This is a genomic window from Nostoc sp., from assembly GCF_036917195.1.
Classification (GTDB): Bacteria; Cyanobacteriota; Cyanobacteriia; order Cyanobacteriales; family Nostocaceae; genus Nostoc.
In genome coordinates this window covers 57,672-173,014 of sequence record NZ_JBALDG010000005.1, presented here as the reverse complement: position 1 = coordinate 173,014, position 115,343 = coordinate 57,672, and the positions used below count along the sequence as shown (strand labels likewise).

Here is a 115,343-nt window from a genome sequence, read left to right as displayed (position 1 = left end):
GAAGAATTCCACAGCGAAGGTGTAGGACTAATTCTCACTGTAGATAATGGCATATCTGCGTTTGAACCAGTTGCTAGAGCTAGAGAACTTGGTCTTGCAGTGATTATCACCGATCACCACGATATCCCCCAAAAATTACCGCCAGCAAACGCTATCCTCAACCCTAAACTAATAGCTGAATCTTCACCTTACCGGGGTGTTGCTGGTGTTGGTGTTGCCTACATTTTGGCAGTGTCTCTAGCACAACAGCTAGGGGAGACTAAAGGCTTGATCCAGCCGATGCTAGCACTATTTACACTGGGAACGATCGCAGATTTAGCTCCCCTAACTGGAGTAAATCGCCGTTGGGTGAAACGTGGTTTACAGCATTTACCCAAATCCAACTTGGCTGGGGTGAAGGCGTTAATTCAAGTAGGTGGCGTGCAGGCGAGGGGAGATGGGGAGCAGGGGAGCAGGGGAGCAGGGGGATCAGGGGAGAAAAAATTTAATATTCCTAACTCCTCACTCCTCACTCCTAACTCCTCAAATCCAAAATCGCTAAAGCCTGAAGATATCGGGTTTCGCCTGGGGCCACGAATTAATGCTATTGGTCGGATTGGTAATCCCCAGACTGTCATTGAATTGCTGACTACGGATGATATGGGGGTGGCGTTAGAAAGAGCAATGCAGTGCGAACAAATCAACGCCTCTCGCCAGCTAATGTGTGAGCAAATTGAACAAGAAGCGATCGCTTATGTAGAGACAGAATTTGTTGCCTCTCTACAGCAAGACCGTGTATTAATTGTTGTTCAACCGAATTGGCATCACGGCGTTATTGGTATCGTCGCCTCCCGCTTGGTGGAACGCTACGGTGTTCCCGTGTTCATCGGTACTTATGAGGATGAAAAACATATACGCGGTTCAGCACGCTCAATTCCAGAGTTTCATGTATTTGAAGCTTTGGAATATTGTCACGATTTACTAGGGAAATTTGGCGGACACAAAGCAGCCGGGGGATTCTCTCTAGCAGCAGAGAATTTAGAGGTGTTGCGATCGCGTTTGATTGAGTTTGCTAACCAGTGTCTTGAACCCCAGCATCTCAAGCCTCTGCTCAAAATTGATACCGAAGTCAACCTCAATCAAATCAATCAGCAGCTTTATCAACAACTTAATGCTCTACACCCCTGCGGTATGGACAACCCTGATCCAGTTTTTTGGACACCTAATGTTCAAGTAGTTGAGCAAAAAATCGTTGGTAAGGGTCACATTAAACTAACAATTGCCCAAACTATTGATAATCAGGAGTACAAAATTAAAGCGATCGCTTGGCGTTGGGGCGACTACTTCCGCTTACCGCCGCGAGTGGATGTCGCTTACAAACTGCGAGAAAATTACTTTAACGGTAACACCACCATCGAGCTAGAGTTAATAGGTGTTAGACTACCAATTCAGCTTCAACAATTTTTTGCTTCGCCACCTACCCCATCAAGCACAACTTTTGAATACAACAAGCGACATTATACTTGTGGTTTCTATAAAAACGGTATTGAAGCAGAATTAAGAATTAAAAATTCTGAAGGCAAAGTTTTAGCCATGCAGCCAGGACATACAATCGGTTTGCTGGGCACTAATCGTCAAAACGCCAAAGAAGTTGATATTTCTCAACCACAGTATGACAATATTATTCAAGTTGCCCTTCAGGCGTTATCAATGCTGAGTGCTGAGTTATGAGTTATGAATTATGAATTATGAATTAACTTCTCATTTCTAACTCTTAACTATCAACTCCTTAGTCAGCACTCAGCACTATTATAGGTTACCGTTGCGAAATGCCAGCAAAAAGATTACCGCTGGTCCAGCAATCACAATTAGTGCCACGGACAGCAATTGGAAAATAACTTCCCAATTGATACTGATAAAAGCGTTAAACAAGTCAGACACAGCGTCAAACATTTTTCCTCTTCTCCTGCCAATTGTCTTGAAAAATTCAATAACTTAGTTATAAAACCCGCAATCGATCATATCTGGCTATGGCCTGCTAGATTTAATTTACTTAACAAAATTATAAGAAAAGACATAAAAAAGTAAAATAGGGGGATTGGGAATGGGACATTGGGTATTGGGCATGGTTATTTTCCTTGTCCCTTTGTCCTCTAATTCTCTTGTCCCCTTGTCCCCACTCCCCACTGTCTACTCCCTACCTAATACAAAATGGCAACTTGGCAATGTGTAAAGCAATGTGGAGCCTGCTGTAATCTTGATCCAGCAGAGCGTCCAGATTTGGATGAGTATCTCTCTCCACCAGAACTAGAACTTTATCTCAGCATGGTAGGCGAAGGGGGATGGTGTGTTAATTTCGACCATACCACGCGAGAATGCCGCATCTACTCAGATCGTCCTCGTTTCTGCCGTGTAGAATCAGATGTATTTCAAGATATGTATGGGGTTGAACCAGAAGAAGTCAACGATTTTGCCATTGACTGCTGTCGCCAGCAAATAGAGGGAGTATATGGCGATCGCAGTTTGGAAATAATCCGCTTCAATAAAGCTGTTGGGTTGTGAAGAGGATCCAAGGACGCAAACACACCCGATAATTTTTTTGTCTTCATCTCTGGAGTTGCAATTTATTACAACAATCTGAGAATATGATAGAAATATGAAAGCAACCTACCAACAAAACTACTGCTCGTGAAACTTGACTCTGTTCCTTTGGACATTTCTGGGATATCTGAGACTGAGATTGAGCTAGAACTGAAAGACAGCACTGATTTTAACTTAACTCCAGCGATCGCCCAGCCAGTTCAGGCTGTAGTTGCGGATAGTCCTCAAAAGCAGCAATCAGTGGTGGTAGTTTTTGGTACAACTTTTGTAACTATTTTTCTAGCAGAAATTGGAGATAAGACTCAGCTATCCACGCTGTTAATGAGCGCACAATCTCATTCGCCGTGGGTTGTATTTATAGGATCTGCGGCTGCGTTGATAACCACCAGCTTATTAGGTGTGCTTTTAGGTAGTTGGATAGCCAGCCGACTCAGCCCGAAAACTATAGAAAAATCAGCAGGCGTGATGTTGTTGGTGATTTCCCTAATGCTGTTTTGGGATATATTCCAAGGTTAGTTAGAAGTTAGGAGTAGAGACGCGATTAATCGCGTCTGTACAGGAGTTATTCTCCCTCTGCTTCCCCATCTCCCCCACTCTCCCCCTTAATCATATGGATTGGCATCTTTTAGGACTGAGCTTTATTACAGTTTTTTTATCAGAATTGGGTGACAAAAGTCAGCTAGCAGCGATCGCACTTTCAGGGCGTTCTAATTCTCCGCGTGCAGTATTTTTTGGCGCAGCAGGCGCACTGCTGTTGACAAGCTTGTTGGGAGCATTAGCAGGGGGAGCAGTAGCAGAATTATTACCTACACGTTTGTTAAAAGCGATCGCTGCTGTGGGATTTGCCATCCTTGCTGCACGCCTGCTGTTATTTAATAATGAACCATCGACGGATTCTGAACAAATACCATAACCAAACATGAGTTCGACGGCTCGTGTGGTGTTCGCCTAACTAGCTCAATCAAAATACCAGAGATTTTACTACCCATAACCGTCCCTCTGGGAGTCCCAGAAGGACAGACTTGAACTTTAGTTCAAGTCAGGGAGAGGTTTATCGAACTCACCTTAACCAAATCACCTGAATTGCACATTCAGCTAAATTACAAAGGTTCCCAACCAGTTCCTTTGTAGCCGTATTGAAAAATTTCTGGATGCAAAATTTCAGCCAAAATTTCTAGAGAATCTACCAGTCGCGGCCCTGGACGATTAAAGTATGAATTGCCATCAGTGATGTACACCCTACCGGCTTGGGTAGCGTGCAGTTTTTCCCAGTCTGAACGTTGAGTTAACAAATTGGCTTCTTGACGAGTGCGATTTAAATCAAAGCCACAAAGCATAAAAACAATGATATCTGGGTTACTTGCTAATAGTGTTTCCCACGGCAAGATAGGAGAAGGCTGACCTGTAACGCTAAACAGAGAGTGTCCTCCTGCTAAGTTGACTAATTCAGGAATCCAATTGGCGGCGATCATCAAAGGATCAGTCCACTCGATGCAGGCGACAGTAGGCACTTCATTTAAAGAAAGTCCTTGGATTCTTTGCTGACAAATTTTGACACGAGCTTCTAAGTTTTCTAGAACTTTAACCGAGTCTACTTCAAAGGTGTTGCCGACTCGCTCAATATCAGCCCAAACATCTTGGAGAATATTAGGTTGTAAAGAAATTATCTGAGGTTTACTATGAATGAGTGTGGCAACTGCCTTTTCAACCTCGTCTAAGCTAACAGCACAGACATCACACTGGTCTTGAGTAAGAATGTGGGTAGGCTGCAACTGCTCTAAAACATCTGTTTTGATTTCATAGATACTGAGAGCAGATTGTAATAAATTGTTCACGTCATCATGAATTTGGCTGCTGGAGGCATTAGAGTTTAAGCGGGCTTGGGTACAAATGGGGCGATTGTGGATTTCTGGAGGGTAGTCGCATTCGTGCGATCGCCCCACAATAGCATTAACCAACCCTAGTGTCGCTAAAATCTCTGTTCCACCGGGAATTAGGGAAACTATTCTCACATTACTATCCGTCATCGCTTCACCTCCATAAAAGCTAGCGTCATTTTAATTTTGGCAAAATTTGAGTCATTAGGTATCTTTCTCTAGGAGAATCAAGGTTGTTTTGGTCGTCATACCGATTATCTGTGAAATTGCTCCTGAAACTTGGGGCAAAATCCCCAAGTTCGTCTCACCAAGCTTGGTTTTGTGCAGTTTCACAAAGAATTGGTATCAGCACTAAGCAACAAATTGACTTACATCGCTTTTCAAGTAATGAAACTACACCACTCCCTACTTCATTCTTCCTACAGTTCCCTAGACCCAAATTCAAAATACTACTATACTACTTAATAGTAGAATTACTTGATAGTGAAATTATTTTAAATATTAATTATCCTCTAGCAAAAATCACTGGCATGAAGTAATAAAAGTTATGAGCAAAATCTAGTTTGGAATTCCTTGTCCAGAATCATCTGATTTGATTAGAAAAAATATACTTTCCGGTTATGAAAAACCCGATGAAGTAATTGTTGTAGTTATACTAGGACGGTTCTAATTTCCCCTTAGAACTGCAAGGCAAAATTATTTTTTCTTGAGGGCAACTAATGCAGGTGGTGTTAGCTAGAGATATTACAGAGCACAAGCAGGCCCAAGAGGCTTTACAAATCAAAGAAAATGGTCGGCGAAAACAAAGTCAGACACTGGTGGAACTAGCAAAAAGCAAGACATTTCAGCAAGGTAATCTCAATGCAGTCTTAAGGGAAATCACAGAAACTACTGCTCGGACGCTCTTAGTGCAGCGAGTTGGGGTGTGGTTATATAATCAAGAACGTTCAAAAATTGAATGCATCGATTTATATGATGTGAGTACTAAGGAGCATAGCTTTGGTAACTCACTTTCACAAAAAAATTATCCAGCTTTTTTCCAGGCTTTAGAAGAGGAACGTACCATTGCCGCAAATGATGCCAGAAACGATATAAGAACCAAAGAATTATCTGAGTCTTATCTTTCTGTTTTAGGCATCACATCCTTGCTGGATGCACCAATTTGGCTAGAGGGTCGTTTGGTGGGCGTAGTCTGTCACGAACACATAGGCGAAAGTCGCCAATGGACTTTGGAAGAAGAGACTTTTGCTGGCTCGATTGCAGATTTCGTGACCCTGGCTATAGAAGCAAGCGAGCGAAATGTCGTCCAGGAACTGCGACAGAGTGAGGCGCAATTTCGGGCGATTTTTGAGCGTTCTTCTATCGGCATTGGACTTATAGATATGAAAGCGGAAATAGTCGATACTAATCCGGCACTGTGCGAGATTTTAGGGTACAGCCGAGAAGAGTTATCCGGCAAGCACTTTATAAACTACATTTCTATAGAAAGGGGGGATTTAAAACGTTACAAACAACTGGTGTCAAAAATTCGCACAAACTCAGGGAAAACTTCAAGGTTCGGTTTTCAACACTCCGAACTTCAGGAACAGCTTGTCGATAGACATCGCATTGAAATGGAAAGACGCTGCCTGCATCAAGATGGTAGCTTAATTTGGACTCATATCTCTGTTTCTGTTATACCAGACAGCAATGGTGAAGCAGAGTTTTTTATAGCGATGATTGAGGACATTACTGAACGCAAGCAAATAGAGTTGAAACTGCGTGCTTCTCAAGAAGCAGCAGAAGCTGCTAGTCGGGCAAAAAGTGAATTTTTAGCAACCATGAGCCATGAGCTGCGGACACCTCTGAATGCAATTATGGGCTTATCACAGTTGTTGCAACAAGAAATAGTTGGCTTTCTCAATGAAAAGCAGAACGAATATGTAAGTTGTATATATAGTAGTGGTGAACACCTACTAGAACTGATTAACGATATCCTTGACTTGTCTAAAGTAGAAGCAGGCAAAGAGGAACTCTTACTCTCACCTTTGCCAGTGTCAGATTTATGTAATTATGCCATATGGACAGTGCGCGATCGCGCCTTAGAAAAGGGATTGCAACTCACATATGAAATTGACCTAGAAGCGGATATTCTAATTGCTGATGAGCGGCGCATCAAGCAAATGCTACTCAACCTACTTACTAATGCCATTAAATTCACCCTAGCCGGTCAGGTATCACTGGTAGTCAAAAAAGTACCGCAAGGGATGACCTTTACAATTTCAGATACTGGAATTGGTATAGACTCGAATCAGTTTCAATTTCTATTTGAACCGTTTAAACAGCTTGACAGTCAGTTAAATCGGCAGTATGAAGGCACAGGTTTGGGTTTAGCTTTAACACGCAAATTAGCGCGTTTGCATGGTGGAGATGTGACTGTGACATCGATTTTGGGAGAAGGGAGTCAGTTTACTTTGTTTCTACCAAACCCATTGTATCTAACAGCGGCAGATGAAGCTAAGGAAGATACTGAAGCAACATCTTGCTCATCTTCCCTAGTTCTCCCCAAAAATAAAACTATTTTGGTAGTCGAAGAAGAAAACACTGGCATAGTGTTGCAAAATTATCTCCAGACAATTGGCTACCAAGCCAAGTGGATAAACAACAAAAACAAATTTTTGGAACAAGTGAGAACCCTACAGCCAGATTTAATTTTTTTGGATGTCCAATTAGTAGATGATGTTAGGGGCTGGGATTTGCTAAATATTCTTAAACAAGAACCTTCTTTGCAACATTTGCCGATGGTGATGATGGGCTTTAGTGAACCTCCAGAGAAGCTTTCTATTGTGCAAGCTGGTGCTAACGACTATCTTCTTAAACCAATTCGAGTAGTTGAATTAGAGTCAATATTGATGCGATATTTAAATCATAGCGATTTTCGGATGAACGAAACACCAATATAAATACTACGCGATCGCATTCATATTTTTAGTCCCAATTCGCCAATACAGCATCTATATTCTATATTCTAAGTATTTTGTGCAATACTTTTACTGGTTTAGCACTTTATGCCACATTTAGCACTTCATAGTGTAATACACGAAGATTTCCAATATCTGGCTAATGGTGGTTAAATAGCAATCGTAAATCATTAATAATTATTAGTATTAATGCATATAGCGCAGCCTCAATTCTACCAGAGGCTCTGCCAACGAGTCTGCGAACGCGAGAGCGTATGGGGTTTCCCCAAGTGGAGCGACTGGTATGGGCTAGGGGGATCGATAAGTGCCTAAAATCACAGCCAACCACTTTTCAAACAACCTCTTATACTCTTAAATATTAAATTTATGGATTCTTTTCAACCTGAGACAGGTGTGCCTCTAACTCTAGAAATTGCTCAGATTGGTTCGCCATCAACAACACTCACTCCTACTTCAACACCCACCCCGCGAATTTCCAAAGATGCTATTCGCACCAGTTTGAAAGCCTCCACTGCCGATGGTATCTTCGCAGCAGTTTTCAATATTGCCACTGGTGGGGTTTTGCTGGGTAATTTCTTAGTGCAGTTGGATGCCAGTCCGGTGGTGTTTGGCATGATATCCTCTATCCCCATGTTAGCGAATCTCTTTCAGCCGATGGGTGCTTACTTGTCTGAACGCAGTACTAGCCGCTTTCAGAATTCCCTTCGCACTCATGGAATTGCTCGGCTACTATGGCTGATTTTAGTAATTGGCATTGCTAGCTTTAGTTGGGGAGGGCTTAATTCAAACCAATTGGTGATATTGTCGCTCTTGATTCTCGTATGCAGTCATCTTTTAGGAGGGCTAGGAACTGCATCGTGGTTCAGTTGGATAGCAATGTTAGTCCCACGGCAATTACGAGGTAGATATTTTGGGCTACGCAATAGCTTTGCCAACCTCACCGAGTTACTCACCTTGCCAATAGCCGGTCTAGCTGTATCACATTGGTATGGGGGGAGTATCCAAGGTTATGGAGTGATTTTGTTCTTCGGGATTATCTTTGGAATAGTGAGCTTGGGGTGTCAGTATTTCCAGGTAGATATCAATCCCCAATTACAAAACACCTATCATGCAAGCTTATCTCAAACAAGTGAGATTCAGTTAGACTCAGCACCAAATGAATCTAGTGAGATATCTGAAGCAATCTATCTCCCGCAAATGCCGACCCCTCAAAATCAGATAGATAGCAGCATCTGGAAAAACTCTAATTTTTTGGTCTTTCTGCTTTATTTCGGCTTATGGGCGTTTGCTGTTAGCCTAAGTGCCCCGTTTTTTAACCTCTACTTGCTAGATACGCTGAACCTGGATGTGAGTTGGGTAACTTTCTACACCAGTCTGCGAGCAGGGGCACATATGCTACTGCTCCTCGTGTGGGGTAAATTAGCAGATAGAATAGGCAATCGTTCGATTATAATTTATTGTGGAATTCTAATTGCCGTCATCCCCTGGCTGTGGCTGACGATTGGTTCTAGTCCCCTCGATCTCTGGCTGTGGTTTCCGCTATTGCACATTTTTATGGGAGTTAATTGGGGAGCAGTTGACTTGTGCAGCAATAATCTCCAGATAGAGATTGCATCAGTAAAAAATCAGTCTATCTATTTTGCGATCGCTGCTGCTATTGGTGGGGCGAGTGGTGCTTTAGGAGCAACTATAGGTGGCTTCATCGCTCAATTTGCTGGGTCTTTTGGCATAGAGGAAGTGTTCATTGTGTCTGGCATATTACGACTAGCGTCACTTATCCCACTCATTGTTAAAAAGGATATAGGTAGATAGTCCGAAATTGATTGGTTACAGATGTGAATAAACAATGTCGCACTCAGACTAGGGATTTCTCCACCTACAGGAAGAATTGTCCAATATAAAATTTTTTTCTCATTATCACATGGTCAATACCAGCTTCTTGAAAAATTTCTCCTTCTTCTACAAAATCCAATTTTTGGTATAAAGATTTCACATATTCTTGGGCGTGAATCACAACTTCTGGAATATTTTTACTAGCTATAAGCTGTAATGCCTCTACCATAATTTTCTTACCAATACCCTGTCCTCTAGCTATAGACAAAACGGCAAGTCTTTCTATTTTGGCAGTTTTTTCATCTAAATATCTAATTCTAGTAGTACCTACAGCTTCTCCATCTAAATAAGCAATCAAATGGTCGGATATATCATCTTTCCCATCAAACTCTAAAGCAGGATCTACCCCTTGTTCTTGCTGAAAAACTGATATTCTAATTGCCTGAATTTGCGGAAATTCTTCACGTAAATCAGCCACTTTTATAACTAAATTACTCATCAAATCTATACAGTTAATAAATAAAAAAAGGTGGGTTTTTTCCCACCCTACTTTTATACTTTAATCTGCACCTTCAATTGGTGCAAAACCTTGGCGCTGAATATTTTCTGTCACCGCGCGTGGTTCCAGGAATTGCAGTAAGTAATCGGGGCCGCCTGCTTTAGAACCGACTCCAGAAAGTTTGAATCCGCCAAAAGGTTGCCGCCCAACGATCGCTCCTGTAATATTGCGGTTGATGTACAAATTCCCGACTTCAAACTCTGTCTGCGCCTGCTGAATGTGCGAAGGTGTTCTAGAATAAAGTCCTCCAGTCAAGGCGTAGTTAGTTCCATTGGCGACTACTAACGCTTCCTGGAAATCTTTCACCCGAATTACCGCCAGCACAGGGCCAAAAATTTCTTCCTGGGAAATTACTGCATTTGGCGATACTTCACTAAAGATGACAGGCCCGATAAAATACCCTTGTTCGGGTGCTGGTAATTCCAACGCCACTTCTGCTTCTGCCTTACCTTTCTCAATATACTCGCGGATGCGATCGCGGGCATTGGCATCAATTACCGGCCCAACTTGTGTACTCGGTAACTCTGCTTCCCCAATATTCAAGGATTTTGTCGCTTCCACCAATCGCTGCACAAAGGTATCATAAATCGGTTCCAGCACAATCACCCTTGAGGCGGCAGAACATTTTTGGCCACTGTAACCAAATGCCGATTGCACTACCCCCACAACAGCTTGGTCTAAATCAGCACTTTCATCTACAATAATGGCATTCTTGCCGCCCATTTCAGCAATCACCCGTTTCATATGCTTTTGTCCGGGTTTCAAAGTTGCCGCCTCTGCGTAAATTCTACAGCCTACTTCTTGAGAACCCGTAAAAGCAATTACATGAGTCTCTGGATGATTTACCAAGTAAGCGCCGACTTGGGAACCCTTACCAGGTACATATTGAAATACACCTTTGGGAAAACCAGCATCTACCAAGATTTCTGTGAGCTTGGCAGCAATGATAGAAGATGTTTCGGCCGGTTTCAGAAGAGTACAATTGCCTGAAACCAAAGCTGAAACAGTCATTCCACAAGCGATCGCTAGCGGGAAATTCCAGGGAGAAATCACTACAGCAATGCCCCGTGGTTGGTAAATATAACGATTAGTTTCACCAGCAATGTCGTAATTAACACCTTTGTCTAACCGTTCTATCTCATCAGCGTAGTACCGACAGAAGTCTATCGCCTCAGAAACCTCTCCATCAGCTTCCTTAACTGGTTTCCCAACTTCCAAAACTATCCAAACTGAAAGTTCAGCGCGGCGGAGTTCCATCAAATCACCCGCTTTCCGCAAAATATCAGCGCGTTGTTTAGCTGGTGTTTTCCTCCACCCAGGAAACGCCGCTTTAGCAGCTTGCATCGCCTGTTCTGCTTGTTCAACACTCATCAATCCAACTTTACCAACTACCTCGCTGAAATTAGAAGGATTGAGAGAATCAACAAATTCCGGCGTATTAACATACTCCCCATTAATCAACGGCAAATAAGTTTTACCCAATTGTTGACGAACGCTTTGGAAAGCTTGTACCCCTTTCCTTCTTACCTCATCTACCGCATAATCGGTATCTGCCGCCCCAAGGAAATGAGAGTTGGGAGTAAAAGAGTTCTTCTCCTCTTTGACAATCGGCGGCGCTAATAACTCCTCAATCGGTCGATTTTCGAGATTTTGCCGTAAAAAAGAACTATTAGCTGTATTTTCCAATAATCGCCGAATTAAATACGCCATCCCAGGTAATAATTCACCGTAGGGACAGTAAACTCTCACCCGATAACCCTTGTCAACCAATGCCTTGGCAACTTTATCACCCATCCCGTAGAGGACTTGCAATTCAAATCGACGACGAGGGACATTTAAACTTTCAGCGATGGCAATGGCGCGAGCGTGCGATCGCACATTATGGCTACCAATGGCAGAATACACATATTGATGATTTTCTAGCAATAACTGAGTGATGGTTTCAAAGTTAGCATCAGTTGCCGCTTTGTCGTTGTAAACTGGCTGTGGCCAATGCTTTTGCGCTGCTTTAATAGTTTCTTGATCCCAATATGCGCCTTTCACCAAGCGGATTGTCAGAGGATAACCGCGCTGTTTCAACCAAGAAATTAAATCTTTGGTATCTTGCTCGCTATCACGCAGATATGCTTGTATTGTCATGCCAATATCTGTGCGTTGCCGAAATTCTTCTTCTAGTAACAGTTTTTTCAAGATGCTGAGAGTTATGTCTTTATAGGCATACTGTTCCATATCAAAATGTACAGCTGCCCCTAACTCTTTAGCACGACGTAAGAGAATACGAATGCGATCGCTAACTCGCTCCTCACTACCTTTAGCATCTAAAGGGTCAAATTGGGAATAAAACGCCGTTAACTTCACAGAAACCTGAACTTTTGGGATTGGTTCGCCATCAGCCTCATCAATAGCCGGGATAACTGCCCAATTTTTCGATGCTTCCACTAATTGTTGGATTAATTCTAGATACCGTTCTAGATAAGACTGCGCTTCAGCTTCGGTAATCACTGCTTCACCAAGTAAATCGATGGTGAAAGCCATTTTTTCTTTTCGCAGTCGTTCAACTGTTTTGATGACTTGTTTAATATTTTCCCCAGAAATATATTTATGAGCGAGAGTTTCAACCGCTGTACCAACGGTTGTAGCAGCAACTTGTCCGGGCATAGAGTCGGGGTTAGCAAAGTTTAGCATTCCCTTCAAAGCTGCCGGTAATTCTACAGATTCATCTCCTAGATACTCTTGTAAATGTGAGGCAATTTCTGATTTACTATGCAAAGCTGGTAGCGTATCTATAAAGCGAAATAGTTGCACCCGCAACCCAGGATTACTCATCGCCCAAGCTAGTAATTTATCATCCCAGCGCATTTGATCCCGCAGGGAAGAAAAAAACGAACGATTTTCCTGCGTTGCTGCTAGAAGTTGTTTAGCAATTTCTTGGGTTTTAGCTTCGTAGGTGCTTGCTTGTACTTGTAATACCACTGATAATAAACTCCGTTAATTAAGGCAAGGCTTTTTGTACAAAGCCTGTGTCTTCTATTTTGACGCTTTCATTTAGCTGTCACCATGATGCTGAATTCGTAATTCGGAATATTCGCCAAAGGTGAGAAGCAATTTACTTACACCGTGCTGTTCTAGGGACTTGCAATTAAAAAAATATTCTATCGTAGGGGCGCAAGACACCTACCACAGATGTAGATGAAATACATAAAAACTACTGTAAACTCTACCATCACAACGCATTTAACAACGCCCGCTTAAATTCAGCAGCACTCTTAAAGTGGATTTCTGGCTTATCAACCAACGCCAAATTAATCACCTGCGCTAGTGGTTGCATAATTGTCGCATCTCGTTAGCTAATTGGTATAGGTTCATTTTGTAAAACTGCCAGAAAGGGATCGCCTGTGAAGTTGCGGGGGAAACAACCTGTTAGCATATTGTACAGACAAGCCGCAACTGCCCAAATATCTACCTTCGGCTGGGCATATTTAAAGTTAAGTACCTGCTGTGGCGGCATTACTCCGTCGCAATAATTACTATTAGTAGGAGAAAAACTACTGTGTCTAAATCTGTGTATGCGATCGCTGGAGTTTTTGTTGGCTTAGTCGTTAATCTTGTCGGCAACCTACTCTCGGCGGCGATTCAACAGCAAGTTTTTTCGGATAAGTTCACCAGACAATCAACCTGGTGGTTAGTCGGGTGTGCAGGTATACTGGCTACTCGGTGCAGCCTATCGAGTTAACGGCAATATAGAGGAAAGCGATCGCCATTTACAGCTATTTTCAGGTAAATAGACCACACGGTAGGGGCACAGCATTGCTGTGCCCTTACGACAGATGTGGTTCAAATACATGAAAACTGCTGTAACTGAGGCAATTACCCGTTGTCGTGCGATTAATTTAGTAACATTTGAGGCAGATATTCTGCTGGAACTAGCCCGACTGCGGTTAGCAACAGGAAAGCGAGATGAAGCGTTAAGGTTGGCTGAGGAAGCGCTAGAGATAACAGAACGCTCTGGTTATGTGCTGCAAGGGGCAGATGTAAATCTGTTTCTGGCACAGCTAGCACTAGCAGATGGCGACAGAGAAAAGGATTATCTCATGCTAGGGAAGCACGAGAGTTAGCAACCTGCGATGGCCCCCCTGATTACACTTACAAGGTTGCCTATGAAGAGGCAGGTGTACTGTTAGAGGAATTGGGGGAAGGGATATAATAGACCTCTTGCATAAGTCGAATAGGCCCCCCTTAATCCCCCCTTATAAAGGGGGGAAACTTGAAATCTTGCGCCCTCCCCTTTACAAGGGGAGGGGTGATTCAAGGATTTTTGCAAGAGGTCTATTTGTTATTTCGGCGAACTCATTTGTTATTTCGGGGAACTCATTTGTTATTTCGACGAACGCATTTGTTATTTCGGCGAACGCATTTGTTATTTCGGCGAACTCATTTGTTATTTCAGCGAACGCATTTGTTATTTCGGCGAACTCATTTGTTATTTCGGCGAACGCATTTGTTATTTCGGCGAACGCATTTGTTATTTCGGCGAACGCATTTGTTATTTCGGCGAACGCATTTGTTATTTCGGCGAACTCATTTGTTATTTCGACGAACTCATTTGTTATTTCGGCGTGTCCATGACCACCCTACGAAACTACTAGAATTGAAACTTATGCTGGTCATACTTGTGTGTACACCGTAGCTGCAAGTAAGCGGAGGAAATGTCCCCTCTTTCTCCTAACGGAGTTAGAAGGTGAGGTTCTACTTGAAGTCTTCTACTGCTGTTTTAACAGCATGTACTTATTTTTCCAATACTAAGAATGGGTATACTCACTCTATGCCTACAGAAAACTTCATGGATATTTTATTTTCTAACTGGCAACACACACTCCAACCCTTTGGTGTTGACCAGATAGCAGCTGAGAAAGCCTTTAATTTCTTAGTTGCAGCTTACTCTACCCCTGGTCGCTACTACCATACACTCAAACACATTGATCACATCCTGAGCATAATTCAGATTTTGCAAGGCTACACCAACAACTTAGCTGCTGTTCAACTAGCTGCCTGGTTTCACGATGTAGTGTATGACACTCAAGCTCAAGATAATGAACAACGAAGCGCAGACTATGCTTTTGAAATGCTGAGTAACTTAAATATTCCAGAAAGTACCATAACTACTGTCACGCGTCTGATTCTGAACACTAAAGCCCACCAAGCTGCGGTGGATGACTATGATAGCCAAGTCCTACTTGATGCAGATTTAGCGATTTTGGCTACTGACCCAATCCAATATCCAGAATACGCCCATGCCATTCGTCAAGAATATAGCTGGGTGGCAGAGGCAGATTATATCACAGGTCGTCGGCAGGTTTTAGAAGGATTTTTACAGCGATCGCCTATCTACTTTACGCCTTTAATGTTAGAGTTCGCCGAACCATCTGCCCGTGGCAATATCCAAGCAGAAATTCAGTCTTTGGCTTCAGGATGTGGTTTTTGATAAAGACTGGGTAATCACCTGGCAAATTGTTCGTCATCTTGTAAGTGCGATCGCAATCCATCTCTTCAATTAAGACTTGCTTTCTCAGTATACCGTAATTGTTGGTAAAACTTGATTAAACTGTTAAATTGATTACATTTACAATACTTGTTCAGTGATAATTTTAACTATTATTAGTTGGTCTGGCAACGCCATGAGCAGAGAGCTAGCTATAATCCTTTGAAACAAAGGATTTTTAGCTAATTTTTGATTGGAAACATTTTAGTCCAACAAAATCAAATTTAATTAATCAATGTGCTTTTTTTATTTTTACTTTATTAAGACAGATAGATCCACCAAGATTACCATATAAACTTAATAAAAAAAACATTTATTTATGGTAACCACTCATTGCTACTGAAAAAGATGTTATCCAGCTAAAAGATAATTATAACTTTTAGTGTCATCGCTATAAAAAAGGTTTATTAAATTTTGACATTCAACAATATAGTACAGCAATCAAAAATTCCAAAATATAAATAATAAAAATATCCAAGTTTTTATAAAGTTACTATTACTATGACACTTATCCTTTCACAAGCAGATTATTTAAAATTACTGGATCAAGCAGATATAATTAACAATAATATTTTAGATAATTTTGATATTACCAGAAAGTATCAATTTGGGGAAGGATATTGGCGACAGATTCAGCTACGAGATGGCATATCTTTAGATATATCCAATTATCAGCAGCCCAAATCATTAATTTTAAAATGTCATGAGCGAAAACATCCATTAGAATTTCGATTCTTTGTTTTGCTAAAGAGCGAATTTAAAGACCTTGAGTTCAAGACCGGAGAATACTTTTTGAGTGGTAGTGGGATGGCATCTGAGTGTGATGTATTCGAGGCTAAATCACAGCGAATAGTAGAAGTAGCTGTTCACATACATCCAAATGTGTTTCATAGCTTTGCAGAAAATACATCTGGTAAACTTCCAAGAGAATTAGAACATCTTATTAGACGTTGGGATCAACCGACTTATGAACGCTATGGAACTCAAACTCCTGCAATGCAAATAGCAGTGCAGCAAATTATTCAATGTCCCTACCAAGGCTTTACTAAACAAATTTATCTTGAAGGTAAGATTTGGGAACTAGTTGCAATGGTAGTTGATCAAGAAGTACAAATCAAGCAAGGTTGCTTGCAGATTAATCCACTCAAACCATCAGATATTGACTGCATCTATGATGTTAGGGAAATTTTGTTGAAACATTTAGACAACCCACCCTCTCTTCTCGAACTAGCACGACAAGTTGGTTTAAATGATTGCACAATGAAGCAAGGCTTTAAACAGGTTTTTGGGACTACGGTATTTGGCTATCTGCACCACCGCCGGATGGAACTAGCCTATAAGCTGCTTATTGAAGGAAATATGAAAGTCACAGAAGTTGCACAGACAGTAGGCTATGCTAGCCTACCTTCATTTAGTAATGCTTTTCGTAAGAAGTTTGGGGTAACTCCTAAGTCTTGCCAGAAATAAAAATTCCGGATGGAATAAAAAAATTCCGGCTCGAATAAGACGCAAATATTTAAAAGTTGTATATTTTTACAATAATTAGGTTGGTATAAACACATTTTTTTCACCAACTTAATTAGTAATAGTGCTTGGGAACTAGGGGCTGAGAAGGAAATTATACTTAATTGCCAATTTCAAGACTTAGTAGCCGTTGAGGAGTGGATGTAAAATGTTTATTAAACTACAATATACTGCTGTTTGCTGGTTAATATTTGTTGTTTCTCTAACTTTAGTCAATCCAGCATATTCTGAACAACCGTTAGTCAAAAAAACTTTAGTGCGTTCAGGTGAAGTCTTCAAAGAAATTCAAAGATTGAATCAGCTAGAGCTTCCTAAAACTAATGCTTCATATTTATGGAGAGTACCTAGAGAGCAGAACAAACTTCTTGAACTTAGTCAAGCAACTACAAATGTGGTGTTAGTTACGGATGTTCAGGTTAACTCTACTGATAAAGGGATAGAGTTAATTTTAGTCACAGCTAATTCTCTTAAGTTACAAGTTTTACCGAAAACTGAGGATAATTCCTATATTGCAGATATCCCTAATGCTAAGTTGCAACTAAGAAGTGGGGATTTTAGACAATCAAAGCCAGTAGCCGGAATTGCAGAAGTAACAGTTGCAAATTTAGATGCGAACACATTGCGGGTAACGGTGACTGGGGAGATGGGTGCGCCTGCGGTGGAGTTGTTTGATAGTACAAAAGAAGGTTTAGTTTTTGGAGTGACCCCTAGTACTTCTACTGCTCAACAGCCAACAACAACGCCAGAACAAAAACCATCTACAACAGAGCCAGAAAAGCCCATTGAGTTAAATGTGACTGCTCCACCAAATACAGACTATCGGATACCAGATGCAACTACTGCAACGAAAACAGATACACCATTGCGTGATATTCCCGCTTCGGTTCAGGTGATTCCTCAGCAAGTTATCGAAGACCAACAACCGCGTAACTTAATTGGGATACTCAGAAATGCTGGCGTTGTCCAAAATAATTTTTCATCTCGAATTGCAGACACTTTTTCTATTCGAGGTTTTAGAGCCAGAAACGTTTATAGAAACGGTGTCAAAGACCGCTTTGCAGATGGTGCTGCTCTTTCAAGTTCGCTAACAAATATAGATAGAGTAGAAGTTGTTAGAGGGCCAAACTCTGTAATTTATGGTCAAGTCAATCCAGGTGGAATCATTAATATAGTTACTAAAAAGCCTTTGAGTCAGCCTTACTATGCTTTAGAGGTAAGGCGTGGTGGTTATGAACTTTTTGAACCTTCACTTGACCTTTCTAGTCCTCTAACAAAAGATGGCAGTCTGTCGTATCGTTTAAACACTTCTTACAGAACCGCAGAAGACTTTACTGATTTTTATAATGAAAAGCGTTTTTTCGTTTCGCCTGTTGTTAATTGGCGTATAGGGAAAAATACAAATCTAACTTTTGATTCAGAATATGAAGACATACAACAGTCGCTAGGTACTGGTTTGGAGCAGATTGCTAGTGCAACTATACTTCCTAACCCAAATGGCAAAATCCCTATTAACCGTTATTTAGGGGAACCGACTGATTTTTTTAACCGCCAGCTTCATAGATATAATTACAATCTAGAACATCGTTTTAACGATAACTGGTCTATTAGTAATTCATTTCAAGCTGCATTTTTAACCCTTGATTTACGTGAAACAGCTGTTACCAGTTTACTGGAAGCAGACAACCGCACTGTCGAAAGAACACTGACTACTTTTCCAAAGCCAACAGAGTATGAAGATTACACTTTAGATACTCATGTTATTGGTGATTTCAACACTGGTAATATAAAACATAAACTTTTGGCAGGGTTTGACTTATTTAGACAAACCCAAAGTATTAATATACTTAGAGCAGTTGCGGCCCCTCTTGATGTTTTTAACCCAGTGTATGGTCGACCACTAGGTGATACTTTTGGAAGACTTGATCTCTACTTTAGAGATGATGCTTTAGGCTTTTATCTTCAAGACCAAGTGACACTTGCCAATAACCTCAAACTACTTGTGGGTGGACGTTATGACTTAGTAGAGAATGAGTTTGCCAATCGGATTGCATCAACGGCGAGTGTCCAGTCTGATTCTGCCTTTAGTCCAAGGGTAGGCATAGTTTATCAACCCATAGCGCCTGTCTCACTCTACGCCAGCTATAGCCGCTCTTTTGAACAAGTAACGGGTGCAGATAAAAATGATAGCCTTTTTAAACCACAGCTAGGTACTCAGTATGAAGTGGGCGTTAAGACTGATTTATTCGATAACAAACTCTCAGCAACACTTGCTTTATATCAACTGACACTAACTAACATTTTGACTACCGATCCTACCGATCCCAATTTTGAGGTGCAAACAGGAGAACAAAGAAGTCGGGGAGTAGAACTGAGTGTCACCGGAGAAATTCTTCCTGGTTGGAATGTGATTGGCTTCTACGGTTATACAGACGCACGCATTACCAAAGACAATGATCTTCCAGTCGGGAATCGAGTAGAAGGAGTACCACAGCATGTCGCTAGTTTGTGGACAACTTACACCTTTCTTACTGGCTCTCTCAAAGGTTTTGGAGGTGGAATTGGCTTTAACTACGTTGGAGATCAAATGCCAGATAGTTTTGATACATATACGATCCCAAGCTACTTTCTCACTGATGCAGCTCTCTACTATCGGAATAATAACTTTAGCATTGGACTCAACTTGAATAACATATTTAATGTTCGATATTATGAAGCAAGCTTTGACTATCTCCAAAGAATTATTCCTGGTCGTCCGTATACAGCACAGTTGACAGTGAAGTGGGAATTTTAATGAGAACAACTCATTGGTTAGCCAAGTGTTTTGTCCTATGCCTACCCCTTTTAGGATTGCTTGCTGTGGTAGTGTGGCTAAACGGTTGTTTCTTTTTTAATTACCCAAAAGTTAGCCATGACAAGAGTGTTTCTTCTTTAAGTGAAGTTCGAGTAGTTCAGCACTTTATGGGTAAGACAATAGTTCCTGCTCATCCTCAACGAGTTGTTGTGCTTAGTGGTCGTTGTTTAGAAAATGCTTTGGCGTTGGGGATCAAACCTATAGCTGCCTCAAAGTTATTTGTCTCACAATTGCAGCGATTAGTAGGCCCGCTATCAGGTATTGAAGATGTAGATTGGCTCTCTCCTAGTATCGAAAAAGTCTTGTTTCTCAAACCAGACCTAATTCTTGGTATGCATTTTCATCAAGATATTTATCCACTGTTATCACACATTGCGCCTACTGTTTTGGCTCCTCCTGGAACCAGTGGAGCTTGGAAAGAATCTTTTGCTTTCACAGCCCGTGTTCTGGGTAAAACTAAAATAGCCCAACAGGTAATGGATAATTATTATGCACGTTTAAAACAGTTTAAAGCAAAAATGGGCGATCGCCTGAATACAACTTTAGTCTCGGTTACCGAATTGCGTACTGATGCACTTTGGCTGTGGGCGAAGGCAAGTTTTTCAGGAGTTATTCTTAAAGATGCGGGTGTTGCACGTCCTTACTCTCAAACTTTAGATAGTCAAGCAACCCTGAGTCTAGGGGGTGGCCCTGCTGCCTACGCTTTATCAAACGAACTCCTGAGTGAGTTAGACGGGGATATTTTATTTCTAGTATCAGAAGACGTACTGGGCACAAGGGATTTACACCCAATACTTGAGCAACTGAAAGCAGAACCGTTGTGGTCAAAGTTGAAAGTTGTCCAGGAGAAAAAAGTTCATGAGGTGGGGTTTTACTGGGTTCAGTTTGGCCCCCTTGCAGCCAATCGGATGATAGACGATTTGGAGCGATATTTAGTTAAACAGCAATAAACTATTTGAAAGTTTTTTAAGAGGGATTATGTTGAACTTGAGTGCAATTAGTAATGCAACTATGCAGTCAATTCCTTATAAATGGATTGTGTTTGAAAACTTGCTTGACACTTCAGTACAATCTGAACTAGCAAATAGTTTTGCTACTACAAACTATAAAGAATATCATGCTAGAGAGTTTGAGCCAGATGGATACCCGGAATATACATATGATGACTACAGGTTTTTTGCACGCTGCATTCTGGATGAAAGTAAGTACAAAGGTCTACAAGATATCAAGGATCTGAGTTTTAGTTGGCAAAAATTGATTGAAGAACTTCTCACTCCTGATTATCGAGAGGCGATGGAGCATCTGACTAATTTGGATTTGAAAAACCATTCATTAACAATTTATTTAACACGACATGATTTAGGATTCTGGAACCGTCCTCATACAGATATCCCGCGTAAACATGTAACTCAACTTTTCTATTTCAATGAAGGATGGAACCCAGAGTGGGGAGGGTATTTTCAAGTTCTTAAAGATAATCAGACTACATCTGTAGTTAAAGAAGTTCCACCATTGTCTCAATATTCAGTTGCTATTGTCCGTTGCGATCGCTCTTGGCACATGGTTTCCCCCATTTCCTTGAATGCAACTCAACACCGTCTGCATCTAGCGACTACCTTTTGGCTACCAGAATCTTAGGTTCTTTTTTAGCAAACTCTGAGGGGAATTTTCCTCAAATTGAGAGCGTTCTAACTCAAAGCCACCTGCCTTGTCATCCAAAAAGTTTTCCTCAATATCGAATGGCTGGCTGTATTCCCGAAACGTCTGGAGGGTGAGAGTTTTTTCACGCTTTGATGTACCCCAGTTCTCCACTGATAGGATCACGGGTGAATGCAACTCCCACAAGCTCATAAGGATCAGTTTTAGTGACTTTCACTCCTTGAAGTAACACAGTTTCTCAATAGCCCAGATAAAACTGTTTGATTTGACGCGGCGGCTTACCTCCACATCAAACCCATAGGTCATTTTGCCCCGAATACGATAGTGCCAGAAAGCTCAAGCTTGGAACATGAAACTTCAAGTTGGGAAAGTGAAACTTTCAGTAAACACTCACGACAGGCTGTATTCTATGTAATTGGAATCGGCAATAAACGAATTGCTTAACGTCTTCCACCGCCACGATAAGTCACTTCAGTCACTTCAGTGTCTTCTAGCTTTCTTTTAGGTGCAAACACTTCTTGATGTTGTTGTTGCTGAATTTTTTCCTGTGCAAATTTTACACGGGTGCGAACTCCAAGATCGGCATCTGTATCGAGCATTTGCTGGAGTTGATTTGTGATCCGCGATGCTTGATCAGGTGAAGTGACTGCCACTGCAACGGCTAGTGTTTCTAAACTCGTCACTGCGGCATAGCGCACTACCCACTCTGGATCTTGAGAAATTAGTAATAGCGCCTCTAATACCTGAGTCTGAACAGATTCCACTTTTTCAGGTGGTACTTGATGCCAGCGCAAAGTGCCTAATCCCCTGGCAGATGCCCGCCGCACACTTAAGGAAAAATCGTTTTTTGCTGCCTCTAACAAGGTATCCAGCGCCCGAACATCACCAATTCCCGCTAAGGCACGAATTGCCCAGGCTCTAGCGCCGTAGTTGTAGTCATCAATTAGTTCCAATAGTGGCGGTACTGCAACTTCCCCGATCGCAATCAGTCCATCTACCGCCGCCACTGCTGCCCCTGGATTGTTGTAGCCCAAAGCTGCAATTAGTGTGGGAACAGCTTCCTCTATACCAACTGCTGCTAACTCCTGAACTGCGTCTAATAAGCGATCCGAGGAGTCTGCTTCTTTCACAGCCCGGATCAATATTTCGGCAAGATCACTGTTATTCATAATAATTTCTCATGGGTAATTAGTCGTCAGCCAATTGTAGCTTAAGCTATCCGTAGTTGACATCATACATAAACCCCCTAGCCCTGATTTTGCAGTTGGGTTGGGGGTTTATCTGTGGTAAATATTTAGTCGAAACGGATTAATGACAACTGATTATCTTGAATTTATCACTACAACAGCGAGTCCATCAAATTGATGACTTTAATCGCACCTTCTGAGAAAGTGCTTGGTGTTATGTGGTTAACTTGATGTTCTAGTAAGCCTTTAAGAGAAATTAGCTTTAGGCTATTTTCAGCAAGAGTCTGGGCGATCGCATCTGCTGCGGGTAGATATCCAATCGCTCCCAAATCTGCTAACACTGCCCGACGCAATTGTAATTTCTCTCCCGCCAGAGCTTGTACCAACCGTTCTCCATAAACTGCTTCTTGGGTTAATTGATACATGGCTCGTGCGGCAGCATATTGCACCAATTCGATTGGATGCTCTAAGAATGGCTTTATCAAACGAATAAACTCAGTCGCCCTCAAGGTTCCCAAGGCTTCTAAAATAGCGTCGTAGGGTTGAGATAAATTAGGCTGTGATATGAGATGCTCTCCCTGCAAACCTACTTGTAATAGCTTGATTAGGGCGGGAATACAAACCGGATCACCCAGCATTTCTAAGGATTGTGCGGCTGCTTCCCGGACATAAAAATCTGAGCAGTCTAAACACCTAATTAAAGGTAATACTGCCTGGTGATCGCCTAGTTTCCCTAAGGCTCTAGCTGCGTTCCGTCGCAGAGGATATCCGCCTTCTGGTGTCCTGTCGGCTTCATCCTCTAAAGCTTTGATCAGTCCTGTAATCGCAGCTGCTTCACCTATACGAAACCTACCCAACCACCAGGCAGCATAAAATCGCAAGCCTAAATCTGCACTTTCAAGATTAGCGAGCGCTTGCTCTACTGTTAAAGATTCACCGTTGGCAAAGTCACCTGTCGGTGATAAATCTTCAAATTTATGCGGACTGGGATTCATTAGAAGAAGCAGGATTGCTCTGTCCGCTATCTGTTTTAGCCTCAGCGTTCAATGGCTGAATGCTGACTATTTTGCCACCCAAGCGAATAATCCGCTGCATTTCTTGATTCATCCGATTCTCAGGCACTGTGAAAAATACACTGCCACTAGAACGAATCGGATAGTTAGTTTTTTCGCTTTCTTCGCTTTGGCGCAGACCGACTACTTCATACCGAAAGTAGCGACTACTAGTCCTACTAATTTGTCCAAGCATAAAATTAATTCCAAATTATAAATTGTCATTAGTCTTTTGTCTTTAATAATGACTAATGACTAATGACTATTGACAAATGACACTAAAGGGGTTTCACACTGGCTATTTTACCACCTTGTTTTACCACTCTCTGGAAGTAACTAGATAGTTCTTCATATGGTATAACCACCGCTTGATTGACACGGCGTGTGCTCGGATACCCAGATCCAAAAACGCCTGCTACTTCAATGCGGTAGAGTCTGCCTTCTTTTCCAAAAGTTCCCGCACCACCGAAAGTACTGTTGGGGGTAACACCTTTTTCAGAAGCAACGTATGAAAAGCCTGAGGGACCACCGGAGGGAGGAACAACGACGGATGCACTATTGCGACCTAGTTCGCTGGCTAGGCGGGTGTCTTTGCCTTTGAGTTGGGAGGTATCGCTACTGGCATAGCCGCGATAAAGTTGAAATATCCGGGTAAATCCCACAGTTTTTTGTCCTGTTTGGGTTTCAAAGCCGCGATAGTAAGGCACTATATTTTCACCAAAGTTAGATTGATACTCTGGAGAATCAATGTAAGAATCAATGTCGGCTTCATATCCCTTGGTTTGATACAAGTCTAAGTGATAGACGACATCAGACTCATCATAAGGGGCACGACCCAACAAATGTTTGTAGTTCAGTTCGATGACGCGAGTTTGAAAATTGTCGTAGAAAAACTTGGATTTGTACAGTTCTGATTTAGCTACTTGACGCACAAACTCTTGCACTGTATTTTTCCCATCACGCAGGATAGATTCAGCACTTGTGAGGCGGTCAGCTGCCAATATATAGTTGTTGCCCAACACCTGACGATAGACGGCAGCAATTACTTTCTCTATGTCTTCTTTGGTTGCATTTGGACGCAATTCTACAGGAGCCTGATCAGTAAAAGGCTCAGTCCCCAGACGAGACGCTGCTGTTGTAATAGCCATTGGTAATTTTCCTTTTGTAATTAGTAATTGCTAAGGGGAGTAGTGAGTGGAGAATGGGGAGTGGTGAACCTTCCTACTCCCTAATGCCACTTGCTCCACTTGGGTAAACTCCAAGACCGCAGTAGCTCCTCCCCACCCCCTACTCCCCTCTGATTCCCTATTTATACGGCAGTAATGCTAATCACTTTACTGCCCTTGCGATTCAACTGTTGCAATTTACTAGAAAGTTGCTCGTAGGGAACGATCAATTCCGCAGTCCCCCGCCGCACTACAGCTGAGTTCGGGGAAGCTGCTTGTAGCACTCTAATCCGATATGTTTCGCCGCGACCACCTGTAGAGAGGCCTGTTAAGGCTCCGGCGGAGACTGGGTAAATCGGTGAAGCCAGATTCTTAGCCACTTCCCAGGTCAGCCGTCCTTGTTTTTGTCCTTGGGCGCGATCGCTATTGGCATAACCCCGATACAGTTGGAACAGTCGGCTATAGCCAACATTTTTCTGTCCTACTTGACTTTTAAAGCCTCGATAGTAGGGCACAATATTTTCGCCAAAATTCTCTTGATATTCTAATGAGTCAATGTAAGAGTTAATTTCAGCTTCGTAACCTTGTGAGTTGTAAAGCTCAACATGGTAAGAAATCTCTGACTCATCTTCCGGGGCACGCCCCAATAAATGCTTATAATTCAACTCGATAAACCGAATTTGTGAGTTGGAGTGGAAAAACTTATCCCGATAGAGTTCTGATTGAGCAATGGCTAGCACAAATCCCCGCACGGAGATTGTACCTTGCTGCAACAGCGATTCTGCACTCTCTAGACGGTCTCCTTCCAGTATATATGCATTACCCAAAACCTGACGGTAAGCCGCCCGGATAACCACTGCCATATCCTCTTCTGTTCGATCAGGACGTAGTTCTATCAGTGGTGAGTTTTCAAATGCTCCAATCCCTAATCTTGCTGCTTGTCCCAAAGCTGCCATCTTTAAAACCTCCTCAGTTTTAACTGCAAAACTGAAAACTTTTTAGAAAAATTTTTTTCTAGTCTTTTAACAGTCTTTTGAAAATAAAACTGCCCGGAGAGGTAAACAACTCATAGAACTTACTTGTCATAAGAGCTGATTTCCTCTCCGGGCTAAAGAAACACTCTAGCTTAGAGTATTGATTACATAGTCGATGTAGGAATTTGCTTCAACACCTGGATCACCGCTTAGACCGTGGTTAGCTTTGATGTACTTGAGGGCTTCAATGTACCAGCTAGGAGATAGATCAAAAGTCCGGTTGATTTCAGCCAAGCCAGAAATCAAGAAATCATCCAAGGGACCTGTGCCACCAACAACTAAAGCGTATGTGATAATCCGCAAGTAGTAGCCGATATCACGTACACACTTGCCTTTGCCGCGTGAATCAGCCGCGAAGTTGGGGCCTTGTTGTTGAGTGGTGTAAGGGTACTTGTTATACACCGCTTGAGCTGCACCTTCGGTCAAGCGTTGAGCATTGGCGCTCAATGCTTTTGCTGCTTGTAAGCTAGCTGGCGCTTGGCGGAAGCGACCAAAAGCAACTTGAATTTCAGTGCTGCTGAGATAGCGACCTTGAGAATCAGCCGATGCAATTGCTTCAGTGAGAGGTGTTTTTGACATTTTGCTATTTCCCTTTCAGAAACTTTATGGTTGAAATTTTGTTTTGTCACATGGACAATTATTCAGTCAACATCAGCAATGCTTGGCTTAAGCCACAGCAGCAGCAGCACGATCAAAATAGCTAGCTATTTCAGATGACAGAGCGCTGCAATCTCCTCTGGTGATGTTATTTGTATCGTTGACAATGGCCAGGGAAGCTTGTTTCAGCTTCTGAATACCAACAGCAACTGACGCTCCTGGAGTTCCCAATGCCAAGTAGGTTTCCCGCAATCCATTCAGGGCACGATCATCTAGTACGCTTGAATCGCCAGCAAAGATAGCATAGGTGATATAGCGAAGAATGATGTCCAAGTCTCTGATGCAAGCAGCTGCGCGACGGCTGGTGTAAGCATTACCACCAGGACTGATCAATTGGGGTTGTTCTGCCCACAAATCACGAACCGCAGCAGCAACAAGAGCAGACGCATTGCTGGTAATACGGTTAACGGCATCTGTACGCTTGTTACCATCTTTGACTAGTTCGCTCAATGCATCCAATTGTGCATCGGAGAGATATTCCCCACGTGTATCAGCTTGGGTAACTACTTTTGCAAATGCATCTAAAACCATTGCCTTAAATCTCCTAATTTGCTTCGTTAAGAATAGTTGGACTCAAAACTGAATGGTTCAGTTTTTTTTTGATGCCCGCACTGCCTGACGAGTCCCGAAAGGTTCAAAACAGACATCCCAGAAATAAGTTTACGATCTCCAGGCTTTCAGATTAAAACTTTTGTTAAAAAACTTAAAACTTCTGTGAACGACTGGAAAACCTGATTAAGATGTTGTTTTTTACTCCCAAGTTCTCTTTATACAATGCTGCTGCATCATTATTTATTACAAATTATTGTTATGTTTGTGATTTTTTTTTACATAACTTAACACTTTTTTCTCTACCGCAAAAGATGGGATAATTGCGTAGGCGTAGCCCGCCGCAGGCATCGCACGCTTAATTAGTGTAGTATTGGCTACTTCGTAGCTCCTGCCAAACACACTGCCAAGGATATGTGCGATATTTTGCGACTACATTGCATCTATTGCAGGGGTGAGTTCATAGCTGCTTTAAACCATCCAATCGGCAGACTTAGGATTATTACTAGCGCGGCCGAAGCTGTAGATTTGCAATCCAATATAAATAAAGCCTGCTTTGGCGGGTTACAAAGAATAGCTTTAGGGTAAACTACCCACATTTACAGGACTTATGCAAGAAAGCTCATTTCATGAGGATCTCACTTTTTTGCGTTGCTCCCCTCTTCTCATAAGAGAAAAGTAGGGGGAAAATTCTTCCAGGATTACTGAATTGGTGTTCTAAACAACACAAATACTATTAAGTAACTATCAAGTTGCCATAGTATATTTTATCCGACTGGAGGAATATAGAGCAATTAAGTTTTAAGTAATACAAATTTGAATTTTGCCCGAATCGGACTGAAATATGTAGTGCATCTGTGTTGATTTTGTCGCATCGACTCCAGCCCAGTATTTCTGTGAGCTTTCGTCGATTGGAATACAAAGCTGTCTCGCAAGCTCTCAACTGTTAAATTGCCGGATTCATAAACCAAAGAAAAAAGACTTGATCTTGAATGAATTTCCATGATAATCTGCGTTCAATCTTAAAATACGCTTTATCGATAAATTTACCGTAGTTTAAATTTGCCCAGTTTGTTTGTCACTTTGCTTTCCTCATAGTTAATGGAAACGGAAATCACCTCTTATGGTAAAAGACTGGTTTGAATGGCACGACCTTTACAAGAACGAACCAAAATTGCAACAACGCCTGCAAATTGTGCAGGAATACATTTCCCATAGCTTGAACTTGTCCCAACCAGGGTTAATCCGTATAGTTAGTGTTTGCGCGGGTGATGGACGAGATTTGCTAGGAACGTTATCAAATCACCCACGGACAAAAGATATTTATGCCCGACTAGTAGAGCTAAATCCACAACTAGTTGAACGTGGACAAGAAACAATAGAATCGTTGGGTTTGACAAAACAAATTGAGTTTATCAATGGTGATGCAACTATCTCCTCTAACTATGTAGGAGCAGTACCAGCAGATATTGTGATTGTATGTGGTGTATTCGGCAATCTCGCAGATGAATCTGAACTCAATCGCTTGCTGAAAAACCTGAGTTTTCTGAGCAAACAAGGTGCTTTTGTGATTTGGACTCGTGGACACTCTAACGGTATTCCTCACTCTGAGGCTGTCCGTAAATCTTTCCGTGAATATGGATTTGAAGAAGTAAACTTCAAACTCACTGCAACAGGAGACATGGGAGTAGGTATTCATCGTTACCTTGGTGAAAGTTTGGCTGCACCTAAAGAACAACAGTTGTTTGCGTTTACTGGTGTTCCAAGTAAAGCCAGGTAAATTATGCCTTTAAAACTTTGTTCACAAAAAACTTTTATGACCGCTACAGTTAAACCTCAGTATATAAACATCTTTCGCCGTTTCACGCTGCTTTTAGCACCTGGGTTGTTAACCTTGGCAACTTCGTTAACATTAGTTAGTTGCACAGCCGAAGGGCAAAAAGCTCAAACCCCATCTTCTGCTACAAATGTATCTGAAACCAATTCATTTGGAATCAAGACTAAAGTACTTCGCATGGGGTATCAATCAGCAGGCGATTTGATCAGAATAACTAAAGTATTAGAAAAGCGTCTGGAACCTCTGGGAGTAAAGGTGGAGTGGGCACAATTTGTCCAAGGGCCACAACTGATGGAAGCGATGAATGTCGGTAAAATCGATTTGGGTTCCGTTGGGGAAACCCCGCCCATCTTCGCCCAAGCTGCTGGCGCTCAAATCGTTTATGTTGTTGGTTCTCGCCGCACTGAAAAAACGGGCATATCAAGTGTAATCGCTGTCCCACCAAATTCTCCCATTAAGACCGTCAAGGATCTTAAAGGACAAAAAATAGTTTTTCAAAAAGCTTCTGCGTCTCACTATTTCGTTTTCAGAGCTTTGGAAAATGCAGGTTTGAAACCTAGTGATGTTCAAATTTTGAGTATACCCACCGTAGAAGCTAGTAGTGCTTTTATAGAAGGAAAAATTCCCGTTTGGGTGGCTGGCGATCCTTATTTGGCTCTGGCTGAAAAAGCAGGTAAGATTCGAGTGATCAAGACTGCTCAAGGACTTGACACCCCTGGTGCATACTATATTGGTGCGAGGCAGTTTGCCATTGACAATCCTGGAGTGCTGCGGATAGTGATTGAGGAGATTGATAAAATCCAGCGCTGGGCTGAGGCACATCCCCAAGAAACAGCAAACTTAATCGCACCATACCAAAAACTACCCCCCGACATTATGCAAAAGGTAGTTAGCCGCCGCACCTATGGATTGAGAGCTATTTCCCCAAAGTTAATTAAAGACCAACAACGAGTTGCAGATTACTTCTATAAATATGGTGTGATTCCTAAAAAAATCAATATTCAGGAAGCTGTGTTGACACCTGAACAATATGCTGCAATTACTCCACAATCAATTAGCCAAAAATAGTTTGAAGAGGGCAGCAAAAGGTTCAAAACTTTCCAGACATCTAATTAAGAATAAACGGGAAGGCAAAGAGGGGGAACGCGGAGCTTAAAATGACGCCCCGCTTTGCTAACACCAATTCATCGATCGCTACGAACCACCTTATAATACTTCCAAGCAGCGATCGCCCACTCTAAACATGTAGCATTTACTACTTACTAGTTCCTGCCAAACACACTACCAAGGGCACGTGCCATATTTTGCGGTTGCATTGCATCCATTGCCGCAGTGGGTTCGTAACCGCAGTGAACCATACAATCCGCACACTTGGGATTACCACTCTTCTGGCCGTATTGACTCCAATCAGTTTTTGCCAGTAATTCGTTGAAGGTAGAGTAATAACCTTCGTTCAGCAGATAGCAAGGTTTTTGCCAACCGAGAACGCTATAACTAGGGCTACCCCAAGGCGTACATTCGTAGTCCTTCTCACCAGTGAGAAAATCTAAGAACAGCGGATTGTGATTGAAGTTCCAGTTTTTTTCACCAGCTTTGTATGGAGCTAGAATTTCCCGGAAGAGGGCGCGGGTTTGTTCACGGTGGAGAAAATGATCTTGATCTGGTGCCCACTCGTAACTGTAGCCGGGAGAAATCATCATCCCGTCAGTATTTAGTGTTTTCAGAAAGTCGAAGAACTCTTGCATATCTTTAGGTTCAGTTCCCTCAAAGATAGTTGTGTTGGTAGTGACACGAAAACCTTTAGCTTTAGCGGCGCGAATAGCTTTGACAGCAATATCAAAAACACCTTTGCGATCAACGCACTGATCGTGCAACTCCCGCATCCCATCTAAATGCACACTAAAAGTCAGGTAAGGAGAAGGTTGAAACTTATCCAGGCTCTTTTCTAACAACAAACCATTGGTACACAAGTAAATATATTTCTTGCGCTCAATTAATCCTTGGACAATCTGATCAATCTGGGGATGCAGCAAAGGTTCTCCCCCAGGAATTGAGACAACCGGTGCGCCGCACTCTTCCACTGCGGTAAAGCACTGTTCTGGGGTGAGATTTTGCTTTAAAATTTCCTTTGGATGTTGGATTTTACCACAACCAGTACAGGCTAGATTACACCGAAAAAGAGGTTCCAACATCAATACTAAAGGGAAGCGTTTACGTCCTTTCAAACGCTGAGTAACTAGATACTTCCCAATATCCATAGCTTGTTGTAGATTAACTGCCATTGTTCCGATCGCTCCTCTTTTAGATATAAAAACACCATAGGAAAACATAAAACGTTCGTATCGGCGCAAGTCCTTGCGCCCCTGCGTATCGCATCCCCACGTGAATCGCTAGATTTCTCATTTGACGTAACCCTGAGCAACAAACCAATCCACAGCATCCTTGAGGGCTGCATTCAATGAAGATTGGGGTAGACCCAACTCTCGTACAGCCTTTGCGGCATCATAATACATAGGTTGTTTCGCCATCCGAACGCCATCCAATGGCACTGAAGGCAATTTCCCCAAAGGTGCGAGAATCTTTTCATCAACCCAGGCAACACTAAGGGGTAACCAAGCGGGTACTGTTCGTTGAGGTGCGCTTAAACCTGTGATATCGGCGAGTTGTTCTAGCAGTTGCTTTAAGCTGAGGTTTTGGTAACCTAAGATATAGCGATCGCCTGATTTGCCTCGCTCCAAAGCCAGTAAATGCCCCCATGCCACATCCCGCACATCGATAAAATTCAAACCAGTATCCAAGTAAAAGGGCATTTGCCGTCGTAAAAACCGTAAAATTATATCACCCGTCGGGGTAGGTTTGATATCCAACGAGCCAATCGGGCTGCTGGGATTGACAATAACTACCTCCTGACCTGTAGCAACGGCTTGCATAGCTTCAAGTTCCGCCAAAAACTTAGACTTTTTGTAGTCACCCACCAACTTATCTAAGGGACTCTGATGTGTTTCATCGACAACTTGACTAGATGATCCTACCCCAATTGCCGCCACTGAACTCGTGTAAACCGTGCGCTCAATGTTAGCTTTGCGAGCTGCTGCCAACACATTGCGCGTACCCAGGACATTGTGACGATGGAGTAACTCTCGGTCTGATTGCCATAAGGAATAATGGGCTGCCACATGAAATAGGTATTGACAACCTCCCATCTGTTGCCAGAGATTTGGGTCATTCAAATCGCCTTTGACAATTTCCACCTCCAAACCACGGAGATTCTCCAAATTGCTGCTTGAGCGAACCAGCGCTTTGACAGCATATCCTTGTTGCAACAACAACCGTATCAAGTGGGCACCAATAAAGCCCGTACCCCCAGTGACAAAAACCCTTTTGGATTTTGGATTTATCAACTTAGAATTCCCCTGTCTTGTAATTTCGGATACACAAATTTTGCAATAATTAGGTGGAACTTAGTAATGTAAATCTCTCAATCAGACCATTCATACCTGTTCAAAAATCTAAAATCTAAAATCTAAAATTTCTTGCGGGGAAACCAATCATCCAAAATAGTGTAGACTACTGGCACAACAATCAAACTGAGGATAGTTGAAGTTACGAGTCCACCTGCGATCGCTACAGCCATAGGCGATCGCAATTCGGAACCCGCACCAAAACCTAAGGCGATCGGTAGCATCCCTAAAATAGTGGAGGCAGTGGTCATCATAATTGGTCTGAGGCGCACTAGCCCCGTGTTGAGGATCGCCTCGGTGCGGTCTAAGCCAGCACTGCGTAACTGGTTAATGTAATCCACAAGCAAGATAGCATTTTTATTTGCCAGCCCCAGTAAAAAGACGAAACCGATTAGTGAGATCATCCCAAAGTCGCTCTTGGTGATCAGTAGTGCCAACATTGCCCCCACCAGTGCCAAGGGCAAAGAGACACCAATTACCAGAGGGTCTATCCAGCTTTTGAACAGTAAAATTAGTACTACAACAATACACAGGGCAGATAGAGCTAAAGTACTGCCGAAACTGCTAAAAACTTCACCTTGACTAGCAGAATCTCCTCCTAAATTTAAGGAAACATTATAGGGTAACACTGCCTTAGCTTCAGCTACCACTTTGTCAGTAGCATCACCCAAGGATAGATTCTTGCCAAGATTAGCGCTAACATAGGCCACCCGCTGATTATTCAGACGCTCGATCTGAAAAACCGTGCCCTGTGGATTCGTTTCACCTGTAACTGTGACATCGGCAAATCCCGGTATTCTCTGAATTCTCTCTTTAATTGCCTTGACTGCTTTGCTCAGAGCTTGGAGATTATCACCTCGTAATGCTATTTGTAGAGGTTTTTGATCGCCAGAATCGACAAATTGGATATCTTCCACACTGGTAGTTACCCCAGAAAGGACAGGTAAGGAGGAGCGCAATTGGTCTTGTAGTTCCGCAGTTGTGATTGTGCGATTGCCCTTTAACTTTACATATAGTATGCCTTTATTCGGCTCACCTTCACGAGAACCAACAGTAGTAAATACCGTTTCAACTGCCGGTGATTTTATCACTACATCTTCTAATTTCTTAGCAACCTCAAGAGAATCGTTCAAAGGGTTAGGAATTGGCAACTGCGGACTGGGATTTCTCCCCTGCTCCTCCTGCTCCCCTGCCCCTCCGGGGATACTCGGCAAAGGAGCCGTATAAGCAATATTGAATTCGCCGCGATCAAGTTTGGGAATAAACCCTTTGGGAATTAGTGGAATCAGCACTATACCTGCAATGAAGCTGAGGACAGCTAATCCGATAACTATCTTCCGGTGATTCAAAGACCAACTCAGCAAGTTTCTGTAAGATTGAGTAAACGCCACCCAGATTTTTGCTTCCCGACGCGGGGAAAGCGAGGATTTAGGTTTTAGCCAGTAGATAGCCAGAACTGGAGATAAAGTCCGAGCAACTAGCATAGAAGCAAGCATCGCGGCTGAAACAGTGATGCCGAAAGGTTTGAAGAATTGACCGATTACGCCACCCATCAAACCTATAGGTAAAAAAACCGCTACTGCTGTCAAGGTGGCGGCGGTGACTGTTAATCCAATCTCATTTGTAGCTAAAAGTGCTGCTTGGCGAGGAGTTTCCCCATCTTCAACGTGTCGCATGATGTTTTCCACATCCACGATCGCATCATCAACAATACTACCGATCACCAAAGCTAAAGCTAACAGCGTAATCGTTTCTAAGTTGAAACCAAAAATTGCCATGACAATAAACGTCGCCAAAATAGACGTAGGAATTGCCAAGGCAGAAATCAGGGTGGCTCGCCAATTCCACAAAAAAGGAAAAATTACCACGATAGACAATAAGACTGCTTCCAGCAAAGCATCGATTGTTGACTGGGTGGCTTGGCGGATATATTCTGCTTGGGTAGCAGCTAAAGTGAGTTTGACATCATTCAGGCTAGATCGCAGCCTTTGGACTTCTTTCTCAACCTGACTCACTACTTCTAAGGTGTTAGCACTCCCACGTTTGATCACCTGAAATGCCAAAGCATCTTGTCCGTTAAACCTGACTAATGTCGCCCCTGCTTGGGGGGGAGCCGCGGCACTTGCATTCGCTGGAGCTAGGGGAGTTGCGGTAGCAGCGCCCAGTAGTGTAACTTTCAGGACTCCTGGTAGTTTAGCGATCGCACTTACAATGTCGTCTTTCGCCAACTTTGTCAAATCTGTGAGATTCCTTGAGGGACTCTCAATGGCATAGCTAATCGCGGCTGACTCATTTAGATTCAAAGGAATAATTTTGAAAGTTGCTCCTTGAGGCAAAGTTAACTGTTTGAGGGCAGTTTCAACCTTTTTGGTCGATGTTTCTAAATTCGTACCAACGGCAAAAGAAAGGCTAACAGCAGTTTGACTAGGATAAGTGGATGAGCGGATATTCTCCAGTCCTTTTAGGGAGAAGAGGTGTTCTTCCAGGGGTTTGGTGAGTTTCACCTCTGTATCCACGGCAGTTGTCAGGGGGGCTGTAGCATTCACAACTACTACTGGAAAGGTAATATCTGGAAACAAAGCATACTTGAGAGAACTGAAAGCCAGAACACCAGCTACCGTTACCCCAATCCAAAAACTCACCGTCAGCCACGAAAATTGAATCGCCAATTTGGAAATATTAAAGAGTTCTCGTGCGGATTTTGAGCGATCAAACTTTACCATCTTGGGAAATTATCGTGGGGATGACACAATTATTTAGTCATGCTACAGTAATCACCTTCAGTTTGCGAGTTTTGGTCTCCACGAAACGGCAATATTACTTATTGTTACTCAAGATATGGCAAAATTTTTAATCCAGAATGAAACTTGGTTCTGTTGAACATAAGGTGGGTAAAAATTTTGGTCAAAAAATCTCTTATCTCTGTGTATTTTGTAAACTTATAGTAGAATAAACTACTTAAAACCACAGAGGCGCAGAGGACGCAGAGAACAAAGCAAAGATTTTACAAGTCACCTTGAAAGGGCTAACTGCCCAGACTTGGCAGGGTTGCTCTTTGCACCCTTGAGTTAATGTCCAGACGCAAACTTCAAAATATTCAGAGGGCTAGTGCCTAATTTTTTGCCTATTGACACAATTTTGGTGGTTCAGGGAGCAGAATATAAAGCTGTGTGTCGCGGATTAAGCGGCATTACTGGCTCGCTCCCAACTGTAATAGCCATACCTCTTGGGATGAAGCCTTTACTCAAATATCTGCAACAATCTCAAGGAAATGGAGAATTTCTGGCTCCAAAATCCAGGGTGCTGATTATGGGTATATGTGGCAGCTTGAGCGATCGCTACACAGTTGGTGATATTGTCCTCTATCAAGATTGTGTTTACTCTGGGAAGCGGCAAGAATGCGATCGCACTTTCACAGCACAATTGCATTCTTTACTATCAGAAAAAGTATCATTAGTCAAGTCACTGACAAGCGATCGTGTGATTTGCTCTGCTGCGGAAAAACGCCATTTGGGTGAGACTTTGGCGGCTGATGTTGTTGATATGGAAGGATTTACCGCCCTAGAGTTTTTCAATGCAGCTGGGGTGGACGTGGCAATGCTGCGAGTAGTTAGCGACAATTGTCAGCACGATATCCCCGATCTTACATCAGCAATTAACTCTGATGGTTCCTTAAACCCTTTTCCTTTAGCGATGGGAATGCTTCGACAACCCCTTACTGCTACTCGACTGATTCGAGGTTCATTAAAATCATTAAAGGTGTTAGAGCAAGTTACAAATCGGCTCTTTTCTGGCTAGAGCCTGAAATAATCTAAAAATAATGTCCTGCCTGTATTTATACGCAAAATAGTGAAAATTTTAGCAGCGATCGCCTACAAATTGTAACTTCAAACAGCGATAGCTCCCTCTTCTTTCTTCCTTGGCGCTCTTGGCGTCCTTCTCTACGAGACGCTGCGCGATCGCGGTTCGATTCTGATGCTAATTGACAACGTGCAATTAACCCCTCATATCCAAAATACATTGAAAAATAGAGCGATCGCATAGCCATTTTGAGTACAAAACTCGAAATTTGAGGTTCAGAGGCTCAAGTGGTGATGTCTACGATGGTCACTGAGCTTGTCGTTCGCGCAGCGTCTCGTAGAGAAGTGCGGGCTATTCGGCGTCGCAGTATTCTTGTTCTCTGATATCATGAGTTTAATAGGCGGTTATAAACCGCATTTATATAGGTAAAACCCACGGAGGCAGGTTTGAATACCTTAAATTTTTAGTTAGTCCGCGCAGGCGGACAATAGTTTGTCTAGCCGCGAATTCCATTGTCCTGACGACTTCTTTTTTCCCTTGTTGGGCTTACCATTAGAGACACTAAAGTTTTAACTGAACCCGTAATCACCACAATCACACAGGCAATTCCCCCAATCAACAATGAAGTTAAAATTGCTGCTGCGAAGATGATTTCAGTAGAACTGTATACATCTTGCATTTAAGTAGATGGATTCTCTACCGATATTGGTGAAGTGAAGATTAATTGCGAAGTTTAGGTGGTTTGATTGGAGTTGACTGGAGTTGTTAAGGCAGTTTTCACGGCTCGAACCCCTTCTAAATTCTTTCTATGGAAATGGTATTTCTGCCAGAAGAAGAGGAGATTCCCTCGAAATAGGTAGAAATTAAGTAGAATCGAGAAGAAATCTCAGAAGCTGTCTATGCAATGGGTTGATTTTCTAGCCAATGAAGCTGCTACTCATAACTTATCCCTAGAGCAAACGGCAGCTTTTGTAGAGCGTTTGAAGAATGAAAACTTAGGTAAGAGTCAGGTGAAACTAGCCACCGAATTGAATATCGGTGTTAGTGTTTTCAAAAAGCTGATGACTAAGGTGTATGACAAGTTTGCCCAGAGTTGTCCTGAGTTAGCGACTTCTAAGAGTCGAGGCAAACTAGAAAAGTTACGCGCTTGCTTGAGAGCAAAATATAATGACGGGCAAGACTTCGGCGTGAGCGCTACAACTCTTGGAGAGGCTGCGCCAACGGCAACGGCTTCATCAAGCGTACCCCTACGGGGAAGCAAGCTTGGCGTAGCGTCTCGTAAAGAAGTCGAGATGCTCAGTACAAGTCAGTCGAACGCTGCCCACACGACAATTAAGGAAATTCATCAAAATATTCCCCCTGCTGTCCCATTTGAAAAATTTGTGGGACGTGAGGTGGAACTAGAAAACTTGCACTCCTCATTACAAACATCTGGGCAAGTTGCGATTGTAGCTGGGATGAGTATGAGTGGTGTGGGGAAAACTGAACTGGCTACCCAATACGCCAAACAACATTTACAGAATTATCAAGGTGGGGTTTGCTGGTTATCAGCACAGGGAATTGATGTCGGAATTCAGATTCTCAGATTTGCCCAATTAAAATTTAACCTCATTGCACCGGACGACTGGGAATTAGCAGATAGGCTGAAATACTGCTGGGAGAATTGGCAACAAGGTGAAGTGCTGCTGGTATTTGATGATGTCACCCACTACAAAAAACAAGTTCAGCGTTATCTACCCTTGGAATCACCTCGGTTTAAAGTATTGCTGACAATGCGCCTGGGGTTTGACAGAACTTTACTGCAATTACGTCTGGATGTCCTCAAACCATTGGCGGCGATGAAATTATTAAAGTCGCTAATTGGCAGAGAACGACTTAAAAGTGAGCCTTGGGTTGCAAGAAGAATTTGTAAATTCTTGGGATATTTGCCTTTGACGTTAGGGTTAGTGGGGCGATATCTGGATACAATGCCAGATTTGTCTCTGGAAACACTGCACAAGCGGCTAGAAAAAAACCGACTGGAACACGAAGCAGTAGCCAAGGCTAACCCATTGATGCATTATGAATACGGCGTGGCTGAAGCTTTTGCATTAAGTTGGAAACAATTGGATAAGAATGCACAAAGCTTAGGCTGTTGGCTGAGTTTGTATGCCTTGGCTGACATTCCCTTATCTGTTGAGACGATAGAAGATGACGAAGAACAAGAATTCTGGGAGAAAGCTATAGCCCAGTTGCGGAAACTGGATTTAATAGAATGCCAGGCTAAAGGAATTTATCGTCTACATCCACTGATTCGGCAATTTTTCCAAATGAAGTTGGATGAGTCAAGTGAAGCAGATGAGGTGAAAACTGCTTTTGTCGCGCTGATGGTAGAGGTAGCAAAGCAAATTCCTCAACGGCCTAACCGTGAAGAGATTCTCAATCTCACTTCTGCTATCCCCCACCTTGCAGAAATTGCAACCCATCTATCCCAGTATCTCAGTGACGAGGATTTAATTGGGCCTTTCACAGGTTTAGGCTGGTTTTATCAAAGTCAAAAACTTTATCAGCAAGCAGAACTTTGGTACAAACTATCTATTGAGGTAGCTGAAAATCGTCTTGGTTTAGAACATCCTGATGTCGCCACTAGCCTGAACAATCTCGCAGAACTCTACCGTTTTACAGGATGGTATAGCGAAGCCGAACCTCTGTATCAGCAAGCTTTGTCACTGAGAAAACGCTTATTGGGAGAAGCACATCCCGATGTTGCTACTAGCCTGAACAATCTGGCAGGACTCTACAAATCTACAAGACGCTACAGTGAAGCCAAACCTTTGTTTGAGGAAGCTTTGGCACTGAGCAAACGCTTACTGGGAGACAACCATCCCGATGTCGTCACTAGCCTGAACAATCTCGCAGCACTGTATCATTCCATAGGACGCTATAGCGAAGCCGAACCCCTGTATCAGCAAGCTTTGTCACTCCAGAAACGCTTACTGGGAGACAACCATCCCGATATCGCGGCTAGCCTGAACAATCTCGGAATCCTCTACGAATCTACAGGACAGTACAGCAAAGCCCAACCCCTATATCAGCAAGCTTTGTCACTGAGAAGACGCTTACTGGGAGAAGCACATCCCGATGTTGCGGCTAGCCTGAACAATCTCGCAGAACTCTACCGTTTTACAGAACGTTACAGCGAAGCCGAACCCTTATATCAGCAAGCTTTAGAATTGAGAAAACGCTTACTGGGAGAAGCACATCCCGATGTCGCCCAAAGCCTGAACAATCTTGCAGAACTCTACCGTTTTACAGAACGCTACAGCGAAGCCGAACCTCTGTATCAGCAAGCTTTAGAATTGAGAAAACGCTTACTGGGAGAAGCACATCCCGATGTCGCTACTAGCCTGAACAATCTCGCATTACTCTACGGTTCTACAGAACGTTACAGTGAAGCCGAACCCCTATATCAGCAAGCTTTAGAATTGAGAAAACGCTTACTGGGAAACAATCATCACCATGTCGCCAATAGCCTGAACAATCTCGCATTACTCTACAAATTTACAGGACGCTACAGAGAAGCTAAACCCTTGTTTGAGCAAGCTTTGACAATTTCTGAACATACTTTAGGTGTAGGTCATCCTAATACAATGACGATAAGAGGAAATTATGCAATCATTTTAAGAGAAACATCTCGCTAACAATTGCCTCCCTTCGCTACGCGATGTCTACGACGGGCTATTTGGCGTCGCACCTTTCTAGCCAAATTACATCATAACCCTTCACTTGTGGAAATCTTTGCCCAACTGCAAGCAATAATTGATGCGATACAACAGTTGTAGTTTAAATTTTAGCAGCGTAGAAGCGCAGTGGCTTGCCGTTAGGCATCATACTCTACATAGCCAATAGTAAAAGTCAATAATACTGCGTAAGCGTAGCCTGTCGTAGACATTGCCTAGCCATTTTGAGTACAAAACTCGAAATTTGAGGTTCAAAGGCTTAATCGTTAACCTCAAAGGCTTAATCCTCAACCTCAAAGGCTTAATCCTCAACCTCAAAGGCTTAATCGTTAACCTCAAAGGCTTAATCCTCAGCCTCAAAGGCTTAATCCTCAACCTCAAAGGCTTAATCCTCAACCTCAAAGGCTTAATCCTTAACTTCAAAGGCTTAATCGTTAACCTCAAAGGCTTAATCCTCAACCTCAAAGGCTTAATCCTCAACCTCAAAGGCTTAATCCTCAGCCTCAAAGGCTTAACTGGCAATGCCTAACTGCAAGCCACTGCTTTTAAATGTTCCCATGCAAATCGGATTTTTACTCCCAAGAGAGGACATTTCCAAATGGAGACAAAGTAGATAGAATCAGAAATATTATATTTAACAAACTATTTATGCAATGGGCTAATTTTCTAGCTAAAGAAGCTGCTATTAATGGTTTATCTCTAGAACAAACGGCAGCTTTTGCAAAGGATTTTAAGATAGAAAACTTAAGAAAAAGTGAAGCTAAACTTGCCAGCGAATTAAACGTTGATATTGCTGCTTTCAGAAAGTGGATGGGTGAGGTATATGACAAGTTTACCCAGAATTATCCTGAGTTAGCGACTTTCAACGGTCAGGACAAACTAGAGAAGTTACAAGCTTACCTGAGGGCAAAATATAATAGCGAATTGGATGTCCTTAAACCATTGGCGGCGATGAAATTATTAAAATCGCTAATTGGTAGGGAACGACTGCAACAAGAAGCTTGGATTGCGAGAAGAATTTGTAAATTTTTGAGATATTTGCCCTTAGCGTTAGAGTTAGTGGGGCGATATCTAAATAAAATGCTAGATTTGTCTCTGAAAACAGTGCTGAAGCGGTTAGAGAAGAAACGAGTGGAACATGAATCAGTGGTCAATGCTAACTCATTGATGCATTATGAATACGGTGTAGCTGAAGTTTTTGAATTAAGTTGGGAACAATTGGATGAGAATGCACAAAGCTTTGGCTGTTTGCTAAGTTTGTGTGCCTTAGCTGATATTCCCTTATCTGTTGAGACGATAGGAGATGACAAAAAACAACGACTCAATGAAAAAGCCATAGCCGATTTACTAGAATTGCATTTGCTAGAACAGGAAAGTAAAGGAATTTATCGTCTAAATCCACTGATTCGGCAACTTTTTCAAATGAAGTTGGATAAGTCAGGTGAGGCGGATGAAGCAAAAACTAAATTTGCAGTGATGATGCTAGAGGTAGCAAAGCTAATTCCGCAACAGCCTAATCCTGAAGAGATTCTTAACCTCACTCCACATATCCCGCACATTACAGAAGTTGCAATCCACCTATCACAGTATCTTAGTGATGAAAATCTAATCACTCTGTTTACCAAATTAGCCTGGTTTTCTCAAGGTCAAGGACTTTATCAACAAGCAGAACTTTGGTTACAGCAGTGTGTAGAACTGACTAAAAATCGTCTTGGTTTAGAACATACTGATGTCGCCACTAACCTAAACAATTTAGCAGGACTTTACGAATCTACAGGACGTTACAGAGAAGCCGAACCGCTGTATAAACAAGCTTTAGAACTCCAGAAACGCCTACTAGGAGACAACCATCTTGATGTCGCCACTAGCCTGAAGAATTTAGCACAACTTTACGATTCTACAGGACGTTATAGGGAAGCCGAACCGCTGTATAAACAAGCTTTAGAACTCCAGAAACGCCTGCTGGGAGAGGAACATTCCCATGTCGCCACTACCGTGAGCTATTTAGCATTACTCTACGAATCTACAGGACGCTATAGCGAAGCTGAACCTTTGTATCAGCAAGCTTTGAAACTGTGGAAACGCCTAGTTGGAGAAGAACATCCCCATGTCGCCACTACCCTGAACAATTTAGCAGCTTTGTACTGTTATACAGGACGCTACAGTAAAGCGGAACCCTTGCTCAAGAAAGCTTTAGAAATGAGAAAACGCTTGCTGGGAGACAACCATCTTGATGTCACCACTAGCTTGAATAATTTAGCGCAACTCTACGAATCTACAGAACGCTACAGCAAAGCCGAACCTTTGTATCAGCAAGCTTTAGAACTGAGTAAACGCCTGCTAGGAGATAATCATCCCGATGTTGCCATTAGCCTGAACAATCTAGCAGCACTCTACCGTCATACAAGACGCTACAAGAAAGCCCAACCCTTATTTGAGCAAGCTTTGAAAATTTGTGAACAAACTTTAGGTGTAAGTCATTCTACTACTATGACGATTCGGGCAAATTATGCAAGCTTTTTAAGAGAAGCATATCACTAGCGATCGCGTAGCGAAAGGAGGCGATCGGATAACCGTTTTGAATTTCAAACTTGAAACTTGAGGTTCAGAAGCTCAACGTCTACCTTCAAAAGCTAATACGCTTGGGTTATAGCCTTAACCCAAGCGTATTGAGATTGACCCATCTTGAAAGTCACTTGCTTGTCAAAAAATGTTTGGATAATGGAAAAATAGAATTATTCTCGTGTTTAAATTCGCAAGTCTCAAACATGCATTAAATAATGCAACGCAAGAATCTTCTCTACCAGCGGCTTTGCCAACAATTTCATTATCCAAAATTTAAACATCATAAATTCGGTGAAAGTTTACTTACATCCTAAAGACTTGCGAGTATCTACACCAGTTTTAGAATTAACACCACTTGCCTTAACACAAAGTTTTTTCACTTGCGTTCCATCTAAAATCGCATTCGTAAAATCAGCACCTGTAATATCCACGCTATCAAAAGTAGAACGCAGCATCATTGCATCGGTCAACACAGCATCACTTAAATCAGCGTCCTTAAACCTTGTTAGATAGGCTATGCCTTCACTAAAATCTGCACCACGCAGATTTACTCCTTCCAATAGAGTACCGTTAAACACGCCACCACGTAAGTCAGCATTGCTAAAATTAGCATTCTCTAATTTGAGATTGGTAAACTCAGTGCCAACTAAACTTTGACCAGAGTAATCCTTGGCTTTAACATCATTAGCCACAGAACGGGTAATACTGGAAGAACTTGCAGCTTGCGCCGATAGGGGAAACAAAAAAAGAACCATAGCTAAGACAAAGCTAGCTAACAGTTGCCAATATTTCATAATGTCTTCTTAATAAATCTCAACACTTTCACCATTAACTATTAAACCTCACAGAAGGGGACAAGGGGGACAAGGAAAATAATCATGCTCAATGCTCCAGTTCAATACACAATACTGTAAAACCTAGAAAGCATCTCTTAGGATGATAGATGTTGAGGTGCGATCGCATAATAATTACCTGTGGCTAATCAAGAAGAAAATGCCCAATCTTTGGCGCGAACCCCTTTATATCAACTGGGTGTAGAACTCAAAGCACGTCTTACCAGCTTTGGTGGCTGGGAAATGCCTGTGCAATTTAGTGGCATTAGCCGCGAACACGATGCTGTAAGAAATACAGCCGGAATGTTCGATATTTCCCACATGGGCAAATTTACCCTCCAAGGTAAAAACCTGATTTCTCAACTCCAGCCTCTAGTGCCTTCAGACTTGAGTCGTTTACAAGCTGGTCAAGCTCAATACACCGTATTATTAAATCTCCAAGCGGGAATTATTGACGATATCATTGTTTATTACCAAGGTGAAGACACCAGTGGCATACAGAAGGCATTGATCATCGTCAATGCGGCAACATCCAGTAAAGATAAAGCATGGCTATTGCAACATCTTGACTTGGATAAAGTACAATTCCAAGACCTTTCACCAGAAAAAGCCTTAATCGCTGTGCAAGGGCCAAAAGCGATTAAATATCTTCAACCCGTAGTGCAAGAAGACTTACAGCCAATCAAAGCCTTCGGACATTTAGAAGCAACCCTACTAGGGAAACCTGCCTTCTTAGCCCGCACAGGTTACACCGGAGAAGATGGCTTTGAGGTGATGGTAGACCCAGATGTGGGGGTAGAATTGTGGCGAAATCTCCATAATGCTGGTGTTATCCCCTGTGGACTTGGTGCGAGAGACACCCTGCGAGTAGAAGCGGCGATGGCACTTTACGGACAAGATATTGATGAGACCACCACACCCTTAGAAGCAGGTTTGGGGTGGCTAGTTCACTTAGATACCAAAGGCGAATTTATTGGTCGGGAAGTTTTGGAACAGCAAAAAGCTACTGGAGTGCATCGCCGATTGGTAGGTTTGCAAACCCAAGGACGCAACATTGCCCGTCACGGTTACCAAGTGTTATCCGCAGGTAAAGTTGTGGGAGAAGTTACCAGTGGCACTCTGTCACTTACACTTGGTTATCCTGTTGCATTAGCTTACGTTCCCACCCAGTTAGCAACTGTCAGTCAGCAGCTAGAAGTCGAAATTCGCGGCAAAGCTTATCCAGCAGTTGTAGTTAAACGTCCCTTTTATCGGTCAAAAAATCGTGTTACTAACTGATAAGTGCCGAGGTTTTTGAGGAATAATGTGTTGTGAGTTACTCAATTTACAGTCAGGTTCATTACCAGATATGGCTTGGATGATTGGGGCAATAATTTATTTGATAAGGGAGAGGAAGTAATATGTCTTTTGAATATCCTCAAGATTTCAGATACCTGGATTCTCATGAATACGTGCGACTAGATGGCGAAATTGCCACCGTTGGCATTACTGAGTTTGCCGTACATGAATTGGGTGATATTGTCTTTTTGGAACTGCCAGAAATTGGCGACGCTCTTACCAGAGGAGAAAACTTTGGCACAATTGAATCTGTGAAAGCCGTTGAAGAACTAAATTCACCCGTCACAGGCACAGTTATAGAACGCAATGAAGCCTTAATTAATTCTCCCGAAGAAGTGTCAGAAGACCCCTACGGGGAAGGGTGGTTTTTGAAAGTGCGCGTCAATGACCCTGGTGATGTTGAGGATGCCTTGACAGCGGATGAGTATCGCGCTCTGGTGGAAGGAGAGTAGAAAAGAGGCAAAGGGGCAGAGGGAAAGACTTGCTGCAAGTTACCCTTTGCTCCCCTACTCCTCTACTTAAGAGCCTCTTCTCACTCCACCGGTAGATAAGTCATGAAATTTAGATAAATTGAAAAGTTATACTTACTTCTTATGAGTATTTATTGCAAAATATGAAATAGTACTATCTGGAGAGTAATTTGTGGTATTAAACGCCCCTATTCTCAAGTCTAATCAGCAGCAAGTGCAGGACGAAAAAAGTCAAAAGTTAAGTAGTTTTGTGCCAAGACACATTGGCCCTAACTCTGATGACATCCAGCAAATGCTTAAGGTTTTGGGGTTTTCCAGCCTAGATGCGCTAATCAACCAAACAGTTCCACAGGCAATCCGGCTGAAGCGATCGCTAAAGTTACCAGAACCAGAAAGTGAGTACGCAGCACTGGCATCGTTAAAAAAAGTTGCTGTTAAAAATCAGGTTTTCCGCTCATACATCGGTATGGGATATTACGACAGTATTACCCCACCTGTGATTGCGCGCAATATCCTAGAAAACCCAGGTTGGTATACTGCCTACACTCCTTATCAGCCAGAAATTGCCCAAGGGCGACTCCAAGCGCTGCTAAATTTCCAAACCCTGATTATCGACCTCACAGGTTTGGAAATTGCCAATGCTTCGTTACTTGATGAAGCTACAGCAGCAGCTGAAGCGATGAACCTAAGCTATGGTGTCTCCAAAAATCAAGCAAATTCCTATTTTGTCTCTGGTGAGTGCCATCCCCAAACTATCGACGTGTTACAAACACGTGCTCAACCATTAGGGATTAAGATTATTGTTGGCGATCATCAAACCTTTGATTTTGATCAACCAATTTTTGGGGCTGTTCTGCAATATCCTGCAACTGATGGCACTATTTACGACTATCGCGCTTTTATAGAAAAAGCCCATGCTAAGGGTGCATTGGTGACGGTAGCAGCAGATCCTTTAAGTCTAACTTTGCTCACCCCTCCAGGGGAATTTGGCGCTGATATTGCGGTCGGTAGTACCCAGCGCTTCGGTATTCCGTTGGGGTTTGGGGGACCTCATGCGGCATACTTTGCTACAAAGGAAGAGTATAAGCGGCTGGTTCCAGGGCGAATTGTGGGAGTATCAAAAGATGCCCAAGGGAAGCCTGCATTACGTCTGGCCTTGCAAACCCGCGAACAACATATCCGCCGCGAAAAAGCTACTAGTAATATTTGTACAGCACAGGTGCTGCTGGCGGTAATGGCGAGTATGTACGCGGTCTATCATGGGCCTGCTGGACTGAAGCAAATTGCTGAAAATATCCACTCCTTGACGGTGTTACTGGCACAAGGACTGAAGCGTTTGGGTTACAGCGTCGTTTCAGAATCTTTCTTTGATACGCTGCGAGTAGAACTGGGAACACACAATTTAAAAGATATTCTGGCAAATAGCGAACAACTTCAAATTAACCTGCGGATTTTTGATGCAACTGCTGTTGGGATCTCGCTGGATGAAACAACTACACCAGAAGACTTAATCGACCTCTGGCAGATTTTCGCTGGTACAGATGATTTACCTTTTAGCTTAGAAGAATTAACTTTTCCCTGTCTTCCCCATCTCTCCCTCTCCCGTACAAGTACATATCTCACCCACCCAGTTTTTAACCGCTATCACTCAGAAACTGAGTTATTGCGCTATCTGCATAAGCTAGAAAGCAAGGACTTGTCGCTGACAACATCGATGATTCCCTTGGGTTCTTGCACAATGAAGTTGAATGCGACTGCTGAGATGATTCCGGTAAGTTGGGAGGAATTTGGCAAGATTCATCCATTTGCTCCGGCGTCGCAAACGCAGGGTTATCAAATTTTATTTAAGCAACTTGAGGCATGGTTAGCTGAAATTACTGGTTTTGCCGGAATTTCTCTGCAACCAAATGCTGGTTCTCAAGGGGAATACGCCGGACTTTTAGTGATTCGCCAATATCACCAAAGCCGTGGAGAAGGACACCGCAACGTCTGTTTGATTCCGACTTCGGCACACGGGACAAATCCAGCGAGTGCGGTAATGTGCGGGATGAAAGTGGTAGCAGTTGCCTGTGACTTACAAGGTAATATTAACGTTGATGACCTGAAGGCTAAGGCAGAAAAATACAGCAATGAACTAGCCGCCTTAATGGTGACATATCCCTCAACTCATGGTGTTTTTGAGGAGCCAATTCAGGAAATCTGCGCTATTGTCCATACCCACGGTGGACAAGTTTACATGGATGGGGCAAATATGAACGCCCAAGTGGGAATTTGTCGTCCTGGAGATATTGGTGCGGATGTCTGCCATTTAAACTTGCACAAAACCTTCTGTATTCCTCATGGTGGCGGTGGGCCTGGTATGGGGCCCATTGGGGTAGCCTCTCATCTCGTGCCTTTTCTCCCTGGACATGCTGTAATTGGGACTGGGAACTGGGGACTGGGGACTAGGAAGGAAGAAATTCCTAATTCGCAGCATATTGGTGCTGTGGCTGCTGCACCTTGGGGTAGTGCTAGTATCTTGGTGATTTCTTGGATGTACATCGCTATGATGGGTGCAGCTGGTTTGACCCAAGCAACTAAAGTGGCGATTCTCAGCGCTAACTACATCGCCAAGAGACTGGAATCGTACTATCCAGTTTTGTATCAAGGGAAAAATGGTCTAGTTGCCCATGAATGTATTTTAGATTTGCGATCGCTCAAAAAATCAGCTGCGATCGAAATCGATGATGTTGCCAAGCGTTTGATGGATTATGGTTTCCACGCGCCGACTGTCTCTTGGCCTGTAGGAGGTACAATCATGGTGGAACCTACAGAAAGTGAATCTCAACAAGAGTTGGATCGTTTCTGTGATGCGTTGATTTCTATTCGCCAAGAAATCGCTGAGATTGAATTAGGTAGGGTGGATATCCAAGATAATGTTTTGAAGAATGCACCCCACACTGCCGAAAGCCTGATCACCGGAGAATGGCATCATTCCTATTCTCGTGAACAAGCTGCCTACCCCGCACCTTGGACTCGTGAACATAAGTTTTGGCCGGCTGTCGGTCGCATTGATTCAGCCTTTGGTGACAGGAATTTTGTTTGTTCTTGTCTGCCAATGGATGCTTATTCCTCATAAAGCCGTACAGTTTAGTTAAAACTTGCTCCCCCCAACTCTCGTTTTTAGAAAGTTAGGGGGATTTTTTTATAGTTCCTTCCTTCTTATCTTTTCAGGCTTATTATTGACCAATACAGTTCAGTTAAGCATTTCTCCCTTCTCTTCCTTTGCGTTCTTTGCGTCCTTCTCTACGAGACGCCAAGGACGCAAAGAGAAGAAAGAAGAAAGAGATATGTAATTTTCATAAATGATTTAGGATTGCTATCTTATTGACTATTGATTAACTCCTCCAATTCTTTTTCTAAAGATAAAGGCTGATACCCCAATCCAAAAGCTTTGGAACTATCCAAAGAAACATCTGCTGGTCTAGCTGCTGCCATTTTCACATCTTGTTGTCGGCAGAATTTGAGCTTGGTGGCGGGAAGTTGAAATACCTCAACTAATAACCGCCCAAAATCATAGCGAGAAATTCGCTCTTTGCCGCCTAAGTGAATGATGCCGTTAACTTTTTCCAATGCTAATAATAGCCCTCTGGCGGCAGTTTTTCCACTTACTGGTGTGCGGAATTCATCAATAAATAAACTTAGTTCTTCTTCTGCTTGTAAAGTTTGAATAAATGGCTGAATAAAGCTTTTAGCTGTGGGTGTTGCTGTGCCAAACATCAACGGCATTCTACACACTGCGGTCATGGGATATCGCTCTAGCATACTTACTTCAGCTATGGCTTTTTGCTCACCATAAAGATTGACAGGATACACGGGATCTGTTTCTCGATAGGGGGCATTTAAGCCATCAAAAACTAAGTCACTTGAGGTAAAAGCACAAGGTATAGAATTATCAGCACAAAGTCCGGCAATATTGTCGGATGCTATGACGTTAATTGCGTGCGATTCTTCGGGATGGGTTTGACAAAAATTTGGTTGCGAATGTGCAGCAGTATGAATAACTGCTGTTGGTTTAATATCATTAAATATGCGCTGCAATTCCTGAAAATCTGTTAAGTTAACTTTTAACATTTTGATATCAGGAATATTTAGATAATGGGAAAAATAAGTACCATAAACTTCCCATTCTTGTTGTGCAAGCTGGCAAAGATGCCATCCCAAAAAGCCACTTGCTCCGGTAATTAGCAATTTTTTCATATTTTATTTAAAAAAATTTAATTCGGTTCAAAAGACCGCTTTGATTATACTTTACAAAATGATTGCAAGAAACTATTGAAGTAATTCCTGAAACTGCTTTTTATTACGCACTTTTTTAAAGTCTGGGTCAGTTTTTGCTAACTTCTTATATTTATCAGGAACAAGCTCAATTGCTTTATCTAAATTCTCAATTGCTAATTCTAAATTATTTTGTAAAGCATAAGAGCAAGCTTTGTTGTAATATACTTGGTGCAAATCTGGCTTGATAGCGATCGCTTTATCATAAGATGCAATAGCATCTTGGTAACGGTGCAACTTTGTCAGAGCAATGCCGCGGTTAATTAAGGCTTCATATTTGTCGGGTTTGATAGCGATCGCTTTGTCGTAAGATGCAAGAGCATCTTTGTAGCGTTGCAACGATGTTAAGGCTATGCCACGATTATACCAAGCTTCATATTTGTCAGGTTTGATGGCGATCGCTCTATCGTAAGATGCAAGAGCATCTTTGTAGCGTTGCAACGATGTTAAAGCTATGCCACGGTTAATCCAAGCTTCAGGACTGTCAACTTTGATGGCGATCGCTTCGTCGTATGCTTTTATTGCATCTTCGTAACGTTGTCCATCTAATAAATAATTACCTTGATGAAAGAAATCTTCTGCTTTTTGCGTAGCCTTCGCTTCTATCAAAAGTTGGGTTACATTACTTTCTTGCACAACTTGTGTAGTATTTTCTATTGATGAGTTTGCCCCACCATTACAGCCAAATGCAAAGAAAACTATTAAGCCAGATGCAACGAAACAGCGCCGAAAAACCATGCTGTACCTACAAAACTGATAAAGATGATCTTAAAAGTTGTTTTTTTGAGTATTATTAAAATACACTAATTTTTACCCATTAATTTATTTACTTATATATATTTTGAGAAATAACTTTTTTGACAATGCGTAGAAGCTTCTAAAAATAAACTGTATGTTACATTATCATATTAAATACATATAAAGCAATTGCTTAGAGCTTATCTCACTCAAAAAATGATTATTTGTGTTTTAATCTAGGTAGCGTAAGCGTGGCTGTCGTAGACATCGCACGCGTTTGGTAATTTCCTTTTGAATTAACGAGGGTGCGATCCCTAACTATCTGAAGCTTACACGCTCGTTGCAACCTCCAGCAAGAACTGCCTTATTCACATTACTCTGCTATCAACGGGTAATGAAAAGTCGCGAGACCATTCATTCCAAGATCCAAAATAATTCCTGGCGGAAATTCCTGCTACTTGCAGAGCAATCAGAGTATTCGCCGCCCTAGAACCTTTAAAACAGTAAACGTACACAATAGAGTCTTCAGTAATACCTACAGATTGACAAATTTCTAAGATTTCCGTTTTTGAGCGGAACATGGAGATTCCCGATTCAGATGTCATCATCCGATGCCATTCTAACCATACAGCGTTAGGGATTCTACCTTTGCGAGGACAAAAATCAACAGTGTAGGGAGAAGAACTCAGCCCAAGCCATTCGTTGCGATCGCGCACATCTAATTTAATAATTGCTGGATTGTCAATTGCTTGCAACATCTCGGCGGTAGTAACCATCATGTCAGTGTTGGGATGCAATCTAAATATGCTGCTTTCGCGTAATGGTACTTCATCGGTAGTAGGTAATCCCGCTGTCTGCCATGCTCTATATCCTCCGTGTAAGATAGATACCTGAGCGCAACCCAAATACTTGAGTAAGAAAGCTGCTCGACAAGATTGACCATAACCTTTATTTAAAGTATCTTCATAAACAATTAACCGTTCTGCACCAGATATTCCTACCCTGCTGATAATTTCTGCAAAATACTCTTGCAATTTCTTTAATCCTGTTGGGTAAGAATTCTCTAAAAGATAGGTGAAAAAATCTCTAATATTTATGGATTGAGGAATATGAGAAATACTATAATCTTCTTGACTTCGCGTATCGATAATGATAGTTTGTGATGATTTTTCTGCTAAGAGAGACGTGAGTTCTTGAGGAGAAATGAGGAGTTTTGTATTCACGCTTTCATGCTTCTGTTGTCGTACCATTAGGGATTATCGCCCAGGGTAGATTTACATTTTGGAATGCAAATTACAGAAGAATGAATATTGAATGTTATGAGAGAGCTTTTAGGGCTGTGTTATTTTAAAACTGACCAAATCAATTTAGTAAAATTAAAGGTTAAAGATCCCCTCACCCCCCTTAAAAAGTGGTGCTAATTTCCCCCCTTTTTAAGGCGGGAGAAATGGAGGGATCTTATTTGAAAAGTATTGGGTGTTATACCCTAATAAGTAGTCGGACAGAATTACAGTTATTTTCAGGTAAATAGATCACACGGTCGGGGCGCAAGGTCTTGCGCCCCTACGACAGATGTGGTTTCAAATACATGAAAACTGCTGTAATTACACAATGTCATTGCAAGTGTAACGTTCGCGTAGCGTCTCGTAGAGAAAGAATCGCAAGGATTTGGGATTGCTTTACTTCGTACCCTACGGGAACGCCTGCGTAGGATGCCCGTTCGCCGCAAGGCGTCCCGTTAGGGAAGGGCTGTAGGGCGAACGCAATGACTGTAAATATTTTTGTCCAGCTAGTTATCATGTCCGTCTAATTAATTATCAAAAAAACTCTCCGTGTCCCCGTGTCAGCCTTAATGATAAGTGTTCAACCGGAATTGATATAATCCTTTCGGACTTTGTGATCCCAAAATCATATTTTCAGCACAAAGACACAAAAGTACAAAACAGATAGTAGGCTTTAACTTTGCAATGCCTAACTAATCCTAAACACTGACTCAACAGTTGACTTAATCGATTCGCGTGCATCCTTCAAAGTTTGGCTAATAGGATGTTTTGCCTGTAAAAATGCGCGGGCACAATTACGTCCTGGCATTCCCGAAATCGAACCACCTGGATGAGTTCCTGCACCAGTCAAAAATAGATTATCAATTGGTGTTTTGTAGTTCGCTATTTCTGGCAAGGGACGGAAAAATATCATCTGATCTAAAGTCATGTCAACATGGTAATAATTCCCTTTGTACGCACCTAATCTTTCTCCTAGTTCTGCTGGACTTTCTACACGACGGGCGATAGTTGCATCCTTGACATTTGGTGCATAGTCTGCCAATTTATCAATCACCCTATCTGCAACTTTGTTTTTCAATTCATCTGTCCAACCAGTACCTTTCAAACCAGTGCCTTCTGCACCCGCAATTTGATAAGGGGCAAAAAACTCAATCCATGCAGTGTGCTTACCTGGTGGTGCTAATGTGGGGTCTAAATAACTAGGCATCACCAAATACATTGATGGGTCAGTATCAGGAATCTCTCCCAAGGTACATTTGCTATGAGCCTGTTCTACATGAGCCACAGAATCTGCAATCAAGATGGAACCGACGAGATATTCATCTTTGTGGGCGTGGTATGGAAAGCGCAGTGGTTCGTCTAAAGCCAAATCTATCTTAAGGATGGTTTCGTTATTGTTAACGATGCGGCGTTCTAATCTTTCCCATAAATTTGGGTCGGCTCCATCAACTTCGCTTTTATCAGTCATTTGCAAAAATAACCGCTTGGCATCAATATTAGAAATAACCCCGTGTTTCGCACGATATTCTTTACCACCAGCAACCCGCACACCCACAGCTTTTCCATCATCAATTAAAACTTTTTCAACCTGCTGATCTGCGAGAATAACCCCACCTTTACTTGTGACTAAATTCACCAAAGCTTGCACAAGTGCGCCAGTGCCGCCGCGAGGTCTGGCCATTCCAGGATTGTGACGCATTGCCATCATGATTGCACCAATAGCAAGGGTTTTTTGCGATGGTGGCGCACCAAGTTCTGCTGCTAATCTGGCTAGTGGCGCTTTCAGAAATTCCTCATCAAACCACTCGTTAAGTAAATCCTCAGCGCTGGTCAACATTGTACGAATAAAGTCCAGCGTTTTGTTCGGGGAACCGAGAACAGAAAATAAATCTTTCAGTTTGGTAATGTCGTAGTTACCAAGGATTTCTATAACTGATTTTGGCGGTGCATTAAACATGGGAATCATTGCACCTAGCGATCGCTGCCAAAAGTCTACAAATTCGGCGTATTTTTTAGCATCACGTTCACTGTAACGAGCAATTTCTGCACAAGTTTTTTCTAGTGACTTATGTGCTAAGAAATACTTGCCATCAGGATGAGGACAGAAAACAACCGGATCGCAATCCAGATAATGCAAGCCGTATTTTTCTAGTTCTAATTCTTCAACAACTGGCCCCAAGTGAATAAATTCATGGTCAATAGCACACAAGTTAAATTTAAATCCAGGAGCTTCTTGGGGTAAACATTCTTCAGTTGTTGCTGCACCACCGATAACAGAACGCTTTTCTAGTAACAGGACGCTATAACCAGCTTTTAGCAAATAAGCTGCACAAACTAGCCCATTGTGCCCAGCACCAATTAGCACAACATCATACTCTTGCATAGTTGTCACTTTCAAATTAAGTAGCTTTTAAAAGCTTACAAAACTTTTCAAAAATTTACATCATTCCCTAGTCACAAAAATTATCCTTAACTAGTGTCAATACTACTAAAGAGATAGTTCAGTTATTGATGAGGGTATTTGCTTCACTTGAGTTTCTACCAGAAGTGTCAAACTACCCTTTTCTACTTTTATATCTTTAATCTTGAACGCCATATCTTCCCATTTCAAAGATGGTAGATTCATCAGTTCTTTGGCTTTCTGCATTAATGCTGTAACTACTTCTACTGAAATCCCGCCTCCCTCAGTGCAGTTAAAACTCTCCAGCATTGCGGGTTGTGAATGAGTCCGTGGGCGAAGCACCGCAGTGTAGGCTAAAGGGCGAGTATTTCCCTTTTCCTTTAACAGCAATCTTCCTCTACATTCAATTTTGCCTTCACCAGGTAAAAATACTTGAATTTTTTGCGGCTCAAAACTCACAATTTCACCATCTACATCAAAATCAAAGTTTTGCATCTGGCTACTAACAAAGTCTGATGCCAAAGTGCGGTTCATATCCACTTCTGTGAGTACAATCCGAGCAATGGCATTTACAGCCTCATTGAATTCTATTTGACCAAAAAGAGCGCTGAAGGGATTGATGTCAATGCTATCTGTTTGTAGTTTGATTTCCTGCACGCGGATGTCTTTTTGTATAAGCAATCCTTCACCTGCAAACGAAACTCCATCCGCTTGTCCCTGAAGTATTTTGAATAAATCAGTTTGTACATTTATGTCTATTTTTTCTACTTCATCTAACGCTTGGGATACCACCATTTCAGCGCTCTGAGATAGAACTTTTTCTTCCAAGTTATGTTCGTCTTGCATGAGTTAGTATCTCCTAAATATCTTCCTACTACTTACTGTAAAGGCTAGTTCCTAAGGAGCGAATCTACATTGCGGTATATCTAAGTCGGAGGATTAAGTAATCAAGTAAAAAGTCTTGTTTCTTTTCTAAGTTTTGCCTTTTTAGTAACAAACATTTTTACACCACCACTAGGGACAATCGTAATACCACGACGGACTGGATGCACTGGACGTTTATCAGTAAGAGTCAGTTGGAAATTCGATAATATTATGGCTGTTACTAATTTTAATTCATACATAGAAAATGCGCCACCAATGCAACCGCGATAACCGCCACCGAAGGGTAAATATTCATAAGGGGAAAATTTTTGGTTGAGAAATCTTTCTGGGCGGAACTGTTCTGCTTCTGGGTAAGTCTCGGTTCGACGATGGGCTAAATAAATACAAGGAACTAAAACTGTTTCTGATGTAAAATTATGCCCCATAATTTCCACTCTATCTTGTACCATTCGCGGTGTGCAAATTAAAGCAATAGGATGAATTCGCAGTGTTTCTTGACAGACGGCGGTGAGATAAGGTAATTGTGTAATTGCTTCTGGATTTGTGAGATCATCCAAAGTGTTTAGTTCTTGTATTAGCCGATTTTTCACATCTGGGTGAGAGTGAATTAAATAAAATACCCAGGCTAATACGCCAGATGTAGTTTCGTAACCCAACAGCAATAATGAAACTAGTTGATCGCGTAATTCCTTATCTGTTATCTGTTCTCCATTTACGTCACGCGCTGACATCAGCAGGCTGAGAATATCTGTACGCGCAGCATCATTTTGCAAACGTCTTTCAGAAATTTCTGCATAAATGAGTTTGTCAATTTCCTCTCGTCTTTTTAGGAAAATTCCCCAAGGACTCCATCCACCTAAATCTTGTTGCAGCAAAGGAAAGAAAAATAAGCTGGAATACCAAGGTTTAGTTACGTCTTCTAACAAAGAACTTAATTTTTCTTTTAATTGTTGGTAACGCGCACCATGACTAATACCAAATACCACTTGTAAGATAATTTCTAAAGTGATATTTGACATTAAGTTGTGTATATAAATATTTGTACCTGATGTCCAATTTTGTGTAACTTCTTCAGTAATTTGACAAATTGCTTGTCCATAAGACTTTAAATTATCGCCATGAAATGCTGGTAGTAATAATTGCCTCTGTTGTTGATGCGATCGCCCTTCTTGAAATACCAGAGAATTCTCTCCAAACAAAGGTTTAAATACATGGGTTGCTTTCTTAAAATCTAACTTGTGTGCAGGTATGGCAAAACAATCACTAATTGCTTGGGGATGGCTAAAAAAGACTATTGGTGGCGACTTTAAACCCATTACTCGCACAGTGAAAATATCACCATACTTGGTAGCATAATTTTCTAAACTTTTTGTAGGTTGAGCAATTAATTGCAAAGTTTGTAGCAACGCTGGTGTGCGTATATTCTCAAGTACTTTCATTGTTTATTCAATCCTTTTAAGATTTAGTCAGCTGCAAATAATTCAATCGGCTTGGGTTAAGACTTCACCCTCTCTAACGCTCCTTAAAAAGCAGGGAATTATAGCAAGCCTTTTTAAGAGTTTGGGGGAATGTTCCGCAGTTAACTACCACTAAGTAAACCCTATTGGCAAATCATTACCATTAATTTTTACAAGGATAATATTTTTTCTGAATCTTTAGAAGCATTTATGGAAAAACTTACTAAAAATATTTTGGGTATATACCCACTTAAATTACGCCTTTTGGTGTAAAATACCAGTTTTATAATTCATTTTTTTACAAACGTTGTAATATATTACAGCAGTTTTCATGTATTTGAACCACATCTATCGTAGGGGCACAGCATTGCTGTGCCCCTACCGCGTGGTCTATTTACCTGAAAATAGCTGTAAATTAAAATACCTCTATAGACCTCCTTAAAAAAAGACTATGGGGGATTATGTAGAAGTATTGAAAATCTATCTAAATATATAGATGGGAGTTGAAAATTTGCTGAATGCAACCATCAACTGCTGGAGTATTAAACAGTGGTTGTCTGTAGGATGGGCGACTTCACCTGACGTTGACCAGTGACAACCATCTGGATAGGACGATCTGGCCCTGTCACCAAACCACGGCGCTTAGGTCGCACTTCCCCATTGTCAACTAATTCTAATTCAAGGCTGGAAAGGATTTTGACAAGTGCTAGCTTCATTTCCAACTGGGCAAATGCTAGACCAATACAACGTCTTGCACCACCGCCAAAAGGCAAATATTCATAGGCAGAAAATTGCCGTTCTAAAAAGCGTTCTGGCTTAAACTGTTTAGGTTCTGGGTAAATATCTTCCCTCTGGTGGGTCAAATAAATAGAACCAAGTAGGACTGTACCCGGTTCTAGTTCGTAACCACCCAACGATAGAGGTGTTCTTACTACTCTAGGAAAGGTAAGCATACCTACTGGGTAAATGCGTAATGTCTCGGAGCAAACAGCGTTGAGATAGGGTAACTTGAAAATGATGCTGGGGTCTGGGTCATCGCCCAAGCTATCTAACTCTTGCAGTAGCTTTTGGCGCACTGATGGTAGTTTGTAAATCCAGTATAATGCCCATGCTAAGGCTGTCGCTGTGGTTTCATGACCGGCAGCTAACAGAGTAATCAATTCATCGCGCAACTCTTGCTCAGTCATGGGTTGACCTGCTTCATCTCTAGCAGCCATGAGTAAGCTGAGAACATCTGTGCGTGATGAATCTGGTTGTTCTCGACGTTCCCGAATTTCCTCGTAGATGAGTTGGTCAGCTTCCTGCTGACGGCGGATATGTTTTCCCCAGAAGTTAATCGGACCAAAATCCCTTTGCAAAGCGGGGAAATAAAGTAAAGCCACAAGTAACCGAGAACTAGCCTTTTCTAAAAGCTCACCCAAAAATTGCTGTAGTTTTTCGGCGCGAGTCCCTTCATGTAGCCCAAACACAGCTTGCATAATCACCCGCAGGGTAATGGCTTGAGTAGCAGACCGAATATTGAAGGGTTTGCCTATTTGGTATTGGCTGATAACTTTCTGGGTGACATCGGTAATCACCTGGCTATAGTTTCGCATTCTTTCGCCGTGAAAGGGAGGCATTAACAACTGGCGTTGGCGCTGGTGTTCTGCGCCGCTGAGAGTAAATACAGAATACTTCCCCACAAAAGATTCAAACACCTGATTCAAATCACCAGGCGCTTCCAATGCCTTGGTATCATTTGTCAAAATTTGCTGTAATGCTTGGGGGTTGCTGACCATCACTAAAGGAGGAAGATTTTTGTCTAACCTGATAGTAAAAATATCGCCATAACTTTTGGCACAAGTTTCCATAAATGACATCGGATTTGCAATCCAGCGCACCATCTGTGCAAGGGGTGAGATTTGCGGCCCATTTGGTAATTTCATAAATTTTTTTGCTACTTAATATTTTTTTACTACTTAAACTAACTGAAATTTTGATTACATGACCATTTAAGTTACTTATTCTAACGTTGCAAAAAACCAATAAACTGTTACAACCTCAAAGATGTAAAATTTTTGTTAAATTCAACGAGCATCTACAGTTTCATTTCCTCGTCATAAGGTACTCAGCATGACCGCAATCACCCCAAAGGCATCTTCAGCGCTTCCCGATTTTTTTGAAGGTATTCAATATTTTGGTGAAGCGTTACCAGATTTTGAAACTCATGGTGCAACACCTGCTATAGAGTCGGGCAAAGTAGCGATCGCAGATCCCACAGATAAAGCAGCTGTATATCAAACTTTACTGGCTGCCGATGCTTTACGCTACCTGACTTTGCAAGTTACCGCTAGTAAGGCTTCTGGGCATCCCGGCGGATTCGCCAGCCAAGCAGAAGCTTACGCATCTCTTGTCATGCTGGGACACAAGAACATTCTCACTGAAGTCGGACACCACGCCCCTGGATTTTATTGTGCCATGTTCTTGGATCGTTCCCTAGAGGACATGGGAATTTTTACAGTCCAACAATTGCGCGATCGCTTCCGAGAAAAGCACGGACTCTTAGGACACCTTTCTGGTTACATCCCCGGTATTCTCGCACCTGCGGGGCCTTTGGGACAAGGGCAACACTTTGCAATGGCGGCTGCACTGTTACACAAAGATAAGTTATTCCCCTTTACAGTTGGTGATGGTGGATTGGGTGAGCCTTATATTGTAAGTGCGATCGCCCACTTCCATACTGCTTATCCTGCTGTTACCAACTTCTTACCGGTGTTGGTGTGGAACGGTTACAGCCAAGAACATCACAGTATGGTTTCCCTCAAAACCAATGAACAGATGCAAGCATATTGGCAAGGTAACGGTTTTGATGAAGTTATATTAGTTGATGCCAAGGATTTCGACGATCAAAACCAGCCAGGTGATTATGTTGATAGTACTGCTTTTTCTTTTGAAAAGCGCCTAGAATTTACTCAAGCAGTACTTTCAGGTGTGGATAAAGCAGCGCGATCGGCACTGGGCGGTAAACTTACCGTATTTATAATTAAACAACTCAAAGGTGCAGGAGTCCACGCGCGGGGGTCAAAATCTCACAATCTCTATCCCAAAGATACACTAAATGCTCCCCATATTATTAGTGCATTGCAAAGCCGTGCTTTGTCTGCGGAAGCTTGGCAATTAGTGCGGACAAATGCAGAACGCGCTGGCGGTGGCCCAGCAGCGAAAACTGTGGTGACAGAATTTGAATTTCCATTACCAGATTTAGGTGAATTATCTTTAGAAGAATATGCAGTCGGTGTTGAACCCAAAGTTTCCACAACAGCGATGGGACGATTGGTAGGAATAGTTGGAAATAAAGATCAGAATTTCCTCGTCACCAACGCCGACGGTAACGAAGCATCTGGAATTGCCAACATCAACCAAGCATTAAAAATTATCCACCCCACAACCGACGATTTATATTACCAAGCACCAAATGGACAAGTTTATGAACCATTGAGTGAAGATGCTTGTGCCGGTTTAGCTGCGGGTTTGGCGTTAATGGGTGCGAGAACTTTGTGGTGTTCTTACGAATCTTTTGCCATCAACGGATTACCAATTTGGCAAACTGTAACCCAAGCAATGGCAGAATTGCGTCGTCAAACTCCCTCGACTATTACTTTATTCACAGCTGGCGCATTAGAGCAAGGGCGCAACGGTTGGACTCACCAACGTCCAGAAATTGAAGCTTACTTTGCTTCGTTGATGCGAAATGGCAATGTTTTCCCCTTATTTCCCCCCGATGCCAATAGTATTCAAGTCTGTTATGAGTGGGCACTGAAAAGTAAAAATAAGGGAATTGTAATTACTGCAAGTAAAACGCCATTGCAAATTCGTACCACTTTTGAACAAACTCGTCAAGGGTTGCGTGATGGTGCGGTGGTGTTACATGAAGTCGCTGGTGATAAGCAAGTTGTATTTGCTGTGATTGGCGATATGACATTAATGCCAGTATTTGAAGCTGCTGCTTTCTTGGAAACTGAAGGTATTGGTGCGAAGATAGTTTCTGTGATCAATCCTCGGCAATTGTACCGTAGCCACGATACTGCTTGGGATATATGTTCTGAACCTGAAGGCGGTTTCTTAGATGATGCCAAATTTGCGGAATTATTTGATGGTGATGCGCTAATTGCTGTCACTGGTGGCGCTGCGGCGATGCTAGAACCAATTTTATTACGGAGTACGGCCAAGCGCGACACTTTCGCTTGGAAGCGTGGGGAAACTACAGCCAGTGCTGGAGAATTGATGGCGTTTAATGGATTGACTGCTGAAGCGTTAACGAAACGTGCGATCGCATTAGTGCATTAAAGCTGGAATTGTTTCTCCTCTTATCGCAAATATACGTATATAAACGCTGAAAGATTGCGTTGCAATGCGTATATTTGCGTTTTTTTATTTCAGAGAACTCAGCAGACAGGAGAAGTAGAGGTAAATTTAGTGAAATTCTTTGACAATAATAGGTTTACGAGTCACAAAAGCTGGTTTACAAGTCGCAAAAGTTAGTTTACGAGTCACAAAAGCTGGTTTACAAGTCGCAAAAGTTAGTTTACGAGTCACAAAAGTTAGTTTAAAAGTCAGAAACTTAGTTTACGAGTCACAAAAGTTAGTTTACGAGTCACAAAAGTTAGTTTACGAGTCAGAAACTTAGTTTACGAGTCACAAAAGTTAGTTTACGAGTTGCAAAAGTTAGTTTACGAGTTCAAAAGTTGATTTCCAAGCCAGGACAAAGCGCGATACTTTTATGGAAAACATGGCGTTTAATTGATTGACTGTGGAGGCTTGACGAAAGTTGCGAGCGAGTTAGTGGATTAAGAATTTTCAAACCGCAGATGTACGCAGTTAAACGCGGATAATTTGGCGTTTAGTTGCGTAGATTTGCGGTTTTTATTTTATAGGTTTTGATGTTTCTATAAAGTATAAATCAAAATATATATCTTTTATTTATGGGTGTCTAATTTTGCTAGAAAAAATTAACATATCTGAATTACCATCAGTTTATTTATTGGATAAAGATCGTCTTCCTAATTGTGCAGCTATTTACTTTGTATTTGACAGTAAAGATCAGATTATTTATATAGGTAGAACTATTAACTTAGTTGAAAGATGGAAAGCACATCATAGATTTAATCAGCTAAAAAGATTTAATCGGAAAAATACTCTTAGTATTAGTTGGTTGACTTGTAGTAGTGATATAGAAAATCTATCAAATCTCGAAAATGAGTTTATAAAGTTATACAAACCACCCCTTAATTGGTCTAAAGTAGTAGTACCAATTAAAAAAATAACTCCAGATGAAACTGCTTTACAGCAAAGTCTTCAGCAGCTAGCCAAGCTCAATGTTATGATAGTTGGCTTTGATCCAATATCAGATGGAGAACCACCAACAATATATTTAGTATATCCTGTTTATGGGATGAAAGGCTTATCTGGAAGTATTAGAACTGCATTAAAAAATATTAATAAAAAAGCTAGCTTCCTAAAGTGGAAAGAATACAAAACTTATCCTAAATTTTCAGGTAAATTCGGTTTATGGGAGACTGAATACAACGGTTTAAGAATAGATTTATCTCCATTTGATAGTTTAGTTTACTTCATGGAACATTCAAACCGTCAGACTTTAGCTGGAATAGAACTTATGGCATTTAGTAGGGAACAGCTAGAATTAATTTTAGATAAAAAAGAAGAAAACGATGAGAATCCATCAGGTTTAGAAGCATTAGAAGATGATCCTATTCCAGTAGAAAATATTTATAAAAATCAACCTTTAAATAGTAATTATAAAAATAAAGTTGAAGTTGAACCTTGGGAGGAATTAGAACCAATGGCTGAAGGTGAAGTTAGAGTAATGACTCGTCAGTTTTTTTATGTAGATGATATAGAAATAGAAGTATGTACTAACGACAATGGAAAGCATTTTGTTAGACACAATGTTTACTGGTGGATAATGCACAATCAGAAAAATCCTAGTCCTGAGTATAACAACATAATAGAAAATACCAAAAATTCAGTTGATAGACTACCTACTATCAGATGGTCTGGTTATAAATTTAGATTTGAGATGATTAGGTTTAGTGAAGATGATGTAGAAGTTGAAAGTATACTATTTCCACTAGCTATGTTTGAAGACCTAATGAAAAACAAGTCAAGGTTTAATAGTCAAGTTCTAGAACAAATTTTAAAGGGTGAGTATAAATCAACTGACTATGATAAGGTAAGTATAAAACTATTTGTATGGCTACAATCTAATTCTATATCTTCGCTGCTTCAAACCAATAATAATAAGTAGGTTGAGTTGATAAAACCCAACAATATAATGATTTATATCCCCAACTCATAAGATTGATTTTTTAGGCGATTAATTATAGCAACCAATGGGCCTGTATCTAGCAATACACATTGCCTCATCACAAACCGTAAGCATCCATATAATCTTTATTAGTAGACAAATCACTTGCTGCTTCCACACGACCAATGTATTCTTCAGCCAGGGTCAAAGCCGAAACCCCTGGATTTTTTTATTGGTAAGACAATCCTTATTTTGGCATTTTCGCAAGTAAAAATTTTACAAAATCTAAGGTTTCTTGTTGCTTACCAAGAGGTAATATTCTTACCTTGTCTATAATAGTTTTTTCAATGCTCATTTTCTTTCGCGTCTCATATAAACTAATATATTTTAAACTTTAAATTATTATTTGGCTTTATGCTTTTAGCCGCGCCTTAAATTGTTAACCACTCAAGAGGATAAATTTAGAAAGCGCGTAGATGTTGCCCATCGTAGACATCGCTTTGTTTACATTAATTTATCACGCGCGAGTGCACAATCTCTCTTCTATCAATGGTATGAAGTAAAAAACTTAGGATTTGAGCGTTATATTTATTCTAGACCTCGACTATACAAGATTAATTTATTATGAAATTTCAAGTAATTTTTACCTTTGATGCAGAATATGAAGGCTATATTGCTGAGGTTCCTGAACTTCCAGGCTGTGTGAGTCAAGGTAAAACGCTAGATGAGGCAATTGAAAATATTAAAGATGCGATTACGGGATATCTCCACGTCCAAGCTAAACATGGCAGACCTTATATTGTTAAGGAATCGCAAGTGTTTATCGGAGAAGTTGTAGTATAGATGGGACGTTTATCAAATATCTCTGGTAAAGAAGCTGTCAAGATTTTTGAAAAGTTTGGTTATATATTAGATCACCAAACGGGAAGCCACATGATACTTTGGTGTGAATCAAAACTCCGTAAAATAGGACAAACAATTGCTGAATTTGATTTACTAATTGCTAGTGTTGCAGTTGCAGAAAATTACACTTTAGTCACAAACAATACTCGTCACTACAGCAGGATTTATAATTTACAGTTGGAAAACTCGATTTCACCTTAAAAATATTAAATAAAATAGAAATGACTGCACAAGTAAAAAATCAACGAATTAAAATAAATTTAGATTTATCGCCAGAAGTTTATGAGACACTAAACAATCTGGCACAACAGATTAATGGAGATAATGCTGAGGTGCTACTAAAAGCGATCGCACTCTTAGAAGTAGCGGTAGAAGCCAAGCAAAAAGGCAAGCATATTTGGATTGTAGATGATAACCAAAATATTGAAACTGAAATTATTGGTATCTAAATAACATGATAGATATAATAGATTTATCAAAAATAATTGCCAGCAAAGGCGACAACCCACTAATTATCTCAACTGTAAACTTGCAGTCACAAGAAGACTCAGAACCGGAGCGAAAACTGCAAGAATTAAAATTTAAACAAGAACTAAGAAAAGATTGGATTTTATTTATTGTCAGGGATGTAGTAATTTTTCCTGCTGCCATCCTTTTCATTTTTGCTGTCAGCGGTTATTCCCTATTCACCCAGATTTATCGGTAACTTATCTAATAATATATAGCAATTTTATCTGAGCCGTGAAAATCGTAAGGTTTAAATCCCCAATTTCGTAAAAGTTGTCGGGTATCTCGTGCAGTCTCAGTAAATTTGCGTAACTAATTTTACAGACGACGAAGGTAACTTACTAAAAGTAGACTCATCTTTATATCCAGACAAATTTTGCTGGATATAAAGATTACTGTGATTGGTAAATCTGCAAAAAAGTAAGTACCTGATGCGAATAATCTAAAAATATGGGGCTTTTAATATTTTATGTTGTTTTAGTTACCATGATTGCTGTAATTATCATTGATGGCTACAATAATTTAGTCAACTATCGCAACCGTTACAAAAATGCTTACTCTCAAATCGATGTTCAATTACAGCGCCGCTATGACTTAATTCCCAACTTAGTGGAAACTGCCAAAGGGTATATGAAACATGAGCAAGAAATCTTAGCAGCAGTTATTACCGCCCGGAATTCTGCAATGAATGCTAGCAGTCGTGCCGTGCAAAATCCCGGTAATCCCCAAGCGATGCAGCAGTTGGGTAATGCTGAAGGGGCGCTGACGGGTGCGTTAAGTCGCTTGATGGTACTTTCGGAATATTATCCAGAATTCAAAGCTGATCGCGATATGAGCCAAGTAATGGAGGAATTATCTTCCACCGAAAGCCGGATTACTTTTGCACGTCAGGCTTTTAATGATGCGGTGACACTTTACAACATCAAGAGTGAATCTTTCCCTACCAATTTGGTAACCAATACATTTAACTTTACTGCTGCCGAATTACTACCAGAAGCCATTCCTGAAATGAAAACTGCTCCCCGCGTCTCTTTTTAGGTATCTATGAATTTATTTGAACATAACGCGTTCACGTAGCGTCTCCAAGAGTTGGCGGCAACTCTTGGAGACGCTACGCGTTGGCGGAAGTCTCTCGCAGAGATGGCGGTAGCCTGTGGCAAGCCGCTGCGCGTCTACGATAATTTTCACAACTCAAATAGGATTGCTGTAGTACAAATAGTTGTCTTAGCAAAAGAGTATCATATTGTACAAAAACTTTTGACATTGCCTAAAAACATTAACTTGCTTAAAAAAGTTTAGACAAAATACCAGCATTCTAGAAATTTGATTGCTATATTAGATTAAATAACTATTCTGGCAAGGATTAAAAAGCTGTGCGGGATGATTTACAGGGCTTGGAAATTAGTCAGGATGAACTGCAAAAGCTGACTAATTTACCTGTCAATGATCAACTTTTAATCATTACAAATCCTCTTCAAAAATTAGCAAAACTATACATCCAAAAAATTAAAAGTTCGGAAGGAGCAACTGTAATTTTTATTGGGTTTGCTACATTTGTGTTTGGCTATATTTTATTTGATATAATTATAAAAATCTTCTTATCATGGATAACAATTCCATCCTGGATAGTATTAATTATCTTAGGCCTTTGGATTGGCGGTCTTACGCAAACTATCTTATATTTAATATGGAGAAGGAAAAGCAAAGTTGTCAAAATAAACATGACAAATTCTCTGCAAATCCTGTTAACTGATGTTGAAAGATATAATACTGTTATTAGAGCAATAGATATCAATGACCAAATAGAAGAAGCTGGTAATCCAGAAGTACTTATAAAAGAAAGAGAGAATGTTGTGGCAGCGCTTAAGCTCACCAAAGCCGATTTAATTCGCGCTTTGAAAACAGAAAAGATTTTGAGAGAAAATAAGAGCTTTATCCTTAGTAATACAGAGCTATTCGTCAACAATTTAGCAACTTTAACAGCCATGCAAGTAAATGAACAGGCTACTGAGCATGGAAGGTTACTCAATGAAGCATTACAGATTGCATTAGATGTGCAACACGAAATGAAAAGATTACAGACTCAGCGTTAAAACCAATACTCAGGGCGAACCTGCGTAACAGAAGTGAGTTGGAAAGCGCGTAGATGCTGCTGGGTGGGTTGGTTTACAATATCTTTGCCAGATATCCTCAATGGCTTTTTAGATAATCCTTCCCACGGTTACGATCCCCGGTCTAACATAAAGAATATTCCTAAAGCGATCGCTCATTGGCATGGACTGGAAAGAAGTCAGAGGTAACTGGGTAATCATTCCCCGAAATCCCATAGGGATCATCCATTTTTTAGGAGGTGCATTTGTCGCCACTGCACCGCACATCACTTATCGCTGGTTGCTCGAACAACTTGCAAGTAAAGGTTATGTTGTAATTGCTACGCCTTTTGTCAATACATTGGATCATACTGCGATCGCAAAATCCGTGCTGTTAAACTTTGACCGCACCCTCGAACGCTTACATGATTCTGGGGCATTACGCAAGCTTTACTTCCCCATCTACGGCGTTGGACACAGTATGGGCTGCAAACTTCACTTACTGATTGGTAGCCTCTTTCAAGTAGAACGTGCAGGCAATATTTTAATATCCTTCAACAACTACGCTGCTAAAGAAGCTATTCCCTTAGTAGAACAATTCAATTCTACTTTTGCAATCGAGTTTACCCCCTCACCGTTGGAAACCAATAAGCTTGTCCAAGAGCGTTACAATATCCGGCGCAATTTATTAATAAAATTTAGCAATGACACCATTGATCAATCAGCAGCTTTAACCAAAATCCTACAAGAACGTTTTGATGAGATGGTGACAGCACAGACCTTACCAGGAACTCACACAACACCTTTAGGTCAAGACATTAAATGGCAAACTGGAACATCTTTCACCCCCTTTGATGCCTTAGGGCAATGGTTCAAGCAAGAAGCATACCGCGATTTAAACCAGCTAAAAAGTTCCATCCTATTGTGGGTGAATCCTCTTGCCCCCCCATAATGTTTTATGACGTTAAAAATTCATGAATTCGACGGAAAAATATAAATGAGTTAGTAGTATCTATATATAGATACTACTAATTTATTAGCCCATACCATATTTTTATATTCTATTTTAACAGCAAGTTATTAATGGTGTTCCCTATAAATTTCTATGTTTCAAATACTAATAATTGATGACGACTATTCAATAAAAATACTCCTGAAAAGGATGTTAGAAAAACAGGGTTATGAGGTAGTTACTGCCAGTAGCGGCGAGGAAGGAATAGAAAAGGCACTGTCTTACCGTCCAGCACTAATTATTTGTGATTGGATCATGCCAGGATTGACTGGACTGGAAGTTTGCCACCGCATTAAGGCAGACCCAAAATTTTATACTACATTCTTTATTTTATTAACATCCTTAGATTCCGTTGCCGATTGCGTCAAAGGTCTAGATGCTGGTGCTGATGATTTTATCTCCAAACCTATTGAGCACAATGAATTACAAGCACGGGTAAGAGCGGGATTACGCCTGCATCAGTTGAGTAGAGATTTGCAGGCTCAAAAGTTGCTTTTAGAATCAGAAATGTCAGAAGCCGCAGAATATGTGCGATCGCTACTGCCTCTTTCCATGACGGAACCCTTCAACATAAATTTCCGATTCATTCCCTCGCGGCAACTTGGTGGTGACTGCTTCGATTACTATTGGCTCGATGCTGATTATTTGGCAATTTACTTACTCGATACTGCCGGACATGGACTCAAAGCTACTCTTCCCTCTGTTTCAGTCCTAAATCTGCTGCGTTCCCGTGCGCTCAAAAGTCTAAATTATTATCAACCTAGCGATGTATTAAAGGCTTTGAATGATACTTTTCAGATGAATTATCAAAATGACAAATACTTTACGATTTGGTATGGAGTTTACAATCGAATCAACCGCCAGTTAATTTATGCTAGTGCAGGTCATCCACCAGCAGTTTTAGTAACCGGCACATCTCCCAGAAAGTCTGAAGTTAAACTTTTGAAAACCCCCGGTATGCCAGTTGGCATGTTTCCAGAGGCAAAATATGTTGACGGGTTTTGCGATATTGAAAAATTCAGTACCCTTTATATTTTTAGTGATGGCGCTTATGAAATAACTAAATCAGATGGCATACTTTGGAGTTTGGATGCTTTTATTCAGCTACTAGTTAGCTTACAACATCCTGTTGATGGCCAACTTGATCACGTACTGAGTTATTTAATCGCTCTGAACTCCAAAGATGCTTTTGATGATGATTTATCTATTTTGCAAATGAAGTTTGATTAATTACGTCTTGGAGACTAAAACTTGATTAAATGCGTCTTGATTGGGGAATATTTCAAATACTTTATCCATATTAGTCAGTTCAAATAATATCCTGACTTGCTCACTAATTGAGCAAAGAACAAGCTTACTATCTGCTGCTCGCAGGGTTTTGAAAGCTAAGACTAAAGCTCCCAAACCTGAACTATCCATAAATGTTACATCTTTAAAATCAACTAACACAATTTTCGCACCAGTTTCTAGAATATTAGTGATATTTTGTCGAAAGTCTTGTGAAGTTGTGGCGTTTAAATTACCAGTGAGCTTAATAACTTTTACTTCTTCTCTCATAATTATGTCACGCTGATTTGTGTAAATGATGCTCTTATTTCGCCATTATATAACATTTAAAAATGCTTGTGAAATAAAAGCTAAGATTACATATTGAGTAATCATTAATAATTAATCATCATAGAGAAAGATTAATTATAAATATTTTAATCTGAGTTTTTTGGAATTACAAAAAACATATTAACTTAACTAAGTATAGCTTTCCTACTAGTAACATACCAATTAGAAATAAACCAGGTAAGTGAGTCAGCACGATAAAAATTATATATGTTTCGTTTTGTAAAAATGTTGGAATGACCGATTTATAAGCTGTTTGCTTTTGATGTTTTGTCGCAGATGTTGATTTTTAACGCCAACTTGCTTGCATCTGATTAATGTAGGTATGTACTGATCTACAACCTGAAGTTACTGCTTTTCAGATTATTTACTAAATATTTTTGCAAAACTGAGATTCTCGAATAAACCTCATGATGATAGCCGTAATTAAACAATTCAAAATTCAAGGGGTTACAGCGATAGTGTAGCTAAACCGAGTCTAGCAGCGGCGTTCCTCTGCCTGGATACTGGGTGTATAGATTATTCTCCAATTTGGCGGCGGATCTGCATCACCCACCAAATTTTCCCAGTCTCTAGCCTCCAATTCAGCACTATAAGCAAAAATACTATGAAAATTACTCAACTATCGGGGTTTCACATCAGAATCATTAGTACATATAACCATTTCTTGACTACTGAGTATTTATGATAGTAACTAGGATCTAGATTTATTTATGTCCAATTACTTACATAATTGAAATAATTTACCTCTGGACTACCGCTCTAGAGCCAAAAATTTCGCTTTCAACAGCGCCAAGCAAGCTCAAACGCACACCAACGCTCTAACAGAAGTTCTCAGAGGTCATCGCCTCAGCTATTTTAGTATTCCCAATATCTCTCATTTATCAACAGATAACACAAAAAGTAAAGAGTTATGAATTTCTAACCCCTTACTAACTAATTCCTAACTCCCTCAAACAGCACTGACTTTGGCTCTGTAAAGCAGCTTTTCACCTTGAAGGTAGCCAGTGTAGCGAACCTTGACTTTTTCCCCAGGTTGTGCTTTACCCTCCATCAATTGGTGCAGTTGGGGGTCATAAGGTAATTCTGCTCCCACGGGTGCGATCGCTTCCACTCCCCACGCCTGTAAAAGCTTTTCCAGGGGTTTCTGCACCAACGGTACTATTTTGACTGCTGCTAGCTGGGGATTTTCTTGCGCTTTCTGTGCTGCCGTTGGCCATTGCAATAATAAAGACTCTAGCAGTTGCAAACTTGACTGCTGGAGTTCTTGTAGTAATATTTCTTGCTGTTGTTCTATTTGTTGCTGTGAGCGATCATACTCTGTTCTTAAATCTGCAATCTGTTGTAACAATTCCTGAGTGGGCGCTATTTTCTCTTGTAATAACTCTACAGTTGAAAAAGTTGTGACTAATTCACTCAAGGGCATCTGTAGCACTGGCGACAACTTGAGCAGCACTTCTACCCGTATCTGCTCTAGCTTTCCTTGGCGTAACCGCAAAAGTTGACGCTCTGAGACACCAGCAGCGCGACTCAGCGCTTTAAAACTAGAAATACCCACCTGTTGCATTAAATCTTGCAACTTTTGAGTATTGGGTATTGGGCATTGGGCATTGGGCATTGGGTATTGGGTATTGGGTATTGGGCATTAGGCATTGGGCATTGAACATTGGCGATTAAGTTTTTCTCTATTCCCTATTCCCTGTGCCCTATGCCCTATGCCCCATTCCTATTCTTCCAGTAAACTTCTCAACATCCAAGCTGTCTTTTCATGTACTTGCATCCGCTGAGTCAATAAATCGGCAGTAGGTTCGTCGTTAACTTCCTCTACTACGGGGAAAATAGACCGTGCAGTTCTGACTACGGCTTCTTGTCCTTCCACTAGTAAGCGAATCATCTCCACAGCTTTAGGAACTCCGGGAGTTTCTGGAATCGAACTCAGTTTGGCATATTCGCTGTAGGTTCCAGGTGCAGGATAGCCAAGCGCTCTAATTCTCTCGGCTATTAAATCAACTGCTAAGGCTAATTCTGTATACTGGGTCTCAAACATCAAATGCAATGTTTGGAACATCGGCCCGGTTACATTCCAATGGAAGTTATGAGTTTTCAGATACAGTGTATAAGTGTCAGCTAACAGGCGAGATAAACCCTCGGCAATTTTAGCCCTACTTGGCTCGTCAATGCCGATATTTACATTTTTGACTGTTACTTTCGATGACATAATTTTTTCCTAATTAGGTTATATGTAATTGGGGATTGGGCATTGAGCATTGGCAAGAAAATTAAGTCTCCATGCCCCATGCCCCCTGCCCCAAACTCAAGTCTCTATGCCAAGTGCATCTTCAAAACGCTGTGGGGTGCTTTACGGACTCTGGCTAAAACGGTTTCTTTGCCTAAACGCTGGCAAGCTTCATACCGATGGCAACCAGAGAAGCCATAATATTGTCCATCTACTTCTAGGACATCAATAGGTTCTTGCTGCCCAATCTCCGCAATCGATTCCATTAAGGCTTGCACTTTATTTGGATCGTTTGCACGGGGCAACGGCCGTTTTATCTGATTCAATGGAATTTCTTGGACTCTAACCATAAAAAGTTTATCCAACTAGTTCTGTTTTATGTCTTTAAATAAATCATAGTCATTATGACTTTGTTTTGCAACTAGTATTTGGGGCAAAACTGGTAATGGTATCATTGGAGCACTCATGCGACAAAAAAACCGCACTACAAAGCAATTGGAAAATCAGCTCCAACACCGCATTAGGGGGCAGAAGACGCTCGTTCGCCTTTGGCGTCTCCCCTTGGGAGAAGACTCGCTATCGCTTCGCCATCAGGTAGCCATGAAATTTTCGCTTTGGCGTTTTTCCCACACTGTACTGGCCACATTTTGTCTATTGGGACTAACTGCTGCATCAGGGCCTGAGAGTAACATCCAGGGTATGGAACTGAAAATAGGGATTGTGCAGCGATTTGGCTCACAACCCACAGCCAAGCTGCAACTGGAACCCACAAAAGGCGATCGCTTAAAGCTAAAATTTCAAGCAGACAACAAGCAGCAAGTGCTGGTTACCAATAAACCTGTAAAGCTGGAAACAGTCATGCAAGCTTTACCCCAGTCAGCAGTTGAAGAAGTGGTAGTTTTAGGCACATATCGTACCTTTGAAACTGCGGAAGACAGTGCTAATAAATGGCGTTCTCAGGGAATGGAAGTGGAAATAGCCCAGCCAGAACGCTGGCAGGTTTGGGCGAAACGAGATGTTTATAGCACTCCTTTACTGCGACGCTTGTTATTGCAGAACATCCAAGCTTCTACCAAACAAAAAGTATATCTTGATACTAAGATTGTTAAACAAGTGCCGCGAGTTAGTTGGGTGGTGGATGGTAAACGCTATAGCCCAAATGATTTGGAAATCAGCACTGATAAAAACTTGATTCGGGTGAATAAAAGTGAAAAACAGGAGTTTGCTCGTCTTTATGCTGGACGATTAAATTTGCAGCCAAATGCATACGGCACATACACTCTAGTTAACCAAGTACCCTTAGAAACTTATTTGCGTGGGGTTCTGCCTTATGAAATAGGTACAGATGCACCAACAGCGGCGCTAGAAGCCCAAGCAATTATCGCCCGGACTTATGCGTTGAGAAATTTACGCAGGTTTGTTGCAGATAACTATCAGTTGTGTGCTGATACTCATTGCCAAGTTTATTATGGGCTAAATGGAGCTGCTGCCAAAACAGACCGAGCGATCGCCTCCACCAGAGGTAAGGTAGTAACTTATAAAAACGAACTAGTAGATGCCCTGTATTCTTCCACCACTGGTGGTGTTACCGCCTCCTTCAGCGATGTCTGGAATGGCGATGATCGTCCCTATCTGCGCCCTGTACTAGATGCTGCGACTAATTTTTGGAACTTGTCTAAGCAGAGTTTGGCAGATGAAAATAACTTCCAGAAATTTATTAATATCCAACAAGGATTTAATGAAAGCAAGTGGGATATGTTTCGTTGGCACAAGGAAACCCCTTTAAAGGATATTATCAAGGACTTGCAGAAATTTTTGCAGGTGAAAAACAGTCCCTATGCCAAATTTAAGACAATTCAGGCTATGGCAGTAGTGAAGCGAAGCCAGAGTGGACGCATCCTTGAACTCGCAGTTAAAACCGATAACAGCACCTTTATTCTCCACAAAGACGAAGTTCGCAGTGCCTTTGCTGCTCCTATAAGTACGCTTTTTTATATAGAACCTCTAAATAAAGGCAAACCAGAACTGTGGGGATACGCTTTTATTGGTGGTGGATTAGGACATGGAGTCGGCTTGAGTCAAACTGGCGCTCAAAATTTAGCAAAACTAGGTTGGTCGAGTCCAAAAATTCTCCAATTCTATTATCCTGGTACTCAGATTAAAATTCTTAGTAAAGAAATTAAGCTTTAACAAAAGAGGCCAGAGGCAGTCGCAGAGGGGAAACTCCATATTGAAAAATTAAGCAGGAATACAGGAAATTTTGTGTTCCTGCTTAACACGAAATTAGGCTTTTTGTCAAAGTCGTTTTAAGATGTACACACGGCACTAGAAGGGTGTTGATCCTAGCTGCCCTGCTTCTATTTTGTCAACATCATTAACTCTTGCAAGAGGTTTATTGTTGAGGTTCCTAACTCTTAATAGAGTTCTTCTTCTTTGTGAGTTTCGATTGTCACGTCAGAGGTTGGGTAAGCGACACAGGTCAGTACATATCCAGCTTCTATTTGATCGTCATCTAAGAATGACTGGTCACCCTGATCAACGGTACCCTTTAAGAGTTTACCTGCACAGGTCGAGCAAGCACCAGCGCGGCAAGAGTAGGGCAGGTCAAGACCAGCTTCTTCAGCAGCGTCTAGAATATAGGTGTCGTCCTCAACGTCAAGTGTTTTGTTCAGCCCTTCGGACTCGTTGATTAGTGTCACTTTAAAAGTAGCCATTGAATAATCCTCTCTTTTGGAAACGGCAGTATAAGTTATTCTAAGGCAAAGGTCACGGCTGTTCTGTGGGATTAGCCGCTAGTTTAAATTTGCTTCAATTCTGATACTAAGAGAAAAATTAAACGATGTAACTGGAAATTGAACCCGATTAGTAATGAAATTTAGTTGCTTAATCCAGATAAGTTTTATTAATATATTTACTGCCGTAGTCAGCCTATGATAATAAAAAACTATCTTAAAGTTAATAAATAATTATTAAAATTAATATTAATTAAAAGTTATGATTTTCATAAAAGATGATTTTTGTCAAGAGAATGCTCAAGAAATTTGGGTAAGTTGGTAATCAAAAAATTCCTGCAACAACTCCGAAAATTTAAGTGCATTCCGTGCTTCTGTGGAAGACGCTGTTCGCGTTCGCTATCGCCCTGAGAATTATCCAATCAGATTTTTTAATCACCTGATTTTTTGCCTTAGGCGCTTGGAAACAGTGCCTTTGTTTTAGGGAATGAAAAAAGAATCCCACCACTAGAAGTGTGGGAGGATCGAAAATAGAATTAGGAGGATCATGTATAATTCAGAAGCAGCTTTGGAAAAAGCAAGAGTGCGTGTAGGTTTGGTAGGTACTGGGTATGCGGCAAAGTTTCGCACTGAGGCATTGCTCCATGATGAGCGATCGCAGTTAATAGCAGTTGTTGGTCATACCGCAGAAAAAACAGAAGCTTTTGCCAGAGAGTACCAGATTGAAGCTTTGAGTTCTTGGCAAGAGCTAGTAAAGCGGGATGATATAGATTTAGTAATAATTTCCACTATTAATCGAGATCATGGGGCGATCGCTCGTGCAGCACTTACCAACAGCAAACATGTGGTTGTAGAATATCCTCTTTCGTTGGATGTAGTAGAAGCTGAGGAACTGATTGCCTTAGCCAAAGCACAGCAAAAACTCCTGCACGTTGAACACCTAGAACTTTTGGGTGGTTTGCATCAAGCCCTAAAGCAAAACTTAGCCAAAATTGGTGAGGTGTTTTATGTTCGCTACAGCACCATCAATCCCCAGAATCCTGCACCCCGCAAATGGACTTATAACCACGAGCTTTTCGGCTTTCCCTTAATTGGTGCCCTGTCTCGCCTACATCGTCTCACCGATTTATTTGGTAAAGTATTTACTGTTAACTGTCACCAGCGATATTGGGAAATAGAACTGGAATATTACCAAACTTGTTTCTGCACTAGTCAACTCTACTTTACCAGTGGACTTTTAGCCCAAGTAGTCTATGGCAAAGGTGAAACTATTTGGCAATCAGAACGCAAGTTTGAAGTTCACGGAGAAAAAGGTGGTTTAATTTTTGATGGTGACACCGGAATTTTCATCCAGCCAGGGGAAACAACACCTATAGAGGTTGGCCCTCGCCGGGGTTTGTTCGCCAAAGACACGAGTATGGTTTTAGACCATCTTTTTGATGGTACTCCTTTGTACGTTACTCCAGAGGAGAGCTTGTATAGCCTAAAGGTTGCTGATGCTGCACAAAGAGCTGCACAGACAGGGTTAACTATGTTTATGTAAAGATATCTAGATAAAAGTTAATGAAAACCGAACTAATTGTTATTTTATCCCAACGAGAATTAGACAAAATGCGTCAAGCTGGGCGTTTAGCAGCTAAACTTCTCCAGCATCTCGAACCATTCGTGAAGCCAGGGGTTAGCACTCTTGAACTAAATGATGAAGCCGAACGTTGGACACAAGCTCATGGAGCAAAAAGCGCACCCCTTGGTTATAAGGGTTATCCAAAATCGATTTGCACCAGTGTAAATGAGGTAATCTGTCACGGCATTCCCAATGCCAAGCAAATTCTTAAGGAAGGTGACATTATTAATATTGATGTAACGCCGATTGTTGAGGGTTATCACGGCGATACATCCAAGACATTCTTCGTCGGTACTCCTTCGCCTAAAACGAGAAAGCTAGTTGAAGTGACAGAGGAATGTTTGCGCCTGGGTATTGCTGAAGTTAAACCTGGGGGACGCATTGGCGACATTGGTGCAGCTATTCAAGAGTATGCTGAAGGACAAGGCTTTTCTGTAGTGCGAGATTTCGTTGGACACGGCATCAGTAACGTTTTCCATACTGCGCCAGATGTTCCCCACTATGGCACACGTGGTAAGGGCAAGCGCCTCAGACCAGGGATGGTTTTTACCATTGAGCCAATGATTAACGAAGGCACTTACGAAGTCGAGGTTCTTAGCGATAAGTGGACTGCGGTAACGCGCGATCGCAAGCTTTCTGCTCAATGTGAGCATACTTTAGCTGTAACTGAAGACGGCGTTGAAATCCTCACCCTACCTGAAGGCGAGAATTACTGGAGTGTATGACAACATACTATGAAAAAATTCCTTTCGTTTGGGAGGAACCAAAACCAGCAATCCCAGTTCCTCAAAGATTGATATTTCGTTCGCTCAACGATGTTGCGGTCAGCTGTGCTGTGAGTTCCTCGTTAGACCGAAGCGATCAAAAGGTAGTTAGAGAATTGGGAGCAGATAAGGCAGCCTCGGAATTCATCGTACAAGCAAGCAAAGATTTTGATTATGAACCACAATGGTGGCAACTATAACAGTACGGGTGAAGTAGTAGGATTTATCCAACCAGTACTATATCGTGGGTGTCGCAAAGATAATCTAGAAGAAAGCACAATTTACTATATTGGTGTTGTACCCAAACAGCGAGGGAAGCGTTACATTTACGACCTCCTGTGCCAAGCTACCTACCTTCTTCAAAAAATTGGTGTTTGGCGTGTATTTTGTGACACAGACATTTTGAACACACCCATGATTAGAGCATTCCAAGATGTCGGTTATCACCAGTTTAGTTCACCTTGGCAACGCTCTTTATAAGGGCTTATAAGACTAACAGAAAGTTTTTAAGCTTTCTATTGAGCTAAAAGCACCTGAAGAACACCTTACCAGTGGAACGAGGGTATTTGGCTTATATGGTTGATATAAAGGAGTATTGATATAGTTTTGTTTGATCTAGTTTCGAGATGTGTAATCTTTAACCTATCAATATCAAAAAAATACAACACTTGTAACTGAATATATTTAGGTAATTAGGAGTTATTTCAAATGAATATAGATGCTACTTTAAATATTTTTGAATTAGTCAGCAAAAAATTTACTTTACCTTTAGAACGAGCAATGCATTATCCTCAATTAGAAGAAGGATATAAGCAATATGATGCTCAATTAGAGGATGACGATTTTTTTTAGAAGAATAGAGTATACATAATTAATCTATCCAAAGAACCTGCGAGCGCAATTTATCAGTTAGTCGATGAAACTTATCAAGGACAACAGTTTAGGGTAACAGAACGCCTCATATCCCAAACATTTCCAGACTGGAATTTGATCGCAGAACAGATATTTATCACAAATCGCTAAAGTTATAGATTGAGGAACACATGGCGCTATTTGGGGATAAATATTTACACTACTTAAAGGTAATAAAAAATAGAAGTGCAAATTTTGTCAACTAAAAATCAAAATTTATTCCATGATAAAGTAAAACATATATAAAGGTAGGATTATGACCCAAGCGTTGCCCAAATTATTCACCTTCAATGAATTTATAGAATGGTATCCCAACGATGGAAAACGCTATGAATTGCACAAAGGAGTAATTATTGAAATGCCGCCTCCGACCGATTCGCATGAAAAAGTTGTAGGATTTATAGCCCATAAGCTAACTGTCGAGTTTGATCGTATGAATCTTCCCTACACTATACCCAAAACTGCATTGGTTAAAACTCCTTCTGCTGAATCCGCTTATTCGCCTGATGTGTTGCTACTAAATCTTGATAATCTCGACAATGAACCGCTTTTTCAAAAACAGTCAACAGTAAGCCAGGCAGCATCGGTTCCAATAGTTATTAAAGTTGTTTCAACTAACTGGCGAGATGATTACTACAATAAACTTAGGGATTATGAAGAAATGGGTATTCCCGAATATTGGATTGCTGATTATGCTGCATTAGGTGCAAGAAAGTTCATTGGCAATCCCAAACAACCCACTATTTTTGTATGCGAATTAGTTGATGGTGAATATCAAATGACACTGTTTCAAGATAACACCGCGATTTCATCACCTACCTTTCCCCAATTAAATTTAACTGCACAGCAGATTTTTAATGCGGCTAATTAATTATTTATCTAGTTTTATAACTATCTTCCCAACTTATTAAGGATACCTTCACAACCGCCGGGAATAGTAGCTCTGGTTTTTTCGCCACCCCAAGTGCAACAGTAGTTACGTGCAGACTCAGACATCCGTTGCACATTGCTGAAATCAGCATTTTCCACCACAGCGCCAGTGTGTTCGCCGGTTTGATAATCTGGTCGTTCAGTGCGACTACGGGGTGATGCTTTATCCACTACACCATAGAATAGGCGAATCCCGTTGATGTCGGCACCACTCAGATTAGCATTATATAAAATTGTGCGTGAAAGATTGGCTTTTACTAAGTCACAACCGGCCAAATTAGCGCGGACAAGATTAGCTTCGCTCAGGTCAGTCCAACGCAAATCAGTACCAGAAAGGTCTGCTGTGGCTAGCGTTACGCCTAAATCGATGACACGTACACCTTCTAGGCGGTCTTCTGCATATCCGCCACTCCCGTCGAGAATGGCTCGACCTAATAGGCGATCGCGTTTTAGGGGTGAGAGCAACTTAGAACGTGAGAGAAAGCGGAGAATTTTTGCTTTACCACTGCCATCTACACTACTTAAAATTGCCGCAGTGCGTCCTTCGGCGATCGCTCTTTCTTGGGGCCAATCTTCTAATAATCCTTCTTGATCTAATACTAAGTCTGAAACGCCTTGAAAATAGGAATCAATTGTCTGTTGCTGGGTAATAATGTTTTGCTGAACTGTCAGCAGGTTTTGCTGAATTGTCAAGTCTTTGGAAATGACATATTGTCGCCACGCCACATAAACGGCGATGACGGCGATCAAAATTTGCCCCAAAGCACCAAACCAATCTGCTAGAGTTCCAGCAATGTCCCAGTTAATCTGGTGTCCTAAAACAAGCAAGCAATCGCCTACACCTGTAAACCGAATCAAGCCAATAATAGCTACTAATAATCCCAAAAATGCTACAAATAAAGTGCGTTCTTGGGGTGAAAACCAGTCGTTTAAAACTTCTTGGAACCAAGGCAATAATATCGCTAGGGATAAGAGCAAAGTTATTAGCGTTCCAATAATGCCGATAATCCAGTTATTAAGGATAATTCCAACGAAGGTAATGGCGATCGCGATTAAAATAATTAGCAATGCTCTCGGCTTAACTAGGAATTGCTTGGTAGTAGGTTGGTTGAGATGATTGGAATGGGCTTGTTGTAGAGCAGTTGTATATTGCGGAGATTTCAAAGATGCGATCGCCGCTAGAGCTTGTTGTGTAGCTAGTACTTCTGAGCTTAGGTTGTTCTCAGTTGCACTCCCGTCAAAGTCATCCGGTTGCAAATCGTTTTCGGGGGCTGGTTCTGGGGTTGGTAGATTAGAGGAATTGGATTCAATTGTCATGTTTTCTATTTTGCCCCAGCAGATTCAGTTCAACATCTGTTTTATCAGAAATTGCACTAAACCAAAGACCTGTATTCCATAAAACTGAGAAGCGCTACATATAGTAATACGCTTGGGTTAAGGCTAAAACTCTGTTATCCAAGTCAATTTTTTAACGAACCGCCAAGGCGCAGAGGACGCAGAGAGAAGAAAGAGATGTTTATAGGACTTACGCACACTCTACGAATTCTTCTCTACGAGACGCTGCGCGTTGGCGTCAGCCTCTCGCAGAGAAGGCGGTTCGACAAATTAAGCTTTTGGGCGATTTTTGCGTAAGTCCTAGCTTAACTGAACCGTATTGCTACATATAGCAGTTTCAGTCAGGGTTTAAATCCCCTTATGTAATGTCTTTAATTTTGAATTGTTAAGTTTGGTCTACCGTTTGAATTGTCAACATTTGAGGAGGCGTAGCATCAGGTGGGTAGAGAAAATCCACTTCTACCAGTCGTCGCTGGCCGGGTAGTATTTTTAATTGAGCAAGCGGTTCTCCCATTTGTCCCCGTTGTTGAACTAAATGCCAATATTGGGTTCTGGGTAAGCCATTATCGTCATTGTAGCGAATACGAACTGTACCTCGGAAAAAGACAGATGGTTCAGGTGGTGAAAAAAAGCGAAGCCCTGGTTTACTTAACTGATCTTCTTTGATAGGCGTTTGGAAAAGCACATTTATAGTTTGTAGCTTATCCGTATTGTTAAATAATGGTAGAGAGATGTTGTATTCAATGCCGTAGTTACCGTGAGCTTCGTAAGCAGTACCAGGATAACGCGCTACTAGTTTAGCAGTTTGGTTTTGTCCAGTACCCATTTTGCCTGCCAAAAGGGTACTTAAACCGTAGGAAAAAGCTTGTCCTGATTCGGGAATTGTCAGGTATGAACTATTTTCGTTGGTAACTTGTACTTGCCAACGAGAGCCAACAGCTACCCCCGCTACCCGTCCGTAAATTTCTGTTGCTCCTTCAAGGTGATTGGGAGGACTGGGGGCACGTTCGCGGGGCCCTGCAAAATCACCATTTTCTAACAAGTTTTCCCATTCTTCTAAAGTGGGCGCTCGTTCACTACCATCGGGATTGGGTTTGGCAAACATGGCTAGGTTCGCCAGATAAACTGGACTATCACTATATAAATGCAACAATGTAGAACGTCCATTCAATGGTGGCGTTAAAGTCCGCACTGGAATTGGATGATTCATTAACATCCGGCTTTGTTTTGGTGGAATTATCAACTGCGCTGGCCATCCTGACTGCCGTCTGACTCGCAGCAGATCATTCATCACGCGATCGCCTGGCCCAGCATAAATGTTTCCCGAATTATTTGATTGCATGGCGGGAAGTTTGATAAAAGGTGCATCAGGTTGACTAAGATAACTAGCTGCTTGCAATATATTGATAGTTGCAGGGCGATCACTCGGATTGTAAACAATCACCCCCAAATAAAGAGTCCGCAAATCATTTGGAGTCTCAATCGCTCTAGCAATATGGTGAGAAAATAAATCAAATCGTCCCTGAAATGGAAAGTTCAAGTGGGCGCTGGGCACTCTTTTGCCTTGGGGAGGAAATGTAGACAGCAGAATTCCTTCACTCTTAACTACTTCTGGGTTATTACTGTTAAATACTGGTACTGCATCAAGATGTCCTGTTAAAGGTCTTGTTTGTTGGGGAACAAAGATTTCTTGTGGTGTAGTTGTAGGAGAAGGCGATGCTTGAGCTAAAAACAAATAGGAAATAAGATTAAGCATTTATTCAAAAAGCAATTTATCGCTGAAGTTAAGAATACAGCATACCTAATCTATACCTCCTGCAATCCGTGACAAGTTAGAGGATGTTTGCCAAAACCCTTACTAACTGTTTATAAAATATAGTTGCAAGTAACAGATACCAGAGTGACTAACAGATGTAAGATAAGCGTCCGTGGTAATTTTTACAACAAAAATGAAAAGGTTCAGAGAACTGGCATTAGCTTGTGGTGCGATCGCTGCTTTGATTAGTATGAGTCTCAAGGTTCAGGCAACGTCTAAGCGGCTGATTAACCTAGACGATCTGTCTGCTCTCCACCAAGTCAGCGAACCGCAAATTTCTCAAGATGGAGCCTGGATAGTCTATACGGTCAAGAGTACTGATATCAAGAATGATTCAGTTTCAAGAGTAAAGATGGCACCCAAATCCACGGTTTCTTAGTCAAACCACCGAATTTTCAACCAGGAAAGAAATACCCAACACTCCTTCAGCTTCATGGTGGCCCAGTCGGGCAGTACACAAACGAGTTTATGTTTAACTGGCAATTGTTTGCTGCAAAAGGTTATGTTGTCGTTGCAGTTAATCCACGGGGTAGTTCGGGACGGGGTGAAGCGTTCTCGAAGGCTATTTACGCTGACTGGGGAAATAAAGATGTTCAAGATGTCCTTGCTGCTGTTGACTACGTTGAAGCACAAGGGATAGCCGATCCATCTCGGTTGGGAATAGGTGGATGGAGCTACGGTGGTATGTTAACAAACTATACTATCGCCCAAGATACCCGTTTCAAAGCTGCGGTAAGTGGAGCTAGCATTTCCAATATTTTGGCAGGATACGGTACTGACGAGTATGTTTATGACTACGAACAGGAACTGGGCGTGCCGTGGAAAAACCTCAATACTTGGCTACGAGTTTCTTTTCCGTTCCTGCACGCCGACCGAATTGTGACACCAACACTATTTCTAGGTGGTGATCGGGATGCTGCTGTTCCGTTGCACAACTCCGAGCAGATGTATGAGGCACTCAAAAGTTTAGGGGTTGATACTCAATTGATTATTTATCCTGAGCAATCCCACGATATTAGCAAGCCGAGTTACCAGCGCGATCGCCTACAACGCTATCTTACTTGGTATGACAAGCATGGGTTGTGAGTATCAACGGATACTGTTGGCGAACTTCACAAATTACCGAAAAGTGTGAGAAGCGCAGGGTGTGTTTCTCGCCCAAAAAATGACTAGATGTTGAGCATTTGCCCCCTTGCCAATACTGATATATAAACCAATGGTTTACAAATGCTATCGTTAAGCAGGGTGGACAGTATGCCCTCAAGTTCTGATGGTCGGAAACCTCCCCTCAGACCTCTTTCCACCCCGCAAAATTGGGTAATTTATTTGTTGGAAGTCCCAGTATTCCCCGCTCAGTTAAGGTGCAAGAGCATTACCGCGAATTAGACTACCAATGGTTTTGGCAGTAATTTTCAGTTGGGTGATCGGATTAGCTGGGACAACCGTCTTATACAGATAGCTATCGAATGTTAGCCGCTGGACATCGAGGTCATCGCACATTTCCACAAACGCCTCGCGGGTGGCGTTGGAACGATAGAACACAGTTTGCAGAATGTCCAGCACCTTGTAAGTGAGTCCGTATCTTTTATCCCAACGCTTCAAATAAACTTTGAGGTCATCTTCTGTAGGAATACGGCTACCACTGTTAGATGCTTCTACAATGGTTTCGGCACACATCCGCCCAGATTTAGCAGCAAAATAAATACCTTCACCAGAGGACTTGGTAACGTAACCAGCAGCATCTCCCACCAAAGCGATGCGACCAACAACACGACGGGGACGGGGATGTTCAGGAATGGGGTGGGCTTCTACTTTGATGATTTTACCGCCTGCGAGTTTCTCCGAAGCACGGGCGCGGATACCAGCTTGTAACTGTTTGATGCTGGCTTTATTAACCTGCATTGTGCCAGTACCAACAGCTACGTGGTCATATTTGGGGAAAACCCAAGCGTAGAAGTCAGTAGAAACGTCATCGCCGACATACATTTCGGCGAGGTCGTTATAGTAGGCCATTTTGTCTTCGGGTAAGCGAATTCGCTCTTGGAAAGCGATCGCATAATTGTAATCCCCAGCGTCCATTTCTTTGGCAACGCGGGAATTAGCCCCATCTGCCCCAATGATTAGATCCACCTTCAGAGTTTTGGCAACACCCTGTGATATCCCTTCTGTATGGTCAATGTAATGAATGGTATAGGGATCGGTATTGTTTCCTGGTATATCCAGTTTATGAACAGTGGCATTAATTAAATTTGCGCCGACTTTTGCCGCGCGATCGCGCAAAAAGCCATCTAACACTTCCCGGCGGCACATTCCTATATATTCATCTTCATTTATCAGATTGATATCGACCTCACGATTGGAAGGCGAAATCATTTTCATCTTCCGTACCCGGCGATCAATAATCTCTGGTGGCAAGTCAAATTCACTCACCATACATAGAGGAATTGCACCCCCACAAGGCTTTGCATTGTCTAGCTTCCGCTCAAACAGGTAGGTTTCAATCCCAGAGGCTGCCAGTGTTTCTGCGGCAGATGAACCAGCAGGGCCTGACCCAATAACAGCAACCCGTAGTGTCAAAGGTCTTTCTCCCAATCTTCACATTTACCGAGAGCATACTACCACGGTCTTTCTAGTGATTTGGCGCTTTACCTTTAGGTTTCTGCTTAAATGCAATATTCCTTAATGTTTCGATACGAAAAGCGAGATGGGGAATGGAGAATTTGGTTAATAGAAAATTAACAGGTATAATTTTTGTAACTCAACCCAATTACTACCCTTAGTATTAATCGTTGTAAGGTTGTGGATCGAGAATCTCTATATCACCTGGTGATACTTCCTTAATTGCACCAGTTGGATACAAGTCTTCTGGATTTAGAATTTCAACAATTATTTTAGAACCCTGACTACCTAATTGATATCCACCAAAAACTGCATATTCACCTGTAGCCTTGATTTTCAAAATTAATTTGTAAACTTGCCCTGAAGGACTAACAGCTTTGTATTCTCCACCTAACATCTGTTTCTCCTAATTCAAATAATCTCTCCCTAATGGGGTCAATAATCTCTATTTCGCTAGGTGATACTAATCTATATCCACCTGTTAGATATAAATCTTTTGGATTTGGATTGAGAATTTTAGCTATGATTTTATAACCTTTATTATCCAATATATTTCCCCCAGAAACTGCATATTCACCTGTACTCTTGATTCTAAAAATTAAGTCATAAACTTCTCGTGAAGGACTAACAGCTTTGTCATTTTCACCTAAAACCTGTTTTTTCTTATTCAAAAGTTCTTTCAGCAATGTTGCAGCTTGCTTATTACCTTTTGGTAAAAATTTAGGCAACCAGTACGAAGCCTTATCTACTGCCTGAGGGTTTTCTGATAATTTGTTAGATAGAATGGCTATAACATGTCGGAAGCCAAGACGCGGGAGTAAATACTTTAGCCAAAGTTCTACCTCACTAGCATTTGCTTCTGTTACTCCTCGATCAAGCAGAATCTCAAAGTATCTCTTATTCTTCAGTATGGCATTAGCTAACTTTAGACCAATGACAGAATCTCGATCTAAGATAGCGTTGATCTCATCGAACTGAGCTTCTTCTGGTAAACTCATCAGCTTCTTTTGTAAAACTTTATGGTCTTCAAAATCTTTATCAGTAATAAATCGGCTAATCATATTCTTTATACCTATTAATATCTGATAATATTTATGATCCGATTTAATTACACCCCGATATTACCAAATGCCATCTTCTATCTATCATGGGAGAGGCTGTTCTGTCTCAATCATTACCAGGGATTAAATTGAGACTAATTAGACTTTTAAATTGACCTGGCTCAAAAAGTTCTTGAGGTAGTAAATCTGCGTTAATCATCGATTCAGCACCAGGTCGATAATGTCCAGATTCATTAGTCCACTTGCGGAGGATGCCTCTATTAGTGCGTCCTGAAAAGTAAAGCCGACCAGCGTATTTTACATCCTCTCCCTTTGCTAAATCTATATGACCAATTGCTCTATCTGCAACCTTAGCGCTGGCTCTACGAATAAACACAATTCCTTCTAGAGTGACAATAAAATTATAGACTCCTGATGCAGTGCGTTCTTCGCGTTTGTATCTAACCTCTCGCCATTTTCCTTGCTTAAGAACAAGCCGCGATCTTTGGATGATTCTTGGCGAGTCTTTGGGAAACAGGTTAGGGAATTTTTTCAACCCCAAGGCTCCTCACACTTTGCTCCTGATTGTAGCTTCCTTGATCGCGGCAGTTGCGGTAGCTAAATCTTGTTCATCTATAAATAATTATGTATGGTATATGTAAGACACGGTAATCCTAGCAAGGATCTGTAGATTTAGTTGCAGAGGTAGAGTGTGGGCATAGTAGTTGAGAACGTCTCCAAACAATTCGGGAGTTTCAAGGCAGTTGATCAGGTCAGTCTGGAAATTAAGAGTGGTTCGCTAGTTGCGTTGCTCGGGCCATCGGGATCAGGTAAATCTACGCTACTACGGTTGATTTCAGGTTTAGAAATGCCAGATAGCGGCAAAATCCTGCTGACTGGAAAAGACGCTACATACCAAAGCGTGCAACAGCGGAATATTGGCTTTGTGTTTCAGCACTATGCCCTATTTAAGCATTTGACTGTCAGGCAGAATATTGCTTTTGGCTTGGAAATTCGTAAGGCACAGCCAAAGAGGATTAAGGGAAGGGTAGAACAGTTACTAGAATTGGTGCAATTGACTGGACTAGGCGATCGCTATCCATCACAACTTTCTGGTGGTCAAAGACAACGGGTAGCATTAGCAAGGGCACTAGCAGTAGAACCGGAAGTATTGCTGCTAGATGAACCCTTTGGCGCACTTGATGCTAAAGTCCGCAAAGACTTGCGGGCATGGTTACGCCGCCTCCATGATGAAGTTCATGTTACCACGGTTTTCGTCACCCACGACCAAGAGGAAGCAATGGAAGTCTCCGATGAAGTTGTGGTCATGAATAAAGGGCGTGTGGAACAGGTGGGGACACCAGCAGAAATTTACGATAATCCTGCCACCGCATTTGTAATGAGCTTCATTGGCCCGGTGAACGTATTACCCAGCAGCTCAAAGATTTTTCAAAGTAGCGGGTTTGATACGCCACACCCACAAGTATTTTTGCGCCCGCAAGATGTGATTTTGGAAAAGGTTGCCAACGGTGCTACTACACCTGCAACAGTGAGCCGATTGATACACTTGGGTTGGGAAATTCAGGTGGAATTAACTTTCGATGATGGACAAGTAGTAACGGCGCATTTAACACGCGATCGCTTTAATGACTTAGAGTTAGAACCGAAACAGCGAGTGTATGTGAAGCCAAAGGATGCGAAGTCCTTCCCACTGTCGTATTCAATTTAGTTGACAGTGTGGAACTATTTATGCTTGCTGCTTTAGCTTGCAGTAAAAAAGCGTTGCCAGAATGTTTGCCGAATCCACCAGTAAACTGTGTAATCGGAGATGCTGATGAGATAGTTGCACAAAGATATACGCAAGCACCAGGACAGTATCATGCTGAGGCTGGTGCGCTGGCTTTTCAGTGATTTATTGTGAGGATTTATTTAATCCTCTAACATTCGACTTTCTACATCGTACCGCTATATTTGCCCCTACTAACAACGAGTAAAAGTAAACTTAATTTGATAGCCCTGATCAATTCTAATTTTGGTTTCCTGCCCCGCAGCTGCATCTCTGGCACGCGCTATCAAAGTTGTGTTGATGCCGAAAACCGAATTCACTGGGTTAGCACACGCGTCTATTGCATCTGGTGTAATAGCTACATTTTTTTGCCATCCTTGTGAAAAGCCAGACGGGAAGTTTGCGTTTGGATCATTACTAGAATTTGGAACATTTTTCCCTTGAAACACTAATCTAACTCTTAAGTCAGCACTGCCTCCCTTAGGCACATTTGCAAAGCCAACATACTTGATATTAATGGGCTTAACTCTGTACCCCTTAGGCACATTAAGCCCAATTCTCAGATTGCAAGATTTTGATACAACCTTAGGAGATACAGCTAGAGCCTGAAATTGAGGTAAAGTTACAAACAGAGTATCTCCTTTCAAATTTGTTTGGGCATTTCCTGACGGACAGCCATTTCCGAAAACAGTCACTGGAACGTTTTCAAATTGAAATCCTTGTGTTTGAGCCTGTACCTGAGATAAACCCACAACATTGAAACTCAGTAGCGTCAAACTGGGAATAACAGCACTTAAAACTTTCATATTTTTCATCTCAAATAAGGAGAGCTTATCAGGTTTGTTGTTAATACTATGTCTGAAGACACATAGTCAAAAATTTCTTTTAAGTGATTAAAAGAAATCTTTCGAGAAGTTGCTAAAGCAGGTTTAGAAGTTCAGCTTTTGTGAAAAATTAAATGCAAAATTGACTATGCATTTAAAAAACCTAACAAGGATTAAAAGCCAATTTTATTGGGAACAATATAGAACTGATTGCTGTGTCGATTTTATCAATTCAAATTTTTGTTTCTTGATTTTCAAGTATATGTCTAGCTCTTGCCGCCAGATTTGTATTAATACCAAAAATCGAACTGACTGGGTTTTGACATGCATTTATTATGCCTAATACAATAGCTATATCTTTGCTCCAAGTAGCTGATAAGCCAGACTCAAACCTTGTATTTAGATTATCGATAGTTAGAACTTCTTGACAGTCAAAAACTAAATATGTGCAATAGGCTTTGGTTAATGGAGACAGAAATAGGATAAAAAATCAATTTCTGACTTGAAAATTATTTATCAGTGTATTTGACTTATCAGAAAATAATTTAGGAGTCAGGACTTAAGAATTCAGAATTGAATTCTGTACAACTGGGGGATAGATAGAGCAACAGTAGGTAGTGTATGTACTCCCGCTATTAAAGAAGCTACGCCCAGGGACTCTGGTAGAGAGCGTCTGAATTAATGAGCTTAAAATCCCCACTAATTCTTCTCCTTTTGAGACGCTACGCAAACTATTCAGTGCTCAATAAAATGCCGACTCTAAACCCTCCGGTAATTTATTCTGACTCCTGAATTCTTACTCCTGAATTTTTCTTCAATAGAGAATTCGCCCTTACAAGAAGTCTTGGATAAACTCTAAATCACTGATAAATATATTTTACCTATCCAAAGACATATGTTTTGTCAATTGTGATTTCATTAGATTTATCAGGTAGTTTCACAAGAATTAAAAGCAAACTTGATTTGGAACAATACAGGTCCAATTGTTGTGTCAATTGTATCAATTCGAATTTGGGTTTCTAGACCTTTAGGTTTACTTGGTACACCTGAAGCTCTTGCCGTCAGAGTTGAATTAATACCAAAAACCGAACTCACCGGGTTCTTACACGCATTTATTGTACCTAATGTAACACCTACATCTTTGCTCCAAACATCTGAGAAACTAGCCAGAAACGTTCGGTTTGGATTATCGTCGGTTGGAATTAGTTGACCTTGAAAGAGTAGTTTCACGTTCAGGTCAGCAGTGCCTCCTTTAGGCACATCTGCAAAGCCAAGATACTTGACGTTAATTGGCTGAACGTTAAATCCAGAAGGTACATTCAGACCGATCCGCAGATTGCAAGATTTTGATACAACATTAGGACGTGAAGCTTTAACTTCAAATTCAGAAAATGTTATTGAAAGGGTGTCTCCATTCAAAACTCCCTGTACTGTTCCTTTTGGGCAACCATTTCCCGAAAGACTTACTGGAACATTTTGAAACGTAAATCCTTCTGTTTGAGCCTGTACCTGAGATAAATCCACAACATTTAAACTCAGTAGGGTCAAGCTAGAAATAATGCCAGTTAAAATTTTCATATTGTTAGACTCCGCGAAAACGTGTAATTTTCTGTACAAATTAACTGCAACTTAAAATTCCCTAAGACCCTTCTACACAAAAGAATTTTAACCACCAGCCTCTTTGGTGTTTGGGAACTTATAGCAGCTCTTAATTGTCTGCAATACGCTCTGGCTAAAACAGACAGAAATAGGATAAAACAATCAATTTTTGCCTTTGAAATTATTTATTAGCGTATTTCATTTACTTAAGAATTGCCATTTTGTTGCCAATATTATTTTTCAAAACAGAGAGCCAAAGATTCCTTTAGAGCGATTGGAAGAAATCTTTGGAGAAGTTTGGAAAAGCAACTTGAGAGGATGTTTTAAAAGGGTATTTTGCTCTCATGATAAAGCACAGTGAATTATCTCAGTACATCGCTGAAACCTTATTTTTTCGTCTCAGTTGACCTAAGCCAGAACAGTAAAATTATACCTTCCAGGACTTTTAAAACATTCTCTTAGAGGCATCACCTTTTGTGAAAAATTAAATGCAGATTATGCATTTAAAAAACCTAACAAGGAGTAAAAGCAAATTTGATTTGGAACAATACAGGGCCGATTGTTATGTCGATTGTATCAATTCGGACTTGGGTTTCTAGACCTTTAGGTTTAGTTGATACATTTGTAGCTTTTGCCGTCAGATTTGTATTAATACCAAAAATCGAACTCACTGGATTCTTGCATGCATTTATTGTGCCTAATGTAATACCTACATCTTTGTTCCAAACATCTGAGAAGCCAGTGTTAAATGTTGCGTTTGGATTATTGGTAGTTGGAACTATTTGACCTTGAAATAGTATTCTAACATTCAGGTTTGCACTGCCTCCTGTAGGCACATCTGCAAAGCCAAGATACTTGACGTTAATCGGCTGAACGTTTATTCCAGAAGGCACATTCAGACCGATCCGCAGATTGCAGGATGCTGATACAACCTTAGGAGGTTCAGCTTTAGCTTCAAATTCTGAAAATGTTATTGAAAGAGTATCTCCAACCAAAATTCCTTCTGCTGTTCCCTTTGGGCAACCATTTCCGAAAAGAGTTACTGGAACTTTTTGAAACGTAAATCCTTCTTGTGTTTGAGCCTGTACCTGAGATAAACCTACAACATTTAAACTCACTAACGTCAAGGTGGAAATCAGACCAGTTAAAATCTTCATATTTTTGGACTCCGCAAAAACGTGTAATTTCCTGTGGACATTAGCTGCAACTTAAAATTCCTAAGATACTTCTACACAAAGGAATTTTACCCAGCAGCCTGTTTGGGCTTTGGGGACTTTTAGCAGTTATTAATTGTGTGCAATACGCTCTGATTAAATCAGACAGAAATAGGATAAAATAATCAATTTCTGGTTCTGAAATTATTTATCAGCGTATTTCACTTATCAGACAAGAATTCAGGAGTTAAAGTTCAGAATTTAGAATTTAATTCTGTACAGCTGACGGTAGCGAGTCCGGGAACATTTTAATAAATAGGTTTAAGACCCCGACTAAATCGTTCGCATAGCGTCTCCAAAGGAGAAGATTTAGTAGTAAAGAATAAATAGGCGAGTCTTAATCCCCCATTAATTTATTTTGACTCCTGAATTCTGACTTCTGAATTCTTCCACTGAGAATTGCCTTTGTTAGAAGTCTCGAAAAAATAGTAAGACATCTGAGAAATATATTATATCTATCTAAAGACATAGATAATGTAAATTGTGACAAATTATTGCGAGAAAGTACGTAGACGCGTAGCGGTGAGACAGCGCTCTTGGTAGGGTTTCCCTCCGGAGCTACTTGCTCCACTTGGAGAGGGTCTAAGTGGAGGAGGCAGTGAGTCGCATGGGTTCCCCCTGTTGTAGCAACTGCTCTCAAGTGGCCTCAGGCGACTGCGAACCCGTTAGCGAGTCAGACGCTCCTGCTTCGCTACGCTTACGAGTATCGGTGTTGTCAGACATTGCTTTTACCTAAGATCCTCTCAAGGGCTATATGGCATCGCTAAAGGTAAACTAATCTTCTAAAATCTGGATTTCATCAAGTTGATTAATCACTACATCCGCACCTCGGACGTTATCCGACTTACCCACCCAAGTGATACCAATACAACCTGCGGCTTTAGCATTACGCGCCATTTGCATATCACCAACTGAATCACCCACCATCAATGTCGCGCCTGGTTCCACTTCCAAGGCTTGACAAGCTTGCAAAAATAGTACTGGATCTGGTTTACTGGGCCCCTCATCTACTCCCATTTCCAATTGGATATAATTATTTAATTGGTGATTCGCTACAAAGTTATGTACTTCATTAGTTGTCGCAGCTGAGAGGATGCCAAGTTTCAAACCCGCTTCCCGTAGGTATTTCAATAAGTCTAAGCTACCCACAAACAGCGGTGAAGGAGTTTGTTCAATGTATTTCTCCGCTTCATCCAAAGCTTGACGGGCTATTTTTAAGGACTCAAACCATCCTCTTCCAGTTTCGGCAATATATGCCGCACATGCAACTTCTGTTTCGCGGCGACTCGCCACCGCTATCAAACCCGCTGGATTTAGGCTACTACCATTGACGCCAAATGCCATTAATAGCGGTTCCCCAATACCGGGAACTTGAGCGTCTATCAACCTCGCTGCTCTTTGTGCAAGCGATCGCAAATATGTTTCAGAATCTTCCAATGTACCATTTTTGTCAAATAAAATTGCCTGGATATTATCAAAAGTGACGTTTCCACATTTAATATTTGCCATAATATTTCACCTCACTTATTTAGTTATGAGTTATCAGTTATGAGTTTTTATTCCTAACTTTGGCCAATTCTCCACATAAAAAAAGAGGGAAAAACCCTCTTTATATAATGATTTAATACTCTTACTTAAAGACAAGTAAAACTATAAATGTATTATTGTTCAATCGCTGCTGGAATTTCCTCTTCAGTTTCCGTCGCTGATGGAATCTCTTCTTCAATTTCTGCAACTGTTGGAATTTCCTCTTCAGTTTCCATCGCTGGTGGAATCTCTTCTTCAAGTTCTGCAGCTGGTGGAATATCTTCTTCTGCAACACCTTCCACAGTTGCAGCAGGCGCAGCAGTAGTACCTTGTTGCTTGGCTAAGAGCTGTTCACGATACTTAGCAGCCATTTCTTCTGCCTTATCGTAGACCAAATCCCGGTTTTTAATCATGTCTCCGGGTTCGGGTTCTAGCTGCTTGGTAGATAGGGAAATCCGGCCCCTTTCTGCATCCAAGTCAATGATCATAACTTTCACTTCATCATTGACATTGAACACGCTATGAGGTGTATCAATATGTTCGTGGGAAATCTCAGAAATGTGCAGTAGGCCACTGACGCCGCCAATGTCGATGAAAGCACCGTAGGGTTTGATGCCACGAACTGTACCAATTACTACTTCACCAACTTCTAAGCGGTTCATCTTCCGCTCAACCAGCGCCCGACGGTGAGATAGAACTAGGCGGTTACGTTCTTCGTCCACCTCTAAGAATTTCAATGGCAGATCTTCGCCTACCAATTCTTCTTTAGGTTTGCGGGTACTGATGTGGGAACCAGGGATAAAGCCACGTAATCCCTCAATCCGTACTAATGCTCCGCCGCGATTGGTTGCAAACACACCAGAACGGACAGTAGCATCTTCTGCTTGCAGCTGTCGCACGCGCTCCCAAGCCCGCATATATTCAATACGGCGAATGGAAAGAGTTAATTGACCATCTTCGTTTTCATCGGTAAGAATGAAAAATTCCCGCGTTTCATTTGACTGTAAGACTTCTTCCGGGCTATCTACCCGGTTAATAGACATTTCTTGTATAGGTATATATGCTGCGGTTTTAGCACCAATGTCAATCAGAGCGCCGCGCGGCTCTATACTGAAAACTGTTCCTGGGACAACATCACCAGGGCTAAAATGATAGTCGTATTTGTCAAGTAGAGCAGCGAAATCTTCGTGAGTGAATCCAATTTCTGTAGCGGTTAAATTCTGATTGACCATGCTTATTTGTTCCCGGTTCTAGTCTCCGTAAAGGTTGTGCCACAAGTTCGATTATGTTATACAAGCAGTTTTATGGCAGCTTACATAACACATCCTTTTTCATCCTAGCGCAGAAAAGCTAGTATTAACACATATCTACTCCCAAGATTGGGAATTATATCACAATATTAAAATGGTTGGTCATTTACTTAGTAGTTAAAACCAACAAAGGACAAAAACAATAATATCCGTTGCTACCACAATTAGTAACAACGGATACTAACATTAAATCCGCTTCAAGGTCTGGTAATAGGTTCTACTTATCTTTTGGTTTCTCAAAGCGAGGTGGTTCGCGAAATGCGATCGCAAAGAAGAGAGTACCTATACACAGAGTAAAAATCAAGATGTACGCAACGCTTTCCATATTTATAAGTTCCTGCCTATCGAGCCAGTAATTAAAGTTTTTAGTGCTGAGTCAGAGCCTTAACTCCCAACTGTGGACTCATAACTCAGCACTGAAATTAAAGGGCTTCCTTGCGGCGGGTTGATTTGTCACCCACTTTCTGGAACAGACCCCACTCAACTTGCTCTTCTAGATCCGCATCAACACCAGCAAACACGTCTCGGTAGATTGTCCGAGCACCATGCCAGAGATGACCAAAGAAGAACAACAGAGCAAATACGGCGTGTCCAAAGGTAAACCAACCTCTAGGGCTGGTACGGAATACACCATCAGAGTTCAAGGTTTCCCGGTCAAATTCAAAGATTTCACCGCCTTGAGCCTTACGGGCATACTTCTTCACATCAGCTGGTTCTGTAAAGGTCTTACCGTTTAGATCACCACCGTAGAAACTGACAGTGACACCAGATTGCTCAAAGCTGTACTTAGATTCTGCCCGACGGAAGGGAATGTCAGCGCGGACAATTCCATCTGCATCGGTCAAAATCACTGGGAAGGTTTCAAAGAAGTTAGGGAGACGACGCACGGTCAATTCCCGTCCTTCAGAATCTTTGAATACGCCGTGACCTTGCCAAGACTGGGCAATGCCATCACCCTTGACCATAGGCCCTGTACGGAATAGACCGCCTTTAGCGGGGCTATTACCGACGTAATCATAGAAAGCCAGCTTTTCGGGAATCGCCGACCAAGCTTGTTCAAGGGTTACACCTTGGGCAACGTTTGTTTGGACGCGACGCTGAATTTCTTGACGGAAGTAATTCTGATCCCATTGGTAGCGTGTAGGGCCAAATAATTCGATGGGAGTGGCGGCGTTACCGTACCACATAGTACCAGCAACAACGAAAGCAGCAAAGAAGACTGCTGCAATACTGCTAGAAAGTACTGTTTCAATGTTCCCCATCCGCAGGGCTTTGTAGAGCCGTTCGGGGGGTCTAACTGTGAGGTGGAATAAGCCTGCAATAATACCAACAACGCCAGCAGCAATGTGGTGAGCCGCAATGCCACCAGGGTTATATGGGTTAAAACCATCTGGGCCCCATTCCGGTGCTACCCCCTGGGCAGCCCCTGTTATACCATAAGCGTCAGAAACCCAAATCCCCGGCCCAAATAGTCCGGTGACGTGAAAAGCACCAAATCCAAAACAAAGTAGACCAGATAAGAACAGGTGAATGCCAAACATTTTTGGCAAGTCTAGGGCGGGTTCACCAGTGCGGGGGTCTCTAAAGAGTTCCAAATCCCAGTAAACCCAGTGCCATACGGCGGCTAGGAACAAAAGACCCGAAAGAACAATGTGAGCCGCAGCAACGCCTTCAAATGACCAGAAGCCAGGATCAGTTGCTGGACCACCAGTAACGTTCCAACCACCCCAAGATTGGGTGACGCCCAAACGTGACATGAAGGGCAGAACAAACATCCCTTGACGCCACATCGGGTTGAGAACCGGATCGCTAGGGTCAAAAACAGCTAGTTCGTAGAGTGCCATCGAACCAGCCCAGCCTGCTACTAAGGCTGTGTGCATCAGATGTACAGAAATCAGCCGCCCTGGATCATTCAGAACGACTGTATGTACTCGGTACCAGGGTAGTCCCATTGACTACGCTCCTCCTCGATGAGTTAGTTTACAAAGCAATTTTCTTACTGAGATTCTGAGAAACGAAAGTCGCCACTCAGAAAACTCTCTGTTGTTTTTTGTTATTGCCAGAGCCAGAGCTTTACCAGAGCTTAGTCTTATAAGTCAGACAGCATGGGTGCTTTGGCAATGCTTACTCGCTTCGGGAGGTTTACCCTGTAGGGTAGCCACCGCCAAGCAAAAATGAGAATGTTTTAAAAAGTGTAACTATTGATGGAATTGTTTGCAAGCGTGTAAATTGATGCGATCGCGTAGCATCTCCAAGTTTTTTCGCTACCAATACCCATCATAGATTAAATTTGCTTATCTTTTCTTGACGAGGTGAGATGAGCGGGCACAGGGGCAGAGGAGAAGTTGCAGTTAGTATTTCCCCAATGCCCAATGCCTATCCTACTGAACCACCAATTGGATGTTTTGCAGTTGACATTTCGTCTCAGCCGTACCCAGGCGTTCAATTACCTGTTCAGCGTTCATCAAACGCTTGAGTACTACTTGACCTATAGTCTTACTGGCGATTGCTGGCGTTGTTGGTTTAACTTCCACGGTTAAAACGGCTTCTTCAACTCGATAAAGCCATAGCAATTCGTTTTGTTCCACTATGCAAATATTCATTCGCTGAATATCTGGTTGGCGTCGCCATGCAGTGATTTGCCAGAGTCCATCAGATGCCCAGACTCTAGCAACTGTCCATCCCTCAGATAGAAAGAAATACTTCACGGTCTTAGTCTCACTATTAGACTTTCAATCTGCTGTTCACGATATCGCGATCGCTTGATTTCGCTGATGTATAAACACTAAATTTGTAAGTAAAACCATGCAGCCGATCTCTAGGAGAAACCGCTCAACAGATAGTTATGTCCAAGCAGTAACATGCTCCTGTCTTAATGTACATTACTTGGACTACGGTCAAAGCTTAACAAATCTATTCACTAGTTACTATGAATTTACGACAAATTCAGCCAATGTTTAAAATCTTAATTAAATAAAAATTTTTCAGTACTTAACAAATGTAAATTTCTGTATTTTTGTCAATGATTTTTTGTAACAAATAGTGCAATCGCACAGTAGTAATAAACTTAACCATGAAGTTGAGCATCCGCCAGAAATTTTTGATTTAGAAGGTTACAAAGTCATAATCTAGAACAAGTTTTCTCGCACTTGGCTGTGCAAGTTCTGTTTTTTTATACGTATATACTTAGCCATAGGCATTGCCTACCAAAGCGTGTGTTCTATCCATAGACGCGTAGCGGCTTAAGGCAGGGTACGAGAACCGAGAACCACTATATTTATGAAGATTCAGCAAAATAGTCACAAATGTAGTAAAATTACTGACCGCTGATCTCAAAAATATTATTGCCATGACCTGGTTTTCCTTGTCCGTGAAACGGTGGGGTCGGATTACACAATTCCTATCTTTGTTCTGTCTATGTTTATTTTTAGTTGTTAGTTGCGCTCCTCGTCCTAAGCTAACTACGCCACCATCCGGGTCTGTAAATAGCCCTACAGGTGATGGTCGTATTACTATAGGTACAACAGCAAAGCCGAGAACCCTTGATCCGGGTGATGCTTATGAGTTAGCATCCTTAGGTTTGGTGTTTAATATGAGCGATCGCCTCTACACCTACGAACCAGGAAGCACGGAAGTTAAGCCCCAGCTAGCTACAGCATTACCCAAAGTCAGTCAAGATGGCTTAACTTATACCATCCCCTTACGTCAGGGAGTAGTTTTTCACGATGGGACTCCCTTCAACGCCCAAGCAATGGCGTTTACAATCCAGCGCTTTATTGAAAATAAAGGAAAACCCTCATTTTTACTAGCTGATATAGTAGATTCGGTAAAAACTACAAGCGAGTATGAGTTAACAATTAAGCTGAAAAAGCCCTTTGCAGCGTTTCCTTCACTACTGGCGTTTCCTGGGGTGTGTGCAGTTTCACCAAAAGCTTACGAACTCGGTGCTGGTAAATTTAAGCCGAATATTTTTGTGGGGACTGGCCCTTACAAATTAGGACAGTATGGTACTGATTCAATCCGATTTGATCCGTTTGATAAGTATTGGGGAGAAAAACCAGCTAACAAGGGTGTTAACCTCCAAATTCAAACTAGTCCGGTTAATTTGTTTAATGCTTTCCGTACAGGTGCAGTCGATGTAGCTTATCTGTCGCTACAGCCAGATCAAAATCGCAGCTTGGAAGAAGGTGGTAAAAAAGGGGATTGGCAAGCGATCGCAGCTGAAGGTAGTGTAGTAAGTTATCTGGTATTAAATCGAAATCAAAAGCCTTTAGATAAATTAGAGGTAAGACAAGCAATCGCCTCAATAATTGACCGTCCACTTTTAAATGAGCGGGCGTTGCTTGCTCAAGCAGATCCGCTTTATAGTATGATTCCCACGACGTTCAATGTTTCCCAGCCATTATTTAAAGATAAGTATGGTGATGCTAACTTTGATCAAGCGAAAAAATTGTTAACTACTGCTAGTTTCTCCAAAGAAAATCCCGCAAAAATACAAATTTGGTATCCTTCTAGTTCGCCTACTCGTACTTTAGCAGCACAGACACTTAAATCGCTTGTTGATGCCAAGATGGATGGAATCCTGCAATTTGAAGTCACCCCCGCCGAAGGGCCAGCCTTCTTTAAAGACATTTCTAAGGGATTATATCCAGCAGCTTTACTTGATTGGTATCCAGACTTTTTAGACCCAGATAATTACATCCAACCGTTTTTGGCTTGTGATAAAGGTTCAGTTGATAAAGGATGCGAAGATGGAGGTAGTCAAACTCAGGGTTCATTCTACTATAGCGAAGCTATAAATAAACTGATTGATCAGCAACGCAAAGAACAAAACCCCGAAGCACGTCAGAAAATTTTTACAGAAATTCAAACGCAAGTAACTTCTGATGTACCTTACGTTCCCTTATGGCAAAGTAAAGACTATGTATTTGCCCAAAAAGGTGTGAACAGGGTACAACTTAACCCTACCCAAATTTTAATTTACCAGACAATTAAAAAGTAGTAAAGAGTCAAAAAGTCAAGATTCAATATTTTTACTTTTGACTCTTGGCTCCTAAATAAATATGTTTCGTATTCAATTTATATCCAGCCAATAGACAAGATGCTTTCAAAAATTGCATTTTGAATTTTGAATTTTGAACTTTGAATTGCTTATGTCTCGCTCTAAAGCTTTACAATATTACATTGTTTCTCGGTTGCTTCTCGCACCACTTCAGCTATTAACGATTATCACCATTGTATTTCTCTTACTAAGAGCAACACCAGGAGATCCAGCAGATGCAATTCTCGGTGGACGTGCGCCAGAAGCAGCTAAAGAAGAATTGCGAAAACAACTCGGTTTAAACCTTCCTCTGTGGCTACAATACCTAAATTATTTGGGAAGCATACTGCGCTTTGATTTGGGAAGTTCTTTGTTGAGTCGGGGAGAGAATGTTTGGGACATCATTGGACAATATTTCCCAGCGACGGTGGAGTTAGCAGTATGTAGTATGGCGGTTGCACTCATCATCGGAATTGCGGTTGGTACTCTTTCAGCTTCTCGTCCTGGAACATATTTCGATGTCGGTGGGCGCTTATTTGGTATCATCACCTATGCACTCCCCATGTTTTGGGCGGGAATGCTTTTGCAGTTGATTTTCTCAGTCCAACTGGGTTGGTTTCCCAATTCCAACCGCTTTCCGCCTAATCTTCCGGCTCCCACTCCTGTGACTGGATTATATACAATTGATAGCTTACTCGGTGCAAATTTCACCCAGTTTTTCACATCTTTGCACCATCTTGCCCTACCAAGTCTCACTTTGGGAATTTTGCTCAGTGGGATTTTTGAGCGAATTGTGCGAGTGAACTTAAAGCAAACCTTGCAAGCAGATTATGTAGAAGCAGCTAGAGCCAGAGGTATTGCTGAAAATAAGATTTTAGCCTCCCATGCCTTAAAAAATGCCCTAATTCCAGTAATTACGGTCTTGGGATTAACCTTTGCCTCTCTTTTGGGTGGGGCGATTTTGACAGAAGTAACATTTTCTTGGCCTGGGTTAGCGAATAGATTGTATCAAGCGATCGCCGATCGCGATTATCCCACAGTCCAGGGAGTGCTAGTATTTTTTGGTGCGATCGTCGTCAGTGCCAGTATTTTGATTGATATTTTAAATGCTTATGTAGATCCCCGAATTCGGTATTAAGCTGTTTGACATTTTGTTAAATTTCTTGAGAAATACCACTGGCTAAAATACCAAGAATTTTATTCACATCTTTGAGATAATATTCGCTTAAATCAATGGTCAATGTTTGTTGTTGTAATTTGAGGAATTGCCAAATACTGCCAGTTGTGACTGCTCCGTAAATTGTTTTAATCTCACTTGTAGCTTGCTGATTAAAAATTTGGGCTGCTACCATTTCTGCTGCACACTGACCCAAACCCGCATTAATATTTTCTTTTTTCGCTTCTACAACTGTAATTACTGGTGCTGTCAAAATTAGAACTTCTGGAGATTTAGTAATAATAAAATCGCAAGTGCCGTTTAATCCTTTGCTATTATCGACAGTAAAATCTATCCCAGAAAATAAACCAATTTGCTCGCGTAGTTGTCGGCGTAAATCAACTAAAATTGGAGCAATAATTAACTCAGAACGTGCTTTTTCACTATTACTACCTAAAGCAATGTCCAGGTTATAATTGAGTGTTTCTGCAAGCAAATTACTCGCTGCTAATTCAGGAACAGCAGCAAAAATATCGCGCTTTTCTAATATAGTTAAACTAAATTCTTGTTTTGCTTTAGCTAAATTAAACTCGCTGTAAGCCATAAAACTACTACTCGCTTTTGCTTTTAAACAGAAGACTGAAATTACTGTCCAACATCCAAGTTAAAGTAGAAACTATCATCAACAATTCTGTTGCTGCCAACATACTTAACAATAGGTATATTGACTCGGTGCTGTCCTGCTTCAAGCTTCCAGATTTTTTGGAAGCTACCAATATTATGACAACCAGCATTAATCGGGAAGGTACTAGGAGTAAAAAGTCCACCTTTATAACTTTTAACTCCATTGGAAAACAGATAACCTTTTACTTCTACTCGATTGACTGGAGTTTTAGATGGTATGCAATAGGTTAGATTTGATAATCTTAAAGTATCTCCAGCTTTTAGAGGTATGCGATCGCGATTTGTCACTTCTTTAGGTTCATCACTATTAAACTTTGCCTTTGCTGGGTTGCACACTTTGGAGGAGATGACAGCAGATTACTTCCAACCCTTCTTTGCCAGCGTCATTCCTATTCATGTAGGCTTTCAGGAACGTGCAGCTACTCGCCAAATTCTCGCTAACCCAGGTAATGAAGACTTCCCCCTCGACTACATCCCGGAAGCTTTAGATGAAATTTATGCTTTGACACATGGTCAACCATATTTAGTGCAACTGCTGGGTTTTCAGCTAGTGCGTCGCTACAACGACTTTGTTTTTGAGCAAAGACGATCGCGTGACCCAGTTTTCACAATAGAAGACGTGGAAGCAGTTATCAATGACCCTGAGTTTTTCCAGCGGGGACGCTACTACTTTGATGGGGTTTGGGGTCAGGCGGCGCGGGGTGCTGAGGGTCAACAGGCAATAATACAACTACTTGCACCTCACCCAGAGGGATTAAGTCTGGATGTCTTGGCTCAGTCTACAGGTATGAACTACCCCAATTTACAGGAAGCGCTAAATACTCTGAAGCGTCATGATGTCGTTGAGGAAACTCAAGGAAGCTGGCGGATTATGGTAGAACTTTTTCGCCGTTGGGTTTCGCAGCAGTAGCAGATTTTTTCAGCGAATGGAATTCGCGGCTACACAGGTAAAGTCCGCCTTCGCGGACTAATTTTAGTGATCGCATTTGTTATTTCAGCGATCACATTTGTTATTTCAGCGTTCGCATTTGTTATTTCAGCGTTCGCATTTGTTATTTCAGAGTTCGCATTTGTTATTTCGGCGATCGCATTTGTTATTTCAGCGTTCGCATTTGTTATTTCAGCGTTCGCATTTGCTATTTCGGCGATCGCATTTGTTATTTCAGCGTTCGCATTTGTTATTTCAGCGTTCGCATTTGTTATTTCGGCGATTGCATTTGTTATTTCGGCGATTGCATTTGTTATTTCGGCGATTGCATTTGTTATTTCGGCGATTGCATTTGCTACTTCCGCGACTCCATTTGCTATTTTGGCAACAGCATTTACTATTCTGAGAGCTTATCTTCTCAAACTCCGGGGGTCAAGTGCATCTCTCAATCCATCACCGAGTAAGTTGAATGCTAGTACTGTGAAGATAATCAGCACAGCCGGCGGCCAGATTAACCAAGGTTGTAGTACCAAAATTGAAGCATTGCTAGCCAGAGAAAGCATATTGCCCCAAGAGGGGTCTGGTTGTTGAATTCCCAAGCCGATGAGACTCAGTATCGCTTCTGATTCAATAAAGCTAGGAATTGCAAGAGTAGCAGAGATAACTATATAACTAGCCGTTTGCGGCAAAACGTGGCGGAGGATGATATAGAGTGGGTTTCCGCCCATTGCACGTGCCGCTTGCACAAATTCTCGCTCTTTAATTGATAGTACCTGTCCGCGAATGACCCGTGCTAAACCAGCCCAGCGAATAGCCGAAGTAATCACCACAATCAGTAAAAAGCGCTGGGTACTGCTTAAACCAGGTGGTAAGACTGCTCCCAAAGTCACCAAAAGATAAATACTAGGGAAAGTCATTACTACTTCTGCCAAGCGCATAATGATGCTATCAGTCACACCGCCGAAATAGCCAGAAATTCCCCCGATGAGTAAACCGAGGGGATAGGCAATGATAATCCCGAAAATCCCAATAAACATACTGATGCGACCGCCATGCAGCAGGCGACTAAATTCGTCGCGGCCTTGGTCATCAGTGCCCAAGATGTTGAATTTTGCCTCACTTGTTGTGCCAAACAAATGCCAATTTAAGGGAATACCAGGAAAGATTGTGACTTCATCCCACTTCGGGGGTAATGGCAAACTCATCTGCAACAATCGGTATTCTGGCCCGGAGACAAATAGACGCAGAGGTGAGGGTTTTTTGAAGTCTACAACGAGTTGGCGATCGCCTGTTTCTAAATTAGTATCTCCCTGAGTCGTCGGATAAACATGGGGCCCAATAAACTGTCCCGACTGAGAAACCCAGTGTATCTTAGTTGGTGGCAGCAGTGAACCATTGGCCTGTGAAGCATAGGGATCATAAGGAGCCACGAAATCGGCTGCAATTACTGCTATGTAGAAAACTAACAGCAAAATTGCCCCAAATCGTGCCAAAGGATTTTTCTTCAGTCGTCGCCACCAATCCATAGTAGTTAGGAGTTATAAGTTATGAGTTATGAGTTATTAAACTTTTATCTTAATTCATAACTCATGAATAATAATTCTCAACTCCTGTACAGACGCGATTAATCGCGTCTCCTAACTCCTGTACAGACGCGATTAATCGCGTCTCTACTCTCAACTCCCCACTTCTAACTTCTTTAAATACCGCTGCTGTTCTTGCTGTTGTTTTTCATGTTCTACAACAAACACATTTGAGTAAAGATTAGCGAGAATTTGTTTTCCCTGTTGTGTCAATGATAGATAATGCAGTCCCTCTTGGATATAAGGATAGACGCCATTCCAGTAAAATTTAGCGTAGTTATTCCGTAAATCAGCAGGGGTTTTATAGCCCAAAACTTTATTTACACCAGTTTCTTCAAACTCGTAAAATAAAGAAGTAATTTTCTTCAGGTAACGTGGGTCGCTTAGTTGACCAATCAAATCAGCAGCCCGGACTAATCCTGCAAAGCACTTTGTATCTTGATGATCTTCTGCCGCAGGCACGGGAAATCGAGTCAATTCAATATTGCTCTTAATTGCCTGAGCATCTATCAACTTGTGACCTCCAAAACGCTCATCAATAAAAAGCTTGGCTCTATCAACATGATACGGCGTCAGACTGGCATCAGAAGCGCCAGGATCTACAGAAATCATTTTGCCATTTTTACCCGTGGCATATAAGCCTGCTGTTTCTTGGTCTTGTCGGCAAACTCCCTTAACGTAGCCAATATCATGACTCAGTAAGGAAATGATACAATGCAACCAGTCTTCACTGGAAACACCGCCTTCCCTAATGTGTTTGCCACGTAAGATTTCTTGCCCTACCAGGGTGACAAGGACAGTGTGTTCAACATTGTGATAAAGGGCGTCGCTATTGGCAATGTTTTCCAAAGCCATGTTACCAGCCCAGGCGATAATGTCCTGATAATCATTTTTGAAGCAGCCATAGGTGCGACGGTAGCCTTCTCGAATTTCATTTACAAAGGCATCAATTAAAATTTCAGTGGCATTGAACATATCTGGTTACTTTGGTAAATACCAATGGTGTGTGACCTAGAGTAGCTAAATGAGATTAGACAATTTTATGTATCATAATCTACATAAACTTTTTTCGCATATTTCAAGTAATTACTCTTATGAACAATGTTTTATTAAATACTATTTTATGTAAAGGACATTTACTAGAAAATGCGCCATAGTTGATATGAAGTAAATAAACTTCAAGTTTTCTTAAGAAAGTACCAAGATTGGTATGCATAGACAGAAAGTGGAAATGGGGGTGTGAGCGATAAAAGTGTTTCAGAAGTCGAGGTGGAAGAACCTGTAACCTTTGAAAATGCTAGCTTTTTGAGCAAATCAGAGCAAAAACGAACGAGGGCATGGTTGAAGCCATTATTCTTAGGTGCTGGTTTAGGAATCGCGATCGCCTTTGGTGGGATGGGTATATTAAATCGGATTCCGGCTCGGCAACAAAGTGCGGTAGGGGATAAAAAAGTAAACCCAGCAATCACAATCACCATCGCCACAGTAGAAACTGTCCGTGTTGTCCGTACCCTTAAAAGGACTAGGACTGTAGCAACGCATGATTTAATTTCAGTGTTACCACAGACAAACGGCTTACAAATCAAAAGCATTCCCCAAGATGTAAAAGAAGGGGCTTTTGTCAAAAAAGGTCAAGTGTTGGCGGTGTTGGGTGGTTCCATACTGCAAAGCCAAATTAGCCAAGCAAAAACAGATGTGGCATCAAAACAAGCGGATTTGGCATCAAATAAAGCCATAGTCCAGCAAAAGCAAGCAGATTTAGCTCAAGCTAAGGTGAGCCTAGAGGAAGCGGCTAAAAATTATCAGCGTTATCAACAACTTGCTGACTCTGGCACGATTAGTCAACAAGAACTTGATACTCGTTCCTATAATGTGAAAACTGCCATACAATTTGTGAATCTCGCTCAAGAAAATGTGCATAGTGCCCACAAAGTGGAAATCAAGAGTGGGTTGCAATTAGGCGATCGCATCGTAGTTGATGGTGCAGACTATCTCAAAGATGGCGATCAGGTTCGAGTCGCAAATTGAAGATGCCGTCGCGGGCTTGGGCAATATCGATTATATGATTTCCACCGTCAGTGATGGGAATTCTAAAACGACAATCAATTTTGTTTTGGGTACAAATAGCGATCGCGCCACCAATGATGTCCGCAATGCGATCGCTCAAATTCGCCAAGACTTACCCCAAGATATCAACGATCCAATTCTGGAACGCCTGGAATTTTCCGGCGGCTCGGTGATCACCTATGCAGTTCTGACTTTTCACCCCATCTGAAAAAGCCGACGAAAAACCTAACCCCCTTACCGACGCTCTAAGGGGGAAAGTTCAAAGTCTCTCTCCTTTTAGGAGAGAGATTTAGAGAGAGGTTTTCCAGATATCGTGAAAAGTCAGATAATACCCTAATGCCTAAATACTGTGGGATCGCATTTACCAGTGGGAATCATAACAAACAGATTCACTACGGTAAATAAACAATGGCTTACCAAAACATCACCGCTTCCCTTTCCCCAGCAGATATCCAAGAAATTAAAGCAGCCTTTGCAACTATCCAAGCAAAGATGCCTTTTCTCGTAACCCTGAGTGTAGAAGAACGACGCAAGTTATTTAAGATGGGCGATAAAAGCCTAGCCTTTGTCAACACCAGCCTGACTGCTGCCCAGTCTAACCGAGAAATTCTCCCAGCCAGCTTTGATGTAGATGAATTTGTGCGGGATTATCAACTTGCAGCGACGCTTACTGAACTGTTGATTGGATTGCGACAACTGACAGAACAAGTAGATGATACTTTAATGGCAGTCGGCAGCGAAGCAATGGGCAGCAGTTTGACAGTTTATGATTACGTCAAGACAGCCGCTAAGAAAACTCCAGGGTTAAAAAGTATTGCTGAACAGTTAGGCGATCGTTTTAAAGCTATCAAAAATAAACCTGTTAAAACTAACTCTGGTTCATAGGCTGAAAATCTTGCCAAAGATACCGGAAGAGTCAAAGGGGAGAAGTTAAAGGGAGATTTAATTCCTTTTCTTTTACCCTTTTTATTTTGTCAACTGGTGAATGAGTCTTTGATACTCGTGGACGAGTCTTTAATACTCGTGGACGAGTCTTTAATACTCGTGGACGAGTCTTTGATACTCGTGAGCGAGTCTTTGATACTCGTGGACGAGTCTTTTATACTCGTGGACGAGTCTTTGATACTCGTGGACGAGTCTTTTATACTCGTGCGAGAGTCTTTGATACTCGTGGACGAGTCTTTTATACTCGTGCGAGAGTCTTTGATACTCGTGGACGAGTCTTTGATACTCGTGGACGAGTCTTTGATACTCGTGGGCGAGTCTTTGATACTCGTCAATCAAAATAAGGCATTTCCAACTAAAAAAATATTTAACGATTTTTGTGATCTGGGCATCTCGCCCGTTTTATGAATTGTGCGGGCTTAGAAAGTCACCCTATAAGATCCAACTTTCTGAATCGGGAATTAGGAATTGCAAGGTTGTAATTATATCCATAACCGCGTCTAATCTGCCACCTTGCCCCCAATTATGCTTACCATACCCCGCCACGCTAGCAAGCGATCGCTCTTTTTCCTTTTTTGTTTCACCCTACTCCTGACTTTTCTCCTCTCTTTACCTTGGGTAAACGTTAAAGAAAAACCTAAACCGGAAGTATGGCAGATTAACGGTTTTGTCGCAGCCCTAAAAGACCCAATACCCGAAGTCAGGGCTACAGCAACGCAATACTTACAGGGATATCAGCTAGATAACTTTAAATCTCAGATAAAAAACTATTATGATCAGCTTGTAAAACAGTTTGTCAAACAGTTGCAGGATAAAGATTCAGCAGTTTCCCGTAAAGCAGCAGCACAGGCACTAGGGCAGATGCAAGCCAAGGAACAAGCTCCACAAGTTGCCCTGCTGCTCAAAGATTCTGACTCTGATATCCGTAAAGCAGCAGCACAGGCACTAGGGCAGATGCAAGCCAAGGAACAAGCTCCACAAGTTGCCCTGCTGCTCAAAGATTCTGACTTTCGTGTCCGTTATACAGCAGCAGAGGCACTAGAGCAGATGCAAGCCAAGGAACAAGCTCCACAAGTTGCCCTGCTGCTCAAAGATTCTGACTCTGATATCCGTAGAGCAGCAGCACTAGCACTATGGCAGATGCAAGCCAAGGAAGTAGTTCCACAAGTTGCCCTGCTGCTCAAAGATTCTGACTCTGATATCCGTAGAGCAGCAGCACAGGCACTAGGGCAGATGCAAGCCAAGGAAGTAGTTCCACAAGTTGCCCTGCTGCTCAAAGATTCTGACTCTGATATCCGTAGAGCAGCAGCACAGGTACTAGGGCGGATGCAAGCCAAGGAACAAGCTCCACAAGTTGCCCTGCTGCTCAAAGATTCTGACATAAAAGTCCCTAAAGCAGCAGCACAGGCACTAGGGCAGATGCAAGCCAAGGAACAAGCTCCACAAGTTGCCCTGCTGCTCAAAGATTCTGACTCTGGTGTCCGTTTTGCAGCAGCAGAGGCACTAGAGCAGATGCAAGCTAAGGAACAAGCTCCACAACTTGCCCTGCTGCTCAAAGATTCTGACTCTGATGTCCGTAGACTAGCAGCACAGGTACTCATAAAACTAGGGCAACAAGATTTGCCAGTTGTTGTGCAAATTCTCAATTCAGTTCACTATTATCCCTCTGAGATTGGTCAACTCAGATTTTTAGCTCATTTTTTGGCAGCTGGTAAACCAGAATTAGAAACTCTTATGCAATGGGTTGGTAAGCCTAAAATACGACCAGAGAAACCGAGCTATAAGCAGGGAGTGGAAGCAATGCAAGTTTTCGAGAAAGCCTGGATAGATTGTGATTCTCTGCCAGAACTGCGAACAGAACTAGCACAACAAATTTCTGAAGTTGCTGCTAAAAAACAAATTATTTGGAAAGCCCAGGATCTTAACTTACTGAACACTCATTACAGTAACCTCAAAAAAGTTAACTCCACTCAGGCTGAAGCACTACAGTCAGTAATTAATCATCTGGAATATTGACAGTGGTTTTTCAAAGCCAGAATCACCATCTTTATTCATGCTACCTTTTGGCTTGTTCTGATCTTTGCCTACCCCAAATTTCCCCAAATCCAAGCCATCTTCTTCTGGAACCCTTGGGTACGCCGGATTCTCGGCGTCGGCTATGTCGGCTTTATCCTCACCTGGTTTCCCCCCTTCCGCCGCAAATTATTTGAACCATTCAAACCTTCCCTATTAGCCGATGCCGGCTTAGATAATTTTTATGAGCAATCATACTTCCCAGAATCTAAAGTCAAAGTTCCCGTCTCAGGAGACATCCTGCCAATTACCCCAGCATTACCCAGTATTCAAGGACAAATTATCTTAGAAGGTGATTCCGGCTTAGGCAAGTCGATGTTTCTCCGTCATCTGTTGAAAAATCAAGAGCGCATAGTCGTTTATCTCCCCGCCCAGAAATGTCATAAAGGCGTAATTGAGGCAATTCAAGACAAATTACACGGCCAAGCCCAAGATGCTGACTTCCTGAAAAACCTGATTTACAGTGGTGCGATAGATATCTGCATCGACGGACTCAACGAAGTCACCGCCGAAACACGGGCGAAAATCTGCCAGTTTGTCGAAAGCTATTTCCGGGGCAATATTATCATGACTACCCAGCCCCTAGAATGGATACCGCCCTCAACAGCAAAAACATACTACTTGCAACCCCTTGAGCAACAACAAATTCAAGAGTTTTTGATATCCCGTCAGCCGCGACTCCCCCAAGATGCCAAAGTTCAAGGTGCTGATTACGCCAAAGCCTGCACCGATTATTTAACAGAAGTCTTCCAACAACAAGCCAAAGAAGAGTTAGATGCTATTCGCCGAATTCTTTCCAATCCAATGGATCTAACAGTGGTAGCGCTGATGCTATCACAAGGCAAACACCCTAACTTGTTTCGCCTGCAAGAACAGCAATACAATTTAATGGCGGCAGAATACCTCAAAGAATGGAATCAAGAATTTCCCTTAAAGAAATTCTCAGCCGCCGTCTACGAAATGCGACTCGCAGACAAACAAGCCTTACCCGCCGATGAATTTTACCAAGTTGCCATGTCTTTGTCAGACGAGAAATACAAAATGGTAGTCAGCCGTCAGTGGCAAGATAAAAAAGGCGAAGCCCAGAAAGAATGGTATTTCCGCCACGATAAAATCATGGATTTCTTCTTAGTGCAAAACTTTCTGGGCGAAACTGATGCCGCCGAAGGACTATTAGTTGATAGAATGGGCGATCCGCGATTTCGTGGCGTTTATTTCTTGCTAGCAACCTTACTTGAGATAGATGCAGCCAAAAAACTGCGAGAAGAATTGATTCAATACGCCGCCGACACGAAAGACAATACGGTGAGTAATACTTTCGTGCAGTTGTTGCGGACTAGATAAATGGGGAATTGGGCATTAGGCATGGTTATTCCTCTTGTCCCCTTGTTTCCCTGATCTCCTGGATGTGCGATCGCTTTCATCGCTATGATCGTTGAGTAAGTGCAAGATTTAGAGTCTAGCTGGAATGTTAAATAACTGGGAGTTGATCTGAGGAATGCCTAACACGCTATACGATCAAGATTTGCAATTATGGATTGAGCAAACCATTCAACAGTTACAGAATCATCAATTTGAGGCATTGGATATTGAGCATTTGATTGAGGAGCTAGTTGATTTGGGTAAGGCAGAGAAAAATGCGCTCAAAAGCAATCTGACAATTTTGCTGGCGCATTTACTCAAGTTACGGGTTCAGTATGATGTACCCGATAGCATGAAAGTCAGCTGGTATAGCTCAATACTTGAACATCGTCAGCGAGTTCTCAATAATTTAGCAGATACTCCTTCTCTAAAAAGTTTTCTGTTAGAGGCAGTGGAAAAAGCCTACCCAGATGCTCACAAGCTAGCGATTAAGGAAGGTAAGCTGGCTAAATTTGGGGTTCGGATACCCCAGGAAAGTGAGTATCCCACGGTTTGTCCTTTTTCCATTGACCAGATTCTAGATGAAGATTTTTACGGGCTATGAGGATTGCTCCTGTTGTCATATTGTTTCATATCTAGATGGATAGACAGGTGAACCGAAAGGTTCTACAATCTGACTGATTGCGGTAAATTTACCTATTGCCCAATCCACATAAGCATAGTGAAGATTTTCTAGTGATTGCATTTAATTGCAGAAGCACTAAATTAATATAGGAAAGTCTTTAAGTACGGGGCAGCAAACAAATGGATGTAAAGCTGATTCTAGCTGGATTAACAATTATATTTACGCTTTCGTGCTTATTTTTTGGCACGAAAAATGGATTCTATGATTCAGATAACTATCACGGCAATGGCTCCGCACATTGAGATAAATCTGTAGACGTTTGGGCGACTTTTCGTAGGATGAGTTGGCTAAGAGCGCTCAGAATTTGCAAAGGGAAAATAAACAAGAGGCATTCTTTAGCTTTTAGTTTGTTTGCTTTTCGTTAATCCACCTTTCCGAACCAGTGCGGGTTCGGTGGAGGCGTCCTCCCCAATCAAAAATCTGTATTCTCAGGGTGTAGGGGCGCACAATAAAACTTACCCCTAAGTCACAAAACCAAAATTTATGTAATTTTTGGATTTTGGGATATGTCCATGATGATGAGGTTTGAGGGGAGGAGAGCATGAGGGATAATCTGTCGGCATCCTCTCGCGTAGATGCTGGGGAAGCGGGTAGTGAATTAGAATGTTTGCCCTATAGTGTCCAGCATGACGATGAGGGCGTGTGTCTATTGGTGAAGATGGGGCCACACCGCATCCTGTTGGACTGTGGTTTGGAGAATATTTCATCGCTAGCTAAGGGGCTTACTAAGTCGGGACGGGGAGCTAGTTCGCCTCTACCAGCAGATTTAGTTTTGATTAGTCACGCCCACCCAGATCACGCCCGAGGCTTACTGGCACTGCATAAAGCTTTTCCAAAGTTACCGATTTATGGTAGCGAAGTAACCAGCAAGTTACTGCCGCTGAATTGGCTAGACGAAGATCCTGAGGAGATTTCCCAATTTTGTCATGCCTTGCCGTTGCGATCGCCTGTGGAATTCCAAGATGGTCTGGTAGCAGAATTATTTCCCGCAGGGCATCTACCAGGGGCAGTGGCAATTCTGCTCACCTACACCACTAAGCAGCGTATTTACAAGTTACTCTATACAGGGGACTTTTTCTTGTCAAACTCCCGCCTGGTAGAAGGTTTACGCTTAGAGGAACTGCGGGGCTTAGATTTGGATGTGCTGATCATTGAAGGCAGTTACGGTACATCCCGCCATCCTCACCGCCGCAACCAAGAAAATCAACTAGCAGAGCGAATTAATCGGGCGATCGCTGACAATTGTTCTGTAATTCTTCCCACCCCGGCTTTAGGATTGGGTCAAGAATTATTAATGCTCCTACGGTCTCATCACCACTTCACCGGACGAGATTTAGATATCTGGGTAGATGGTGCTGTCGCCACTGGGTGTGATGCCTACCTAGAACTGCTAGCCCACCTTCCCCCATCCGTACAAAACTTCGCCCGCCATCAACCCTTGTTTTGGGATGAGCGGGTGCGTCCCCGCGTGCGTCGTTTGCAGCCAGAACATCGTGCTATTGTCGGCAAATCACCTTGTATTGTCCTCACTGACTCTACAACTGATTTGGGTAAGCACTGCCAATTAGAAACTGGTCCTTGGCTGATCCTTCTACCAGAAAAAATTGATATAAAAGTTAACAAAGAATATTTAGCACCCACCACTATCGAAAGCTATCTCCTAGCTCAACATAGTGATGGCCCTGGTACTACGCAGCTAATTCATAATTTGCGACCCCAACATGTCGTTTTTGTCCACGGTTCTCCTGCCTACTTGGCAGACCTGACTAGCTTAGAGGAGTTGCAAAACCGCTACCATGTACATTCTCCGGCTGCTGACACCTTAGTAGAACTGCCTATCGGTGATACATTTTTACAACCGGCAGCACCAGAAACTAACTACGAAGGCGAACTTACAGAGTTGGGAACAATAATCACAATCACCCTACCCAATGTGATTACTACCGATCCTCGTTGGCGGCAATTTGCGGACACTGGTTTAATCGAAGCTCGTTGGCAAGGGGAAGAACTAGTCTTAAGGGGATTGTCTCAACGAGAACTGCTCAACCAAAATAGCGATCGCTATACATGGACAGATGTAGACTGTTGCGGTACTTGCCGACATCAAAGGGGGCAGCGGTGTTGGAACCCAGCTTCCCCGTTATATAACTTTAAGGTAACTCTAGAAGGTTACTGTCCTGCTTTTGAAGGTTTATCTAATCCTGAGTCTTGAAGACTGAGTTAGGATTTATTAACTCAGCCCTCAACACTCAGCACTGATTATTCTGGATTCGAGTCAGTATAACGGTTGTGGATGCGCTCTGCTTCGGGACAGTCTTCAGTCATCAGAGGTTCCACATTCCCGCGTGGCACTGAAGCTAATTTTTGCGTTACAGCACCAATGCTCTCAAGGCGAACCATTTCTTCCCAAGAACAAACTTCGTCCTCTTCTTCTGTTTCATAGCGTAGGGTCACTAAATCTCCCTCTATGTCTATGATGCGGGCGCGTTCAATCCAGCGTTGCTGGTCCCGCAAGAAAACACATACCTCGCGCCCATCGCAACACAGTTGATAAATCTTGCGGTGTAGCATGTACTGTTTCTGCCTTTTTAAACAACGTAGTTAAACCTTTCCAAATCTGGGTTCTACCCCATTACATTACACCTTTAAGAGGTTAATTTCACAGTTGAGAACAAGTACGGTTCATAAACCAATCCCAATACTTGCTTATAGTTGTCAAAATATTGGGAAATTTTGGGTCATAAATCAGTGTTTGCTCTAGCAATGAACTCAATCTCCTCTGGCTCGTTCTAAGGAATGTCTGCTTCATAGAAGTCAAACAATTCGGGATCTGTCCTAACCAGATTCATATATGCTGGTGAGTCATTATTACCTTTATGTAATAAAGAATACTCAAAAATAATCGTTGATTGCGGTTGTTTAATTTGCCTACTTTTAGTCATTGGCATTACTGGGAAGTCCGGGGACTTAGCTTTACTTTTACCCATGTGTATCTGATCTTAACTCATTCTCTTGCTGACCTTGATGATTTTCAACAACAACACCCAAAGAGTTTTGAGTTTTTAAGGTTTTTGCCTGATCATGGCTAAGGAAAAGCCAAGAGAGTGGGGAGTGCATCAGGCAACTTGCCTCTGTTCCTCTGCTTCTTTTGGAGGATCAGGGAGATTTATATGGTAGGGCATAATTCCATAAGCTTGTTCGACGAGGACGCTTCTCGTTTAATTTTACCTGCGCGAAGTGCATTGTATAGGGCTGCAAGGGCTGGTAAATCTTCTGACTGATAGCATTTAGTAGCCACCACTTGATGGAGTAAACCCTCAGATTCAACACTAAGATATCCAGTTTGGAAAGCAGATTCAACGATTGTGCGAATCATCTTGGTTAGGGCAAAGTAAACAATTTGTTACCTCAAGTGTGGAAAATTTCCCGCTGCTACTAATTGATATGGAACATGAAAATTATGTGATTATAATTACACGTAATTAGTGATTTGCATCACCATAATAGGTTATGATAAGAGTTTTCGATGAGAGTGCTAGTTGTATACGCAAAGTATTTAATACAAATAATTCAGTATTAATGTTGATCAGCCGGATGGTTTGACAATATTATTAAAATATAAAAAAACTTTTAGGCAAGTATCCAAAAAATATAGTGAAACATAAGCAATCAAGCAAAAAACTGGCGGAAATCCTCATCCTTTTGACTCAATTTCACCCAGTCTAAATTTAAGGACTGGAATTTTTGCACCAAGCGATCGCAAGCAGGACGTTCAGTAGCATAATGTCCAGCATCGATTAAAATTAGATTGCGATCGCGGCTTTCTTGAAACTGATGAAACTTACAGTCAGAAGTCAGATAAGCTTGAGCACCAGTTTTAGCGACGGCTGAAATGTAACTAGCCCCCGAACCACCCAAAACGGCAACTCGTGAAATTGTTTGCTGTAAATCAGCAGTTGGGGAAAAAATCAAATGAGGGGGAGCAAGTCGGGTTTGAATTGCTGCGAGTAATTTTTGTAATGTCAGAAATGGTTCTAGCAAACCAACACGACCATATCCTAACCCTGCTTGTGTAGGTACTATGGGAGTAACTTCCTTGAGTTCTAAAATCTGAGCTAAAACGTCAGCAGTACCATCCTGCACTTGGTCGAAATTCGTGTGATCAGTGTAAATACCAATATTGTGGGTAAAAGCTAACCGGATCATTTCTGCGATCGCTTCACCACTGCGTAATGACTTGGGAGGAGTAAAAATCAAGGGATGATGGGCAAATATCAGATTAGCATTAAGAGCGATCGCTTCCTGCATTACTGCCAAAGTCGGTGTCAAACACACCAAAACCCGTGTTTTTTCGTGCAAAACTCCTGGTTCAATCTGCCAGCCACAATTATCCCAGCTTTCACACCAAGCAGGATTTGCCCATGCTTCAAACCAAGTAATTAAATCAGCAATTTTCATCCTATTTTTCCAGGCAATTATTTTGTATGCAGTAAGTAGCTAAATACTTGCCATATAAAGGGTTCGATTTTTGAATTTTGATTTTTGAATTTTTTATCAGTGTCTCTGTGGTTGAATATTTAATTTTAATGCTAATTGCTGGCGAATTTCTTGGAAAGGTTTGTTCCATACTGGGCAAGCATTCCAGTTCCACACTGCCACTGGAATAAGTTGTTCTTCAGCAAGATAAGTTAGCAGACGGTATTCGTCTTCTGGTTCACGAGAAAATGTGAAGGGATTGCGGTAACCTGTTTCACATAGTTTATAACATGTGATCTGACCGTGATTAATACGTTGTAAAAGTTCCTTGCCTTTGACGAGCAAATAATCCAAAAAAACCAGACTAAAAGGCTCTATGTGTGCCCGATTTTGTGGTTCTTTTTGTACCCATCTTGCCCAATCAAATCCATACATAAAATCGTGAACGTAACGGAAGCGCATTTGCGTTTTATTTCCGAACATCTCTATTAGTAAAACCATTTTTTTGCCAAAAAGCTTTAAAAAATCAACACCGCCCTCATCTGCTACCAAAGCCTGTCTGAGCATACTACTTACCAGAAAATCAAAATCCCAGAATATGTTTTCTGGAAAATTTTGTAACTGAGTCCGGACTATGGATTCGAGAGTTTCCTGAAGGGTTGTAATAAATTCAATGTCGGTGTTTTGTTCAGTAATAAAATTTCCCAATTCTGCAAAACTGGTAATTAATCTCTTTTGAGGATTAAGTGATAACATATTAACAGACTGCTGGGCGAGGATTTCATCAATAAATTGGAAAGTATGAGTTGGTGTCAGTTTTTGCTTCATAGTTATTGAAATAGCCCAGACAGCTTACACTAAAATAATATTAGTTTATAGTCTGAAAAGAGATTATTGAATAATTACAAATAAACTTAACTTTTTAATTTACAAATTTACACAAATTATTTATTATATATTTGGTAAATTTCACATCAATAATTTTTGTAAAAAAGCGAGCACAGCAAAATTTATTTAATGCATATGACTGCGAAGTTTACGAGATTTTTTCCAAAAGTTACATACTATAAATAGGGCGTTTCAACTCTATCAAGTCACACCTTAAATGAATTAAATTTGAGAACTCACTATCCAGAAATATGGATAACTAATTCCCTCGAATGACTGCGCTGGCGATGTTCCCAAATATAAATTCCCTGCCAAGTTCCTAGCACCAAATGACCGCGATTAATAGGGATATGTTCAGAAGTATGAGTGAGTGCGGTACGAATATGTGCCGGCATATCATCAGGGCCTTCTGCATCGTGGATGTATTTGCCTGATTCTGGCACGAGTTTTGCCATAAAATTAGCTAGATCCATAAGGACATCGGGATCAGCATTTTCTTGGATCACTAAACTGGCTGAAGTGTGGCGCAAAAATAGAGTACAAAGACCAGTTTCCACTCCCGACTCTGCAACTATAGCTTCAATTTTCGCGGTGATGTTGGAAAAAGATTTGCCCGTGGTGGAAA

The 115,343-nt window shown here is 41.7% G+C and carries 108 protein-coding genes and 2 pseudogenes (2 of these 110 cut by a window edge); 56 read left to right on the top strand and 54 right to left on the bottom strand.

From position 1 onward, the window contains the following. A protein-coding gene (locus tag V7K40_RS01345; RefSeq protein WP_334956021.1) for a DHH family phosphoesterase crosses the window boundary here: on the top strand, window positions 1-1,710 show its 3' portion. Its footprint begins 432 nt before the window's first position; only the last 1,710 of its 2,142 coding nucleotides appear in the window; its start codon lies off the left edge, out of view; the stop codon is at window positions 1,708-1,710. Window positions 1,711-1,788: 78 nt separating this feature from the next. Here V7K40_RS01345 and V7K40_RS01340 read toward each other — a convergent pair whose 3' ends face one another. Further along, complete coding sequence (locus V7K40_RS01340; protein ID WP_298920407.1) at window positions 1,789-1,911, bottom strand: photosystem II reaction center protein Ycf12; 123 nt, start codon at window positions 1,909-1,911, stop codon at window positions 1,789-1,791. A 279-nt stretch (window positions 1,912-2,190) separates the two neighbouring features. On the opposite strand from V7K40_RS01340, the gene V7K40_RS01335 reads away from it, so the two are divergent. The 3 genes from V7K40_RS01335 (at window position 2,191) to V7K40_RS01325 (ending at window position 3,493) form a co-directional block, all read left to right on the top strand. Beyond that, window positions 2,191-2,541, top strand: coding sequence for a YkgJ family cysteine cluster protein (locus V7K40_RS01335; RefSeq protein WP_334874388.1), 351 nt, complete (start codon window positions 2,191-2,193; stop codon window positions 2,539-2,541). Window positions 2,542-2,667: 126 nt separating this feature from the next. Then, on the top strand, window positions 2,668-3,096 hold the full coding sequence (locus V7K40_RS01330; protein ID WP_334956020.1) for a TMEM165/GDT1 family protein: 429 nt from the start codon (window positions 2,668-2,670) through the stop codon (window positions 3,094-3,096). Between the two features lie 94 nt (window positions 3,097-3,190). Next, window positions 3,191-3,493 (top strand): TMEM165/GDT1 family protein, encoded by a 303-nt coding sequence (locus V7K40_RS01325; protein ID WP_334956019.1) that lies wholly within the window; start codon window positions 3,191-3,193, stop codon window positions 3,491-3,493. A gap of 187 nt (window positions 3,494-3,680) precedes the next feature. Here the strand turns inward: V7K40_RS01325 and V7K40_RS01320 are convergent, their stop codons facing one another. Beyond that, a complete protein-coding gene (locus V7K40_RS01320) occupies window positions 3,681-4,607 on the bottom strand; it encodes a cobalamin-binding protein (RefSeq protein ID WP_334956018.1) in 927 nt (308 codons plus the stop codon). A 569-nt stretch (window positions 4,608-5,176) separates the two neighbouring features. On the opposite strand from V7K40_RS01320, the gene V7K40_RS01315 reads away from it, so the two are divergent. Both V7K40_RS01315 and V7K40_RS01310 read left to right on the top strand, forming a co-directional pair. Then, window positions 5,177-7,399 carry a PAS domain S-box protein gene (locus tag V7K40_RS01315; RefSeq protein WP_334956017.1) on the top strand — a complete coding sequence of 741 codons (2,223 nt, stop codon included), beginning with the start codon at window positions 5,177-5,179 and terminating at the stop codon, window positions 7,397-7,399. 384 nt (window positions 7,400-7,783) lie between these two features. Further along, window positions 7,784-9,229 (top strand): MFS transporter, encoded by a 1,446-nt coding sequence (locus tag V7K40_RS01310; RefSeq protein ID WP_334956016.1) that lies wholly within the window; start codon window positions 7,784-7,786, stop codon window positions 9,227-9,229. 64 nt (window positions 9,230-9,293) lie between these two features. On the opposite strand, the gene V7K40_RS01305 is transcribed toward V7K40_RS01310, so the two are convergent. The 3 genes from V7K40_RS01305 to V7K40_RS01295 all read right to left on the bottom strand — a co-directional run bounded on the left by V7K40_RS01305 (window position 9,294) and on the right by V7K40_RS01295 (window position 13,317). Next, entirely contained in the window at window positions 9,294-9,749 is a 456-nt protein-coding gene (locus tag V7K40_RS01305) for a GNAT family N-acetyltransferase (RefSeq protein WP_334956015.1), read from the bottom strand. 60 nt (window positions 9,750-9,809) lie between these two features. Next, the gene (gene pruA / locus V7K40_RS01300; RefSeq protein WP_334956014.1) at window positions 9,810-12,782 is read right to left on the bottom strand and encodes an L-glutamate gamma-semialdehyde dehydrogenase; all 2,973 of its coding nucleotides are present in this window, start codon (window positions 12,780-12,782) and stop codon (window positions 9,810-9,812) included. A gap of 370 nt (window positions 12,783-13,152) precedes the next feature. Continuing rightward, window positions 13,153-13,317 (bottom strand): hypothetical protein, encoded by a 165-nt coding sequence (locus V7K40_RS01295; RefSeq protein WP_334956013.1) that lies wholly within the window; start codon window positions 13,315-13,317, stop codon window positions 13,153-13,155. A gap of 42 nt (window positions 13,318-13,359) precedes the next feature. On the opposite strand from V7K40_RS01295, the gene V7K40_RS01290 reads away from it, so the two are divergent. The 7 genes from V7K40_RS01290 to V7K40_RS01260 all read left to right on the top strand — a co-directional run bounded on the left by V7K40_RS01290 (window position 13,360) and on the right by V7K40_RS01260 (window position 21,361). Then, a complete protein-coding gene (locus V7K40_RS01290) occupies window positions 13,360-13,542 on the top strand; it encodes a hypothetical protein (RefSeq protein WP_334956012.1) in 183 nt (60 codons plus the stop codon). Window positions 13,543-13,651: 109 nt separating this feature from the next. Beyond that, the gene (locus V7K40_RS01285; protein WP_334956011.1) at window positions 13,652-13,924 is read left to right on the top strand and encodes a hypothetical protein; all 273 of its coding nucleotides are present in this window, start codon (window positions 13,652-13,654) and stop codon (window positions 13,922-13,924) included. Window positions 13,925-14,631: 707 nt separating this feature from the next. Beyond that, entirely contained in the window at window positions 14,632-15,291 is a 660-nt protein-coding gene (locus V7K40_RS01280) for a hypothetical protein (RefSeq protein WP_334956010.1), read from the top strand. Window positions 15,292-15,849: 558 nt separating this feature from the next. Continuing rightward, the gene (locus tag V7K40_RS01275; RefSeq protein WP_334956009.1) at window positions 15,850-16,815 is read left to right on the top strand and encodes an AraC family transcriptional regulator; all 966 of its coding nucleotides are present in this window, start codon (window positions 15,850-15,852) and stop codon (window positions 16,813-16,815) included. A 205-nt stretch (window positions 16,816-17,020) separates the two neighbouring features. Continuing rightward, entirely contained in the window at window positions 17,021-19,663 is a 2,643-nt protein-coding gene (locus tag V7K40_RS01270; RefSeq protein ID WP_334956008.1) for a TonB-dependent siderophore receptor, read from the top strand. After that, the gene (locus V7K40_RS01265; RefSeq protein ID WP_334956007.1) at window positions 19,663-20,673 is read left to right on the top strand and encodes an iron-siderophore ABC transporter substrate-binding protein; all 1,011 of its coding nucleotides are present in this window, start codon (window positions 19,663-19,665) and stop codon (window positions 20,671-20,673) included. The genes V7K40_RS01270 and V7K40_RS01265 overlap by 1 nt, the downstream gene beginning before the upstream one ends. A 28-nt stretch (window positions 20,674-20,701) precedes the next feature. Continuing rightward, the gene (locus V7K40_RS01260) at window positions 20,702-21,361 is read left to right on the top strand and encodes a 2OG-Fe(II) oxygenase (protein WP_334956006.1); all 660 of its coding nucleotides are present in this window, start codon (window positions 20,702-20,704) and stop codon (window positions 21,359-21,361) included. Here V7K40_RS01260 and V7K40_RS01255 read toward each other — a convergent pair. From V7K40_RS01255 to V7K40_RS01220, 8 genes are all read right to left on the bottom strand, one after another. Beyond that, complete coding sequence (locus tag V7K40_RS01255; RefSeq protein ID WP_334956005.1) at window positions 21,347-21,574, bottom strand: hypothetical protein; 228 nt, start codon at window positions 21,572-21,574, stop codon at window positions 21,347-21,349. The two genes, V7K40_RS01260 and V7K40_RS01255, sit on opposite strands and share 15 nt — an antisense overlap. Window positions 21,575-21,822: 248 nt before the next feature. Continuing rightward, window positions 21,823-22,551: a HEAT repeat domain-containing protein gene (locus V7K40_RS01250; protein ID WP_334956004.1), complete on the bottom strand. Its 729-nt coding sequence runs from the start codon at window positions 22,549-22,551 to the stop codon at window positions 21,823-21,825. Between the two features lie 170 nt (window positions 22,552-22,721). After that, on the bottom strand, window positions 22,722-23,564 hold the full coding sequence (locus V7K40_RS01245) for a HEAT repeat domain-containing protein (RefSeq protein ID WP_334956003.1): 843 nt from the start codon (window positions 23,562-23,564) through the stop codon (window positions 22,722-22,724). Continuing rightward, window positions 23,545-23,817 (bottom strand): phycobilisome linker polypeptide, encoded by a 273-nt coding sequence (locus tag V7K40_RS01240; protein ID WP_334956002.1) that lies wholly within the window; start codon window positions 23,815-23,817, stop codon window positions 23,545-23,547. Before V7K40_RS01240 ends, V7K40_RS01245 begins: the two co-directional genes overlap by 20 nt. Before the next feature lie 82 nt (window positions 23,818-23,899). Further along, entirely contained in the window at window positions 23,900-24,769 is an 870-nt protein-coding gene (locus tag V7K40_RS01235; protein ID WP_334956001.1) for a phycobilisome linker polypeptide, read from the bottom strand. Between the two features lie 161 nt (window positions 24,770-24,930). Further along, window positions 24,931-25,743, bottom strand: coding sequence for a phycobilisome linker polypeptide (locus V7K40_RS01230; RefSeq protein WP_334956000.1), 813 nt, complete (start codon window positions 25,741-25,743; stop codon window positions 24,931-24,933). Window positions 25,744-25,908: 165 nt separating this feature from the next. Continuing rightward, entirely contained in the window at window positions 25,909-26,400 is a 492-nt protein-coding gene (cpcA, locus tag V7K40_RS01225; RefSeq protein ID WP_334955999.1) for a phycocyanin subunit alpha, read from the bottom strand. Window positions 26,401-26,487: 87 nt separating this feature from the next. Beyond that, the gene (locus V7K40_RS01220; protein WP_334955998.1) at window positions 26,488-27,009 is read right to left on the bottom strand and encodes a phycocyanin subunit beta; all 522 of its coding nucleotides are present in this window, start codon (window positions 27,007-27,009) and stop codon (window positions 26,488-26,490) included. A 1,141-nt stretch (window positions 27,010-28,150) separates the two neighbouring features. Here V7K40_RS01220 and V7K40_RS01215 point away from each other — a divergent pair. Together V7K40_RS01215 and V7K40_RS01210 are read left to right on the top strand one after the other, a co-directional pair. Next, entirely contained in the window at window positions 28,151-28,807 is a 657-nt protein-coding gene (locus V7K40_RS01215; RefSeq protein ID WP_334955997.1) for a class I SAM-dependent methyltransferase family protein, read from the top strand. 36 nt (window positions 28,808-28,843) lie between these two features. After that, window positions 28,844-29,932, top strand: a complete 1,089-nt coding sequence (locus V7K40_RS01210; RefSeq protein WP_334955996.1) for an aliphatic sulfonate ABC transporter substrate-binding protein — start codon at window positions 28,844-28,846, stop codon at window positions 29,930-29,932. A gap of 194 nt (window positions 29,933-30,126) precedes the next feature. On the opposite strand, the gene hpnH is transcribed toward V7K40_RS01210, so the two are convergent. The 3 genes from hpnH to V7K40_RS01195 all read right to left on the bottom strand — a co-directional run bounded on the left by hpnH (window position 30,127) and on the right by V7K40_RS01195 (window position 35,048). After that, complete coding sequence (gene hpnH / locus V7K40_RS01205; protein ID WP_334955995.1) at window positions 30,127-31,146, bottom strand: adenosyl-hopene transferase HpnH; 1,020 nt, start codon at window positions 31,144-31,146, stop codon at window positions 30,127-30,129. Between the two features lie 117 nt (window positions 31,147-31,263). Beyond that, window positions 31,264-32,265 (bottom strand): hopanoid-associated sugar epimerase, encoded by a 1,002-nt coding sequence (hpnA, locus tag V7K40_RS01200; protein WP_334955994.1) that lies wholly within the window; start codon window positions 32,263-32,265, stop codon window positions 31,264-31,266. A gap of 122 nt (window positions 32,266-32,387) precedes the next feature. Continuing rightward, the gene (locus V7K40_RS01195) at window positions 32,388-35,048 is read right to left on the bottom strand and encodes an efflux RND transporter permease subunit (protein ID WP_334955993.1); all 2,661 of its coding nucleotides are present in this window, start codon (window positions 35,046-35,048) and stop codon (window positions 32,388-32,390) included. 385 nt (window positions 35,049-35,433) lie between these two features. Here V7K40_RS01195 and V7K40_RS01190 point away from each other — a divergent pair, with 385 nt between their 5' ends. After that, window positions 35,434-36,123, top strand: a complete 690-nt coding sequence (locus tag V7K40_RS01190; RefSeq protein ID WP_334955992.1) for a phosphorylase — start codon at window positions 35,434-35,436, stop codon at window positions 36,121-36,123. Between the two features lie 499 nt (window positions 36,124-36,622). Here V7K40_RS01190 and V7K40_RS01185 read toward each other — a convergent pair whose 3' ends face one another. Continuing rightward, entirely contained in the window at window positions 36,623-36,805 is a 183-nt protein-coding gene (locus tag V7K40_RS01185; protein WP_334955991.1) for a hypothetical protein, read from the bottom strand. Window positions 36,806-37,025: 220 nt separating this feature from the next. Here V7K40_RS01185 and V7K40_RS01180 point away from each other — a divergent pair, with 220 nt between their 5' ends. The 3 genes from V7K40_RS01180 (at window position 37,026) to V7K40_RS01170 (ending at window position 42,386) form a co-directional block, all read left to right on the top strand. Next, on the top strand, window positions 37,026-39,806 hold the full coding sequence (locus tag V7K40_RS01180; RefSeq protein WP_334955990.1) for a tetratricopeptide repeat protein: 2,781 nt from the start codon (window positions 37,026-37,028) through the stop codon (window positions 39,804-39,806). 250 nt (window positions 39,807-40,056) lie between these two features. Further along, window positions 40,057-40,374 (top strand): hypothetical protein, encoded by a 318-nt coding sequence (locus tag V7K40_RS01175; RefSeq protein WP_334955989.1) that lies wholly within the window; start codon window positions 40,057-40,059, stop codon window positions 40,372-40,374. A gap of 119 nt (window positions 40,375-40,493) precedes the next feature. Continuing rightward, a complete protein-coding gene (locus tag V7K40_RS01170) occupies window positions 40,494-42,386 on the top strand; it encodes a tetratricopeptide repeat protein (RefSeq protein ID WP_334955988.1) in 1,893 nt (630 codons plus the stop codon). Window positions 42,387-42,709: 323 nt separating this feature from the next. Here V7K40_RS01170 and V7K40_RS01165 read toward each other — a convergent pair whose 3' ends face one another. Next, the gene (locus tag V7K40_RS01165; RefSeq protein WP_334955987.1) at window positions 42,710-43,204 is read right to left on the bottom strand and encodes a pentapeptide repeat-containing protein; all 495 of its coding nucleotides are present in this window, start codon (window positions 43,202-43,204) and stop codon (window positions 42,710-42,712) included. Between the two features lie 180 nt (window positions 43,205-43,384). Here V7K40_RS01165 and gcvT point away from each other — a divergent pair, with 180 nt between their 5' ends. From gcvT to gcvP, 3 genes are all read left to right on the top strand, one after another. Continuing rightward, entirely contained in the window at window positions 43,385-44,521 is a 1,137-nt protein-coding gene (gene gcvT / locus V7K40_RS01160) for a glycine cleavage system aminomethyltransferase GcvT (RefSeq protein WP_334955986.1), read from the top strand. A gap of 122 nt (window positions 44,522-44,643) precedes the next feature. After that, a complete protein-coding gene (gene gcvH, locus V7K40_RS01155) occupies window positions 44,644-45,033 on the top strand; it encodes a glycine cleavage system protein GcvH (protein ID WP_273763440.1) in 390 nt (129 codons plus the stop codon). 190 nt (window positions 45,034-45,223) lie between these two features. Then, on the top strand, window positions 45,224-48,169 hold the full coding sequence (gene gcvP, locus V7K40_RS01150) for an aminomethyl-transferring glycine dehydrogenase (RefSeq protein ID WP_334955985.1): 2,946 nt from the start codon (window positions 45,224-45,226) through the stop codon (window positions 48,167-48,169). A 245-nt stretch (window positions 48,170-48,414) separates the two neighbouring features. On the opposite strand, the gene V7K40_RS01145 is transcribed toward gcvP, so the two are convergent. The 7 genes from V7K40_RS01145 to V7K40_RS01115 form a co-directional block, all read right to left on the bottom strand. Next, window positions 48,415-49,290: an NAD(P)-dependent oxidoreductase gene (locus tag V7K40_RS01145; protein ID WP_334955984.1), complete on the bottom strand. Its 876-nt coding sequence runs from the start codon at window positions 49,288-49,290 to the stop codon at window positions 48,415-48,417. Window positions 49,291-49,362: 72 nt separating this feature from the next. Then, the gene (locus V7K40_RS01140; RefSeq protein WP_334955983.1) at window positions 49,363-50,106 is read right to left on the bottom strand and encodes a tetratricopeptide repeat protein; all 744 of its coding nucleotides are present in this window, start codon (window positions 50,104-50,106) and stop codon (window positions 49,363-49,365) included. A 368-nt stretch (window positions 50,107-50,474) separates the two neighbouring features. Next, window positions 50,475-51,329, bottom strand: a complete 855-nt coding sequence (locus tag V7K40_RS01135) for a sulfurtransferase (RefSeq protein ID WP_334955982.1) — start codon at window positions 51,327-51,329, stop codon at window positions 50,475-50,477. Between the two features lie 748 nt (window positions 51,330-52,077). Then, window positions 52,078-53,772: a beta-carotene ketolase CrtO gene (gene crtO / locus V7K40_RS01130; protein WP_334956044.1), complete on the bottom strand. Its 1,695-nt coding sequence runs from the start codon at window positions 53,770-53,772 to the stop codon at window positions 52,078-52,080. Between the two features lie 105 nt (window positions 53,773-53,877). Next, complete coding sequence (locus V7K40_RS01125; RefSeq protein ID WP_334955981.1) at window positions 53,878-54,636, bottom strand: DUF2993 domain-containing protein; 759 nt, start codon at window positions 54,634-54,636, stop codon at window positions 53,878-53,880. A gap of 101 nt (window positions 54,637-54,737) precedes the next feature. Continuing rightward, window positions 54,738-56,114 carry a cytochrome P450 gene (locus tag V7K40_RS01120; RefSeq protein WP_334955980.1) on the bottom strand — a complete coding sequence of 459 codons (1,377 nt, stop codon included), beginning with the start codon at window positions 56,112-56,114 and terminating at the stop codon, window positions 54,738-54,740. 560 nt (window positions 56,115-56,674) lie between these two features. Continuing rightward, window positions 56,675-58,057 carry a cytochrome P450 gene (locus V7K40_RS01115; protein WP_334955979.1) on the bottom strand — a complete coding sequence of 461 codons (1,383 nt, stop codon included), beginning with the start codon at window positions 58,055-58,057 and terminating at the stop codon, window positions 56,675-56,677. Window positions 58,058-58,244: 187 nt separating this feature from the next. On the opposite strand from V7K40_RS01115, the gene V7K40_RS01110 reads away from it, so the two are divergent. From V7K40_RS01110 to V7K40_RS01055, 12 genes and pseudogenes are all read left to right on the top strand, one after another. Next, a complete protein-coding gene (locus V7K40_RS01110; protein ID WP_334955978.1) occupies window positions 58,245-60,458 on the top strand; it encodes a phosphoketolase in 2,214 nt (737 codons plus the stop codon). 139 nt (window positions 60,459-60,597) lie between these two features. After that, on the top strand, window positions 60,598-60,798 hold the full coding sequence (locus V7K40_RS01105) for a hypothetical protein (RefSeq protein ID WP_334955977.1): 201 nt from the start codon (window positions 60,598-60,600) through the stop codon (window positions 60,796-60,798). A 309-nt stretch (window positions 60,799-61,107) separates the two neighbouring features. Beyond that, entirely contained in the window at window positions 61,108-62,436 is a 1,329-nt protein-coding gene (locus tag V7K40_RS01100) for a GIY-YIG nuclease family protein (protein ID WP_334955976.1), read from the top strand. A 624-nt stretch (window positions 62,437-63,060) separates the two neighbouring features. Next, window positions 63,061-63,279 carry a type II toxin-antitoxin system HicB family antitoxin gene (locus V7K40_RS01095; RefSeq protein ID WP_334955975.1) on the top strand — a complete coding sequence of 73 codons (219 nt, stop codon included), beginning with the start codon at window positions 63,061-63,063 and terminating at the stop codon, window positions 63,277-63,279. 105 nt (window positions 63,280-63,384) lie between these two features. Further along, a pseudogene (locus V7K40_RS01090) lies at window positions 63,385-63,540 on the top strand (PIN domain nuclease); the annotation flags it as partial. Window positions 63,541-63,560: 20 nt separating this feature from the next. After that, entirely contained in the window at window positions 63,561-63,788 is a 228-nt protein-coding gene (locus tag V7K40_RS01085) for a DNA-binding protein (protein WP_334955974.1), read from the top strand. A gap of 5 nt (window positions 63,789-63,793) precedes the next feature. Further along, complete coding sequence (locus V7K40_RS01080; protein ID WP_334955973.1) at window positions 63,794-64,045, top strand: hypothetical protein; 252 nt, start codon at window positions 63,794-63,796, stop codon at window positions 64,043-64,045. Window positions 64,046-64,296: 251 nt separating this feature from the next. Further along, window positions 64,297-64,884 carry a LemA family protein gene (locus tag V7K40_RS01075; protein WP_334955972.1) on the top strand — a complete coding sequence of 196 codons (588 nt, stop codon included), beginning with the start codon at window positions 64,297-64,299 and terminating at the stop codon, window positions 64,882-64,884. A 335-nt stretch (window positions 64,885-65,219) separates the two neighbouring features. Then, window positions 65,220-65,939, top strand: a complete 720-nt coding sequence (locus V7K40_RS01070) for a hypothetical protein (protein ID WP_334955971.1) — start codon at window positions 65,220-65,222, stop codon at window positions 65,937-65,939. Between the two features lie 63 nt (window positions 65,940-66,002). Next, entirely contained in the window at window positions 66,003-66,146 is a 144-nt protein-coding gene (locus V7K40_RS01065; protein WP_334955970.1) for a hypothetical protein, read from the top strand. Continuing rightward, complete coding sequence (locus V7K40_RS01060; protein WP_334955969.1) at window positions 66,121-66,888, top strand: DUF1350 family protein; 768 nt, start codon at window positions 66,121-66,123, stop codon at window positions 66,886-66,888. The genes V7K40_RS01065 and V7K40_RS01060 overlap by 26 nt, the downstream gene beginning before the upstream one ends. A 153-nt stretch (window positions 66,889-67,041) precedes the next feature. Next, on the top strand, window positions 67,042-68,178 hold the full coding sequence (locus tag V7K40_RS01055) for a SpoIIE family protein phosphatase (protein WP_334955968.1): 1,137 nt from the start codon (window positions 67,042-67,044) through the stop codon (window positions 68,176-68,178). Here V7K40_RS01055 and V7K40_RS01050 read toward each other — a convergent pair whose 3' ends face one another. The 4 genes from V7K40_RS01050 to V7K40_RS01035 all read right to left on the bottom strand — a co-directional run bounded on the left by V7K40_RS01050 (window position 68,179) and on the right by V7K40_RS01035 (window position 71,148). Then, window positions 68,179-68,505, bottom strand: coding sequence for an STAS domain-containing protein (locus V7K40_RS01050; protein WP_334955967.1), 327 nt, complete (start codon window positions 68,503-68,505; stop codon window positions 68,179-68,181). Window positions 68,506-69,514: 1,009 nt separating this feature from the next. Continuing rightward, window positions 69,515-70,180 (bottom strand): nucleotide exchange factor GrpE, encoded by a 666-nt coding sequence (gene grpE, locus V7K40_RS01045; protein WP_334955966.1) that lies wholly within the window; start codon window positions 70,178-70,180, stop codon window positions 69,515-69,517. A 108-nt stretch (window positions 70,181-70,288) separates the two neighbouring features. After that, complete coding sequence (locus V7K40_RS01040) at window positions 70,289-70,780, bottom strand: Dps family protein (protein WP_298916505.1); 492 nt, start codon at window positions 70,778-70,780, stop codon at window positions 70,289-70,291. Window positions 70,781-70,884: 104 nt separating this feature from the next. Continuing rightward, window positions 70,885-71,148 (bottom strand): sulfiredoxin, encoded by a 264-nt coding sequence (locus tag V7K40_RS01035; RefSeq protein WP_334955965.1) that lies wholly within the window; start codon window positions 71,146-71,148, stop codon window positions 70,885-70,887. 115 nt (window positions 71,149-71,263) lie between these two features. Between V7K40_RS01035 and V7K40_RS01030 the strand changes: the two genes are divergently transcribed. Next, window positions 71,264-72,988: a SpoIID/LytB domain-containing protein gene (locus tag V7K40_RS01030; protein WP_334955964.1), complete on the top strand. Its 1,725-nt coding sequence runs from the start codon at window positions 71,264-71,266 to the stop codon at window positions 72,986-72,988. 224 nt (window positions 72,989-73,212) lie between these two features. Here V7K40_RS01030 and V7K40_RS01025 read toward each other — a convergent pair whose 3' ends face one another. After that, window positions 73,213-73,512 (bottom strand): ferredoxin, encoded by a 300-nt coding sequence (locus V7K40_RS01025; RefSeq protein ID WP_273763405.1) that lies wholly within the window; start codon window positions 73,510-73,512, stop codon window positions 73,213-73,215. Between the two features lie 565 nt (window positions 73,513-74,077). Between V7K40_RS01025 and V7K40_RS01020 the strand changes: the two genes are divergently transcribed. The 6 genes from V7K40_RS01020 (at window position 74,078) to V7K40_RS00995 (ending at window position 77,701) form a co-directional block, all read left to right on the top strand. Beyond that, a complete protein-coding gene (locus tag V7K40_RS01020; RefSeq protein ID WP_334955963.1) occupies window positions 74,078-75,073 on the top strand; it encodes a Gfo/Idh/MocA family oxidoreductase in 996 nt (331 codons plus the stop codon). 20 nt (window positions 75,074-75,093) lie between these two features. Next, window positions 75,094-75,879, top strand: a complete 786-nt coding sequence (gene map / locus V7K40_RS01015; RefSeq protein ID WP_334955962.1) for a type I methionyl aminopeptidase — start codon at window positions 75,094-75,096, stop codon at window positions 75,877-75,879. Further along, window positions 75,876-76,118, top strand: coding sequence for a hypothetical protein (locus V7K40_RS01010; protein WP_334955961.1), 243 nt, complete (start codon window positions 75,876-75,878; stop codon window positions 76,116-76,118). Before map ends, V7K40_RS01010 begins: the two co-directional genes overlap by 4 nt. After that, window positions 76,093-76,398: a GNAT family N-acetyltransferase gene (locus V7K40_RS01005; protein WP_334955960.1), complete on the top strand. Its 306-nt coding sequence runs from the start codon at window positions 76,093-76,095 to the stop codon at window positions 76,396-76,398. Before V7K40_RS01010 ends, V7K40_RS01005 begins: the two co-directional genes overlap by 26 nt. A gap of 228 nt (window positions 76,399-76,626) precedes the next feature. Then, window positions 76,627-76,770, top strand: a complete 144-nt coding sequence (locus V7K40_RS01000; RefSeq protein ID WP_334955959.1) for a hypothetical protein — start codon at window positions 76,627-76,629, stop codon at window positions 76,768-76,770. Between the two features lie 316 nt (window positions 76,771-77,086). Further along, entirely contained in the window at window positions 77,087-77,701 is a 615-nt protein-coding gene (locus V7K40_RS00995; RefSeq protein ID WP_334955958.1) for a Uma2 family endonuclease, read from the top strand. Window positions 77,702-77,721: 20 nt separating this feature from the next. Here V7K40_RS00995 and V7K40_RS00990 read toward each other — a convergent pair whose 3' ends face one another. Beyond that, the gene (locus V7K40_RS00990; protein ID WP_334955957.1) at window positions 77,722-79,077 is read right to left on the bottom strand and encodes a pentapeptide repeat-containing protein; all 1,356 of its coding nucleotides are present in this window, start codon (window positions 79,075-79,077) and stop codon (window positions 77,722-77,724) included. Window positions 79,078-79,480: 403 nt separating this feature from the next. After that, on the bottom strand, window positions 79,481-80,851 hold the full coding sequence (locus V7K40_RS00985) for a DUF3370 domain-containing protein (RefSeq protein ID WP_334955956.1): 1,371 nt from the start codon (window positions 80,849-80,851) through the stop codon (window positions 79,481-79,483). Window positions 80,852-81,044: 193 nt separating this feature from the next. On the opposite strand from V7K40_RS00985, the gene V7K40_RS00980 reads away from it, so the two are divergent. Further along, window positions 81,045-81,290, top strand: a complete 246-nt coding sequence (locus tag V7K40_RS00980; RefSeq protein WP_334955955.1) for a hypothetical protein — start codon at window positions 81,045-81,047, stop codon at window positions 81,288-81,290. Then, window positions 81,275-81,997: a prolyl oligopeptidase family serine peptidase gene (locus V7K40_RS00975; RefSeq protein ID WP_334956043.1), complete on the top strand. Its 723-nt coding sequence runs from the start codon at window positions 81,275-81,277 to the stop codon at window positions 81,995-81,997. The genes V7K40_RS00980 and V7K40_RS00975 overlap by 16 nt, the downstream gene beginning before the upstream one ends. Before the next feature lie 270 nt (window positions 81,998-82,267). Here the strand turns inward: V7K40_RS00975 and chlP are convergent, their stop codons facing one another. The 4 genes from chlP to V7K40_RS00955 form a co-directional block, all read right to left on the bottom strand. Beyond that, window positions 82,268-83,488: a geranylgeranyl reductase gene (gene chlP / locus V7K40_RS00970; RefSeq protein WP_334955954.1), complete on the bottom strand. Its 1,221-nt coding sequence runs from the start codon at window positions 83,486-83,488 to the stop codon at window positions 82,268-82,270. A gap of 205 nt (window positions 83,489-83,693) precedes the next feature. Next, a complete protein-coding gene (locus tag V7K40_RS00965) occupies window positions 83,694-83,927 on the bottom strand; it encodes a hypothetical protein (RefSeq protein ID WP_334955953.1) in 234 nt (77 codons plus the stop codon). Next, a complete protein-coding gene (locus tag V7K40_RS00960; protein WP_334955952.1) occupies window positions 83,899-84,591 on the bottom strand; it encodes a hypothetical protein in 693 nt (230 codons plus the stop codon). The genes V7K40_RS00965 and V7K40_RS00960 overlap by 29 nt, the downstream gene beginning before the upstream one ends. A 106-nt stretch (window positions 84,592-84,697) precedes the next feature. After that, a complete protein-coding gene (locus tag V7K40_RS00955; RefSeq protein ID WP_334955951.1) occupies window positions 84,698-85,126 on the bottom strand; it encodes a hypothetical protein in 429 nt (142 codons plus the stop codon). A gap of 156 nt (window positions 85,127-85,282) precedes the next feature. Here V7K40_RS00955 and V7K40_RS00950 point away from each other — a divergent pair, with 156 nt between their 5' ends. Both V7K40_RS00950 and V7K40_RS00945 read left to right on the top strand, forming a co-directional pair. Continuing rightward, a complete protein-coding gene (locus tag V7K40_RS00950; RefSeq protein WP_334955950.1) occupies window positions 85,283-86,299 on the top strand; it encodes a sulfate/molybdate ABC transporter ATP-binding protein in 1,017 nt (338 codons plus the stop codon). A 20-nt stretch (window positions 86,300-86,319) separates the two neighbouring features. Then, window positions 86,320-86,481: a hypothetical protein gene (locus V7K40_RS00945; protein ID WP_334955949.1), complete on the top strand. Its 162-nt coding sequence runs from the start codon at window positions 86,320-86,322 to the stop codon at window positions 86,479-86,481. A gap of 69 nt (window positions 86,482-86,550) precedes the next feature. Here V7K40_RS00945 and V7K40_RS00940 read toward each other — a convergent pair whose 3' ends face one another. The 8 genes from V7K40_RS00940 to V7K40_RS00905 form a co-directional block, all read right to left on the bottom strand. Then, complete coding sequence (locus V7K40_RS00940; protein WP_334955948.1) at window positions 86,551-87,162, bottom strand: DUF4360 domain-containing protein; 612 nt, start codon at window positions 87,160-87,162, stop codon at window positions 86,551-86,553. A 945-nt stretch (window positions 87,163-88,107) separates the two neighbouring features. Then, on the bottom strand, window positions 88,108-88,758 hold the full coding sequence (locus V7K40_RS00935; protein WP_334955947.1) for a DUF4360 domain-containing protein: 651 nt from the start codon (window positions 88,756-88,758) through the stop codon (window positions 88,108-88,110). 533 nt (window positions 88,759-89,291) lie between these two features. Beyond that, window positions 89,292-89,936, bottom strand: coding sequence for a DUF4360 domain-containing protein (locus V7K40_RS00930; protein ID WP_334955946.1), 645 nt, complete (start codon window positions 89,934-89,936; stop codon window positions 89,292-89,294). 831 nt (window positions 89,937-90,767) lie between these two features. Continuing rightward, entirely contained in the window at window positions 90,768-91,502 is a 735-nt protein-coding gene (locus V7K40_RS00925; protein ID WP_334955945.1) for an HAD family hydrolase, read from the bottom strand. Window positions 91,503-91,654: 152 nt separating this feature from the next. Continuing rightward, window positions 91,655-92,752 (bottom strand): 30S ribosomal protein S1, encoded by a 1,098-nt coding sequence (locus tag V7K40_RS00920; protein ID WP_334955944.1) that lies wholly within the window; start codon window positions 92,750-92,752, stop codon window positions 91,655-91,657. Window positions 92,753-93,047: 295 nt separating this feature from the next. Then, a complete protein-coding gene (locus V7K40_RS00915; protein WP_084227385.1) occupies window positions 93,048-93,155 on the bottom strand; it encodes a photosystem II reaction center protein T in 108 nt (35 codons plus the stop codon). Window positions 93,156-93,252: 97 nt separating this feature from the next. Then, window positions 93,253-94,782, bottom strand: coding sequence for a photosystem II chlorophyll-binding protein CP47 (gene psbB / locus V7K40_RS00910; protein WP_334955943.1), 1,530 nt, complete (start codon window positions 94,780-94,782; stop codon window positions 93,253-93,255). Window positions 94,783-95,211: 429 nt separating this feature from the next. After that, window positions 95,212-95,538 (bottom strand): hypothetical protein, encoded by a 327-nt coding sequence (locus V7K40_RS00905; protein WP_334955942.1) that lies wholly within the window; start codon window positions 95,536-95,538, stop codon window positions 95,212-95,214. A 641-nt stretch (window positions 95,539-96,179) separates the two neighbouring features. Between V7K40_RS00905 and V7K40_RS00900 the strand changes: the two genes are divergently transcribed. Both V7K40_RS00900 and V7K40_RS00895 read left to right on the top strand, forming a co-directional pair. Beyond that, window positions 96,180-97,832: an ABC transporter substrate-binding protein gene (locus tag V7K40_RS00900; RefSeq protein WP_334955941.1), complete on the top strand. Its 1,653-nt coding sequence runs from the start codon at window positions 96,180-96,182 to the stop codon at window positions 97,830-97,832. Window positions 97,833-97,983: 151 nt separating this feature from the next. Beyond that, window positions 97,984-99,009, top strand: a complete 1,026-nt coding sequence (locus V7K40_RS00895; protein WP_334955940.1) for an ABC transporter permease — start codon at window positions 97,984-97,986, stop codon at window positions 99,007-99,009. Between the two features lie 16 nt (window positions 99,010-99,025). On the opposite strand, the gene V7K40_RS00890 is transcribed toward V7K40_RS00895, so the two are convergent. Then, window positions 99,026-99,631 (bottom strand): hypothetical protein, encoded by a 606-nt coding sequence (locus V7K40_RS00890; RefSeq protein WP_334955939.1) that lies wholly within the window; start codon window positions 99,629-99,631, stop codon window positions 99,026-99,028. Window positions 99,632-99,672: 41 nt separating this feature from the next. Further along, the gene (locus V7K40_RS00885) at window positions 99,673-99,999 is read right to left on the bottom strand and encodes a hypothetical protein (protein WP_334955938.1); all 327 of its coding nucleotides are present in this window, start codon (window positions 99,997-99,999) and stop codon (window positions 99,673-99,675) included. On the opposite strand from V7K40_RS00885, the gene V7K40_RS00880 reads away from it, so the two are divergent. Next, window positions 99,980-100,621: a helix-turn-helix domain-containing protein gene (locus V7K40_RS00880; RefSeq protein WP_334955937.1), complete on the top strand. Its 642-nt coding sequence runs from the start codon at window positions 99,980-99,982 to the stop codon at window positions 100,619-100,621. The two genes, V7K40_RS00885 and V7K40_RS00880, sit on opposite strands and share 20 nt — an antisense overlap. 428 nt (window positions 100,622-101,049) lie before the next feature. On the opposite strand, the gene V7K40_RS00875 is transcribed toward V7K40_RS00880, so the two are convergent. Together V7K40_RS00875 and V7K40_RS00870 are read right to left on the bottom strand one after the other, a co-directional pair. Further along, a complete protein-coding gene (locus tag V7K40_RS00875; RefSeq protein ID WP_334955936.1) occupies window positions 101,050-102,165 on the bottom strand; it encodes an ABC transporter permease in 1,116 nt (371 codons plus the stop codon). A 150-nt stretch (window positions 102,166-102,315) separates the two neighbouring features. Then, window positions 102,316-103,197 carry an Npun_R2479 family HD domain-containing metalloprotein gene (locus tag V7K40_RS00870; protein ID WP_334955935.1) on the bottom strand — a complete coding sequence of 294 codons (882 nt, stop codon included), beginning with the start codon at window positions 103,195-103,197 and terminating at the stop codon, window positions 102,316-102,318. A gap of 420 nt (window positions 103,198-103,617) precedes the next feature. Between V7K40_RS00870 and V7K40_RS00865 the strand changes: the two genes are divergently transcribed. From V7K40_RS00865 to V7K40_RS00830, 8 genes and pseudogenes are all read left to right on the top strand, one after another. Beyond that, window positions 103,618-104,250, top strand: a complete 633-nt coding sequence (locus V7K40_RS00865) for a biotin/lipoyl-binding protein (protein ID WP_334956042.1) — start codon at window positions 103,618-103,620, stop codon at window positions 104,248-104,250. Continuing rightward, a pseudogene (locus V7K40_RS00860) lies at window positions 104,243-104,476 on the top strand (efflux RND transporter permease subunit); the annotation flags it as partial. The gene V7K40_RS00865 and the pseudogene V7K40_RS00860, both read left to right, overlap by 8 nt. 221 nt (window positions 104,477-104,697) lie before the next feature. Beyond that, window positions 104,698-105,174 carry a hypothetical protein gene (locus V7K40_RS00855; RefSeq protein WP_334955934.1) on the top strand — a complete coding sequence of 159 codons (477 nt, stop codon included), beginning with the start codon at window positions 104,698-104,700 and terminating at the stop codon, window positions 105,172-105,174. A gap of 96 nt (window positions 105,175-105,270) precedes the next feature. After that, window positions 105,271-105,642 (top strand): hypothetical protein, encoded by a 372-nt coding sequence (locus V7K40_RS00850; RefSeq protein ID WP_334955933.1) that lies wholly within the window; start codon window positions 105,271-105,273, stop codon window positions 105,640-105,642. Window positions 105,643-105,759: 117 nt separating this feature from the next. After that, the gene (locus tag V7K40_RS00845; RefSeq protein WP_334955932.1) at window positions 105,760-107,250 is read left to right on the top strand and encodes a HEAT repeat domain-containing protein; all 1,491 of its coding nucleotides are present in this window, start codon (window positions 105,760-105,762) and stop codon (window positions 107,248-107,250) included. A 372-nt stretch (window positions 107,251-107,622) separates the two neighbouring features. Then, on the top strand, window positions 107,623-108,651 hold the full coding sequence (locus V7K40_RS00840) for a hypothetical protein (RefSeq protein ID WP_334955931.1): 1,029 nt from the start codon (window positions 107,623-107,625) through the stop codon (window positions 108,649-108,651). Between the two features lie 154 nt (window positions 108,652-108,805). Further along, a complete protein-coding gene (locus V7K40_RS00835; protein WP_334955930.1) occupies window positions 108,806-109,273 on the top strand; it encodes a DUF29 domain-containing protein in 468 nt (155 codons plus the stop codon). Window positions 109,274-109,895: 622 nt separating this feature from the next. Continuing rightward, entirely contained in the window at window positions 109,896-111,566 is a 1,671-nt protein-coding gene (locus V7K40_RS00830; protein WP_334955929.1) for an MBL fold metallo-hydrolase, read from the top strand. A 47-nt stretch (window positions 111,567-111,613) separates the two neighbouring features. Here V7K40_RS00830 and V7K40_RS00825 read toward each other — a convergent pair whose 3' ends face one another. From V7K40_RS00825 to V7K40_RS00800, 6 genes are all read right to left on the bottom strand, one after another. Further along, window positions 111,614-111,925: a DUF6679 family protein gene (locus V7K40_RS00825; protein WP_012408115.1), complete on the bottom strand. Its 312-nt coding sequence runs from the start codon at window positions 111,923-111,925 to the stop codon at window positions 111,614-111,616. 218 nt (window positions 111,926-112,143) lie between these two features. Then, window positions 112,144-112,296: a hypothetical protein gene (locus tag V7K40_RS00820; protein WP_334955928.1), complete on the bottom strand. Its 153-nt coding sequence runs from the start codon at window positions 112,294-112,296 to the stop codon at window positions 112,144-112,146. Between the two features lie 224 nt (window positions 112,297-112,520). Further along, window positions 112,521-112,730, bottom strand: coding sequence for a hypothetical protein (locus tag V7K40_RS00815; RefSeq protein ID WP_334955927.1), 210 nt, complete (start codon window positions 112,728-112,730; stop codon window positions 112,521-112,523). A gap of 293 nt (window positions 112,731-113,023) precedes the next feature. Further along, window positions 113,024-113,812, bottom strand: coding sequence for a Nif3-like dinuclear metal center hexameric protein (locus V7K40_RS00810; protein WP_334955926.1), 789 nt, complete (start codon window positions 113,810-113,812; stop codon window positions 113,024-113,026). A gap of 96 nt (window positions 113,813-113,908) precedes the next feature. Next, window positions 113,909-114,658, bottom strand: a complete 750-nt coding sequence (locus V7K40_RS00805; RefSeq protein WP_334955925.1) for a hypothetical protein — start codon at window positions 114,656-114,658, stop codon at window positions 113,909-113,911. A gap of 299 nt (window positions 114,659-114,957) precedes the next feature. Beyond that, on the bottom strand, window positions 114,958-115,343 hold the 3' portion of the coding sequence (locus V7K40_RS00800) for a secondary thiamine-phosphate synthase enzyme YjbQ (RefSeq protein WP_273763349.1). It continues 28 nt past the right edge of the window; only the last 386 of its 414 coding nucleotides appear in the window; its start codon lies off the right edge, out of view; the stop codon is at window positions 114,958-114,960.

Coding starts and splice junctions, on each gene's coding strand:
- V7K40_RS01115 (WP_334955979.1), bottom strand. CDS start 58,057: ATGAAATTACCAAATGGGCCGCAAATCTCACCCCTTGCACAGATGGTG.
- V7K40_RS00940 (WP_334955948.1), bottom strand. CDS start 87,162: ATGAAAGTTTTAAGTGCTGTTATTCCCAGTTTGACGCTACTGAGTTTC.
- V7K40_RS00875 (WP_334955936.1), bottom strand. CDS start 102,165: ATGGATTGGTGGCGACGACTGAAGAAAAATCCTTTGGCACGATTTGGG.
- V7K40_RS00925 (WP_334955945.1), bottom strand. CDS start 91,502: ATGGCAAATATTAAATGTGGAAACGTCACTTTTGATAATATCCAGGCA.
- V7K40_RS00985 (WP_334955956.1), bottom strand. CDS start 80,851: ATGCTTAATCTTATTTCCTATTTGTTTTTAGCTCAAGCATCGCCTTCT.
- V7K40_RS01040 (WP_298916505.1), bottom strand. CDS start 70,780: ATGTCATCGAAAGTAACAGTCAAAAATGTAAATATCGGCATTGACGAG.
- V7K40_RS00815 (WP_334955927.1), bottom strand. CDS start 112,730: ATGATTCGCACAATCGTTGAATCTGCTTTCCAAACTGGATATCTTAGT.
- V7K40_RS00965 (WP_334955953.1), bottom strand. CDS start 83,927: ATGTTAGGTGGAGAATACAAAGCTGTTAGTCCTTCAGGGCAAGTTTAC.
- V7K40_RS01075 (WP_334955972.1), top strand. CDS start 64,297: ATGGGGCTTTTAATATTTTATGTTGTTTTAGTTACCATGATTGCTGTA.
- V7K40_RS00805 (WP_334955925.1), bottom strand. CDS start 114,658: ATGAAGCAAAAACTGACACCAACTCATACTTTCCAATTTATTGATGAA.
- V7K40_RS00990 (WP_334955957.1), bottom strand. CDS start 79,077: ATGACAATTGAATCCAATTCCTCTAATCTACCAACCCCAGAACCAGCC.
- V7K40_RS00995 (WP_334955958.1), top strand. CDS start 77,087: ATGACCCAAGCGTTGCCCAAATTATTCACCTTCAATGAATTTATAGAA.
- V7K40_RS01320 (WP_334956018.1), bottom strand. CDS start 4,607: ATGACGGATAGTAATGTGAGAATAGTTTCCCTAATTCCCGGTGGAACA.
- crtO (WP_334956044.1), bottom strand. CDS start 53,772: ATGCAAGAGTATGATGTTGTGCTAATTGGTGCTGGGCACAATGGGCTA.
- V7K40_RS01180 (WP_334955990.1), top strand. CDS start 37,026: ATGCAATGGGTTGATTTTCTAGCCAATGAAGCTGCTACTCATAACTTA.
- V7K40_RS00830 (WP_334955929.1), top strand. CDS start 109,896: ATGAGGGATAATCTGTCGGCATCCTCTCGCGTAGATGCTGGGGAAGCG.
- V7K40_RS01000 (WP_334955959.1), top strand. CDS start 76,627: ATGAATATAGATGCTACTTTAAATATTTTTGAATTAGTCAGCAAAAAA.
- V7K40_RS01085 (WP_334955974.1), top strand. CDS start 63,561: ATGACTGCACAAGTAAAAAATCAACGAATTAAAATAAATTTAGATTTA.
- V7K40_RS01245 (WP_334956003.1), bottom strand. CDS start 23,564: ATGAATCCCAGTCCGCATAAATTTGAAGATTTATCACCGACAGGTGAC.
- V7K40_RS01315 (WP_334956017.1), top strand. CDS start 5,177: ATGCAGGTGGTGTTAGCTAGAGATATTACAGAGCACAAGCAGGCCCAA.
- V7K40_RS01080 (WP_334955973.1), top strand. CDS start 63,794: ATGATAGATATAATAGATTTATCAAAAATAATTGCCAGCAAAGGCGAC.
- V7K40_RS01215 (WP_334955997.1), top strand. CDS start 28,151: ATGGTAAAAGACTGGTTTGAATGGCACGACCTTTACAAGAACGAACCA.
- V7K40_RS01025 (WP_273763405.1), bottom strand. CDS start 73,512: ATGGCTACTTTTAAAGTGACACTAATCAACGAGTCCGAAGGGCTGAAC.
- V7K40_RS01255 (WP_334956005.1), bottom strand. CDS start 21,574: ATGAGCTTGTGGGAGTTGCATTCACCCGTGATCCTATCAGTGGAGAAC.
- V7K40_RS00855 (WP_334955934.1), top strand. CDS start 104,698: ATGGCTTACCAAAACATCACCGCTTCCCTTTCCCCAGCAGATATCCAA.
- V7K40_RS01305 (WP_334956015.1), bottom strand. CDS start 9,749: ATGAGTAATTTAGTTATAAAAGTGGCTGATTTACGTGAAGAATTTCCG.
- V7K40_RS00930 (WP_334955946.1), bottom strand. CDS start 89,936: ATGAAGATTTTAACTGGTCTGATTTCCACCTTGACGTTAGTGAGTTTA.
- V7K40_RS01035 (WP_334955965.1), bottom strand. CDS start 71,148: ATGGTTAGAGTCCAAGAAATTCCATTGAATCAGATAAAACGGCCGTTG.
- V7K40_RS01010 (WP_334955961.1), top strand. CDS start 75,876: ATGACAACATACTATGAAAAAATTCCTTTCGTTTGGGAGGAACCAAAA.
- V7K40_RS01335 (WP_334874388.1), top strand. CDS start 2,191: ATGGCAACTTGGCAATGTGTAAAGCAATGTGGAGCCTGCTGTAATCTT.
- V7K40_RS01325 (WP_334956019.1), top strand. CDS start 3,191: ATGGATTGGCATCTTTTAGGACTGAGCTTTATTACAGTTTTTTTATCA.
- V7K40_RS00915 (WP_084227385.1), bottom strand. CDS start 93,155: ATGGAAAGCGTTGCGTACATCTTGATTTTTACTCTGTGTATAGGTACT.
- V7K40_RS01210 (WP_334955996.1), top strand. CDS start 28,844: ATGACCGCTACAGTTAAACCTCAGTATATAAACATCTTTCGCCGTTTC.
- V7K40_RS00980 (WP_334955955.1), top strand. CDS start 81,045: ATGAAAAGGTTCAGAGAACTGGCATTAGCTTGTGGTGCGATCGCTGCT.
- V7K40_RS01295 (WP_334956013.1), bottom strand. CDS start 13,317: ATGCCGCCACAGCAGGTACTTAACTTTAAATATGCCCAGCCGAAGGTA.
- V7K40_RS01185 (WP_334955991.1), bottom strand. CDS start 36,805: ATGCAAGATGTATACAGTTCTACTGAAATCATCTTCGCAGCAGCAATT.
- V7K40_RS01165 (WP_334955987.1), bottom strand. CDS start 43,204: ATGAAATATTGGCAACTGTTAGCTAGCTTTGTCTTAGCTATGGTTCTT.
- gcvH (WP_273763440.1), top strand. CDS start 44,644: ATGTCTTTTGAATATCCTCAAGATTTCAGATACCTGGATTCTCATGAA.
- V7K40_RS01050 (WP_334955967.1), bottom strand. CDS start 68,505: ATGAGAGAAGAAGTAAAAGTTATTAAGCTCACTGGTAATTTAAACGCC.
- V7K40_RS01240 (WP_334956002.1), bottom strand. CDS start 23,817: ATGCTTGGACAAATTAGTAGGACTAGTAGTCGCTACTTTCGGTATGAA.
- V7K40_RS00840 (WP_334955931.1), top strand. CDS start 107,623: ATGTTTCTCCGTCATCTGTTGAAAAATCAAGAGCGCATAGTCGTTTAT.
- V7K40_RS01285 (WP_334956011.1), top strand. CDS start 13,652: ATGAAAACTGCTGTAACTGAGGCAATTACCCGTTGTCGTGCGATTAAT.
- V7K40_RS01235 (WP_334956001.1), bottom strand. CDS start 24,769: ATGGCTATTACAACAGCAGCGTCTCGTCTGGGGACTGAGCCTTTTACT.
- V7K40_RS01195 (WP_334955993.1), bottom strand. CDS start 35,048: ATGGTAAAGTTTGATCGCTCAAAATCCGCACGAGAACTCTTTAATATT.
- V7K40_RS01230 (WP_334956000.1), bottom strand. CDS start 25,743: ATGGCAGCTTTGGGACAAGCAGCAAGATTAGGGATTGGAGCATTTGAA.
- V7K40_RS01120 (WP_334955980.1), bottom strand. CDS start 56,114: ATGAAAGTACTTGAGAATATACGCACACCAGCGTTGCTACAAACTTTG.
- V7K40_RS00900 (WP_334955941.1), top strand. CDS start 96,180: ATGACCTGGTTTTCCTTGTCCGTGAAACGGTGGGGTCGGATTACACAA.
- V7K40_RS00895 (WP_334955940.1), top strand. CDS start 97,984: ATGTCTCGCTCTAAAGCTTTACAATATTACATTGTTTCTCGGTTGCTT.
- V7K40_RS01095 (WP_334955975.1), top strand. CDS start 63,061: ATGAAATTTCAAGTAATTTTTACCTTTGATGCAGAATATGAAGGCTAT.
- V7K40_RS00945 (WP_334955949.1), top strand. CDS start 86,320: ATGCTTGCTGCTTTAGCTTGCAGTAAAAAAGCGTTGCCAGAATGTTTG.
- V7K40_RS01265 (WP_334956007.1), top strand. CDS start 19,663: ATGAGAACAACTCATTGGTTAGCCAAGTGTTTTGTCCTATGCCTACCC.
- V7K40_RS00835 (WP_334955930.1), top strand. CDS start 108,806: ATGCCTAACACGCTATACGATCAAGATTTGCAATTATGGATTGAGCAA.
- V7K40_RS01125 (WP_334955981.1), bottom strand. CDS start 54,636: ATGCAAGACGAACATAACTTGGAAGAAAAAGTTCTATCTCAGAGCGCT.
- V7K40_RS00920 (WP_334955944.1), bottom strand. CDS start 92,752: ATGGTCAATCAGAATTTAACCGCTACAGAAATTGGATTCACTCACGAA.
- V7K40_RS00845 (WP_334955932.1), top strand. CDS start 105,760: ATGCTTACCATACCCCGCCACGCTAGCAAGCGATCGCTCTTTTTCCTT.
- V7K40_RS00870 (WP_334955935.1), bottom strand. CDS start 103,197: ATGTTCAATGCCACTGAAATTTTAATTGATGCCTTTGTAAATGAAATT.
- map (WP_334955962.1), top strand. CDS start 75,094: ATGAAAACCGAACTAATTGTTATTTTATCCCAACGAGAATTAGACAAA.
- V7K40_RS00825 (WP_012408115.1), bottom strand. CDS start 111,925: ATGCTACACCGCAAGATTTATCAACTGTGTTGCGATGGGCGCGAGGTA.
- V7K40_RS01030 (WP_334955964.1), top strand. CDS start 71,264: ATGCGACAAAAAAACCGCACTACAAAGCAATTGGAAAATCAGCTCCAA.
- V7K40_RS00960 (WP_334955952.1), bottom strand. CDS start 84,591: ATGATTAGCCGATTTATTACTGATAAAGATTTTGAAGACCATAAAGTT.
- V7K40_RS01140 (WP_334955983.1), bottom strand. CDS start 50,106: ATGGTTTTTCGGCGCTGTTTCGTTGCATCTGGCTTAATAGTTTTCTTT.
- V7K40_RS01020 (WP_334955963.1), top strand. CDS start 74,078: ATGTATAATTCAGAAGCAGCTTTGGAAAAAGCAAGAGTGCGTGTAGGT.
- V7K40_RS01220 (WP_334955998.1), bottom strand. CDS start 27,009: ATGGTTTTAGATGCATTTGCAAAAGTAGTTACCCAAGCTGATACACGT.
- hpnH (WP_334955995.1), bottom strand. CDS start 31,146: ATGGCAGTTAATCTACAACAAGCTATGGATATTGGGAAGTATCTAGTT.
- V7K40_RS01110 (WP_334955978.1), top strand. CDS start 58,245: ATGACCGCAATCACCCCAAAGGCATCTTCAGCGCTTCCCGATTTTTTT.
- grpE (WP_334955966.1), bottom strand. CDS start 70,180: ATGCCCAATGCCCAATGCCCAATACCCAATACTCAAAAGTTGCAAGAT.
- V7K40_RS01310 (WP_334956016.1), top strand. CDS start 7,784: ATGGATTCTTTTCAACCTGAGACAGGTGTGCCTCTAACTCTAGAAATT.
- V7K40_RS00880 (WP_334955937.1), top strand. CDS start 99,980: ATGCGATCGCGATTTGTCACTTCTTTAGGTTCATCACTATTAAACTTT.
- V7K40_RS01055 (WP_334955968.1), top strand. CDS start 67,042: ATGTTTCAAATACTAATAATTGATGACGACTATTCAATAAAAATACTC.
- V7K40_RS01280 (WP_334956010.1), top strand. CDS start 14,632: ATGCCTACAGAAAACTTCATGGATATTTTATTTTCTAACTGGCAACAC.
- V7K40_RS01005 (WP_334955960.1), top strand. CDS start 76,093: ATGAACCACAATGGTGGCAACTATAACAGTACGGGTGAAGTAGTAGGA.
- V7K40_RS01060 (WP_334955969.1), top strand. CDS start 66,121: ATGGACTGGAAAGAAGTCAGAGGTAACTGGGTAATCATTCCCCGAAAT.
- psbB (WP_334955943.1), bottom strand. CDS start 94,782: ATGGGACTACCCTGGTACCGAGTACATACAGTCGTTCTGAATGATCCA.
- V7K40_RS01275 (WP_334956009.1), top strand. CDS start 15,850: ATGACACTTATCCTTTCACAAGCAGATTATTTAAAATTACTGGATCAA.
- V7K40_RS00865 (WP_334956042.1), top strand. CDS start 103,618: ATGGGTATATTAAATCGGATTCCGGCTCGGCAACAAAGTGCGGTAGGG.
- V7K40_RS00810 (WP_334955926.1), bottom strand. CDS start 113,812: ATGAAAATTGCTGATTTAATTACTTGGTTTGAAGCATGGGCAAATCCT.
- V7K40_RS01250 (WP_334956004.1), bottom strand. CDS start 22,551: ATGAATAACAGTGATCTTGCCGAAATATTGATCCGGGCTGTGAAAGAA.
- V7K40_RS01270 (WP_334956008.1), top strand. CDS start 17,021: ATGTTTATTAAACTACAATATACTGCTGTTTGCTGGTTAATATTTGTT.
- cpcA (WP_334955999.1), bottom strand. CDS start 26,400: ATGTCAAAAACACCTCTCACTGAAGCAATTGCATCGGCTGATTCTCAA.
- V7K40_RS01145 (WP_334955984.1), bottom strand. CDS start 49,290: ATGAAAAAATTGCTAATTACCGGAGCAAGTGGCTTTTTGGGATGGCAT.
- V7K40_RS00935 (WP_334955947.1), bottom strand. CDS start 88,758: ATGAAAATTTTAACTGGCATTATTTCTAGCTTGACCCTACTGAGTTTA.
- V7K40_RS01260 (WP_334956006.1), top strand. CDS start 20,702: ATGTTGAACTTGAGTGCAATTAGTAATGCAACTATGCAGTCAATTCCT.
- V7K40_RS00820 (WP_334955928.1), bottom strand. CDS start 112,296: ATGACTAAAAGTAGGCAAATTAAACAACCGCAATCAACGATTATTTTT.
- V7K40_RS00890 (WP_334955939.1), bottom strand. CDS start 99,631: ATGGCTTACAGCGAGTTTAATTTAGCTAAAGCAAAACAAGAATTTAGT.
- V7K40_RS01170 (WP_334955988.1), top strand. CDS start 40,494: ATGCAATGGGCTAATTTTCTAGCTAAAGAAGCTGCTATTAATGGTTTA.